We start from the raw sequence: 115343 nt of genomic DNA, 5'->3' as shown, positions 1-115343 counted from the left end.
TTCTTGCCGTTATCATAGAAGAAGCCCCACAGCAAGTCAACCGTCAAGAACGGATTGTCACTCAATGGTCCGAAATTGTCTATGTACCACTGGAAACCTTTTAAATCTTCGTTGCCACCATTCTTTATGAAATCGAACATACTGCGCTGATTGCTTGCAAACGATGCCGAGATATGCTTCAGCAGACAAGCTGCATAAGGATGTATAGGCAAAATACCACGCAGTTCCTTGTCGTCGATACCCGCACTTTGCTTTATGCGCTTACGCGACTCTATGGTGCGCTCTTCAAGGTCGAAAAGTATCTCGTTCCAGTCCTTGCTTACAACTGGATCGTCTACTACTTGCATGGCTGCACCCATCAACTGGAATGCCATATTCTCGGGCAGTTCTATAATGCACGTAGGCTTTATGAATCTTCCAAGAATCTTTGGCTTGTCGGAGTCGGCATCATCAATACCAGCCTCGCTGCGATGGGTAACCGGAATGAAGCAGAAAGGCTCGGTCTGACTGAAATCCAAGATTCGCTGTAATCCTGTCAGGCGATGGGCATTGTTGCTGAAATATTCCGTAAACTCGTCCCATATAAACACAAGAGCTTTCAGATTGTTTGCATGGATAACCTCTGCAATCCAGCGCACCATCATCTCACTGTCGAGCGTGAAAGCCTTGATGTTCTTCTCGTTTGCTACACGGAATATCTTGTTCATCAAAGTCAATAATGCCTGTCCTGTGTACTCACCAAGGTGGTTCACAATGTCGTCAACACTGTCACCTGCGAACAACTCCTTATAGCTGCCCTCCACATACACGCCAAAGCTCTGCTTGTTCTCGCTATCCGATAGATATTTTATGATGCCATCCTTCAATGCGTTTGGTCCGGCATTTGTTATGCCAGCATCGTAAAGCGCATTCTCTATGCTTTCCTGCATTGCAAGAAAGAGGTCGTTGTCGCTATGTATCTCTGAGGAGCCATAGCGATGTACGGTAACAACACGCCCCTGCGACTTGACGGCAAGCAGTTTGTTACAAAGGTCTTGGTCGAGACCAAACGTTTTGAAATAAGCCTCAACATCAGCATTGTCGGCATCAAGCAAATGCTTAAGTGTAAGGACAGCATGCGACTTGCCTGTACCATAGGCTCCCTCCACCCATATGTTCAGTTTCTGCTTACGCTCCAGAACATTCACCATCTGCTTCAGAAGTTTGACAAATGTCTCGTGAGGGTAATACTTCTTCCACAGGTCGGGTTCTTTCTTTATCACGTCCTCGTTGACAGCAGGAAAGTAGTCGGGGTCTATATTGAAATACTTGCGATAGGTTTCCATATTATTGTTTTTTATAATTTACTAAAACAGGTCGAGCACATCCTGTGCCGTCTTGTCTTCCTTCAGATTAATGTTGTCAAGGTCGAGGGTGAAGGTGACGCTAATAAAATCAGGATGATTGATAGCCAACCCTTTGAGTATCTTCTTCATTTCCTCTTCCTCTATGCCAAAAATTCTAACAGGACTTACACCATCGCTGTTTACATTGTTGTCGTAAAGACGCGACATTGTAAACTGGTAATAGCCGTCACACGCCTCGGCAAACTTGTAAAGACTGTAGAGAATTACTTCAGAGGAAGGGGTGAGCCAAGGTGTACGTGTTATGGAAACAGCTTTTCTACCTTCTTTGAACATTTTACCAAAACCAATTTGAGAGAAAGGCAATTCTGATATTCTAGAGAAAGAACTCCAAATATCAGAAACCCAAGATTCCTTTGCCCCATCTTCAACAAGTTTTGCAAGCACGTATTCTTTAGATGTAATCTCATTGAACTCAATACGATTTACATACCAATTCAACTGCGGCGCATATACAAGATTAGACATCATCAAAGCCCAACTACGTTCATCTTCTAAGCCTATGCGATCAATGACAACTGCTGCTTTACCAATAACGTTATTGTTCATTAGTTCAGAGTCCTTTAAAAATCGCTTAAAGAAATCAAACATATTCGAGCCTAACGAATGATTCTCTGCAAATGTTTCTTTATACTTAAAGAACTGATTGAACCATTCCATTTTTGGAGCATGGTGTGAATAGCAGTTTAAACTTTTATTTTTCTTATTCATATTTGATATTCCTTTTGGTCTTTCTATTGATTTATATACGAGACAACCACGTTCAACCTTATGGCACATCGAGCAATGTTTACATGTGTCATCTATAAACAAGGATCCTTTATCCATATGTATAACACCATTGTGACAATCAGCCTCACAAACTCCACATTGTATACATAATGCCGTTTTGTGGAAAACATTTTTAAAAAGCTTGATGAAATTTGGTGCCACCTTAGCTATTGACGAATCAATAGATACTTTTAGTACATTCCCATTCTCTTCCACTTCAAATTCATAGATTCCATCATGTGTTTCTATGCAATAAGGAGATGTGCCATTTTGTAAGACCCCTATTGTCTTTATCCACTGTTTCCAATCCGTTCGTGGCTTGTTTATAGTTATTTTCAGTCTATTTGTTGTTTCATTCTCCACATAATTTGACAGTATATTCAAATCACGTCCGTTCTTACGAGCTTTCCATCCTCCATTAATAACAAACTGATTCAATGCTTGCTCTGAAGAGAAACGACCTTCATAACCACCTCGAATAGCATCTACGAGTTGTTCAAACTGCTTTGGATAACATTTGTGAGCAAAAAAATCACTTCTCTCTGCGGCTCTCGGACAAACTAGACACCCTGCACGTCTATTGCCTTTCGTATAAGCTTTGTTAAGGAATAAGCCTTCAGAATAGATATAAGCATATAATTCTGCTGAATTCCATTCCAATATTGGATTGCAACTCCACTGACCTTTATGTTTCTCTCCTAAACTTATATAATCATATCCACTACGCGCTACACTTTCACTCGCTCTAACACCAATGAAAGCCATACCTGTAAAATTATGCTTACCCGTAATTTTTCTTAAAGCAAGTATCTGAGGGGCAGTTTTATGTACACTACAACACCACCTGTTTACAGTTGCTGGTGGTCCAAACTTTCCCCAAGTCTCACAAGGCTGATATTTTGACTTAGCGCGAACAAACATGATGTTCTCTTTCTTGCACCATTTTTCTACAAAATCCACAGTATCGTAAGTATCAGGAAATTCCATTCCTGTATCACCGAACAATACTTTGAATTCATTATGCGGCAATGTTTTCTGCACAAGGTCAAGAGTCACAATACTATCCTTACCTCCACTAAAAGCCACATAAAAGACATCAACACCCTTTTTCTTATATTTTATGAAAGAGTTGTATACTCGTTTTACCGTTTGTTGAACCAATGTTTCAAGAATCTTATGGTTCTTTTCTACCATTAGTTTTATGTTTACCTTCTGCAACTTTCCTTCACTTGGCTCTGGGATTTCGATAATACTTATTATTTCCGGTTTTCTTTCCAAAGACCCACCTTTTACAGTTGCTACAACTCTACCCTTATAAATATAGTTGTTTGCTTCTGCCCACATCAGCGGAGCAGAATCATCTTTATCATATTTCCAGTATTTGTCGAACCCCAGTATGTCAAGTTCCTTACTATATACAGGACGCGGTTCCTTGCTGAATTGCATTGGTGTGCTGTTCAGCAAGAATCCTCCGGTCTCTATATCCCAAGAATATGAATACATGGTTCTTATTTTAATTGTTTTTTAATATCTTAGCAGCCTTAATCACACTGTCTATTTCTGAATATCTGCGCTGTACGATATATCCCTCTGAAGCCATAAAGTCAAGAATTTCTGCCTTATCAAGTTTTACACGGCTTTTTGAGAGTATCCTAACCATCAACGACTTAAAGTCTGTACTATTATCTCTTAATGAAACAACACCGCAAATATTATTTTTGTTAAGATAGTCGCTTTTGTAAAGCTGATACTTGTGGCTTGTTGTAAGCAGATAGCTTTCAAGCAATCGTTGAGTCCAAGGATATTCACAAACGGGGAAAGCCACCATATTAGCTACTCCTCTAAGTGGACAACACAATGTTGTATTGTCAAGCAGACTCCCGACCGCCTTATCGGCAGCATCCACATCAATATGTACCAAATCTTTAGCAACAAAGTTGTTGTCATCAACACGCCAACTATACTCAAGCAATGCTTCAAGATGATAGTTAAGCACCGTACCCAATGACTGTGCCAAGCCGTCGACTTCTGCCAATGTATAATTTCTATGACTTTTTGCAAAAGCCAACAAAGCCTCGCGTGCAGACAACTTCATTCCCTTATGGCTTATTACTGCATTATTAAATGCGAATTTATCATCGAGTTTTATGGCCAAAGCCTTTCTAATTCCAAGTTCTGATATTTCTGAATTATCGGAAATTACAGAAGGAAGACTTTGATGGATATAATCCAACAACTCGTCAGCACCCATAAATTGGCTTTTTTGAATTACAGTTTCTATAGTGTGTGACAAGTTATCCAAATTGCCCTGTGAGATTTCAAACTTGTCTATATGGAATCTTCTGCCGCCACCCGCTCCCACCAAAACACTTTGATTGCGGTTGAAGGCATTGCGCACTGCGCTTTCCGGCAGATAAGGCAACGCCTCTACGACCTCGTCTTCCGTCATCAGCTGCCATTGTTCGTGCACATAGTCGATAACGATTTTGTCAACGTCCACCTTGACACTGCTATCCGAAGCCAAATAATCAGAACCGAAGAACAGTCTGTCTTCATAGCAGCACTTCAAATAAGTGCATAGTAACTTGCTATTGGCTACGAGAGTGTCAAGTAACTGCTCCTTGAAATGCTGGAATATACATTCATAAAATATATAATTTCTACCAGAAGCAAAATTACTGTCAACATATTCACTCACAGCATCTCTTAACTCTGTTGGCAACATTTGTTCCGCCACATACACCTTGCCGCCAGACTCTATACCACAACGTTTAAGCGCGGAAATCAACTCATCTTCGCTCAAATCGCATGACATACCTGTCATATCAGAATAGTAGTTTCTAAACCTACGGTTGTCTATTGCAGAGTTCAGGCGCATACCTTTCGGAAACTTTGCAGAAAGAACGCTTTTTATACGGCTTAGGAGTATTGTATTTGCCACGTCATTCTCCATTACAGAATCGACTTCTACCGAGTTCACGACATTATAAGATATTTTTTTCACTGGCTCAGGATATAACTTCAAGGCCTCGTCAAGCAGTCGTAAATATTCCTCATGCTGCCCGAAATACAGGTTCACAATATCATCAAACAGTTTGTTCGGAGTTGAAATTCCCCTTTCGCCATTTGTCATTATATACTCCACAGTAGCCATTTGCAGATTTATCCCATTTTCATTGCGATACCTGTCGTTTATATCTATGCCGTTTATTATCATACGGTTCCGAAGACGTTTCGACAGTTGCGACACGGCTTCATTACGCACAATCTCATCCCTGGAAACTCTCATATAAGCATCCACAAGCAAGACGGCCTCGAATTTGTTCCATACGACTCGTGTAAATGGCGACGGCATACATTCTATCCTTTCATGCTCCGATAGAATCTCCCAAATCTCGGAACGAAAAAAATCAGATATACCTATAAAAAAAGAAAAACGTGGGGATTCAGTCCTTGCCCATCCCACGTGTCCAGGCCTTCGCATTGCCCTATTCGCAGAGAAGGACAATGCAGAAAGCCCACGTATGGATATATTATTCCCATACGCGACCAATCGTATACATACAATGACAGTATATATACAACAAATCACGATAGGATACAATACACCTACCGTGAACATCTATCATTGTCTCATCCTTTTGCGAATAAGTCTTAAGTTGCGAAGTTAGGACACGCAAAGAATAAGCGTCAGATAAACGCTCTTTTCAATAAGTAGCACCCGCCCGCTTCTCCCCTTTCGGGCTTTCTGCGGATGTAATGCTTTGCAAAAGTAATAATAAATTCTTCAATCTGTTAATTTATCTACGTTTTTTTTATTGCTGTATATAAAATAAGGTATGACGGAAGGAATTGATTAATGATAATTGTGTAAATTTGCGGTTGAATTATATAAAATCTGCACTAAATACGACGACCTATGAATAATAAAATCATTCGTTTTTTCAATTATGAATCTGCTTTTGACTTCTATACAAATAAAATTAAAAGCATGAAGCAAGGCAGTATCAAACGAAGCGGTATAAAGAAAATCGCTAAGCCTGTCCTCATTCTTTCAATAATAAGAGGAATTGAAAACGGGACTTTCCGATATAACAGATTTATTTTCGAAGACTTGGAAAGAATTTACAACGACATATTCGAGCAATATACGATAATTGCCCAACAAAGTGAGAAAACAAATCTCACTTATCCATTATATTATTTGCAAACAGATGAGTTTTGGCATCTCAATTTTTACAACGACTCCGAAACACGAACTGCCTCTCCATCTACCGCTTGGGTAAGAAAGAATGTAGAATATGCATACATCGATGAAGAGTTATGGCTTCTGCTACACAATTCCGATTACAGGCTCCGCATAAAGAACTTCATAATTGAAACAAAAATCAGGAGCATAAAAGAGAATCACTCGCCGCTCATCAAACATTTTATCGGATGGCTATTAGCAATATAATATCTACGACCATACATCATAAATAAATTTCTGGCAAATCAAAACTCAGCAGCGTCTTTCGGAAACTCTCGGTAGGTTGTTGATTCCACCACAAAGTTGAAGATTTTACAGGGAGTCTGCTTAATAGACCGCACACTTGGTATGTCAGGAATTGCAGGAAGTAAAACATTTCAAAAAGCAAAAATACAGGCATGACCGTTGGATAATTATCAAAAATACCGTAAATTTGCTGATTGAATAATAAATGCAGCATTATGGCAGAGAAATACATCAATCCACATACTGATTTCGGCTTTAAGCGCCTGTTCGGTTCTGAGTTCAACAAGGAGTTGCTTATCAGCTTTCTGAACGCCATGTTCCATGGCGAACAGAACGTGCAGGACGTAACTTATCTCAACTCCGAACAACTTGGTGACCGCGTGGATGCCCGCCGAGCCATCTTCGACGTTTATTGCGAGAATGACAAGGGAGAGAAATTCATCGTGGAGATGCAGAACGTATACCAGGAGTTCTTCAAAGACCGCACCATCTATTATTCTACGTTCCCCATCAGAGAACAGGCACAGCGTGGAGGAGACTGGGACTTCCATCTCAATCCTGTCTACACGATTGGCTTGCTGAACTTCAACTTTGCCGACGGTCTTGAGAACGCAAAGCGCTGGCACCATGAGGTGAAGCTGATGGAGGTGGACACACACGAGGTGTTCTACGACAAGCTCACATATATATATGTTGAGATACCTAAGTTTGACAAGAAAGAGAGTGAACTCGAAAGTATGTACGACAAGTGGATGTATGTGTTGAAGAATCTCTCCAACCTGATGCAACGCCCCGCAGCCCTGCAGGAGCGTGTTTTCACACGTCTGTTCGAACAGGCAGAGATATCAAAGTTCGACAAACAGGAGCTGAAACTATATGAAGACAGCGTCAATGCATACCGCGACATCGTGAATGCCATACGGACTGCGGAAAAGAAGAAATATGCAGAAGGACGTGCAGAAGGACGTGCAGAAGGACGTGCGGAAGGACGTGCAGAAGGGCGTGCAGAAGGACGTGCAGAAGGACGTGCAGAAGGTGAGAAAAAGGCAAAAGAAAGAATTGCCTCCAATCTTCTTGCTCTTGGAGTGCCTATAGAAACTATCATGCAGGCATCGGGTTTGTCTGAAGAAGAAATAAAGAATATCCAATAAGACATCTTTTGCCTGTCTATAATGAACAATAGCCCGTTATGGCGAATTAAAAAGCAAAATCCACTCTTCCAAAAAACGAAATCCAAGCAAGCACTTATGACCGATTTGGGGGCAGAATTGGGCACGCTGCTTGCCCAACTGGGGCAACGTGCTTGCCCATCATGGGCAACGTGCTTGCCCCAGTTGGGCAGATTTGCTGTCAGACGTCTGCCCAATAAGTTAATGTTGCAACACCCATATTCCTGTTTTCAGGATTCAGCCAACACATACAATTCCTGTCGTCTGTATTCCTTTCATCTGATAATTCTTTTTATCTGACAATTCTCTTTTCTTCAGCAAACCATCCAGACAATAGGCTGACAATTGCCTGACAGCCAACTATCTGTTTGTCAGAACATTACGGCAAAAAACCAGATGGTCTGACAGTTTTTAAGCAATTCTTGGTTTTTACTGAGAATCAGCGATATGGGCAACTTTTGCTCATGTCGACCAACTTTAATTAATTCCGCCAACGGGTTATTACTATATTTTTTGAGACTTCCATGATACTTCTGTGACACTTCTGTGACACTTTTCTGTAAAGAAGAAAGAAAAGTATCATTGAAGTATTATTCTGGCTTTCAAGAGATTAGGTATGGAAAAAGTCTCGAAAATGATACTATGACACTTTCCTCCGGAAAAAAGTATACGTGTTACGTATTACAAGATGTAATGACCGATTTGAGATTATTGGAAAACAATAATGCAAGGAACCATCCTTCGGCTGCAATATGGTTTTCCCCATTCTATTTTAGGGATATCCCCTCAGTGGAGTTGGAGGGAAAACTATACTTTTGCCAGCGGAAAGAAAAAATTATTGTAGAACGAATTAAGAAAGGACAACTATTATGAAGAAGTTTATATTGGCAGCTCTGGCGATAATGACTATTGGCTGCACGGCTCAGGCTCAGGCTTATAAGAACAGCAGATATTACAACCAGCGAACTGGACATCTGGACTACTCCCGCCGACCGGGCACGGGACTATATCAGAGCGGCGAGAACTACTACGGACTGCGCATCGGACCGTCGTTTTCTACCGTGAGCTCCGACGACAAGACTCTTGATGGCGGCAACGCACAGACGGGCCTCAACGTGGGTGCCGTGGTGGGCATAGCGTTGTCTGACCGTGCTCCGGTGTTTTTCGAGACGGGACTATACTATACCGAGAAGGGCGGCAAGAAGAAGCTCGACGACGGCAAGAAGATGACCTACGACCTGAACTATCTGGAGGTGCCGCTGACTGTGAAATATGCCTACCCTATCGACGACCACTTCTCCATTCAGCCTTTTGCCGGCGGATACCTGGCATGTGGTGTGGGCGGAAAGATAAAGAACTATCGCGAGAGAGAAGCAGACCCGTCGTTCTCGAGCGACCGCTTCAAGCGATTCGACGGTGGACTGCGTTTGGGCTGCGGCGTTGCCTACGACATGTTTTATGCCGACCTGACCTATGACGTGGGTTTGGCGAATATCTGTCACGATGAGTTCGACACGTCGCACAACGGATGTCTGACACTGAACTTCGGAGTGAACTTCTGAGTTCCAAAATCTCAATATATATTTCCGGGCATGGCTTCTCGAAAGCGAGGGGTCGTGCCTTTTTCGTTTGCCTTTGCCAACGCCTAATAGAGTGATCATCTCTCTAATGATATTGACAAGCAGGGCTATAGTGCCGAGTTCAGCTCCGCGATATTCTGTGATTAAGATGCTCGACAGGGAATAATAGGCGAAGCCGCTGTTGATGGCCATGCAGTCGGCAATGCCACGATGCAGATTATCCAAGAATCCGATTAAGCGAGGGAAATGGGAATGAAAAGCCCCCAAAGGCTACATTCCTGATACGGAACAGCACTTTGGGGGCATGCCTATAGTCTATGGATTGCAAATACGCTACACGGTCTGCCTCTTCACCACCAGCGAGGCTCCGATGCTCACCACCAGCACGCTGACAATGAACACGAGCGACGATATGGCATCAATCTCAAAAAACTCATGGATGAGCATCTTCACACCGATGAACACCAGGAGAACGCAGACACCGAGCTTAAGATAGCGGAACCTGTCGGCTATCGCTGCCAGGAGGAAGAACATGGCTCTCAGACCCAATATGGCAAAAATGTTGGAAAAGAACACCACATAGGGGTCGAGCGACACGGAGAATACCGCCGGTATGCTATCGAAGGCAAAGATAAGGTCGCTGAACTCTATCACGAGCACCGTGACAAAGAGCGGAGTGAACAGCAGGCGTCCGGCACGGCGGATGAAGAACTTATCGCCCTCGAACTGAGGGTGAATACGTCCCGTCTTGGACAGCAGTCTGACGAGCGGATGCTTCTCCACATCCATCTCCTCTTTCTTGTTGCGGTTGAGATACATCTTCACGCCGCTATATACAAGCACCGCACCGAAGACGAGCAATACCCAGTCGAAACGGCTTATTATGGCAGCGCCAAGGAATATGAACACGAAACGCAAGACGATGGCACCGAGTATTCCCCAGTTCAACACATGCTGATATTCATTCTTCCCCACTCCGAAGGATGTGAAAATCATCATCATCACGAAGAGGTTGTCTACAGAGAGCGTCTTCTCTATCAGATAACCTGAGATGTATGACACCGTCATGTAATGGCGGTATTGCTGCAGACTCGACTCGAAATCGTCGGGATTGAGTTTCAGATGCGAGGCATAGCGCGAAGCCACTGCCTGGAGATCGCTGAAATTCTCTATTCCATGTACCATATCACCATGAAACCACAAGAAGACGGAAAACAGGAGCGCCAAGGCTATCCATACGGCAGTCCAGGTGCCAGCCTCACGGATGGACACCTCGTGAGCCTTCTTGTCGATTACAAACATGTCAAGCAAAAGGATTGCGGCGATGAAAACCACAAAACCTCCTAAAAACAGCATTTCTGATAATTCCATATTTAAATATTTATAGTTGACGGGTAACGAGTAACAAGTTGACGAGTTGACAAAGGCGGGAGGAATATCCTCAAGCCTGTCTTCTCAAGCGGATGCAAAAGTAATTATCATTTATTACAAAATTGTTACAAAAACACTGATATTTAGACTTTTTAAGCTTGTCTGAAGAGTTTTAAGCCCTGAACAACCTATTGGAGATGCCGGAATTAGGATTTTTACACTAACTTTGCAGTCAGAATTAGCTTCACAATAAATGTATTACGTAAAAAAGAAGATGGAAATAGCAGGCTGCCACAAACTCAGTCTGCCCTACGAGAGCAAATGCACCAACCTGCATGGTCACAACTGGATCGTTACCGTATACTGCAAGGCCAGAGAACTGAACGAGGTGGGGATGGTGATTGATTTCAAGCATATCAAGAACAAGATACACGACTATCTTGACCACGGCAACTTCAACGAGCTGCTGCCTTTCAACCCTACGGCGGAGAACATAGCCAAATGGGTGTGCGACCAGATTCCGGAATGCTACAAGGTGGACGTGGAGGAGAGTTCCAACAATATGGTGACATACGTTAAGGACGAGGAGGAATGATGCGGATAAACGAGATATTCTACAGTCTGCAGGGAGAAGGACGCCACACGGGAACGCCAGCCGTTTTCGTGCGCTTTGCCGGCTGCAACCTCAAGTGTTCGTTCTGCGACACCGACCACTCCAGATCCTTGGAGATGACAGAGGAGGAGATTGTTGAAGAAGTGAGGCAATTTCCGGCACGCTTCGTTGTCATCACCGGCGGAGAGCCTTCGATGCAGGTCACGGCATCGCTGATAGAGAAGCTACATGCGGAGGGATTCTATGTGGCAATGGAGACCAACGGCACATACGAACTGCCAGAAGACTGCCAGATAGACTGGATAACATGTTCGCCGAAAGGGAAACCGCTGAAGCTGCACAGGATAGACGAGCTGAAGGTGGTGTATGAGGGCAACGACGAAGGAGTGGACAGATATGCCAATGTAGAAGCAAAGGAATACCGCCTGCAACCATGCGACGTGAAAGACGAGACGCAGAACAAGGCAAACCTGCAGGGAGCGATAGGATATTGTCTGAAGCACCCCAAGTGGAAACTGTCGTTGCAGACACACAAGATAATCAACGTGAGATAAGTTTCAATACGCATCAACAAATATATTTCTGTTTGTTTTTTGGAGTAAATAAAAAAAATGTATCTTTGCATTATCTTATAGACAAGATTGTAATTAACTTATTTTGAACAACTGACAGAAGAACATGACACTATATCCGCTATTATTCGAACCCAACCTGCACACCGTGGTATGGGGAGGCGACAGGCTCTGCCCCTATAAGGGACTCAAGCCACAAGATACCCCCATCGGTGAAAGCTGGGAGGTGAGCGCCGTACCGTCGAGCACAAGCATCGTGAGCAACGGCGAATGGGCAGGCAAAGAACTGACAACCGTTATCGACGCACATCCGAAGGAAATCCTGGGCGAATCGGTGAACAAGCTGTATGATGGCAAGATGCCACTGCTCGTGAAACTCATCGATGCCAAAGGAGACCTCAGCATTCAGGTGCATCCCAACGACGAGATGGCAAAGAGAGTACACGGCAAATCGGGAAAGACAGAGATGTGGTATGTCATCGACGCCAATCCCGGCAGTTATCTGTATGCCGGCTTCAAATCGAAAATCTCTGAATACGAATACAAGAAGCGTATCGCCGACGGCACTATAACCGACGTGCTTGCCCGCCATGAGGTGAAGGCCGGCGACGTGTTCTATCTGCCGGCAGGCAGAGTACACGCCATCTGTAGTGGCATCCTGCTTGCCGAAGTGCAGCAGTCGTCAGACATCACCTACCGCATCTTCGACTACAACAGACCGGGACTGGACGGAAAACCGCGTGAGCTGCACACCGAACTGGCTGCCGAAGCTCTCGACTTCAATGTGGAGGACGAATATCGCACTATATATAAAGAGGATGACAACCGTGCCAACCTCATCATGGATTCACAGTTCTTCAGCGTAAGAGTGGCTGAACTGACGGAGCCGTTCCACCGCAACCTGCTGAAATACGACAGTTTCATCATAACGATGTGTATCAAGGGCGACTTCAAGATAAGGATAAGAGAGACAGGCGAAGAGACGACGGTGAGAGAGGGATACAGCTGTCTTATCCCTGCCGCCATCGCTGACTACGACGTGGTGCCGCTGAACGGGACCACAAGGATTCTCGACGCATTCATCGACAACAAGAAACGCGATTTGGGACACCGCATAACGCGTTTTCTCCACCTGTCGAGCAAATAAACCGACCACAACAAACCCTAATGACAGATTGGGCTTGAAACAATATCTTATGGTCATGATGACCGTTTGACCAAAACCGGTCATTAGGGCATGAAGGAGCCGGCATACCGCTTGCGACATGCCGCAAGTGCAGTTCATGGAGTGAATTAATGCTAATTGTTATTAATACACTTCATTAATTCTTTTTTATATATAATATAAAATGTATCTTTGCATACATCTTTACCAAAGAAACAGACATACAAAAACATTTCAAAAATACAATTATGGTTAGCAACAACATTCCACAGGTCAAGCTGGGCATCATCGCCGTCAGCCGTGACTGTTTCCCAATCGCGCTGTCAACACAGCGTCGCGAGAACATTGTAAAAGAATACACAGGTGAGATTTTCAACTGCAAGACCACCGTAGAGAATGAGCAGGACATGCTCAAGGCCGTTGCCGAAGTGAAGGCAGAAGGCTGCAACGCCCTCGTGGTGTTCCTCGGCAACTTCGGTCCGGAAACACCGGAGACACTTATTGCAAAGGAGTTTGACGGTCCGGTGATGTTTGTGGCAGCTGCCGAAGGCGACGGCGACATGATAAACGGCCGTGGAGACGCATACTGCGGTATGCTCAACTGCTCATACAATCTGGGCATGCGCCATCTGAAGGGATATATCCCTGAGTATCCGGTTGGAACGGCAGAAGAAGTGGCAAAGATGATCAAAGACTTCGTGCCGGTGGCACGCACCATCATAGGTCTGAAGGGTCTGAAAATCATCACCTTCGGTCCTCGTCCACAGGATTTCTTCGCTTGCAACGCTCCTATCAAGGGACTCTATGAACTGGGCGTGGAGATAGAAGAGAATTCAGAGCTCGACCTGCTCGTGGCTTACAAGGAGCACGAGAACGACCCTCGCATCGACGCCGTATGCAAGGAAATGGCAGAAGAGATGGGCGAAGGCAAATATTACCCGGACCTGAGCCGCCGCATGGCACAGTTTGAGCTTACTCTCCTTGACTGGGCAGAGCAGCACAAGGGTTCCCGCCAGTATGTGGCATTCGCCGACAAATGCTGGCCTGCATTCCCAAGCCAGTTCGGATTTGAGCCATGCTACGTGAACAGCCGTCTGGCAAGCCGTGGCATCCCTGTGGCCTGCGAGGTGGACATCTACGGTGCTCTCTCAGAGTTCATCGGCATCTGTGCTTCTGACGACACGGTGACTCTGCTCGACATCAACAACTCCGTGCCTAAATATATCTACGACGAGGACATCACCGGCAAATACGACTACCAGCTCACAGACACCTTCATGGGCTTCCACTGCGGCAACACTCCTCAGTGCAAGATGTGTTCTGCCCGTGCCATCAAATATCAGCTCATCCAGAACCGTCTGCTCGAGAACGGCGGCACTCCCGACTTCACCCGTGGCACTCTGGAGGGCGACATCGCTGCCAGCCCAATCACTTTCTATCGTCTGCAGTGTGACTCTGAGGGCAATCTGCGCTCTTATATCGCTGAGGGCGAGGTGCTCGACGTGCCTACACGCTCGTTCGGCGGCATAGGAATCTTTGCCATCCGCGAGATGGGTCGTTTCTATCGCCACGTGCTCATCCAGAAAGGATATCCTCATCATGGTGCCGTTGCCTTCTCACATGTCGGCAAAACGCTCTTCGAGGTATTCAAATATCTCGGCATCAAGGATATCGCTTACAACCAGCCTAAGTCTCTCCCCTACCCAACGGAGAATCCATGGGCATAAGCCCAAACGGCCATCAGGGCTTAAGAACAAGGCCCTGACTGCAAGACTACGTTATCCAGACTGCAAGACTACGTTATCGTGACTTGCAGTAAAACTGATACAGACTGCCTGTTATAACATTCTGATTTGCGAGATGACAGTTCATACTGCAAGTCAGCTGAAAGACACAGACAGAAAAGATAAACCCAAGATACGGAAAATCCCGTTTTCTGCAAAACTCAAGCTTAGCTTCGTTTGCCGGAAACGGGATTTTTAGTTTATCCCCATCGGTCATTAGGGATTGCCGGGATATTAAACCCAAATCGGTCATTAGGCCGTTTAATGTATAATTTTAATAACTGCTTGCAGTCTTTTGCTTTTTATAAGGCGTCTTTTGCTCGTTTTTAATTCGCAATAGCCCGCTATTACTCATTAAAAGCCAAACAAAATCCACTCTTCTAAAAAACAAAATCCATGCAAGCCCTAATGACCGATTTGGGTTAAAAAGCGGACAATGGAATCCGCTGAAACCATTGTCCGCCCTGACGATAACTAAATAAACATTTATTGATTTTTACAAATCAGAACATGAGAATTTTCATTTGATACATCATGTCAGTTCGCTTTCACGAACATGAACTGGTGTGTGATGTCGTTGAAGTAGATGTCGTATGTTCCGGCAGGAATAACGATATTGTCACCATTGGCCTCTGCTGTATATATCATACCGGCGAGAGAAGTAGTCTTTCCACCCCAGCTGATAGTCCATTCGTGGTTAGAACGGAACTTCAATTCTGTCTCTGAAGAGAAGGTGTGGTTGATATACCAGTTGTGTGGTGCAGTCTGCTCCATGTCTACATCACCCTTCCATTCGTTGAAGCCTCCGATAAGGCTGACGGTATTGAATGCTTCAGGTGACTGGTTGTCGAGCTTTGTCCATGAATAGGTCTTTGCCGCCATATCGATTGTCAGCGTGTAGTAAGCACCCTTTTCAGGACAAACGAAAGCATTGGCGCCACTGTTAATGAGAGCACCCTCCATGCTTTTATCTCCGTCGGAAACGCTACCCCATGCAACATCCCAGTTGCCGATGCCGGCACGGTTCCATATCTTCAGGTTGGCGTCGCCTGTCCACTGCGTTGTGATAGAAGCCTTAGAACCGCTCTCGTTGTAGAAAGCAACCTTAGAAGCAGACTCTGCGTTCCATCCATACACACCGCCTACCATATAATAAGAGTCTGCTCTTACCACACTGTAGCTGTAGTCAATCATGTTCAGTGTAATGACGTATGTACCAGCCTCGGCAATCTTGCCGGCCTGTGGGTTATCAGTAACGAGAGTACCCTCGGCATCGGTAGAACCGTCCTTGACTGTACCGACCACACCCTGCTGCCAGATGTTGTTGGCATCAAGATTCTCCTGTGGGATAATCTTCCAGTACGTGTCGTTCTTTGTCGTTGTCACGGTGAATGTGAAGAAAGGATCCTCATAAACGTCCTTGTCAGAACGAGAGAACTTATACCCGGCAAGTTTGTTCACATCCGTAGTCCAGTCGTTGAAGTCGCCGATAAGATAATAAGCCTTAGAGATGAACGGAGCCTTTGGAGCCACGTTGATATTGATTTCTCCTGCATCCACGAGCAGAGCCTGTCCGTTTGCCATCACGTCAGAATATACGTGAACCTTGAAAGGACGAGCTGCCGGACGCTTTCCGTAAGCCTTCACCACAGCGGTCTGCAATGCCGTGCTGTCCACTGTACCATCGTTGTTTGCCTCCAGAATCTGTGGCAGGTCGTATGTTGCAGCCTCATCAGTAGGAGTGATTATCATGCGGGTCTTGTTGAGCTCTGTTCCCTCTGGCAGAGCAGCCTCAGAGAGGTTGAAAACCTTCACGTTCTCACCAGGGTTGGCAAGGTTGACGTCGCCGGCAGCTGTCGCTGTGAAACCAGGAATGGTGATGGCGTTCTCCTGTCCAAATCCCTGAGGATTGGTCCAGTCGTCATAGTCGCCGTTGCAGCTTGCGAAGGAGAGTCCCACCAAAGCTGCCAAGCTATATAATAATGTCTTTTTCATTGTTGTTTGTTTTTTGTCGTTTGAAGGAGAGAGACAGGACTCAAGCGAAAGAGTCCCATCCACTCTCTTTCTGATTATAAGTTTATCAAACATGTCGGATATATAAGATTTTCAAGTCTTATAAAGATCCGGCAATTCCACCTTATTTCATCTCACCGGTGTTCTTGTCGAAGTTGACATAAAGTTTCTGACCAGCAGAGCATTTCACTGAATAATCATCGCCTACGTTTGTAGCCCAGTTGTCAACGATGTTGTCCTTGCGGAAGAACAGGCTGCCGTTGTAGAGAGTGAACTCTGTGCGCCACCACTCCAGTCCAGGGATGCGGATGTAAGCACGAAGCTCTCCGCTGGCTGTACAAGCAGGAGATACCCATTCGCCTGAATTGTCGGCAGGAGCCTGCATAGCGAGAGCATCGTTTGCCTCGTCCCAATTTCCAAAGGCTGCACCTATTACGTAAGCCTTGCCAGGATAGATGTGCAGAGTGTAGTTGATGCTCTTCTTGTCAGAAGACATAACACCATCGAAGTGCAGAACATACCATCCGCCCTTTGCAAGCACGATATTGTCGTCGTCGTTGCCTGAAACGCCTGCTTCAGCCTGGTCGTCGATGGTGATCTTTCCGAATCCGCGCCAGTCTTCCACGAAAGTGCCCCACTTGAATGAACCACCATCCGGTACGTAGACCATAGTGTAATACTGTCCTTCCATACCATATACCGGAGCCACCTGTTTCCAGCTTTTCCAAGCGTCCTGGATAGAAGAGCCAACGACATAGAGACAAGCAGGATATTCAACGTCAGGTGCCTGATATTCGGCACGTACAGAAGAGAGAGTGATGACATTAGAATATGTCTCACCGAGATTCTCTATCATCGATCCGTCGATGATGGCACGCAGTCTGATATAAACAGGCATTGAAGAAGGAACGTCGGCATCAGGGTTAGCCTCCTGATAGAGGTCTACCAATGCGTTGTTCATCTCCACGGCGTTGGCTGCCATCTTTGCAGTTGTGAAAGAAGTGGACAGTTCCTTGAACTTGGCATCCTTGTTTCCTTCAGCGAATGTAGGGTCGATGGATACCTGTACGAAATAGCGCACTACGTATGGCACTCCGTCGCCATAGTTAGGCTGGGTGCATGTCAGCTCCACTCCGTCAGAATTGGCGAGGTCGTATGTGTTGCCAGCGTAAGCCGGTGTGTTGAGAACGAAGCCCTCTGCCACATGGCTCAAATCGAGCGTAGGGTTGCAGTCGTCGTCTTTGTCGCAGGATGCGAACAAGAACGGCAGGACGAGCAACGGAAGCATCATTATTTTATTTATATATTTCATGATACGTTTTCTTTTATGATTATAAAACATGTTTTCTATTCTCTCTCCCCCTGATTAATAACCAGGGTTCTGATGCAAGTTGGCGTTACCGGCTATCTCGTTGGCTGGTACTGGATAAACGTTGTAATGTGAATCAACACCTACTCCATTTTCCTGACCGCCCTTGAAGCTCCATACATACTGGCTGCTGGTGAAGAGGCCGAAACGAACGAGGTCGCTGCGGCGGCGTCCTTCGAGATAGAACTCACGACACCACTCGTCGAGGATGTAGTTGAGGTCGACAGACTGTGCGATGTTTATTCTGTGGGCACGATCCTGCAGCTTCTGGATATCCTTCAGCGCACCTTGCTTGTCGCCGAGACGATAGAGAGCCTCAGCACGTGTGAGGTAGATTTCGCCAAGACGGAAGAGAGGAATGTCTGTATCACAGAAGTTCTCTCCATGAGCGGCAGCACCGTCGGTACGCACGTTAGACCATTTCACGATAGAGAGTCCGTCGAAGAAGTTCTTGATTGTCTTGTCTGGCGACAGGCGGCGCACACCACCTGCGAATCCTCCGTAGAGAAGTGCACGGTCGTCACCAGCCTTGCGGACCATCTCCTTAGTGCTTGCACCGAGTGCCTCGTCCATCTGCAGGATGTCTGCCTCTGTGAGTTTGGATGCGTCGAGGCCGTTGTCCTTCAGATATTTGTCGTATGACTTACTGCAGGCGTCGTTGTCGGCATTCACCACGTCGAGGCTTGGAATGAACTTGCCAACCATGTCTTTGCGTGCAAAGATACACTGCCATGGGTTTGACTGATAGTAGTAAGGCATTCCGCTGCAGCGTGTTCCGTTGATAAGCATTGTGGAACCACCATGACTACGTGCCTTTGCTCCATCCTGGCGGATAGGGAGGATAATCTCCTTCATAGCCTCCGGATTCTCGTCGTTGTCAGCCATGAAGAGCTGCTGATAACCGGTGTATCCGTTCTTTGGCTCCTTGGCGAGTTCGTAGACGTTTGCCGAGATGATCTTGTCGCAATAGTCCTTTGCCTTCTGGTAGTCGTTCACCTGTCCGTCGGTGTATACCATGGCGTTGAGTGCGAGACGGGCATGCAGAGCGTAGGCTGCACCGCGGTCGGCACGGCCGAAGTCTTTGCTGTTGCAGTATGCTCCCACCTCTTTCATCATTGGCTCTATGGCTGTCAGCTCCTGGTCAATCCAGTTGTAGAGGTCGATGCCTACCTTCTCGTCAGGCAGTTCTCCGTTGAACTCGAGTTTGAACGGTGCTCTACGGAAGAGGTCGAGGAACTCGAAGTAGTTGAGAGCACGCAGGAAACGAATCTCTGCAATCTCGTCGTCAGGAAGTTTGCCTGTCTGCTCAGAGATAAACTGGTTGTGAAGCGTGACATCATAGGCAAGGCGCTGGTAGCACCAGTTCACACGTGGAGAAGCTGATGTCCATGCCATGTTTGTAATCGGTGCCATGTCTTCATTGTCCTGCCATGCCCATAGGATCTCGTCGGTGTTGAGTTCGTTGAGGTTGAACACCGTGCGGTAGAAACCGCTCTCACCCTCATCACCACTCATGTCACCGTTACCGTCAGGACCCTTCTGACCGGTGAGTCCCAATGAGGCATATTGCTTGGCAAGGAGCTGCTTCACATCATACGATGATGAAGTCTGTGGGTCTATTGGTGATATATTCAAGTCGTCGGCACATGACATTGTCCCTAATGTCAGGAAAGCCAAAGCCGCACTCTTTAAAATTATATGTTTCATAATTGTAGTTGTTTATTTTGTTAGTTGACGAGTTGACAAGGAGACGAGTTGACAAGGAGATTTACCCTCCTCTGCCATATGATGCTTAGTAATTTCCAGTCCTTCCCTTTTGAAGGAGAATGTTGGTTTTCCAGCATCTTGTCTACTTGTATCTTGTCTACTTGTATCTTGTCTACTTGTCTACTTAAAAATTAAAGTTAACACCGAGCTGGAAGCTGATTGGACGTGGATACGGATCGGTATCTACACCATTTGCAACCTCAGGATCGAGTCCCTTATAATTGGTGATGATAAATGGATTCTGCACAGTGAAGTATACACGGCCAGAGAAATAATCCTCTCCCGCATACTTGAGGAGTGCAGGGAATGAGTATCCAAGTGTGATGTTAGAACACTTCAGGAAGGAAGCATTGCGGATGAAGTAGTCGCTGATGCTGTTCATGGCAACTGTCTGTCCTGTGAATCCGAGTGATACGGCATCGCTGAGCACATTCTGGAAGGCTCCAGCCTGCTTCTTCAGACCCTGTTCACAAACTATAGCACAGTTAGCAAGATTGTGATAATATACATAGTTGCCGAGAGATGCTCTGAGCGAGAAGCTGAGGTCCCATCTCTTGTAAAGGAACTTGGATGTGAGACCCATTATCACGTCAGCTGCCGGACTCTTATAGTAGTAGCGGTCGCCATCGTCGATAGAACCGTTACCGTCGCGGTCTACGTAAACGCCCTCGATAGGTTTGCCGTTCTCGTCGTAAACCTGCTGATAAACGAAGAATGAGTTGATAGGATAACCCACCTTGTTGCGCTGCAACCTGTTGTTGTTACCACGGGCAGCCTTTGTGCTGTTGACCCAAACCCAGTCACTGTCTCCTGCTCTGAGGGATGTTATCTTGTTCTTGTTCCAACCCACATTGTAGGTAAGATCCCATGTGAAGTCTTTTGTTACCACTGGTTTCACATCGAATGAGAGTTCAAGTCCGTAGTTGCGCAGCGAACCTACATTCTGCAAAAGTTCGTCACCGAGTGTCACTCCGGCATTTGTTGAAACATTAGCCAGAAGGTCTTTGGTGTTACGGATATATCCGTCGAGAGTGAATGTGAATCGGTTGTTGAGAGCCGCGAAGTCCAAACCTACGTTCCATGTCTCTGTCTTCTCCCAAGTAAGGTCTGAGTTATACTTGTTAGGACGCATGGTGTAATAGTAGTCGTTTCCGAAAGGATACTGTGCGAACTGGTCGCTCGTCACGTATACAGGAGCGTATACGAAGTCGTCGATACCGTTCTGCTGACCAGTCTTACCCCAGTCGAAACGTAGCTTCAAGTCGTTGAGCCATGTGGCATTCTTCATGAACGGCTCACTGCTGATCTTCCATGCTACGGCAGCTGATGGGAAGTATCCCCATTTCTTGCCCTTTGCGAAGCGTGAAGAACCATCGGCACGGAACGTTGCGGTAATGAGGTAGCGGTCGAGGAAGTTGTAGTTCAGACGTCCGAAGTAAGACACGAGCGAGTTGTGTGTTGCCCACTCCTTTTCACTTCTGAATGACTCGTCGAAAGCCTCACCTGTCAATGGGTTGGTTCCCTTACCGTATTCGTTGAATCCTGAACGATGGTAGTGTGCCTGCTCTGCACCAGCCATGATGTCAACTCCATGGTTTCCGAATTCATGCATATACTGTGCGTATGCACTGCCTACTACATTATATTTATAGTATGCCATAAGGCCCTTGTAGCCATAGTAGTTGTTGCTGTATGAAGTGCGGCGTATGTCATTGGTCTGTTCTGTCTCTGTATACTGTGCACCGATACTTGCATGCAGACGGAGGTCTTCGAATCCGTGAATCTTGTAGTCCACCTCTGCATTGCCGCTGAAGTCGTTGGCATTTGCCAGACAATACTTGTTGTTAAGCATAGCCAATGGGTTCTGCGGAGTCTGAGAGTATGATGTCTTTGTCCAGTTAGGGTCGTTATACGAAGCGTTTACCAAAGTCTGGTAGTATCCTCCCACAACGCTGTATTCTGGGTCTGACATGCGCACCGGACGTGTCGGGTCCATAGCGATGGCTGCTCCTACGGCACCGGTGTCGGCATAGCGGTCTTTCTCATACATATACTTGGCTGTGATGTTGAAGTTCAAGTGGTTGTTGAGGAAGGTAGGTGCGATGTTAACGCTTGAATTGAAACGGCGCATCCAGCTTGTCTTCAGGATACCGTTGCCGATGTTGTATCCGGCGCTCACACGATATGGCATGTTCTTCAGACCGCCCTGCATGCTGATGCTGTGGTTTGTAGAAAGCGTGGTGCGCAGTATCTCGTCCTGCCAGTCGGTGTTGGCGGTGCCGAGGAGGTCACGGCTCATACCCAATGATTCGATGAGGTTTCTATACTCGTCTCCGCTGAGCACATCATATTTCTTTAGAGCCGTCGAAATGGTGAAGTCACCGTTGTAAGTGAATGTCGGCTTCTGTCCGCTGCGGCCCTTCTTTGTGGTGATGATTACGACACCGTTGCTGGCGCGCGAACCGTAGATTGCCGTTGCCGAAGCACTCTTGAGCACCGTGAAGTTCTCGATATCGTTAGGGTTGATATTGGCAAGGATGTTACTCATACCAGTCGCCGTGTTGTTGTCGATAACGAGTCCGTCGATAACATACAGAGGATCGTTGCTGGCTGAGAGAGAGGCACCACCACGGATACGGATCTGTGCTCCTGCACCTGGCATACCGCCTGTGGTCTGCACATCAACACCGGCCACCTTACCTACGAGCATGTCCGAGGCGTTGTTTGTGATACCCTTCGACAGCTCGTCTGGCTTCAAGGCTGAGATAGAACCGGTGAGGTCGGTCTTCTTCGCACGACCGTAACCGATCACCACCACGTCGTCGAGCTTCGTGGCGGCATCTTCCTTCAGGATGACGTTGATGTTCTGTCCTGCTGCCACGGATACCGTCTCGTATCCGATGTAGGAGATTTTCAATGTAGACTTGGCGTCTGCGTTGATAGAGAAATTACCGTCAATGTCGGTAATGGTACCGCCATCGGTACCGTCAACTCGGATCGTCGCTCCGATGATTGGCTCGCCGGTGGCATCCTTCACATGTCCCTTCACGACAACCTGTTGTCCGAAGGCACTTGCCGTCAAGAACAAGCCTCCCGTCAGGGCTGCAGCTCTCATGGCATTACTGAATCTTACCTGCTTCATTGTTAATAGTTTTTTTTATGTTACTAATTATATATCCAATATCCATAAAGCCCTAACGTTCTATCGGGCTTTGATGTTCATTTGTAGATTGCTTTAAGGCATAATTTTCTCTCATGTTTGATAGTTGCTTGCAAATATAAGAGGTATTACAATACGTTAAAACTATTTTAACAAGGAAAAGGCATTTTTGTTAGTGCAAACGTTTGCATAATAGTATTGCATACAATTATTAAAACAGGCATCTGTAATGCTGCAAACAACTCTATCTAATTTATAAATATAAGAAGAAAATAATATAAGCCTATAAAAATGAGGATAACTTATATTGTCATATAAATTAAAACGATTATTTAAAATGGTATTTGTGCGTAAACATTTGCATCTTCCTTCACCATAAAATTTTTACGAAATATATGCAAATCTTCAATATGGTTTATCAGATTATCATAATCTTCAAGATTCTCAATTTCCTCGCGTCTTGCCTTACTCAACTTGCAAAATTCTTCCTCTTGTTCAAGTCCAGCAAATCGTCGCCCACATAGGTTAGCAGCTATACCTGTCGTGGAACTGCCACTGAATGGGTCAAGAATCCAATCGCCCTGATTGGTTGAGGCAAGAATCATACGTACGAGAAGACGCAATGGCTTTTGGGTCGGATGCTTGCCACAAGTTTTTTCACATCTACCGATTGCCGGCATTCGCCACACGTCTGTCATCTGCTTACCATCATTCAGTTCTTTCATCAAGTCATAATTGAACTTATGCGGAACTTTCTGCATTTTTCTTGCCCATATAACAAACTCTGTAGAATAGGTGAAGAAACGGCAAGAGATATTAGCAGGAGGATTTGTCTTCTGCCAAGTGATTACATTCAGAATCTTGTAGCCAAGTTCAGTCAGGCAATTAGCCACAGAAAAGATGTTGTGGTAAGTGCCACTAATCCATATAGTACCATTATCCTTCAGCTTGTCACGGCATAGACGCAGCCATTCCATATTGAACGCCATCATGTCTTCTTGTGACTTACCCTTATCCCATTCACCTTTATCTACACACACGACCTTGCCGCTCTGCAACGATATGCCACCGTTGGAGAGGAAATATGGTGGGTCGGCAAGTCAGACGTATGCCCAATAAGTTCAAAGACCTCTTGCCATCTCAATCCGTCGATGGCGATGACTACAACGCGAGATTGCTCCTTCTGACTATCCCTGCCATATACGGCAAGCAGGAAATGCGAAGAAAGAAGCAGCAACAAAGGAATCATTCTCTTCTTCATAAGCTCTGTTCTCTTTATATATAATGTTCATCTTATATATTAAAATATTCATCTTAATATAATGTTCATCTCAAGCTCCTCTGTCTTTTCGATGGCAAAAGCAGCCTCTGCATCTTGCAATGATGTAAGAGAAGTTTCAAGATAAGATTAAGCCCGCAACGGGTAACGGAATTGTAAAATACGGATGGCTGCTTTTGCCTGTCAGGAACCGATGTTTTTCTCATCGGGACAAGACAAAAGCAGCCATCTTTCCATTTCTTTTGAAAGTATGGCAAACTTGCACTATATCACCATTTTCCTACACACAATCCACTTTTTGCAATCGTTTGCAAAAATGCATGGAAGAAAGAGTGCCGAGTGAGATGCGACATTGGAAAGTTTGACGTATATTTGCAGCAAAGATTATCTTTACAATATCTATGAACGACTGTCAAGCTACAACAATGAAAGATATCGCCGAGAAATTCGGCGTGTCGGTGTCTACCGTTTCCCGCGCCCTCAACGGAAGTACGAGGGTGAGGAAGGATAAGCGTGACGCCATCTGTGAATATGCCAAGCAGCACGACTTCTATCCAAACAACATCGCGAAATCACTGAGGAACTCAAAGCGCGAACCAATAAAGCTGATTGGCGTCATAGTGCCGGAATTCACCCACTATTATTTCTCGTCCGTGCTCACTGGTATAGAGGAGGCTGCGGCAGCACGCGGCTACCGGATAATAATAACGATGAGCAAAGAGAGCTACGAACGGGAAGTGCAGATATGCCAGATGTTCGAAGCTCATCAGGTGTGTGGCGTCATAGTGTCGCAGGCAAAGGAAACGATGCAGTACGACCACTTCAAGTCGCTTCAGAACAAGGGGATAACGCTCGTTTTCTTCGACCGCATCTGCACGGGTATCAATGCGAGCCTCGTTGTGGTGGACGACTACATGGGGGCTTTCAAGGCCGTGACGCATCTCATTGAGACTGGATGCAAGCGTATAGCCTTCTACGGTATGAAGGGCCGGGCAGAGATAGGCAAGAACAGATACAACGGATACCGTGACGCCCTGCTGAAAGCCGGTATCACACCAGACGACAATCTCATCATTGCCTGCGACAACAGGGAGGACGCCGAGAAGCTGACACCGGAGATGCTGGAGCGCAATGACAGGCCCGACGGATTTTTCTGCGTGAACGACGACACGGCAATCGGAGTGATGTATACGGCGAAGAGGATGGGATTCAATATTCCCGACGACATATCGGTGTGCGGATTCACCAACGGCAACCGTGCCGTGGCGTGCGACCCGATGCTCACCACCGTGGAACAGCGCGGAGCGGAGGTGGGAAAAGAGGCTGCCACGATTCTCATGGACCAAGTGGAGCGGCTGACAGACCCTGACAAGATAGAGAAGCGGGTGGTGAGGACACGACTCGTGGTGAGGGGAAGCAGCAGATAAAAGAAACAGGAAACTGATAAGGAAACAAATAACATAATCATAATGAAACAGAAACAGGATTTAAGTTTTTGGAAGCTATGGAACTTAAGCTTCGGATTTTTCGGCGTGCAGATAGCCTACGCCCTGCAAAGTGCCAACATATCAAGAATTTTCGCCACACTCGGCGCTGATCCACACTCTCTGAGCTATTTCTGGATTCTACCGCCTCTGATGGGTATATTGGTGCAGCCGATAGTGGGAACGCTGAGCGACCGCACATGGTGCAGGTTCGGCAGACGAATTCCTTATCTCTTCATCGGATCGGCAGTTGCCGTTGCCGTGATGTGTCTGCTGCCAAACGCCGGTTCTTTCGGTATGGCGGTGAGCACGGCGATGGTGTTCGGACTGATATCGCTGATGTTCCTCGACACGAGCATCAACATGGCGATGCAACCGTTCAAGATGCTCGTGGGCGACATGGTGAACGAGAAGCAGAAGTCGCTCGCCTACTCTATCCAGAGCTTTCTCTGCAACAGCGGTTCACTGATCGGCTACGTGTTCCCGTTCTTCTTCACCGCAATCGGTATTGCCAACGAGGCACCGAAGGGCGTAGTACCCGACTCCGTGATTTATTCTTTCTATATCGGTGCGGCTATCCTCATACTCTGCGTGCTCTACACCACACTAACCGTGAAGGAGTGGAACCCGAAGGAATATGCTGAATACAACGAGCGCAAGCCTGAGGCGGTGGAGCAGAAAGCCGGTTGGCTGACACTGCTGAAGAACGCTCCGTCGATGTTCTGGAAGGTAGGACTGGTACAGTTCTTCTGCTGGGCGGCATTCATGTATATGTGGACATATACCAACGGCACCATCGCCGACACCGTATGGCACACCACCGACGTTTCGTCGAAGGCTTATCAGGAGGCCGGCAACTGGGTTGGAGTGCTCTTCTTCTGGCAGGCGCTGGGCAGCGTGGCATGGGCTATGGTATTGCCAAGGATAAAGAACGATAAATTCGCCTATGCCGTGAGTCTGCTCATCGGTGCAGCCGGATTTGCCATGCTGCCGTTCATCGACGACCAGAATATCCTCGTTATCCCATTCCTGCTCATCGGATGTGCATGGGCTGCAATGCTCGCCATGCCGTTTGCCTTCGTGACAAACGCCTTGGAGGGATATGGCCACAAGGGAGCTTACCTCGGACTGTTCAACGGCACCATCTGTCTGCCACAGATAGTAGCGGCTGCCGTGGGCGGAACGCTGCTGTCGCTCGTTGGCTCGCATCAATACAACATGATGATCGTGGCTGCCGTACTGCTGGCGCTCGGAGCATTGAGCGTGGGCATCATCAACAAGAAAGAACAGCCTATACAATAAAAAAGAACAACCTATACAATAAAAACATAACAGAAATAACTTTAAAATATCCTGCACAATGAAGATATTTTTCAATATACAATACGCCACGACGTTCGGTGAGATTCTCAGACTCAACGTCGTAGGCAAAGGGAAAGACATCGAGAAGGTGTATTCAATGAATACCTATGACGGAAAGTCATGGCACTGTGAGATTACTGCCGAAAACGGAATGTCACAGATGGAATATTACTACAGTGTGGAGAACGGCGACAGCGAAGTGCGCCACGAATGGACCACAGTGTCTCACAGATTGGAGCTGAACGCCAAGAGGGCCATGACATACTTCGTGAACGACAGATGGAATGACATCCCTTACGACTCCTATCTCTACAGTTCGGCATTCACCGACTGCGTGAACCGCCGCCACAGGGAACCGGCGAAAGGCTCTGACTACAACCAGACTCTGAGACTCATTGTGCGCGCTCCACAACTGAGGAGCGGCAGCCGTCTGGCTCTCGTAGGCGAAGACAAGGCACTGGGCAGATGGAACCCTGATGATGCCATCTCAATGGTGGAACACAACTACAACGAATGGGTGGCTGACATCAATGTGAAGGAAATGAAGAAGGAGGAAACGGAATTCAAGTTCATCGCCTTCAACGAGAATGGCGGAGTGGACTGGGAGACTGGCATGAACCGCCAACTGCATGCACCAACGATAAACGACGGTGAGGTTGTAGTGACGGAGTTGGACCAAGCCTTCTTCGAGTTATGCGACGAGAAACTTGCCGGCACTCTCATCCCCGTGTTCTCACTACGGTCGAAGGGCAGCTTCGGAGTAGGCGACTTCGGCGACCTGAAGATGATGATAGACTGGGTGGCCGAGACCAACCAGCGTGTATTGCAGGTGTTGCCGATAAACGACACTACATCAACTCACACCTGGACTGACTCTTACCCCTACTCTGCCATCAGCATCTTCGCCCTGCACCCTCAGTTTGCCGACTTCAGACAGTTGCCTGAGATAAAGGACAAGAAGAAGGCTCGCGAGATGGAGGCTCTGCGCAAGGAACTTAACGAGCTGAAACAGATTGACTATGAGAGGGTTAACAATACCAAGACAGACTATCTGAGAATAATATTCAAGCAGGAAGGCGAGGCTGTGATGAAGGGCGAAGACTTCAAGATGTTCGTAAAAGAAAACGAACACTGGCTAGTGCCCTACGCTCAGTATTGTCATCTGAGAGACTCTTTCGGAAACGTGGACTTCTCTTCATGGAAGGGACACGAACAATGGCATGAGGCTGACCGCAAGAAACTCACCGATCCGAAATCGAAGGAATATGCCGACGTGGCGTTCTACTATTATGTGCAGTTTGTTCTCGACAGACAGATGCGTGCGGCTCATGAGTATGCCATGGCGCGTGGTGTGATTCTCAAGGGCGACATACCTATCGGAGTGGACCGCAACGGATGTGACGTATGGCATGAGCCTCAATACTTCAACCTCAACTCGCAGGCGGGCGCTCCACCTGACGCTTTCTCCATAAACGGACAGAACTGGGGATTCCCTACCTACAACTGGCAGAGGATGATAGATGACGGATGTGAATGGTGGATAAGAAGATTCCAGAACATGGCGAAATACTTTGATGCCTACCGCATTGACCACGTGCTCGGTTTCTTCCGTATATGGGCTATACCTACCACCTGTGTTCACGGACTGCTCGGACAATTCGCCCCGTCGCTCGGAATGACGAGAGAGGAAATTGAAGGCTATGGCCTGCACTTCCAGGAGGAACTGTTCACCACTCCGTTCATTGCCCGTTGGGTCGTAGACCGTGTGTTCGGCATCCATGCCGACGAGGTGGTGGAGAAATACCTCGACCACAAACACGACGACATCTTCGCCCTGAAACCGGAATACGACACGGAGCGCAAGATTGAGGCCGTCTTCAAAGGCAAAGACAGCATGGACGATGTGTGGGTAAGAGACGGTCTGTATGCTTTGGTGAGCGATGTGCTCTTCGTCCGCGACGACAACGACCCTAACAAGTTCCATCCAAGAATCACGGCACAGCTCAACTTCATGTATGAAGCGCTCTACGACAGCGACAAGGAGAAGTTCAACCGTCTATACAACGACTATTACTACCGCCGCAACAACAATTTCTGGTATAACGAGGCAATGAAGAAACTGCCTGTTCTCGTGCAGGCAACCCGAATGCTGGTGTGTGCCGAAGATCTCGGTATGGTGCCAGACTGCGTGGCATGGGTGATGGATCAGCTGCGCATCCTCAGTCTGGAACTGCAGCAGATGCCGAAAGACCCGAAGGTGAGGTTCGGCATTCTCTCGCGCAACCCCTATCGCAGCGTCTGCACTCTCTCTACTCACGACATGCCGACACTGCGCCAATGGTGGGACGAGGATTACGAGCGCACACAGGTTTACTATTCTTCTATGCTCTACCGTGGCGGTGCTGCTCCTCATCCTCTGCCGGGATGGCTGGCACGCGACATAATAGCAAACCAGCTGACTTGTCCGTCGATGCTCTGCATCCTGTCGCTGCAAGACTGGTTTGCCTTAGACGAGAAACTGCGTCTGCCCGACGCTGACGCCGAGAGAATAAACATCCCTGCCAACCCCCGCCACTACTGGCGCTACCGCATGCACATCAACATCGAAGACCTGATCGCTGACAAGGAATACAACGATGCGATTAAGGAACTGGTGAAGCTGAGATAAATATCTGAAAGAAAAGAATAACGACAATAACGAAACAATGGAAAAGAAAAAGTCAACATATAGTCCGCTGGATTTCTTTCCGGCGGCATCAAACTACAGCGGTCTGAGAAGCGCGCTGCTGTCCATCGCATTATTGCCGATGATTGGAATGGCACAGACGGTGAGTTCACCGAACGGTAACGTGACGGTGAAATTCTCGCTTACCAACGACGGACAGCCTACTTACGAGATGGAATACAAGGGAAAGACGGTGTGCAAGCCGTCGCATCTCGGACTGGAACTCGCCAAAGACAAACATGCCTCGAAGGGAATGCAGGAGACCGACCTCATGAAGGGTTTCAAGGAGACCGGACACAAGACTTCCACCTTCGACGAGACATGGAAACCGGTGTGGGGAGAAACGGCAACGATACGCAACCACTACAACGAGATGGAGGTGAGCCTCAACCAGCCTTCATCGAAACGCAACATAAAAATACGCTTCCGCGTGTATGACTACGGTATGGGACTCAGATATGAGTTCCCGCAGCAGGAGGAACTGAACTATTTCGTGATAAAGGAGGAGCACACACAGTTTGCTATGGCAGACAACCACACGGCATACTGGATTCCCGGCGACTACGACACACAGGAATATGAATACCAGATCACTCCGCTCACCGGCATCAAGGACATCATACGCCGCGACCGCGAGAAATACAAGAGCAACTCATCGACCACGGTGTTCTCTGATACAGGCGTGCAGACATCGCTGCAGATGAAGACCAAGGACGGATTGTATATCAACATCCACGAGGCGGCTTGCCTCGACTATCCTACTATGCACCTCAACCTCGACGAGAAGACGCTGACATTCGAGTCATGGCTCACTCCTGACGCCGTGGGCATGAAGGGATTCATACAGACGCCTTTCAACACGCCGTGGAGAACGGTGCTCGTGAGCGACGACGCCCGTGACATGCTGTCATGCAAACTGACGCTCAACCTGAACGAACCTTGCAAGATTGAGGACACGTCGTGGATTCATCCTACGAAATACTGCGGTGTGTGGTGGGACATGATAGTCGGCAGAAAGAGCTGGAGCTACACCAACGACTATCCTTCAGTGCGCCTTGGCGAAACCGACTACTCCAAATGCAAGCCGAACGGCACTCACGGAGCTACCACAGCTGAGGTGAAGAGGTATATAGACTTTGCTGCAAAGAACGGACTGCAGGAGGTTCTCGTTGAGGGATGGAACATCGGCTGGGAGGACTGGTTCGGCCATCAGAAGCTCGACGTCTTTGACTTCGTGACGCCATACCCTGACTTCGACATCAAGGAACTCAACGAATATGCCCATTCTAAAGGAGTGAAGCTGATGATGCACCATGAGACTTCGGCTTCTGCAATCAACTATGAGCGTCATCTTGAGGATGCCTTCAAGCTGATGAACAAATATGGCTACGACGCCGTGAAGACGGGATATGTGGGCGACATCATTCCAAGAGGCGAATACCACTACAGTCAGATTATGAACAACCACTACCAGCGCGTGGTGGAAGAGGCTGCCAAGCATCATATCATGGTGAACGCACATGAGGCGACACGTCCTACGGGTATATGCCGCACATGGCCTAACCTCGTGGGCAACGAGAGTGCGAGGGGCACTGAATACGAAGCTTTCGGCGGAAGCGTGCCTTACCACACGGTGATGCTGCCATTCACCCGTCTGCAGGGTGGACCGATGGACTATACTCCTGGCATCTTCGAGACGAAGCTCTCTGAATGGAGCCAGAACCAGAGTTTCGTACATTCCACGCTCTGCGGACAGCTGTCGCTATATCTCGTGATGTACAGTCCGCTGCAGATGGCTGCCGACCTGCCTGAACACTACGAGAAATACGATGATGCCTTCCAGTTCATCCGCGACGTGGCATGCGACTGGGATGACTCTAAATACATTGAGGCCGAACCGGCAAAATACATCACCGTGGCCCGCAAGGCAAAAGGTACCGACAACTGGTTTGTCGGCGGCAAGACTGGCGAAGAGGCGCGCAACGCCGTGGTGAAGCTCGACTTCCTGGACAAAGGAAAGAAATACGAATGCACCATCTATCAGGATGCTGCCGACGCTGACTATGAGAAGAATCCGAAGGCTTACCGCATCACCAAGCGCACGGTAAAACGTGGCGACGTGTTGAAGATCAGGGAAGCCAGAGGTGGCGGATTCGCCGTGTCTATTATGGCTAAGAAATAACTAAAGAACGAGAAGTATGGTTAATATAAGAACTGCTATGACGGGCTGCATTATGGGAGTCCTCTCTCTGCCGATGTCGGCTCAGGGGATATTCAACGAGATGTCGTTCGCTGCCGACAAGACAGTGTTCAGACTCAACTCGCCCTATAAGACCACTCTGCGCATCTACAAGGATGGAGAAGGCGGAAAACCCATGAAGACTGTGAAGATGAAGAGCAAGGGCGATGGCGTCTGGGAGGCTGTAGTGAAAGGCAACCTGAACGGATTGTTCTATACCTTCGACACCGGCAACGGTGAGTGTCCCGGACTCTTCGCCAAGGCTGTAGGAGTGAACGGAAACCGTGGTGCCGTGGTAAACATGCCGTCTACCGACCCTGAAGGATGGAACGAAGACAGACGACCGGCATTGGCATCGCCGGCAGACCTCGTGATTTATGAACTGCACCACAGGGACTTCTCCATCGACCCGTCGTCGGGACTCGGCAACAAGGGTAAGTTCTTGGCGCTAACCGACCCTAAAGCAATAGAATATCTGAAGAGACTCGGTGTGAACGCCATCCATATCCTGCCTTCGTTCGATTATGCCTCGGTGGACGAGACAAGACTCGACACGCCGCAATACAACTGGGGCTACGACCCGAAGAACTACAACGTGCCTGAGGGCAGCTATTCCACCGACCCGTATTCACCGACGGTGAGAATAAAGGAGTTCAAACAGATGGTGCAGGCATTACACAGGGCTGGCATCAGAGTGATACTCGACGTGGTATACAACCACACGTTCGACATCAAGAACAGCAACTTCCAGCGCGTCAATCCAGACTACTACTATCGCAAGACGGCTGACGGTAAGTATTCCGACGGTTCGGGCTGCGGCAACGAGACGGCATCTGAAAAGGCGCTGATGAGGGAGTATATGCTGGAGAGCGTGAAATATTGGGTGAATGAATACCATATCGACGGTTTCAGATTCGACCTCATGGGTGTACACGACATCGTGACGATGAACGATATCCGTGCTGCCGTAGACCAGATAGACCCAAGCATATATATATATGGTGAGGGATGGAGCGCCGGCAGCTGTGCCTACCCTACCGACAAACTGGCGATGAAGGCGAACACACGTCAGCTGAACGGCATCGGTGCTTTCTGCGACGATATGAGGGACGCACTGCGCGGTCCGTTCAGCGACGACCATAAGGGTGGATTCCTTGCCGGAATGCCTGATATGGAGGAGAGCCTCAAGTTTGGCATCGTGGGAGCAATCAGTCATCCGCAGATTGACATGACGCGTGTGAACTACAGCAAGGAGGCATGGACAAACTCCCCCACTCAGATGGTAAGCTACGTGAGCTGCCACGACGACCTGTGTCTCACCGACCGACTGAGATCAAGCATACCGGGAATAACGGAAGATGAGCTTATCCGTCTGGACCTCTTGGCTCAGACTGCGGTGCTCACCTCTCAGGGTGTGCCGTTCATTCTTTGCGGTGAAGAAATGCTGCGCGACAAGAAAGGGGTACACAACAGTTTCAAGTCGCCTGACAGCATCAACCACCTCGACTGGAACAATCTGAAGCGATACCCGCAGGTGTTCAACTATTACAGCGGTTTGATAGCTCTACGCAAGAGTCATCCGGCTTTCAGACTTGCCAATGCCGATCTCGTGAGAAAGCATCTGTCGTTTCTCGATGCTCCCAAGGGAGTGGTGGCTTTCAGCCTCAACGATAATGCCGGTGGCGACTCATGGCGCGACATCATTGTGTTTCTGAACGCCAACAAGCAGCCGACAGACATCAACGTGCCTGAAGGGGAATATACCGTGGTAGTAGACAACGGAAAGGTGGATGTCAACGGACTTGGCAGCATAACCGGTCAGAAAGCTACCGTGGGTGGACAACAGGCAATGGTAATTTACAGAAAGTAGAATGCCTGTAAATCCGTTTACTCGTTAACTCGTTTACTCGTCAACTAAAAATAACAAACTAATGAAAAAGATAATAGCAGCCCTATTGCTGGGCACAACATTAACAATGAGTGCGGCTTCAAAAATAGACAGAATTGAACCGACAAACTGGTTCGTGGGAATGAAAAACCCACAGGTGCAACTGATGGTATACGGCAAGGACGTGAGATCTGCCAACGTATCCACCGACTATCCCGGTGTACGCATCGACAGTCTGGTGCGCCTCGACAGCCCTAACTATCTCCTCATATATATGAACGTGAAGGATGCCAAGGCGGGAGTGATGAACCTGAAGTTCCAGACTGCCAAAGGCAAGGCGCAGACCGTGAAATATTCGCTCAACGAGAGGATGCAGAATGGTGAAGACCACAAGGGCTTCTCTAATGCCGACGTGCTCTATATGCTCATGCCAGACCGTTTCGCAAACAGCGGTAAAGACAACAGCAAGATCAAGGGGATGAATCCCTACTCAATCAACCGCAACGAACCGAGCCTCCGTCATGGCGGCGACCTGGAGGGCATTCGCCAGCATCTGGACTATTTCAACCAGCTGGGAGTAACGGCACTGTGGTTCACTCCGGTGCTTGAGAACAACTCTCCCGACCACGGCAAACAGAGCACATACCACGGATATGCCACGACAGACTACTATAAGGTGGACCCACGGTTCGGAACCAACGAAGACTACCGCAGGCTCGTTGCCGACGCTCATAAAAAGGGACTGAAAGTGGTGATGGACATGATTTTCAACCACTGCGGATTCGAGCATCCCTGGGTGATGGACATGCCTTCTGCCGACTGGTTCAACTATCCTGAATGGCTGAGTCCTGAGAATCAGGCAAACAACAAGAAAACGAATACTATAGACGGTGCGGCTCAGGTGAACGACAAATACCTGCAGACCAGCTATAAGCTGACACCTGTGCTCGACCCATACGCCAGCCAGGTGGACATGAAGGAGACCGTTGACGGATGGTTCGTGCCTTCGATGCCTGACCTCAACCAACGCAACAGCCACGTAATAACTTACCTCATCCAGAACAGCGAATGGTGGATAGAGACAGTGGGCATCGACGGTATCAGAATGGACACCTACCCATATGCCGACCGCAAGGCAATGGCAAAATGGATGGAGGTGCTCAACGAGGAATATCCTAACTTCAACACCGTGGGAGAGACATGGGTGACAGAACCCGCATACACAGCGGCATGGCAGAAGGACTCGAAACTCAGCGACATCAACTCTAATCTGAAGACGGTGATGGACTTCAGCTTCTTCGACAGGCTGAATCTTGCCAAAAACGAAGAGACCGACGGATGGTGGAACGGTTTCAACCGCATCTACAACTCGCTCTGCTACGACTATCTCTACAATGACCCGTCACACGTGATGGCATTCATCGAGAACCACGACACTGACAGATTCCTCGGAGAGGGTCAGGACACTCTGAAACTGAAACAGGCTCTCGCCCTGCTGCTCACCATCAACCGCATTCCACAGCTATACTACGGTACGGAGGTGCTGATGAACGGCTCGAAGAAGGTGACCGACGGCAACGTGCGCCGCGACTTCCCTGGCGGTTTTGCCGGCGACAAGCGCAATGCTTTCACCAAAGAGGGACTCACGAAGGAGGAGAACGCAATGTTCAACTGGACAAGTCGTCTGCTACACTGGCGCAACGGCAACGACGTGATAACAAAAGGCAAACAGACTCAGTTCATCCCTTACGACGGCATCTATGTCATTGCCCGCACATTGGGCAACAAGGTGGTGATGACCGTGTTAAACGGCACAAGCCATGAAAAGAAACTCCATGTGGAGCGTTATGCCGAAGTGATAAACGAAGCACAGACAGCCACAAACATCCTGACAAACAGAAAGATAGACATCACGAAGGATGTAACGCTCTCACCTCGTGGCACGATGATTCTGGAGTTTGAAAATAAATAAACACAATTCCCCATGAACAAGAAACTAATTACTGCCATCGCCGCAATAGCATGCCCATCCATGCTCATGGCACAGGGATGGCCTACAAATCATCAAGGCGTGATGCTCCAGGGATTCTACTGGAACAGCTACGACGCCTCAAACTGGAAAAAACTCGAGACACAGGCCGACGAACTGTCTAAGTATTTCAACCTGATATGGATTCCGCAAAGCGGCAACTGCGGAGGTGAATCCATGGGATACGACGATCTCTATTGGTTTGACAACTACAAGAGCGCATTCGGTTCTGAAGAGGAACTGCGCTCTATGATATCCACCTTCAAACAGAAAGGACTGGGCACCATTGCCGATGTGGTGATAAACCACAGGAAGACGCTAACAAACTGGGTTGACTTCCCGAAGGAAACCTACAAGGGAGTGACATACCAGCTGCTGCCTACCGACATCTGCAAGGATGACTGCAGCGGAAAGACCGCTACATGGGCTAAGGAGAACGGCTACAATCTGAGTGACAACAACGACACGGGAGATGGTGTCGACTTTGCCAGAGACCTCGACCACAACAGCAGCAACGTGCAGAACAACGTCAAGGCTTATCTCGACTTCCTACTCAACGACCTGGGGTATTCCGGAGTGCGCTACGATATGGTTAAGGGCTACGACGCCAAATTCACCGGTATCTACAACACTGCGGCAAAGCCTGCATTCTCGGTAGGCGAATATTTCGACGGCAACAAGCAAAATGTGGAAAACTGGATAAACGGTACCACCCAGAATGGTGAGATACAGAGTGCGGCATTCGACTTCCCCACCCGATATGCCGTTCGCGACGCCACGGCATACAGCAACTGGACAAAGCTCGACAACGGTGGACTTGCCACGGATGGCGACTACTGCCGTTATGCCGTGACATTTGTTGAAAACCACGACACGGAGAAGCGGTCTGAATCGGAGCAGCAGGATCCTATCAAGAAGGACACCCTCGCTGCCAACGCCTATATCCTCGCCATGCCGGGAACACCGTGTGTGTTCATGAAACACTGGATTGACCACAAACGGGAGATAAAGAACATGATTCTGCTGCGCAACCTCACAGGCATCACGAACCAGAGCGCATGGAACCGCAACGTAAGCACCGTGGCACGCTATGTGTTCACGACCACGGGTACTAACGGACGACTTCATGTTGCCGTGGGTACATCGGCAAACAGCTATACTGCCGACAACACTACATGGGCGCTCGCCACAGAGGGATACCACTATCGCTACTTTCTGGAGAGAAACAGAGAGACGGCATGGATAGACCTGCCATCGGGGAAATATCATGACACACCGAAGGCTTTGCTGCGCGCCATTTCTACAAACGACAACGCCAAGATTGTATACACTCTCGACGGTACTGCTCCGACAGCCAACAGCAGCGTGGCTGAAAGCGGATATGAGGTGGCACTGCCTGAGGGCGACGTAACTCTCAAGGCTGGACTGCTCGTTGACGGCAACGTGACGGGCATCACGGAGCGCCACTACTCCATCAAGGCTTTCTCGCCTTATGCCATAACGGTGAACGTGAATGCCGACCAAGTGGGCTGGACCGCAATGAACGTATGGTCGTGGGGCGGCGACGGAAGCCACAACCCAACGATACAAAAATGGCCTGGCGACAATGTGACGACAACGGTGACGGAGAATGGAAAGACATGGTATTCACTGGGCTATACCATGAACAGCATAGACGACTACGTGAACTTCGTGTTCAGCACCGACAACGGCAAGTCTCAGACTGAGAACATCCAGAACGTCAATGCCACCACTTATCTCGAAATAACGACAGAGAAAGACAGCAACGGCCACTACAAGGTTGCCGACGTGACATCTCAGTATTCCGGAATCGCGGTTCCGTCAACCGCCATCATGCCTATAGCAAAGTCTACCGCCGTAGTCTCTCTCGACGGTCGCACGCTGCGCTCCTTCTCCGGTCATGTTTCTGCCGGCGAGGCAACCCAAGGTCTTCCATCTGGAATATACATCGTGAACGGCAAGAAGGTAGTGAAGTGATTTTGGCTACTGTAGCAATTATTGCCGCCTTTTTTCACAAGCGGCTCCCTATTCTATCATTAACCCCAAATCAGCTGCAACAGCTGGTTTGGGGTATTTTATGCCCAAACGGTCATTAGGCCGTTCAACCCCAATCGGTCATTAGGGCTTGCTTGGATTTTGCTTTTTAGAAAGATGGATTTTGTTTGGTTTTTAATGAGTAATAGCGAGCTATTGCGAATTAAAAACAAGCAAAAGGCGCCTTATAAAAAACAAAAGACTGCAAGCAGTTATTATAATTATACATTAAACGGCCTAATGACCTCTAAGTTTGCAGAAGATTGCGACGAAGTCGCATAAACTCCAAAATAATCAAGGTAAAACTATGATTGCTAAAGACAGTTTCGTACCTTTGTTGTAAAAAGGTAGAATCGGTCTGTCGAAGAGGTAAACCAGCTAATGACCCAGCCGTAAAGCTATAAATCGTTTAGGTCCTCATCGACATAGTTGCAAAGACCAGATAGAAAGTTATCGGCTCTGAGCCTTGTTAGAGTGTTAGTCCATACAACTATTGACCAATTCTACACAATATAACTCGTACAAAGTTATGAAGAATTTATTTATCGGAGTTGATTTTTCGAAAGAAAAAGTTGATGTGGCTATCCTTTTTGCAGACGGACTGGCAGAAACCGCTGCTAGAGTGTTCAACGAGTTCAAGACAACCGTGTCTGGCTATAGGCAGTTGGTCAAGTGGGTTGAGCAGAATTCCTGCGGTATCGACTCGTCCTTGTGGCTCTTCTGTGGCGAGAACACGGGCGACTACAGCAAGGGACTGTGCAACTTCCTCTACGGTAAAGGCTACGACATGTGGCTTGAGAACGCAAAGAGCATCAAAGACGCATCTGGTCTTAGACGATTGAAGTCTGACCGTGCTGACGCCTCGATGATTGCAGAATACGCCATGAGGAATTACGATAAAGCCGTTATGTACGAGCCTCTTAGCGAGTCGCTTACACAACTGCGTGAGCTGTTCCTATACCGTCAGATGATCGTAAGACACAGATGCAGTTTCCAGGTGCGTAGAGGCGAAAAGCGACTCACTATGGAGAAGTCGCCAGTCAAGACAATGATTTCGCAGAGCGGACGGCACATCGTCTCTGAACTCAATAAGGAGATAGAGAAGATAGATAAGCGCATTGCCGATCTCATCAAGTCGGACGAGGAACTCACCGAGGTGTTCACCATCGTGACCTCGGTGCCTGGCATAGGAACGCAGAACGCTGTGTGCCTGATGGTGTACACCGACAACTTCCGGCGTTTCAACTACGACTCACGCAAGATTGCCTGCTATTACGGCCTAGCTCCATTTGGCAAAGATTCGGGAACCAGTGTGCATTCCGATCCGCATGTACATTATATGGCTAACCGCCAGATAAAGGCCATGCTGACGCAAGCGGCACTAGCTGCCGTCAACTTCAATCCCATTATGGCGAGGTACTACATGCGCCTCGTAGAACGAGGAAAGAAGAAGCAGGTTGCACTGAACAATGTCAAGAACAAACTTGTACATTTGGTCACAGCCATGGTCAGAAATCGCCAAACATTCACCCCTGAATATAAAATCTCAGCATAAATTGAAAATAATGGTCAAAACATTTGGATATTAACATAGAAAGCGATTTGGGTTCAATGTAATTTTTATTATTGCGCTTTGGAGTTTCACCGGACTGCAATAATATGATATAAAATGCCAAAATATTGCTTAAAACTTTGGTGTGGGATTGCCAAAGGATAGAGAAATGTCATTACCTTTGTATAAAATAAACTGCACCTCAGCAAAAGAAATAAAATCATTTATTTCATTTTGCATTCGGTTTGCATTATCTTTGTATAAGATAAGCGGCACCTCAGCAAAAGAAATAAATCCATTTATTTCATTTTGCATTCGGTTTGCATTATCTTTGTATAAGATAAGCGGCACCTCAGCAAAAGAAATAAATCCATTTATTTCATTTTGCATTCGGTTTGCATTATCTTTGTATAAGATAAGCGGCACCTCAGCAAAAGAAATAAAATCATTTATTTCATTTTGCATTCGGTTTGCATTATCTTTGTAGACAACTTTTCTGAACCTGATGGAGATATGAGCGGATTACGAAACATTGAGTCAGAACACGGCATGGCGGTGGCGAGATGGATAACGACCTTATGGATGCTGACCATCGTTTGTCATGCCTCGGCACAACGGAAGGGTATCGTAATAGATGCCTCAACGAAACAACCGCTGAGAAACGTGTTCGTGAAATGCGACAACGACAGTACCATAAAGACTCCATGGAACGGTACATTCCAACTGCCGGAGAATTTCCAGACTGTGGCATTCTATCATCCGAACTTCGAAAAGAGGGTGTTGAACCACAAGGAGTTGACCGACACGGTGTTCATGCTGCCATCGGCAAGGATGCTCAACGAAGTGGTGGTATACGGCAAGAGGGGAAAAATAAGAGATTTCACAAGAATGACGACAATCGACAAACAATTGCTTGGCATAAAGCCGACGAATGGTTTCGACATTCTCGGACTGCTGAAACTCATCACCAACCCTATACAGCGAAGCATAGAACACAAAAAGGAGGTGAAGAAACAGAAGCGCAAACAGATATTGGATAATTATTAACCCATATATAACAGGAAAAAAACATCATTGCATGAACAACCTATACCTGCCCGCTGAATGGGAAAGACAAAGGGCACTGCAACTGACGTGGCCTCATAAGGACACGGACTGGAACTATTGTCTCGACGAGATAAACAACACGTATGTGGAGATGGCGGATGCCATAACAAGATATGAACCACTGATTATCGTGGCACCCGACACGAAGGAGGTAGAGAGGATGCTATGCGGCAGACTTTCTGAAGAGCAGATGAAAAGGGTGACGCTACACCAGTGTCCTACCAACGACACATGGGCAAGAGACCACGCCTTCATCTCGATGAAAGAGAGGAATGCTGAAGACGGCCCTCTCACGCTGCTCGACTTCCGCTTCAACGGATGGGGCGAGAAATTCGAAGCGTCCCTCGACAATTCCATCAACCGCAGTCTGTATGAAAACGGCATCGTGGAAGGACGGTATGAAGACCACAACGACTTCGTGCTCGAAGGCGGATCGATAGAGAGCGACGGCAAGGGAACGGTGTTCACCACAAGCTGCTGTCTGCTTGCCCCCCACCGCAACCAACCTCTCTCGCGACAGGAAATAGAGAAGCGGCTGAAGGAGATGCTGCGTGCCGACCGCATAGTATGGATAGACTACGGACATCTAACAGGCGACGACACCGACGGACATATCGACACGCTGGTGCGCACTGCACCCGACGACACGCTGGTGTATGTGGGATGCGACGACAAGGAGGATGAGCAATACGACGAGCTGCACCGCATGGAAGAACAACTCGCCACGCTGCGCACCGACGACGGCAGACCATACCGTCTGCTGAAGCTGCCGATGCCGGAGGCGATATATGAGGACGGTGAACGACTGCCTGCCACATACGCCAACTTCATCATCATAAACGATGCCGTGATTTATCCTACATACAACCAACCTGAAAACGACGAGGAGGCACGACGCGTCATAGCAGAGGCTTTCCCCTACAGGGAACTGATTGGCATAGACAGCAGCGTGGTGGTGAGACAGCATGGTTCGCTGCACTGCTGCTCAATGCAGTATTTCAAATAGACAGGGAAAGAGTCTTTGACGGGCGAAACCAAGTCATGTTATTCTGCTGACAGCAGCCCCCACCTAACCTCCCCCGTAGGGGAGGGACAGATAGTAATGACCGGTGAAGGCAGCTGATGAAAATGACAAGCAGAGTAACCTCAGAGGAAAACAGCAACGGAGTAACCTGCATCTCCCCTACGGGGGAGAACGAGAGGGGGCTGATAATGATTGCCAGACAATGAATACCTATGACAGCAGCCCCCACCTGTCCTCCCCCGTAGGGGAGGGACAGATAGTAATGACCGGTGAAGGCAGCTGATGAAAATGACAAGCAGAGTAACCTCAGAGGAAAACAGCAACGGAGTAACCTGCATCTCCCCTACGGGGGAGAACGAGAGGGGGCTGATAATGATTGCCAGACAATGAATACCTATGACAGCAGCCCCCACCTGTCCTCCCCCGTAGGGGAGGGACAGATAGTAATGACCGGTGAAGGCAGCTGATGAAAATGACAAGCAGAGTAACCTCAGAGGAAAACAGCAACGGAGTAACCTGCATCTCCCCTACGGGGGAGAACGAGAGGGGGCTGATAATGATTGCCAGGCAATGAATACCTATGACAGCAGCCCCCACCTGTCCTCCCCCGTAGGGGAGGGAATGGTATGCATGCCTCTGAAAGCACTTGGATATGCAAGGTAACAAAATGGAATGTCATCTAAGCCCTTGAAATCTAAGCAAGGTAACAAAAAAAAATAACTCTAAGCCCTTGAAATCTAATCAAGGCAACAAAAAAGATAACTAAATACAAAATAACAATATGAGCCAACTAAGAATAGGAATTCTGCAGCAGAAGAAGACTGCAGACATCATTGAAAATATGAAAGCCATAGAGGAGAACGTGACAGACCTCGCCAGACGTGGCGCCGAACTGATCATCCTCTCTGAGCTGCACAACTCCCTGTATTTCTGTCAGGTGGAAGATGTGAACAACTTCGACCTCGCGGAGACAATACCCGGACCGTCTACCGACTTCTTCGGTGAACTGGCACGCCGCCTGGGAGTGGTGATGGTGATATCGCTCTTCGAAAAGAGAGCTGCAGGACTCTACCACAACACCGCCGTGGTGATAGAGAAAGACGGAACGATAGCGGGCAAATACCGCAAGATGCACATCCCTGACGATCCGGCATACTACGAGAAATTCTATTTCACTCCCGGCGACCTGGGATTCCATCCGATACAGACTTCAGTGGGAAAACTCGGAGTGCTCGTATGCTGGGACCAGTGGTATCCTGAGGCAGCACGCCTGATGGCGCTCCAGGGAGCTGATCTGCTCATCTACCCTACCGCCATCGGATATGAAACAAGCGACACACCAGAGGAGCAACAGCGCCAGCGCACGGCGTGGACAACGGTGCAGCGAGGACATGCCGTGGCCAACGGACTGCCGGTAGTGACAGTAAACCGCGTTGGCTTTGAGCCAGACCCATCGGGACAGACAAAGGGAATACAGTTCTGGGGCAGTTCGTTCGTTGCCGGTCCACAGGGCGAACTCTTCTATCAGGCTTCTGACGACGATGAGGAGAGTCTCGTTCTCGACATCGACCTCGGCCACAGTGAGCAGGTACGCCGTTGGTGGCCATTCCTGCGCGACCGCCGCATTGATGAATATGGCGACATAACAAAGAGGTTCATTGATTAGACAAGTGGATTACAACCAAGCAGTCATAAAAAAATAAATTAAACGTCCTAATAACCGATTTGGGTTAAAGATATCGCAAAATAAAAGACGGGCAGACAAGGATTCATTTCCTGTCTGCCCGTCATTTATTTTGCCATTATTGAAACTGCCTTATTTCTTGCTAAGTCCTATTTTGCTGCCGAAGTTGCAGAACCAGAACACGTATACATAATAGATGAACATCATTGCCACAGCATAGCCAACGCCGAGTGCCGGGTTGTCAACGATCCATCCCATAAGCAACGGGAGAGTGGCGCCACCGACAACACCAAGGTTGATGATACCGGATGCCTTCTTCGTATGCGGACCGAGTTCCTGCAGACCGAGGTTGAACACCAACGGCCACATCACAGAATGGAAGAGTCCTGCGGCAAGCATTGCCCATACAGAAGCGATGCCGGTGAGGAAGAACGAAGCTGCCACACACAAGGCTCCGCAGCAAAGGCAAATGGAGAGGATACGACGCGGTTTGAACTTATTGAGAATAGCAGCTCCCACGAACCTGCCGACCATCATTCCGCCCCAATAATAAGGAAGGAAGTCTGTCGCTGTGCCATAGGCTGCCAATTCCGGATTGCTCTTGAAATAAGCAGGCAACATGGATGGCACTCCGAGCTCGATACCCAAATAGAAGAAAATGCCGAGCATACCGAACCACACGTGAGCATAGCTGAACACGCTGCTCTTATACTCCTTGCGCTCACCGCCCTCCTCTTCTGCCTGCTGCTCCTCGTTGATGTTCGGCAACTTCATGAAGAAAAGCACGACACACAGGATAAGAGTGAATATGCCGAGTCCGAGATATGGTCCGGGCACTGCATCGGGAGTCTTGGCCTTGCCGGCGATGATGACGTAGGTGATGAATACCGGTGCCACAGTAGTGGCAGCGGAGTTGAGGGCATTAGACAATGTCATGCGGAAAGCTCCCTTTTCCGGCGAACCGAGCACCATGACGTATGGATTTGCCACGAGCTGAAGCATCACGATACCGAGAGCCACGATGAACATGCTGCCGAGGAACACGGAATATATCACCGATGTCTCCATACCGAGCAGCGACGAAATGCCAAAGTAGTTGATTACGAATCCGATGCCCACAACGGCGAGTCCGAGCAGCAGGGTCTTCTTGTAGCCTATCTTGTTCATCATCATTCCAAGAGGAATAGAGAGAGCATAGGCTCCATAGAATGCTGTGTTTACCAACTGTCCCTGAGAGTCTTTCAGTCCGAAAGCCTCTTTGCAGAACTCAATCATCGAATTGTTCATTGTTGTGATGAAGCCGATAAGAAACATCACGGCAAACATCACGATAAGCGCAAACGTATAGTTAGGCGCCTGCTTCTTTTGAATATTGTCCATAAGTTAGTAATATGTTTATATATTTATGTTTGTTGAGTACAAATTGACGAGTTGGCAAGCAAACGAGCTGACGAGCCACAGGTCAATAATAAATAGTCAATAGTTGATGATATGAACTGACGGGCTGACAAATTCATGAACCTCCGGGATTTCTCCTCTTCAATCCATAGATTTGTCAACCCGTCAACCGATATCTTTACGACAGTCTGTCCTCTGGCACACCGATCATTTCCTTCTTCACCACTGTGCGCTTGCGGATAGTGCGCTTGCGCTTCGGCTTATCCTCCTCTGCCACAGTCTTCACTCCGGCAAGTTCCGGGTCTATCATGATACGTCCGCAGTATTCGCAAACGATAATCTTCTTGTGCATCTTGATGTCGAGCTGTCTCTGAGGCGGAATCTTGTTGAAGCAACCACCACAGGCGTCACGCTGCACGTAAACGATGCCGAGGCCGTTGCGGGCGTTCTTGCGGATACGCTTGAAGCTTGTGAGCAGACGTGGCTCCACCTTCATCTCCAGATCCTTGGCTTTGTCTCTGAGGCGTTCCTCTTCGGCACGTGTCTCCTCGATAATCTCGTCGAGCTCGTTCTTCTTCTCTTCGAGAGCCTGCTTGCGGTCGTCGATCTGCTCCTCAGCACGCTTCAGGTCGCTCTTGCGCTCCTCCACCTTGGTGGCAGCCTCACGGATCTTCTTGTTGCAAAGCTCTATCTCAAGTGTCTGGAACTCAATCTCTTTCTTCAGCGTGTCATACTCACGGTTGTTCTGCACGTCGTCAAGCTGTTCGTTGTATTTCTTCACGCTTATCTGTGCAGCGGCGATCTCAGCCTTCTTCTGGGTGACAGCCTGCTGGAAGTCTTCTATCTCGTCCTTGATCTTCTCCACACGGGTGGTAAGACCGGCAATCTCGTCCTCAAGGTCTTGCACCTCGAGAGGCAGCTCTCCTCTGAGGGCTCTTTTCTCGTCGATGGCCGACAATGTGGTCTGCAACTTGTAAAGAGTCTCCAACTTCTCTTCTACTGTCAAATCTGTAGGATCTTTTTTAGCCATATTGCTTTTACAAATAAATTATAGGATTGGTGTTCTGGCTTGTGACAACGCATCTCACTCCTTCACACTGCTCCTCGATTATTGATTTAAATATTTCGTATGTATATTGTTCGCTCTGATAGTGGCCGATTACGGCAATCTGTATTTCCTGCTCATGAGCGAAATAATCATGATAGTGCATCTCTCCCGTCACGAAGGCGTCGGCACCGGCGGCTATCGCTTCCGGCAGGAGGAACGACCCTGCTCCTCCGCAGATGGCTACCGTGCGGATAGGGCGTCGCAGCAGCTGGTTGCACTGCACGCACTCCACATCGAACTCCCGTTTGAGCATCATGATGAAATCGTCTGCCGCCATTGCACCTGGCAACTCTCCCATCACTCCGCTGCCGCATGTGATACCATCCACCTGTTTCTCGGTGAAGAACTTCACACCGGTGAGCTGCATCTTCTCTGCCATCTTGAAATTTACGCCACCCTGGGCATTGTCCATGTTGGTGTGCATGGAGAGGATCGTGATGTCATGCTTGATAGCCTTTGCCACTGCCCTCTGTACGTCGTCAGCCCCCACCACTCTTTTCAGCGGACGGAAGATGAGCGGATGGTGTGAGACAATGAGGTTGCACCCCTTTTCTACCGCCTCGTCAACGATGCTGCTCGTCACGTCAAGACACAATAATGCCCCTGAAACTTCCGCCTCTGTCAATCCAACCTGCAAGCCGGCATTATCAAAGCTCTCCTGCAAGGGCAGAGGCGCGAAACGCTCAAGGGCACGAACCACTTCTATTATTTTCACGCTTTACAGCCTTTAAAATGTTCATTCCGCTTTTACCTGTTGCACACCGCTGACATGCGGAATATACCTATTATAATATTTTAGAGTGCAAAATTAGCAAAACTATCTGATTTCTTGAAGAAATTACGCTATATATTAATATGTTTTAACCCAAATCGACCAACAACAAGGTGAAAACAAGTAATTTCCACGGTTTTGATGACCAATTTGGGTTACAAAAACACGCTATGCAATGATGTATATCTGCTACCGCATCAGATTCCCCAATCTTCGGGACTTGCGGTTTTCTCCACTTTCTTCTCCACATCGTCGGGAAGCGACGGGAAGAAGTCGATGCCTGTGATGCGCTCCACTTCGTCTACGCTGTTCACATAGTCGCCTTTCGGACGGTTGCCATCCTCGTTCTTGTATATGAAACCGATTGCCTTCGGAGTGCCTTCCATACAGAGCACCACCTTGAAGAACGCTTCCGGCACCACGACCTTATTCTTGCCGATGGTCTTGTGCTTGCCTTTATATAGAACCGGACCGCACACCACGTACACCTTGCCGTATTGCTGTGCCCAACGGCGGCAGGCATTCTCCATCTCGTTCCAGTCGCCACGGTTCAGACTGGGATTCTGCGGACAGATATTGGTGAACAGAAACGACTCCCACATCGCCTCTTTGTCCCATTTGTTGTCGCCTGCCGGACACATGTGCCCGCGGTCGTAGCCTGAACTGTAGTAGTCCCAGTCTGTGGCTCTCGGTTCTGCCACGTCTTCGTCTTCATGAAATGCCTTGCGCGGACGCTTCACACCGCCTTCCAGCCTGCTGGCGTCAAGACGCCATGCCACCCAGTTGGGGAGTTTCGTGTCAGCGTTATACGACACGGCATACCCTCTTCGAGTGAGTATCTGCTCTTTCACGCCCTTCAGCGGAGCCGGTATCTCCAACCCGTCCGGGTCAGCAGCCGCAATATCTACAGTCGACGCCCCCGCTTTATCCGGCGCCACACCGCTCTTCGTGGCAACGTCAATCAACCCCTTGACAATGTCTTTCGAACCGCCGTTGGCGGTGCATCCGAAGAAGACGGCAAGTACTGTGAGCAGAAGTATCTGCTTCCTGAATAGTTTTCTCATTTCGAATTATATCTTTAACTGTATTATTTAAGTTGCTTTAATGTCTGGTCAAAGGCTATTCTCCCATGGCATAGCCACACCATTTTCACAGGATGAAGGAAAAACATCCATCATTCTATTCGTTTGCAACTGCGAAGGTAGTGATAATAATCGGAAAATCGTCATACACCAATGACGGAAGTGCAAAAAAAGCAGAATTGTCACACTTTGTAAACCATAAAAAAGATGATCCCCCGGCAAGCTCTCTATGCCAAGGGACCATCCAAAGAAATTGGTCTTGATTTGTTTACTACCTATTGAAAATTAACCTTTTTACCAATCTTCTGATGATTATCACATCATCAACACTAAACTAAACCTATTCTATATCTTTGTCGCCGACCGCATTAATGCCTTCCTTGCATTATCATCGTTGCGGATAGCTGTGTTACCATCTTGAAAAAGACTCACTGGCGGTCGTTTTTTTCTGCATCAAATTGGATTGAGAATAAAAGCGATATGGCTTACATCATATAGAATATGATTGCCAATGAGTCTTTTCTGAGCGTCGCGTCTTCTCAGATTGCCGCTCCCAATATCTACAATATTTATTTCCGCTTGCAAAGTTATCGTAAGAGCCCGCCAAGCAGTATAAAATTTGTTTCATATAATAATAAAAATCGTTCACGGTATCAAAAATAGCGCAAAATGAACATTTTATAACTATAAAAAGTAATTATCCGAAGCCTTTTTATGATGAAATATTCAGAAATGTAGTTTTTCACTTATAAAACATCACGACACAATTACTATCAATAACCGATGCAAATATAGAGCGAAATGAGACAAGCTGCAGCGTTTTGTGACACTGCAATCCAAAACATCACAATAAGAAGACAACATTAAACAAGACGCGATAAGACAAGAATCAGGACGGAGCGCCAGCATTAAACCCAAAACGGTCATTAGTCCGTTCAATGTATAATTTTAATAACTGCTTGCAGTCTTTTGCTTTTTATAAGGCGTCTTTTGCTTGTTTTTAATTCGCAATAGCTCGCTATTACTCATTAAAAGCCAAACAAAATCCACTCTTCTAAAAGAACAAAATCCAGGCAAGCCCTAATGACCGATTTGGGTTAAATCATCTGCCGCTCCTTATATCGCTCGGCTGCATGCCATACTCGTCCTTGAAACATTTGGTGAAGTATGACGGTGAGGAGAACCCCACCTCGTATGCTATTTCGGCTATACCCTTGTCGGTATGCTCCAGCTGCGACTTCGCTCTCTGCAGACGCGATTTGCGCAGCAGGTCTACTACGGAGATGCCCATTACTGCCTTCACCTTGCGATAGAGCTGCACTCTGCTGAGTCCCATTTCTCTGCCGATAGCCTCAACGCCAAACTCGCTGTAGCCCATATTATGCTGTATGATGAGACGCAGACGTTCCACAAACTCCTGGTCGGAGCTTGACATGCCTACTGGGTCTTCTGCCACATCCTGCATGCCCATGATTGAATCCTTGAGCTTCCGGCGGCTGCTCAGCAGGTTTTCTATTCGCGTTCTCAGAAGTTTCGAACTGAATGGTTTCGTGATATACGAGTCGGCACCGTTCTCATAGCCTTCTATCTTCTGTTCGTCGAGAGCCTTTGCCGAAACGATGATTACGGGTGTCTGACTGGTGGCGGAGTTTCGTTTCAGCTCCGCACAGAGTTCCAGTCCGTCGATTCCCTGCATCATGACATCGCTGATGACGAGGTCTGGATGGAATGTCCTCGCCATCTTGAGAGCCTCGTTGCCGTCGGCAGCCTCTATGATGACATAGTCGTCTGACAGTAGCGCCTTCATATAATCCCTTATCTCCTTGTTGTCGTCGGCGATGAGCAGCGTCGGTTTGTTGTCATCGCCTATCACTTTCTGCACCAGACTGTGTTTCACGCCAGCATCTTCATCTGTCGGCGTTGCCGTATAATTATTGCCCGCGCCGGAGTCTTCGTCATCGACCGTGTAACAACAACTCTCCACTGCCATGTCTTCCACCTGCTCGCCACTGTGTTCTCTCGGTATCACCACAATGAAATTGGAGCCCTGTCCCTCATGACTGCTCACCATCACTTGGCCTCCGTGCAGTTCAGCGTATGCCTTCACGATGGCGAGTCCTATGCCTGTGCCTCCCTCCGTGCCTTCGGTCTGGAAGAATCGTTCAAATACCTTTTCGCGGTCTTCCTCCGGTATTCCCTTGCCGGTATCGCTCACGCTGATAAGCACCTTACGGTCGGGCATGTCGCTCAGCGTCACCATAACGGTTCCTCCGGCAGGAGTGAACTTCACGGCATTGCTGACGAGGTTGAAGACGATGCGGTTTATCTTCTCCTCATCGCCAACAAAGTCGCTGTCGGTATACTTGTCTGTGTTTATCTCGAGGTTCACGTTTTTCTTCTCCACAGTAGGATAGAAGTCGCTCACCCATTGTCTCACCTTTTCTGCCAGACTGAAATTGCACAGATGCAATTTCACGTTGCCGTCCTGTATTTTCCTGAAGTCCATGATGTCGTCAACGAGCCGCCGCAGGGCATTGGCGTTGCGGCGCACGATGACAAGGAGGTTTCTGCCGTGTTTGCTCAGTTTTTCGTCTTTGAAGAGTTGTTCCACGGGGTCTACGATGAGCGTGAGCGGAGTGCGCAGCTCATGGCTCACGTTGGTAAAGAATCTGAGACGCGACTGTATGAGCGCTATCACTTCGGTATTGAGCTTGTTCAGCTCTTCGTTGCGCTTGGTGAGCTGCTGCGCGAGCTTGCCTTTTGCCATACTGCTCTTCCGCATCATCACTACGGCTGCAATGAGGAGCACAAGTAATACTCCCAGCAGACTGATGAACAGTTCCTGTCCGCTGTTGTATCTCTGGTATTTGTTCACCTGATTATGCAACCGTTCGAGCATATTTCTCTGCTGCTCGGCGTTCAGGTCGGTCATCAGTGTCAGTTCGGCATTGTTTTTCGTGATGATGGTGGTAGAGAGGCTGTTACTGCGGTTGAAGTCCTTGCCTGTGAGTATCTTCATTGCGAGGTCTACCACTTCCTGTCCTCCTGTCGGGTTCAGATATGATGCGTCGAGAATACCTTCGTTCACCATCTCCACTCCTCCGCCTTTGCCGAGCAGTCCGTCCACCCCCACGAATTTTACCTTTCCCGAGAGGTTGTGGCGGCGCATGGTGAGGTATGCGGCATACGCCATACGGTCGTTATGGGCATAGACATAGTCGAAATCGGTGGTCTTTGCCAGTATCTTCTCCATTGCCTTTTCTGCCCCTGTCTGTTCCCAGTCGGCGCCTTCGCTCGCCACGATTTTCACATCGGGGTAGTTCTTCAGGGCATCCACGAATCCCTCGTGTCTGCCTTTGGCCGGCGAGGAGTTGTCCAGACCGCGTATCTCCACCACCCTACCGCTGCCGTTGAGCTGGTTGGCGATGTATGTGCCGAGATCGAAACCGATGCGATAATTGTCGCAACCGATAAAGGCGGTGTATTTATTGGAGTTCGTCGTTCTGTCAAAGAATATCACGGGAATGCCTTTGTCGTAGGCGCGTTCAATGGCTTTGGTCACTCCGTCGAGCTGGTTGGGACACACCACAAGGAGGTCGATGCCTTCGTCCACCAGACTGTCTATCTGTGCTGCCTGCTGTGCGTTGTTGTCTTTGGCCGACTTGATGTCTACTTCCACGGAATCGTTGATATAACTCATGAAGCGGAACTCACTGTTCTGCTTTTGGCGCCAGCTGTCGTCGGAGCATTGGGAGATGCCGATTCTATATTTATGTGTTTTTTCGGAACAGCAAACCAGAGACATTGCCGCCACTGATGCCAGCATTACTGCCGCCACCATAGTGGATAACTTCCGACCAAAGTTTGTTTTATTCTGAATCATAATATCAAAAATACTTTTACGCATCAAGTTACATATCTATATTAATTATATACCTATTTATATATAGCACAGGAAGTCTGTCATTGGATTTCCGTCTGCGTCTTATTACAAAGCTCTGCGCTTATCGCCCTGACAGAACAAAAGCATGTTTCGCCCCGTCAATCCGGTTTACCGAAAAAGTCCACTTAACAGCACATGGGGATATCCCATTGCGCCCATCACAATGTAATTGCATTTTCCGATTCATGACAGTCGTCACAACGACCTCCTCTTATGCTTCGTAGATAATTGTAGATATCCTTATACTTTCAATACATTCACTCTGCAAATATACGACATTCTTTTCACATTAAGTCCATTTGCCGATAAAATTTCTTCTTTTCAGACAGACCACAGGCCGGCCACAAGGCTACTGAAAATCCTTCATGCGGATGAGTGTCATTGCTTTAAGCCAAAACGGTATAATGAACGTTTGGGGGGTTATTGGGGCATGGCAGAAATTTCTGTGCCTGCATCTCTTGTAATAGCAATCTATTTTCTGCATTTATGACTTGCAGTTCTAAGATGCCGTATTCATCGGTATAGATAACGACCGGACTGCAAAGATATTGCTCTGTCATGTTTTTTTGTTCATTCCGGCATAATGCTTTGAAATAACAAGACTCATTGCTGTCCGGTATAATTCTTCACGAAATGGGCAAGCACCGTGCCCAAGTGGGGCAAGCACGTTGCCCATGTTGGGCAAGCACGTTGCCCCAAGTGGGCACGGATACTGCCCGGAATGTGCCCAAAACATTCATGGAACGAAACCGCTGGAAAGGAATGCAATAGCTGCATGGTCTGATGATACTTCCATGATACTTCCATGATACTTCTTTGTAAGGATAACGGAAAAGTATCATTCACGCAACACGCTCTCTTTCAGAGACATAAGCTGAAATCAATGGCTGAAAATGATACTTTGACACTTTGTTTCAGGAAAACAATTCCATGTAAGTGAACTAATTTCTCAAAAGAAGAAGAATATGACAAACGTTTTTACAAAAAAATATTACATACAAATAGTGTTTAATTGAAAAAAGAATTATCTTTGCATGAATACTTGAAAAAAATAAGTTTATGAAAAAATGCAAGATACTGATCGTTGACGACATTCCTACTAACGTAACGCTGATCTCTACCATAATAAAAAAGAAACTCGATGCCGACTCCGATACCGCACTGAGCGGAGAGGAGGCTCTGAAAAAGATTGAATCCTTCAACCCGGACATCATAATCCTTGACCTCATGATGCCGGGCGTTGACGGATGGGACGTGATTCGCAGCGTGAGGAGCAAACATGGCAAAGACGAGGTGGCGATAATCGTGACATCGGCAATAACAGACGAGGTGAACATGGCGGAATGCTATGACCTGGGGGTGAACGACTTCATCGAAAAGCCTATCCTGCAGAACAAGCTGCTCGACACGATTCGCCGACAAGCGGAAATAATCCTGGGATAGCCCATCATGAGGGGAATGACGAGACACATAAGAACGGGACTGCTGGTCCTGACCGTGTGCGTCATGGCATTGTCGCATGCCAACGCCGCTTTCGCACGAGAAGCCAAGAGGATTCTCGTGATAACCTCGTATAACCCCGACACAAAGAGGATTGCCCTCATCACCGACTTCACCCTGGGCGGACTCGCCATGCAGACCCACGTGATAAGACACATGAAGCGCCACAAGGATATAGAACTGGTGCTGCTCGACGGAAGGAGCAACACGATGTTTGAAATCTGCAACAAACTGAAGAACCTCAACGGGAAGAACACCGTGTTGTGGCTCGGCACATGGCGCATAGACAGCAGCGAGAACTATAGTCTGACAAGCACCGACGACGTGTTGAGAAAGGCAAACCCGCAGATTCCGGCATTCTCGCTGTCGTCAACCGGAATGGGCAACTGGGCGATAGGAGGATACACACCGGAATATACTCCACAGGGAAAGATGCTTGCCGACATGGCAATAGAATATCTCTACGGCAAGAAGACAAGAGGGAGCCTCTTCCATATCATACCGTCTACATATACCTTCTACCAGAAAATGCTCGAAGCCTTCAATAAGGAAGATGCCGAACTGCCACAAGACGCCGTGGTGCTGAACACAGCGACACACTTCTTCTCGGCAAACAAAAGCATTATATTGCCAACACTCGCTGTATTCGCTTTCCTCGCCATCGCCCTGGTTCTCGCCATATACTATCTCTTGAAGATGAAAAGACTGAGAGACGCTCTCGAAATACAGAGCGAGGAACTGAAAAGAGCGAAGGACATAGCAGAAAGAGCAAACAACGTGAAGACTTCGTTCATCGCCAACATGAGCCACGAGTTACGCACTCCGCTGAACGCCATAGTGGGATTTGCGAATCTTCTTGAAGAGGACGACTACGAGGAGGAGGAGAAGAAGCAGTTCTGCCACGTGATAAAGGAGAACTCGGACATGCTGCTCAACCTGATAAGCGACATCCTCGACATATCGAAAATCGAATCAGGCAAACTGCCTATCAGTCCGGAGGAATGCGACGTGATAGCCCTTAGCCGAACAAGCATACTGTCGGTGAAACACGCCAGCAAACTGGAAGATGTAGAATACATAGAGGATTTCCCCAGCGACGAGAGACTCATGATATACACCGACCCGATACGACTCAAACAGGTGATGATAAACCTGCTGTCGAACGCCAGCAAATACACCAAGAAGGGATTCATAAAACTCACCATACGCCCTGACTACGACACCGACTACATCACGTTCGCCGTGACTGACACAGGCTGCGGAATACCTGAGGACAAGGCGGAAATGGTGTTCGGACGGTTCGTGAAACTGAACCAATACGTGCAGGGCACCGGTCTGGGACTGTCTCTATGCAGGGTACTGACAGAGAGCATGGGCGGCAAGATATGGCTTGACACATCGTACACCAACGGCACACGTATGGTGTTCACTCATCCCCTCAACCTGAACAAAACGAGTCGGGGGGGGTAAAAATGAGGAAACTGAAAAAAGTGCTGAAGGAGATATAGACGAGTTGACGAGTTAACGAGTGGACAAGTTAACGAGTTGGCAGGAAGGCGTCACGAATATCAAGATGAGCGAAGGACAGAGACAACACATTACACAAATGCATCATTTTGCAAAACCAACCAATCAAAACGTATAGTTTTAATATAAAAATGTTACTTTTTTAACCGACACAAATACAAGTAATCCGATTTTTTCATATATTTACGGCGGAAAAGCGATGTCTAACCTTAAAACCACATCATTATGAAGATCGGTATTCCAAAAGAAATCAAGAACAACGAGAACAGAGTCGGCATGACACCTGCCGGAGTAGCAGAACTGATACGCCATGGCCATCAGGTAGTGGTGCAGCACACAGCTGGAGAGAACAGCGGATTCAGCGACGACCAATACGAAAAGGTGGGGGCTGCCATACTGCCCGACATCGAAGCGGTGTATCAGGAGGCGGAGATGATAATAAAGGTGAAGGAGCCTATCGAGGCTGAATACAAACTGATAAAGAAGGACCAGCTGGTATTCACATACTTCCACTTCGCTTGCGACCGCCGGCTCACCGATGCCATGATTGAGAGCGGTGCCGTGTGTCTGGCATACGAGACTGTGGAAACCGACAACCATCAGCTGCCGCTGCTTATCCCTATGAGCGAGGTGGCAGGACGCATGGCTACGCTGAACGGTGCTTACTATCTGCAGAAGACCAAGGGCGGCAAGGGAAAGCTCATCAGCGGTGTGCCGGGAGTAGACCGCACGAAGGTGCTGATACTGGGCGGCGGCACCGTGGGAGAGGCTGCGGCGAGAATGGCATGCGGACTGGGTGCCGACGTATGGATAACGGATATCTCGCTGCCAAGACTGCGCCAGCTCGAAATGGAACTTCCGGTAAACGCACATACACTATACTCCACTGAACATAACATCAGAATGATGCTGCCAGACACAGACATCGTGGTGGGCAGCGTGCTCGTGCCGGGAGACAAGGCCCCACACCTCATAACAAAAGACATGCTGAAGATCATGCAGCCGGGAACGGTGCTCGTTGACGTGGCAATAGACCAGGGCGGATGCTTCGAGACATCCCGGCCAACGACCCACTCAGAGCCTGTATACACCGTGGACGGCATCGTGCACTATGCCGTTGCCAACATTCCGGGAGCGGTGCCAAACACTTCAACGACGGCGCTGACAAACGCTACGCTGAGATATGCCATCGCACTTGCAGACAAGGGATGGAAAAAGGCATGCAAGGATGACCCGGCATTATACAGGGGACTGAACATCGTGAACGGCAAGGTGACATTCAAGGCTGTGGCAGACGTGTTCGGACTGGAATACGAGCCAGTGGAGCTTTGAAAAAGCATAGAACATATAATGTGACATCATGGGAAAGCAAAGATGCCGCATCGTAGTGATAAGATGTGGCGTCGCGGAAAAAAGCCAGAAGGGAAAGAGATTTCATATCATCACGATATGATTCTCTTTCCCTTCCATTTTTGATATTGGAATACGACAAGCGGAAAGCCGCCTGACAAATCCGTTCTCATGAAAAAACAAAAGACTGCAAGCAGTTGTAAAATATTACATTGAACGACCTAATGACCATTTGGGATTAAACCAGGAACATTATTATCACCTGGGCAATGATAACCCTGACAAACATGCCGAGAGGATAAACCGAAGTGTAGGCCACTGATGCCCTGTCGCCCTTGATGGTCTCGTTGGCGTAGCTCAATGCCATAGGGTTTGCCATGGCTCCGCAGAGCAGACCGCAGATAGTGCCGAAGTCGAACTTCTTGGTCTTCAGGGCTATCACTCCAATGATGATAAGCGGCAGAACGGTGAGCAGGAATCCCACTCCCACCCACAGCAGTCCTTCAGGACGGATTATAGTGGCGAAGAAATCCTTGCCGGCAGCAAGTCCGAGACAGGCGAGATAGAGCGACAGTCCGAATTTGCGCAGCATGAGCGATGCCGAACGTGTGGTGTAGCTGATGAAATGCGCTCTCGAGCCTAACGCTCCGATGATGATTCCCATAATGATCGGACCTCCGGCAATGCCGAGCTTCACCGGTGTGCTCATGCCTGGGATGGAGAACGGTATCATGCCGACAGCCAGTCCCAGCAGCAGTCCGAAGAAGATGGCACTGAGGTTTGGCTCGTTGAGATCCTGTATGGCGTTGCCGAGGAACGATGCGGCATGGTTGATGTTGTCTGGTGTACCTACTACCGTTACGCGGTCGCCATACTGCAGATGCAGGGAGTCAGTGGCAAGGAGCTTGATGTCACCACGCATCACGCGGCTGATGTTTACCCCGTATATCTGTCGCATGTGGAGCGAACCGAGGGGCTTGCCGTTCAGCTTCGTGCGTGTCATCACCACCACACGGCTCTCAACCGAGGAGTCGATGGCATTCCAGTCGATATGGTCGCGGTTCCAGTTCTTTTCCACCCTCTTGCCGAAGAGCACCTCCATGGCAGACACCTCGTCGCGCCTTGTCACCACGAGCACGTTGTCGCCAGACTGGATAATAGTGGAGGCATTGGGAACGATGACGTCATCGCCACGCCAGATGCGAGACACGATGAAGTGGTTGTGGGTCATCTGCGACACCTTAGCCAGCGTCTTGCCGGCAATGGCAGGGTTTACCACCACGAACTGACCGACAAAGGTCTGGTCTTCATCATTTGCATTGTGAGGCTGCAGGTCGTCGGGAGTGACGAAGAACTTGCGCAGCAGTATCATAGCGAAAATCACTCCCACTACACCGAGGGGATATGTAACGGCGCATCCCAGGGCAGCACCGCTACTCGACAGGTGTGCATTGGACAGAGCCTGCTGGGCAGCTCCCAAGGCTGGGGTGTTGGTGGTGGCTCCACAGAGTATTCCCACCATATCCGGCACGCTGACCGGCAGCACGAGGCACAAAGAGAGTGCCATCACCGTGCCCAGGGCTATAAGCGCCATGCTCCACGCATTGAGCGACACGCCGTCATGGCGCATCATGCCGATAAAGTTGGGACCTACATGAAGGCCGAGCGCATATACAAACAGCGACAAGCCGAGCGTCTCGGCAAAATTCAGCATCTCTGGGGATGCCGAGAGATGCAGACTACCTGCCACGATGCCGATGAAGAAGACAAATGCCACACCAAGGGATATTCCTCTGATGTGGATCTTGCCGAGGGCTAGTCCTAATGACACAATAAGGGACAACACGACAATGCTCTGCACGGCAGAGTGTATCGTGAAAAGACTTTCAATCCATTCCATTTTTGCTTTCTTAAAACCTGTTGTTATGTAACAGAAATCTCTCTGGGCTGCAAAGGTAATGGAAATTTTCCGATTTTGAGTGTAAAACGGTAATGCTTTTTGAAATAATGGTTTATGGTGACGAGCTGACAAGGTGACAAGATGAAGAGGACAAATAAGATGAAGAGGACAAATAAATCCGCTGACCCAAGATACGAGGTGACGAGGACAGAAGAGTTGAGAAGATACGAGGTGGCGTTGCACAAACCTTATACAACGAAAAAAGGAAGCCTCTTAAAGACTTCCTCTTCTGGGTGGCTGGTGGGGCTCGAACCCACGACATTCAGAACCACAATCTGACGCTCTAACCAACTGAACTACAGCCACCATGTAAAACGCTTAGTGTTTCAAAGCGAGTGCAAAGGTACGTGATTTATTTGAAACTTCCAAATATTTCACGTACTTTTTTGCTTTTTTCTTTATTTTCCCTGTGCCGGAGCTGCTGGAGCTGCTGCTGGAGCACCCTGTGCCGGAGCTGCCTTCTGGGCTGCGCCGAAGCCTTGCACGTTGTTAGGATTTGTCTGTGGAGCCTCTGTAGCGTTCTCCATCACGCTCTGTGAGCCATCTGCCTGAGGAGCAGTATATGCGCAAACCACGCTGAAAACAACCAATGAGATTGCCAGTCCCCATGTAGCCTTCTCAACGAAGTCTGTGGTCTTGCGTACACCCATGATTGAATTTGATGAAGAGAAGTTTGATGCCAGACCACCTCCCTTAGACTCTTGTATCAGGACGATAGCTATCATCAGCACTGCTGCCAAAACGATAAGAATTAAGAATAATGTGTACATTTTCTTTTGTTATTTGTATTTATTATTTATTATTAATTTCTCCAAGAAGCGAATTTGGTCTGCAAAGTAAACATTTTTTTTTGGATATTTCAAATTTAATCGCTTAATAATTTCCAAAGCCTTTGAATATTGTCCTTGTTTTATGTAAATTCGCGCCAAAGTCTCGGTAAAGACCCCTTCATCGCCATCATTTTCCTCTGTCTTGTCGTATTCTTCGGGTGGACTGTCGGGAGCGTCAGTCAGTTCTATCTTTCCTCCCTCGTTGTTGATGAAGTTGTCTATGAGGTCTTGTCCCTTCATGTGGGGATTGGCCTTCTCTGCCTCTTTTTCCGCCTCGCTCTCTGTTTCGAGCAGGTATGACACATAGTCTACTGCAGCGTCTGCCGGAGTGGGCTTGCGTCGTGGCGCCGAGTTGTCCGTCTCGTCGCCATCGTCGGGCAGGGTGTCGAGGAATTGGTCGATGAGCGATATCGTACGGCTCTCGCCTTCCTCTGAATGGTATTTTTTCTGTGTCTTCTCCTCGGCATTGCGCAGCTTGTAGTGGGCAGCCTCAACGAGTTTGAAGACTACACGGCGGTCGGTGAAATACACTGATGCCTTTCTGAGTTCCTCGTCGAACGACTGGCTGTGGAGCACATACAGATTCTGGAGCATGAGCAGCCTCGCCGTCTGGTAATATGGATACAGGGCCACGAGGGAACGCAGGTCGTACAGCGTTTCCTTGTCCATCATCTCCGGGTGTTTTATCAGTTGCCCTAAATCCATATTCTTGTCGTCGGTAGTTTTATCTTGTTAATATATAGGTCTTTGTTATATCTTGCCGGTTTGTCACATCCTACCAGTTTGCCACTGTAGCGTTGAAGATCTGGTCGGTGATGTCTTTCACCATCTGCGTCACACATTCCTCTTGTACGGAGTTGAGCGACTGGCGGCTGTCGTAGGTGGTGGTGGCAGTGAACTGTCTTTCGAAGTCCTCGCTATGGTTGGCGTTGTTTGTGAACCTCACGTTTACCGTCATTGAGAGTTCCACCTGTGCCGACTCGCCCTGTGCCGTAACTGCCTTGTTTCGCTGTGAGTATTGGGTAATTTCTCCCTCCACTTTCAGGTCGCCGTTTCTCTTCACCTGTATGAGTCTGGTATGGTTGGCATACTGGTCTTTCAGCTGATTGTTGAAGATGCTCGCCATCGGTCCCCACACATAGCTTGAGCGTATCGGGAAGTCGGCGATCTGTATCGTCTTGGTCTTGTTGTAGTCGATGCTCGCTCCATTGAACTTATACGACACGCTGCATGCCGTGATCACCATGGCGATGATTGCCACGGCAATGGTCATTACACCTTTATTATATACGGAGAGTCTGCGGCTCTCTTTGTTTCTTGATTTCATTGTCTTCACACTATGGTTATTTGTCGAGTCCATACTGTCTGATTCTTCTATACAGAGTGCGGTCTGAGATTCCCAGTTCCTGTGCCGCCTTCTTCCTGTTTCCGCCGTTCTTTTCGAGGGCTTTCTCCAGCATGTGGCGTCCCACGTTCTCCAGGTTCAGGCTTTCAGGTTCAGAAATCTCCTCTGCCACGGCATCCTGTACGGAGGGTTCGATTGTCTGCCTGCTGTTGACATCACCATGCTGCTGCGGAATAATGGCTGGCACAGTATCGGAACTGCCGAAATGCTCCAGCCGGCGTGGTGCGTCGGAATGTCCCCCATCCACTTTCTTCTTCAGTTCATCCACCTCTCTTCTGAGGTCGGCCACGGTACCTCTCAGTTCATAGAGGATTTTGTACAGCAGGTCGCGCTCGCTCTCATACGAGTGCTGTTCTCCGCTGCCGCCGTTTCCTCCCATGGCAACGAGCTGCGTCGTCTCCGGGTCTTGCGGGATGTAATGCAGCAGAGTCTCTGCCGTTATCAGCCTTTGCTGCGAGAGCACCGACATCTGTTCCGTGATGTTCTTCAGCTGTCTCACGTTTCCGGGCCACTTGTATTTGAGCATCATAGCCTGAGCCTGTTCGTCGAGCGTTATCTTCGGGAAGTTGTATTTCTCCGCCATCTGCATGGCAAAGAGTCTGAAGAGCAGCAGGATGTCGTTGCCACGGTCGCGCAGCGGCGGCATCTGCACCGGGATGGTGTTCAATCTATAGTACAGGTCTTCTCTGAAGCGTCCCTGGCTCACCGCCTTGCGCATATTCACATTGGTGGCGGCTACGATGCGCACGTCGGTCTTCATTATCTTCTGACCTCCCACACGGATATACTCTCCCGTTTCTAACACTCTCAGCAGCCTTGCCTGTGTGGCAAGCGGCAGCTCCCCCACTTCGTCGAGGAATATGGTGCCCTTGTTTGCCACTCCGAAATATCCTTCGCTCTCTCCTATGGCTCCTGTGAAGGAACCTTTCTCATGGCCGAAGAGTTCGCTGTCGATGGTGCCTTCCGGTATGGAACCGCAGTTTATGGCGAAGTATTTCTCCCGTCGTCGTGGCGAGTTGTCATGAATTATCCTCGGTATAATCTCCTTTCCCACGCCGCTCTCTCCGATTATGAGCACAGACAAGTCTGTCGGCGCCACCTGCAAGGCGACGTCGAGCGCACGGTTCAACGCATCGCAGTTTCCCACGACGTTATAACGTTGCTTTATTTTCTGAAGATCTGATGTATTCATATAATTGCGACAAAATTACACAATAAAATCCACTCTTCGGCAGTGTGTTTTGTTTTTTTGTCTTTTTATTACTTTTTTGTTCTTTCCATCTTTATCAGCATCAAGCCGATTGCCGTCCATATCAGCTCCCTTATCCTCACTATCAGCGCCACGAAGATGCCGCTGCTTGCCGCCATGGCGAGTCCCGACGCCGAGAGCATGAATCCTCCCTCACGGCCTCCGAGCTGCAGCGGGATGAAGAAGAGGAGGTTGGCGAAAAGCGACGTGAACGCCAGGATTATGACGCACGACGGATAGCTCACCTCCGGCATTATCACGAGCAGCACGAACATAATCTCGAAGCTGGACAGGAAACGGCAAAGCAGTTCGAGAACCACTGCCGAAACGAACGACACGGGATTCTGCTTGTGGAGCGCCGCTATCTGGGTGTCTATCTCCCGGAGTTTGTCGCCCTGCTTCTCCATCAGGCGGCGTGCCCATTTTCCCATCCACGGCATCTTGCTCAGCCATCGTGTGAGCATCATGGCGAGACCTTTCTTGTATCCGCGCATGAAGAACCAGATGCCGAGCATGCAGAATGCCGTCGTCAGAGCGAGTATCACGGCGATGGGCATCGTAGGAGACTGCGTGATGAGATATATACCCACGGAGAGAAGCCAGAACCAGAAGTGGCTGAAGATGTGGGTCATCACATAGAGGATGACCGACGAGGAGGCTCTCTCCGTTCCGATTTTCGGTGCCAGCTCCATGATGCGGTATGCCTCGCCGCCCATCAGTCCGCCGGGTGTGGCGTAGTTGAGGGCGAAGCCTGACACCGTGACCTTATACAGCCACCAGAACGAGAATGGTGTCTTGTCTTTGCCGCTGCCGCCCTGACGAATGATGACATACCACGACAGGGTGTTTATGACATATAGTCCGAGCCAGAGCGCCACGACGGCAAAGAACCAGTATCCTGCTCTCTGCAATCCGCTCCTCACCTCTCTGAAGTCGAGCTGCGTCACCATTATGACGAGCACCACGAGTCCGAAGACGAAGAAACCGTTTTGGTATTTCTTGCTCATCTATGGAGTTCTCCTATACTTCTATCACTCTGCCGCAGGAGCCTTTGGCTTCTGCTTCGGCACAGCGAATCTCACTTTCTCGCTGTCGTCTCTTCTCTCATGATACAGTTTCTTGAGAGGATCCTGCAGCGGTTCGTCGTAGTTGATGCGGTTTCTGAATATGTCGATGGCATCGTAGACAGCCTGACGGAAAGACGCCTCATCGGCAACGCCCTTTCCGGCGATTTCATACGCCGTGCCATGGTCTGGCGATGTGCGCACGATAGGCAGTCCGGCAGTGATGTTCACTCCCTCGTCGCCCACGATGGTCTTGAAAGGAGCCAGTCCCTGGTCGTGATACATGGCGAGCACTCCGTCGAATGCCGTGTATGTGCCATGACCGAAGAATCCGTCGGCGGCGAATGGTCCGAAGACGTCAATACCGGCATCTGACAGTTCTTCTATTGCCGGCTTGATTACCGTCTCTTCTTCCGTGCCTATCACTCCGCCGTCACCGGCATGAGGATTCAGCGAGAGTACGGCGATGCGTGGTGCCGACACGTTGAAGTCTCTCTTCAGCGCCTTGTTGAAAATGGTGCATTTCTCCACTATCGCCTCCTTGGTTATCGCCTGTGCGATGTCCTTTATCGGCAGATGGGTGGTGACGAGCGCCACTCTCAGCTGTCTTCCGGCAAGAATCATGAGTGCCTTCTGGCCCTCTCCCACTTTCTCCTCGATATATTCGGTATGTCCGCAGAAATGGAATCCTTCGCCCTGTATGTCGTTCTTGTTTATCGGTGCGGTGACGAGCACGTCGTAGCCTCCGCCTGCAAAACCTTCCATCGCCCTGTCGAGGGCTTTCAGCGCAGCCATTCCGGCTTCTTTGGTCGGCATTCCCATATCCACCTTCACGTCTTCGTCGAAGGCGGTGAGCAGGTTCACCTTTCCGTCTACGGCATCCTCCACCTTATTTATTATAGTGAAGTTTGCCTGTATGCCGAGTGCGTTGCGGTGGTATGCCGCCACCTTTGGCGAACCGTATATTATCGGTGTGCAGAGTTCAAGCATCGTCGGTTCGGCGAAGGTCTTGAAAATCACCTCATATCCTATTCCGTTAGTATCGCCGTGTGTTATGGCGACTCTTATCTTTCTATCTTCCATTGCTGTGTATATTCTGTTTTGTAAGTATCTGGTATAGTAGTTATCTTATTTCTCCTCACCGCTTTCCTGCATGCGCTTGGTGCTGAGCAGTCCGCAGGCTGCCCAGATGTCCTGTCCGCGGCTCGCCCGAATGGTGGTAAACACGCCGTGTTTGGTGAGATAGTCGCGAAACGATGCCATCTTCTCATCACTCGCTCCATGCAGGTCCACATTCGGTATCTGATGAAAGCGGATGAGGTTGACCCGGCATTCCAGTCCTTCCACGAGTTTCACTATCTCTCTGGCGTGCAGCATAGAGTCGTTGAGTCCTCCGAACACGATATATTCGAACGAGAGTCTGCGCTGGTGGGTGAAGTCATACTGGTGCATGAGCGCCACCACGTCTTTTATCGACATTCCCTTCTCTGCCGGCATCAGCATGGCGCGCTGTTCGGGTATCGGCGAATGCATGCTTATCGCCACATGGCAGTCGCTCTCGTCGAGGAATCTCTTAAGCTTGTTTTTCACTCCCACGCTGCTCACGGTGATTCTCTTCGGACTCCAAGCGAAGCCATAGTCGGCGGTGAGCACCTGCGTCACTCTCAACACATTGTCGAGATTGTCCATCGGTTCTCCCTGCCCCATGAACACCACGTTGGTCAGCTTCTCCCTTTCGGGCAGCGAATATATCTGGTTCAGTATGTCGGCAGCGGTGAGGTTACCCTCGAAACCCTGTTTTCCGGTCTGGCAGAAGAGGCAGTTCATCTTGCATCCCACCTGCGACGACACGCAGAGCGTAGCCCTGTCGCCATCGGGGATATACACCGTCTCGACAAACTTTCCGCTTGCCGTGGGGAAGAGGTATTTTATCGTTCCGTCAACAGACTTCTGACAGTCTATCGGATCCATGCTGCCCACCTCATAGCGGGCTTTCAGCTTCTCCCTGTTAGCCTTCGATAAGTTTGTCATCTCGTCGATGTCGCGCACTCCTTTCCCATAGAGCCATTTTGCCATCTGTGCTCCGGTGAATGCCGGCATCCCGAGTTCCTTAGTCGCATTTTTCAGCTCGTCGAGCGTCATTGCGACAAGCGGTGTCTTGTTTTCTGCCATTTGTTTTTATCGTATATTTACGTCTTGTTCTGATTTGCAAACTTACTAATAAATTCTGACATGCACAAGATTTTCACACAAATCCATATCGGTTTACGGCAGAATAGCGCAACACAATAGCGCAACATTCCACTACGGGCTGCCGGCATCTGCCCTGACTGCCTGTTCCGCGGATGAAGAAAGAAGTGTATCTGACGAACATTGGGGATGTTTAGTGACGGTGAAAAAAAATAACTTGGTATGATTTGAGCCTCATATTTCTTGAGATCTTTTCTTCATTCAAAGAGGGAATATAGCGGGCTATATGCACGATGGGAAGGATGAAACTTGCCAAAAGATAAGGTTAACACCATATTAAAATGTTACATTTTTTAATAAAATCACGCCAAATTGTTATTACACTACCATTTAAAGTGTTCTTTTGTGCGCTTTTTTTTTGTACAATATAGCCTAACACGCAGAAAAAGCGCACTTTTTATTTAAAAAAATTATTTAAATAACGTATATTTGCAAAAAATAAATACGCGGCGCTCTCGTTGACCTGAGCGACAGAATACGTCGAGCAGCCGACCGCATACAATAAAGCCCCGGTTTTTTTATATTTAGCCGTATTTGAACTATGCCACAAGCAAAACAAGTCATCCTCTCTGACGTAAAAGATCACTCGGGACCACATAACTTGTAGTACCACCTATCGAATACGAAAAGCGATATCACATTCAACAACAAATAAAATATGGAGGGAACAATTATGAAAAGAATTTTACCGGTAATCTTTATGCTCATTACAAGCATCACCGTCTTCGCACAGGAAGACACAAGGATGCTGAAAGAAGGGAGAAGCTGGAAGGTATTGGAAATGTTTTGTGACCGCCCTAAATACGAAACTTATACAGTTTCGGGGGATACTGTAATAAACGGCAAGACATGGAAGAAGATATTAATAGACTACCAAAGAAACGACCACAAGTCGAGCTACACCACCGCAGCTTATGAGGAAGACGGAAAGCTCTATGGCTTATTGGGCGACGACGATCCGTTCTTAATGCTTGATTTCAACAAGCAAAAGGGCGATTATCTTTACGAAGGAGTAACTTACGGACCTGTAGTCACCGATGTTGACTACATCACAGTCAACGGAGTAACCCGCAAACGTATCACTTTTTCTGAAAGTGGATCGGACGAATACATATGTTGGGTAGAGGGTATTGGAGCGACGATGGCAATATGGTCTGGCGAAAGTGCGCTCACAAGCCATATGGAATACTTTCTTGAGTGTTACGATGACGGCAAACTGATATTCTCATATTCCGACTTCGGCAGACCCATGTCCGTCGACGGCGTCTCACAAGACGCAACGAAGAGCGGAGAGAAATATTCCATCAACGGAATGAAGCTCCAGAATGAGCCTGAGAAAGGCATATATATCATGAACGGAAAGAAGATCAGGAAATAAGTCTTGCCGTTTTTTCATAAAACATCGTTCAACCCAAATCGGTCTTGATGACTGGTTTGGGTTGATTGTTTATTGCCTTAACCCGAATCAGTCATCAGGACGTTCGATATTATATTTGACAACTACTTGCAGCAAAACAGTCATTATGCCGTTACCCATAAACCCAAATACAGAAAGCCCACCGCTATAATTGTCAACAAATTCCGCTGAATGTTTTTTTATCCGCCAGTTTTACACTACCTTTGTATAATAATCCTTACAACAATGCTGCTGGAGGTGCTCCACACTTCGCCAAGGCAATGGAAGCATGGCGCAGAAAGGCGCATCACAACGGTCTTGCCCGCCAATGGGAAAGTCTGCTGCAGTAAGAAGGATTTCTACAAACAATAACGAACAAACACCGGAAGCGCAACAAGCAACCGGCAATACAGATTATGAAAATAAGCACACTGATAACGGCAGCGATTGCCCTGGCTGCCACCTGCCCGGCAACGGCACAAGAGACAAAGACCGTGAAACTGAGAATTCTCGAGACGAGCGACGTCCACGGCAGTTTCTTCCCCTACGACTTCATAGAGCGGAGAGACGCCAAGGGATCGCTGGCAAGGGTCAGCTCATACGTGAACAGACTGCGACAGGAGTATGGCGACAACGTGATACTGCTCGACAACGGTGACATCCTGCAAGGTCAGCCCACATGCTACTACTACAACTATGTGGCTACCGACAAGCGCAACATCGTGTCGGACATCCTGAACTATATGCGATACGACGCCGCCACCTTCGGCAACCATGACGTGGAGACCGGGCACAGCGTGTATGACAAATGGATTGGCGAGATGAACGCACCTGTGCTGGGCGCCAACATCATCGACACCGCCACCGGGAAGCCATACGTGAAACCATACACCATCATAGAGCGCGACGGAGTGAAAATCGCCGTGATAGGAATGCTGACACCTGCCATACCGAGCTGGCTCGGCGAGAAACTATGGAAGGGACTGCGCTTCGACGGCATAGAGAAGTCGGCAAAGGAATGGATAGCACGGCTGAGAGAGACTGAGCGTCCCGACGTGGTGGTGGGACTGTTCCACAGCGGATGGAACGGCGGAATAGAAAACGCTGACTACACCGAGGACGAGACGGAGAACACGGCGAAAAACGTGGATGGCTTCGACATCCTCTTCTTTGGCCACGACCACCACGCAAGGAAGGCGGTGGTGAAGAATGCGGCAGGAAGAGAGGTGTTGTGTCTCGACCCTTCGTGCAACGCCGTGAACATTGCCGACGCTGAAGTGGAGATAACGCTGCGCGACGGCAAGGTGGCAGAGAAGAAGATAACCGGTGAGGTGCGCGACATCTGCAACGAACCCGTTGACTCGGCGTATATGGGCCACTTCGCCAAGGAAATCGACGAGATAAAGGGATTCATCAACGCCCCCATCGGCGAACTTGCCGACACGATATACACCCGCGACTGCTTCTTCGGCAATTCGGCTTTCACCGACCTCATCCACAACCTGCAGTTGGCGATAACAAATGCCGACATGTCGTTCAACGCACCGCTGCAGTTCAACACGAAGCTCAACAAGGGCAAAATCCTGATGAGCGACATGTTCAAGCTATACAAATTCGAGAACAACATCTGTGTGCTGAGAATGACGGGCGAGGAGATAAAGAACTATCTCGAAATGAGCTATGCCCTGTGGACAAACCAGATGAAATCGCCCGACGACCATATCATGCTAATCGACGAGAGGAACACTGGTGACATGCAGAAGTTCGGATTCAAGAACTTCACCTTCAACTTCGACTCTGCTGCCGGAATAGACTATGAGGTGGACGTGACGAAACCGGAGGGCAAGAAGGTGAAGATACTGAGGATGTCTGACGGCAAGCGCTTCAATGCCAAGAAATGGTATCGGGTGGTGATGAACAGCTATCGGGCAAACGGCGGCGGCGAACTGCTGACCAGAGGTGCCGGAATAGCAAAGGAGGAACTGCCGGGACGCACTGAATACGAGAGCAAGCTCGACATGCGCCACTATCTCGCAGAAAAGATAAAGAGCGAGGGAACGATATATGCCAAGCCTAACAAGAACTGGCGTTTCGTGCCGGAGAAATGGACAAAGCCGGCACTCGAACGCGACAGAAAACTGATATTCAAAAGATAAAACAGAAAACTGTTACTCAAAAGACAAAAGAATGAAAAAACTGTTTTTCGTCTTCTGCAAAGGAGACTTGATGCTCGAAAAGCTGCCCGACGGCACTTACACCATACCCTACGGCGAGAACGCCCCCACGGAGACGAAACCGTGGACAAACATGATGAACGTGAGTCCGCTGGGCGACACGGCGGTCTGCACATACTCCATCGACCATCCCGTGACCGACAATCCGAGATATGAGATGTGCGGACTGCGCCAGAGCTACTACAAGATAACCAAGGAACTGTATCTCAAGGCCGGAAAATGCGAAGAACTGCTGTATTGGGACCAGAACACCAAGTTCTGCGGCGTATGCGGTTCGCCGATGAAAATGCACACCGACATCAGCAAGCGCTGCACGGAATGCGGCAAGGAGGTGTGGCCCCAGCTCGCCACGGCTATTATCGTGTTGATACACAAGGGCGACGAGGTATTGCTCGTGCATGCCAGAAACTTCAAGTCCAACTTCATGGGACTCGTGGCTGGATTCGTTGAAACGGGAGAGACACTCGAAGAGGCGGTACACCGCGAAGTGAAGGAGGAGACAAACCTCGAAATCACAAACCTGCGCTATTTCAGTTCGCAGCCCTGGCCCTACCCCTGCGGACTGATGGTGGGCTTCAATGCCGACTACGTGAGCGGAGAGATAAAACTGCAGACCTCGGAACTGGCCCGCGGAGCATGGTTCCGCAAGGACAACCTGCCCACCATCCCCGAAAAGCTGAGCATAGCCCGCAAACTCATCGACGCATGGCTCGAAGGAGAGAATAACAACGGAATGAAATAAGGAACAACAAATAAAAAAAACAATTTATACACACCATGATAATAAAGACAGACTGTTTTCTGCCATGCGCCGACATCGAGGCCGTGATGCCTACGGTGAACCAGCTGAGAGAATGCAGGGCAGTGAAACACATAAACTTGCTCGTTTCGCAAGACTTCGCCATGCAGAACGCCGCTCCAGAGGGATGTGCGATGATTGTCGTAGACAATATCATGTCGTCGGCAACGATGATAAGCATCGCCGAGAATACCGACAGCGAATACACGATGATATACACCAAGTCCACACCGCTGACCATCGGACTCTATGCTCTGAGAAGGATGATCCGGGTGGCTGCCGAGACCAATGCGGCAATGGTATACAGCGACCACTATTCTGTGGAGAACGGCAACACCGTGGCACACCCCGTGATAGACTATCAGGCGGGCAGCCTGCGCGACGACTTCGACTTCGGAAGCGTGATGCTCTTCAAGAGCAGGCTGATAAAGGAATATGCCGCCGCTAACGCTGATGCCGACTACATGTATGCCGGTTTGTACGACCTGCGCCTGTTCATAAGCAGAAACGGTTCCATCTTCCATCTCAACGAATATCTCTATACAGAGGAGGAGAGCGACACCCGCACAAGCGGCGAGAAGCAGTTCGACTATGTCAACCCGCGCAACCGTGAGGTGCAGGTGGAGATGGAAAAAGCCGTCACGGCGCATCTCAAGGAGGTGGGAGCATTCATCGACACCGACGGATATGAGACTCCTGACTTCAACGAGCAGCAGTTCGCATGCGAGGCATCGGTGATAATACCGGTCAGAAACCGTGAGAAGACGATTTGCGACGCCGTGGACAGCGCATTGGCACAGAAGACGAAATTCAGATTCAACGTCATAGTTGTGGACAACCACTCCACCGACAACACTACGACTCTTCTGGAAGAATATGCTGCAAAACATGCTGACCCTTCAAAGCCTCAGCTCATACACATCGTGCCTGAGCGTACCGACCTCGGCATAGGTGGATGCTGGAATGTGGCGGTGAACGACAGCAGATGCGGAAAATTCGCCGTGCAGCTCGACAGCGACGACCTCTATTCGTCTGAAAACACGCTGCAGACTATCGTAGACGAATTCCACAAGCAGCATGCGGCAATGATCATCGGAAGCTACCGTATGTGTGACTTCAACCTCAACACGCTGCCGCCAGGACTGATAGACCATGCGGAATGGACCGACGACAACGGATGCAACAACGCCCTGCGCATCAACGGACTGGGAGCGCCACGCGCTTTCTTCACACCGCTGCTCCGGCAGTTGCAGTTCCCCAACACGAGCTATGGCGAAGACTATGCCATGGCGCTCGCCTTCTGCCGCCGCTACAGGATTGGCAGGATATTCTCCGAACTGTATCTCTGCCGCCGATGGGGCGGAAACAGCGATGCCGCTCTGAGCATAGAGAAGGTGAATGCCAACAACTTATACAAGGACAGAATCAGAACAATAGAGCTCTCTGCCAGACAGCAGATAGAGAAGGGAATGATGGACTTCAGCGACGACAGTTCGCTCCACCGCTTCTTCAACAGACAGATGGAGCAGTGGGACCTGGCAAGGGAGAACTTCCGCGACCTTCACAATGTGGAGCAGCGCCAGCTCAACAGCGAAGGCAACAATATCATTGTGCAGTTCAATCCGGCACGCATCGTCTCCACAGGGGCAAGGATAGACAAGAAGAGTCTGGAGAAGCGTCCGTGCTTCCTCTGCCGCAAAAACCGTCCTGAGGAACAGATGTCGAAGACTGTCGACAAGGACTTCGAACTTCTCGTCAACCCCTACCCTATCCTGCCGGCACATTTCACGATACCCAAGCTCACCCACCAGCCACAGGCAATATACCACAACTACAGCGAGATACACCGTCTGCTCACGCTGTTCCCCAAGCTGATGGTGTTCTACAACGGTCCGAAATGCGGAGCGTCGGCTCCCGACCATTGTCATTTCCAGGCCGGCACGAGCGGACTGCTGCCGCTGCAGACGGGATGGCAACGCTATTGCCGCAACATGACGGAGATATCCACCAACAACGACGGCGAGAGCATTTCCGTGATAAACGAATATCCTTCGCCGGCACTGCTCATCCGCAGCAAGAGTCTGAAGGGCGACGCCGAACTGTTCAAATTCGTTTACAAGGCGCTGCCAATGGCAAAGGACGACTATGAGCCGATGATGAACATCGTGAGCTGGAGAAACGGCGACGAATATCTCTCGGTGGTATTCCCTCGCCGCCGCCACCGTCCGGCATGCTATCCCGACCTGTCGGCTCCTGAGGCCGAGGGTTCGCTGATGATCAGTCCGGGAGCTCTCGACATGGCTGGAATGATAATAACGCCGCGAGAGGCCGACTTCAAGAGTCTCACGGCAGAGAAGGCGATAGAAATACTGCGTGAGGTGAGCCTCAACGACGAGGAGTTTGCCTCTGTGATAAAGAAGATAAAGGAGAATGCCAACAAACCTTCGGCAGCGAGCATGATATGCCCCAAGCGCCGCGAGCCCAACGTTCACGTGGGAATAGTGAGCGGCGAGAGGATTGAGTTCTCGCTCAACGGCGAGTATTCTGCCAAGGGTGAGATAATCACCGGCAGACAGGTGGTGGAATTCTCTGAGGGTGGAATATTGTGGAACGGCAACCAATACCGCGAACTCTGTTTCTCACCGAAGACCGACAAGGCGTCGTTCTCGCTCTTCGACGTGACCATCGGTGTGAACTTCCACTGGGAGCGCAAGGAGACGCAGACCTTCCAGGGAGAACTGAACCTCGTGGTGGAGGCCGACAAGATATGCGCCATAAACAGTCTGCCTGTGGAGAAATATCTCGAAAGCGTAATCTCAAGCGAGATGAGCGCCACATCGAGTCTGGAACTGCTCAAGGCTCACGCCGTAATCTCCCGCTCATGGCTGCTCGCACAGATGAAGAAGAGGATGGAAGTGGCTGAGAGCGGCAACAACTTTTTCTCGTTTGTCAAGAAGGACGACATGCTCATCCGCTGGTACGACCGCGAAGACCACACCATATTCGACGTGTGTGCCGACGACCACTGCCAGCGCTATCAGGGAATAACGAAAGAGACGTCGCCACACGTGGCACAGGCGATAAAGCTGACGAGAGGACAGATTCTCATGAACGGCAACGACATCTGCGACGCCAGGTTCTCGAAATGCTGCGGAGGAGTGAGCGAGGAGTTCCAATACTGCTGGGAGGATGTGTCAAAACCTTATCTCATCGCCGTCAGGGATACCGAGGGCGGAATGAAGGACGGCGGCGAAAGCGTGCCCGACCTCACCATCGAGGAGAATGCCGAGAAATGGATAAGGACGAGTCCGGAGAGCTTCTGCAACACCAGCGATGCCAAGGTGCTCTCTGAGGTGCTCAACGACTACGACCAGGAGACTGCCGACTTCTACCGCTGGCACGTCACTCTGACTCAGCAGAAGCTGAAGAGTCTGCTGGATGAGAAACTGAAGATGAACCTCGGCGACATCATCGACCTCAAGGCGGTGGAACGCGGAAAGAGTGGCAGGATAAGCAAACTGCTGATAGTGGGCACCGAACGCTCGTTCACCATCGGCAAGGAACTGGAGATAAGACGCGCCCTGAGCGACTCTCACCTCTATAGCTCGGCATTCGTGGTAGACCGCAAAGACATCGGCAGCGACGGTGTGCCGCAGCGGTTCGAACTCACGGGAGCCGGATGGGGACACGGTGTGGGACTGTGTCAGATAGGTGCTGCCGTGATGGGAGAAAAGGGTTTCGACTACCGTCAGATTCTACTCCACTACTATCGCAACGCCGAGATAAAGGACATTTATTGAAAACAACGAAACGAAAATGAAGACTAAAACATCTCCGTGGGCATGGGTGCCCACCCTATATTTCGCCGAGGGACTGCCAAACGCCATCGTGACGGGTCTCTCCGTGGTGATGTATATGCAAATGGGACTCACCGACACTGAGGTGGGTCTCTTCACCGGATGGCTGGCTCTGCCGTGGGTGATAAAACCGCTGTGGAGCCCGTTCATCGACCTCCTGAAGACCAAGCGCTGGTGGGTGCTCGCCATGCAGATGCTCATCGGCAGCGCATTGGCTGGCATAGCGTTCAGCATACCTACGGCATTCTGGTTTCAGGCCACCATGTGCCTGTTCTTCATCATCGCCTTCTGCAGCGCCACCCACGACGTGGCTGCCGACGGGTTCTACATGATAGAACTCGACAACCACAACCAGGCAAAATACGTGGGGCTCAGAAACACGTTCTACAGACTCGCAATAATCTTCGTCAACGGCATTCTCGTGTCGCTCGCCGGAGTGCTGCAGGTGGTGTTCCGCAATCAGATAAAATTCTCGTGGGCTCTGATATTCTATGGGCTCGCCGGACTGTTCCTGGGAATGTGGCTGCTCCACTGCCGCACTATGCCGAAACCTGCAGATGACGCTCATACGCAACGCAGCATGACAGAGGTGGCTAACGAGATAAAGACGATGTTCACCACGTTTTTCAGCAAGTTCAAGGCTTCTGAAACGCTTTGTGTAATGCTCTTCCTGCTGCTATACAGATTTCCGGAGGCCTTGCTCAACACCATGACGAAGACATTCATCCTGCGCCCCAACTCCCAGGGCGGTCTGGGACTCTCGCCACAGGAATACGGACTCGCCAACGGCACGGTGGGACTGATCGGTCTGCTGCTCGGCGGAATCCTCGGCGGATATCTCGTGAGCCGCGACGGTATGAAGAAATGGCTGTGGCCGATGGTGTGTGCCATCACTCTGCCTGATGTGGTGTATATATATCTGAGCTATTCGCTCAACTCCGACCTCTTCGTAGTGTCGTCGTGTCTCTTCGTGGAACAGTTCGGATACGGACTGGGATTCACCGTGCTCACGCTCTACATGCTCTTCTACAGCCAGGGCAAGTTCAAGACCTCCCACTACTCCATCTGCACCGGAATATCATATCTCGGACTGATGCTTCCGGGCATGGTGTCGGGATATATGAAGGATATGCTGGGCTATCGCACGTTCTTCATCATCGTGATGCTCTGCTGCACCATCACGTTCCTCGTAACGGCATTCCTGAAGATAGACCCTGACTTCGGAAAGGAAACGTCTGAAGAGGAATGATAACACATCAAACGGACTGATGAACGATTTGTAGTTAGACGGTCTAATGACCGTTTGGTGGTTATATTCCGGTTGAATTCATGGACTGAAAAACAGACTTGTGATGTCTAAAACATAGACCCTGATTTTCCCCCACAGCGTGGGGAACAGACCCCCCTAATGTGGGGTTTCATTCCCCACGACGTGGGGGAAAAACAGGACGGGCGAAAGGGATATGTGATTTAAGACAAAAACCGGAAAAACACCCGATGTCTTTTACGAGCCTTACAGCTTATCATCTGTCGGCTGTACTTCCCTGTCGAGAGCCAGCTCTCGACGGAAACTACATCCGGCAGCTGATGGTGGTGACCATAGTCACCACCTCGTAAAAGACATCGAGCGATAAACAGGGGAAAAACCACAAAGCTGATGAAGTTCAAACTTAACTCCAAGCCAATAGTAACTACTCTGAATATTGTCATCAGCCCCCACCTAGCCTCCCCCGAAGGGGAGGGACAGTTACTGTTACTATTGATAAACGATTGATAATCAGACAACTACAAATGACTATCATGCAGCCAATGCTATCTATCCCTCCCCTTCGGGGGAGGCTAGGTGGGGGCTGTCGTCGATAGCCGGAGTAATCTGTTCCTTCCCTTTGGGAAGGTTAGGATGGGTTTGAGGCCAGGTGGGGGCTGATGTCGGCAGAAAAATCATCCACCTTGGGTTTATCCAGGTTCTTGTCTAAATCTGCGGGTCAAAAACAACGAAAAGCGGTTGAACAACGACATGGAAGTCGCCATTCAACCGCTCCGGTTACACCCTCTCATGCGAGCGGGTATACAAATAAACTGATTCTCTCTAATACTTTCTAAAATTCAAATACTTCAGAAAATTTACTTGTAGAGCTTCATGCCGATGTTCATTCCAACACTTGCCAATACTGCAAAAGCTACTACACATGCTGTTACTAACATAAATGTCAACATAATCAATTTCCTTTCTCTTTTTAGTTATCGTTAAACAATCTTCTTACCTGCTGCTCTTATTGCAGCTTTTATCTATATCTTTATCTTTTCAGTTGCAAAGTTAATGCCTTTTGTGTTCGCACACAACAAATAGAGGGGATATAGTCGTTTCATACACTTTTTATTGATATCGGTCAAAGAAGGCATATATTAATAGTTAGATAATTGACATAAAACAAGCGGAAATATATACAAATATATGACAAACGCATGACACTATGTACATAATATTTACAAAAACAATGCCTTTTTGTCAGATTTTATTATCCTGCTGTCAGACAATTCCTGTAGCATCCGGAGCTTCTCTTCTGAGAGTTTGTCCAGCTTGGCCAGTTTCTTGTTGTATTTCCACCAGTTGAGCAGTCCCCGGTTCTCCACCTTCTTCTTGTCGGGCAGCTGATGATGCTGCTCCACATAGTCCTTTAGCTGCTGATACTTGGTCAGCCATTTGGTTTCATTCACTGTTGCCATACACCTTATATTATATATTCCGCAAGTTTTCAACTTGCTCTGCTAGTTGACAAGCAGGCAAGATACAAGTAAACAAGGAGACCGCAAAAGTACAACAATAAACTAACACTTCAAAAAAGAGAAAACACTTATAGGGATTTTCCCTCCCACTTTAGGGAAAAACCCTTTGGCAGCACCAGGAATTGTTGTTTCTTTGCACCAGAGAAAAGAACATTACGAACATAAAACACAATGATCATGAAAAGGTTTATATTATCAATGGCATTGCTTCTCACCGTGGCACTATCCACAATGGCGATGAGCTACGAGCAGGCAAGGGACAGAGCACTCTTCCTGACCGACAAGATGGCTTACGAGCTGAACCTGAACGATGAGCAGTATGAGGCAGCATACGAGGTGAACCTCGACTATCTGATGAGCATAAGCACCTATGATGACCTCTACGGCACATACTGGACGAGAAGAAACATGGATCTCAGCTATATCCTCTTCGACTGGCAGTATAACGCCTTCTGCTCAGCGGCATATTTCTACCGTCCGCTTATATGGACCAACGGCGTGTGGCGATTCAGCATCTATGTACGCTACCCGAACCGCACATATTTCTATTTCGGCAGACCGGCATTCTATGCCACATACTACGGCGGACACAGCTGGCACAGAAACGGCGGACGCAGCTGGTATCACGGACGCACCTTCGGACCTCGCCCAGGAGAGAGCCGCTTTGGAATGAGAGACAGATATGACCGTGGCGATTTCCGCGGACAAAGAGGCCATGACCGCAGACATGACAACGGACGCTATGACCGAAACAACAGACGCAACGACAACAACGGACGCTATGACCGAAACAACAGACGCAACGACAACAACAGCGGACGCTACGACCGAAACAACAGACGCGACGACAACAACAGCGGACGCTATGACCGCGGCAACAACAGACGCGACAACAACAGCGGCTACAGAGGCACTACACCGAGGAGAGGCACCGGCAACGGCACAACGAATCTGAGCAGCTCTCGCACGACAGTGAGCCAAGAGATAGGCAGATCATCAAGGGGCAACAGTTTCAACAACAGCCCGACGAGAATATATCGTCCGGCAGGCGGTTCTTCCCGCCCTGCCAACACCTTCACACCGAGCCGCAGCAGTTCGTCGAACAACAGGTCTGTCAGCAGCGGCAACAGTTCATCAAGAGGCAGCGGACGTTCCGGTGGCGGTGGAAGATTCGGAAGATAAAAGGATAAAAGAAAGAAGACTTATATCATATATACAACACAAGACTGACTGGAAAGAAGGATTAAACATACTATATTAAAGAAACGATAGGTAAAAGGATTTTGAAGCATAAAAGACATCAGGATATATTAAGGTAATGCAGACCTAAGAAAGGAGTGAGGAATCTGATTCTTCGCTCCTTTTGCTTTATTCTTATAATCCCAGACAGAAGGACATAAAAATAGGAGGAAAAATATTTCATCTTCCTCCTACCCTATCGCAAGCCCACCATTACGGGCTGCATATTCACGAAACTCTCAAAGAGAGAATTACTTGTTCAAGAGATATCTCTCTGCCTCAAGCGCAGCCTTGCAACCGCTTGCTGCAGCCGTGATAGCCTGACGGTATACTGGGTCGGCAACGTCGCCGGCAACGAACACTCCAGGAATCTTGGTGCGTGGTGTGCCGTCGATGGTCTTGATATAACCCACCTCGTCGGTCTCGAGCCACTCCTTGAATACGTCAGAGTTTGGCTTATGGCCGATAGCGAGGAAGAAACCGTCAATCTGGATGTCAACCTTCTCCTCGTCTGCCTCGCCGCGACGCTTCACGAGATGTGCGCCTTCTACACCGTTCTTCTCACCGTAGAGTCCGATGGTGTTGTGCTCAAAGAGCACCTCGATGTTCTCAGCGTTCATCACTCTCTCCTGCATCACCTTAGAGGCTCTGAGGAATGGCTTGCGCACGATGAGATATACCTTCTTTGCCAGACCGGCGAGATAGAGGGCATCCTCACAGGCTGTGTCGCCACCGCCCACAACGGCAACGGTCTTCTTGCGATAGAAGAATCCGTCGCATGTGGCACATGCAGACACTCCCATACCGTTGTATTTCTTCTCGTCGTCAAGTCCGAGATACTTTGCAGACGCTCCAGTGGCGATGATCACGGTGTCCGCCTCAATCTCAACGCCCTCTTCGGTTGTCACCTTGTAGGGAGCCTTGCTGAAGTCCACCTTAGTGATGATGCCGTCGCGGATGTCAGCGCCGAAGCGTTCTGCCTGCTCGCGGATGTCGTTCATCATCTGTCCGCCAAGCACTCCTTGAGGATAACCGGGGAAGTTCTCCACCATAGTGGTCTGTGTGAGCTGGCCACCGGTGAGCAGACCGCAATATTCAACTGGCTTCAAGTTTGCTCTTGAAGCATAAATAGCAGCAGTGTATCCTGCAGGACCACTACCGATAATCAAGCATTTTACGTGTTCCATATTATAATTTAGTATTTAAAGTCGTTATTCTGTTTTACAACAGTTCTTCTATCTTCTTCTCGACGTTCTCCATATTCTCTGTAGGTTCGAAGCGCTCTACCACCATTCCGTATTTGTTTACGAGGAATTTGGTGAAGTTCCACTTGATGTCTGCCTTTGACTTGTAGTCGGGATCGGCCTGTGAGAGCATCTCGTCGAGAACCTTTGTCAACGGATGGCTTTCGTCCCATCCGGCGAAGCCCTTCTGCGAAGTGAGGAATTTATATAGAGGATCGGCATCTGGACCGTTCACCTTCACCTTCTTGAAGCGTGGGAACTCCGTGCCGAAGTTCAATTTGCAAAACTCATGGATAGACTCATCGGTTCCTGGTGCCTGCTGTCCGAACTGGTTGCAGGGGAAGTCGAGGATTTCAAAACCCTGGCTGTGATATTTCTCGTAGAGCTTCTCCAACTCTTCATACTGTGGAGTGAATCCGCATTTAGTGGCTGTGTTGACAATCAGTAATACCTCGTTGGCATACTCCTTGAGAGCTACCATCTTTCCTTTTCTGTCCTTAACCGAAAAGTCAAATACTGTATTCATTTCTATTCTTGTTTTTTGTTTTAAAATATATTTCCGATTTAATAACCTGTTCTCTTGCAGAATGACGCTTCTTGCCACGGAACCATCTGCGCCAAGGATATACCCTGCGCATTACAGGTTGAGGAATCCATACCCCTACAGGCTGACAATCCTCTTACCACAGATTGATAATCCACGATTACAGACTTATAATATCTCCATTGCAGAGGCTTCAGAAGAAGCATTCTCGCCAATCTATTTGCAAAAATAGGCATTTCTGATGAAAAGGCACCAAATAAATGCGGAATATTTGCGATTTTTTATAAACCGAAGTCCATTGTCGCAGCCACTTTCTCTACCTGCGCCTCTGTCTTGTCCGGCAGATTGCAGAAGAAGTCTATCTTGTTGCCAAGTTTGTTCTGCAGTTCGGAGATGGAAACGACATATCCCTTCAGCGCATCGTCGCCATGATATACGTTAGTGTGCTCAAACCAGAAAGCGAGGCCGGAATACACGTTGAGTTTGGCACGCTTCCACACCACGGCTGCATAGAAATACTTCGGAACTATCATCTTGCCGCCGATACGCTGCAGGATATGGTTCTCGCTGTCTATCGTACCGCCCTTGCAGACGAAGAGGGAGTCAGCGGAGGAGAACTTTGTTCCTGACACGAAGTTATACAGGAACTGCTCCATGTTTATCCACAGACCCTTGTACTTATAGTTCTTGTCGCTTCCGTTGAACACCTTGTACTGCGGCTGCATATTGGTAAGATAGAACGTCTGCTTGTTTATGGCGAGGCTGTACAGACGGTCGTTCGACGGACAGAGATGTCCATGGTCGAATCCAGACCCGTATATCAAATCCTGTCCGTTGCTCTTAGTGTAATAATCGTCAGTTGTCAGGTTTACAACGTCGAACGGATACTGCATCTCGCCTTCGGCGGCATACCATCGCTGCACATTCTTCTTTATGTTCTGCTTGGTCATCACATAGCATGTCCAGCGGTTTGACTTCAGAGTGCGGTCCCACTCCACACAGTAGTTCACTCCGTCTTTGTCGAACGTATTGTCGCTCACCCTATAGGCTATGAACTGGCTGTTGCCTCCCTGCAGATGCGGCACTTCGGTTCTTGTCGCGGCAGCATCGGTATAGTCGGTGTTTCTGTTTACGTTGGGTTCTTTTGCCGGTGAAGAACCGCCACCATCATTGTCGCTGCCGCATGCCGTGAAGAAAAGGGCAACTGCCGCAGCATACATAGCACGAATAAGAAATCTGTTCTTCATAATGAATTTCATAATGATTTGAATTGTCTTAGTTTTCTTTTCCTCTGGCTGACTGTCAGCAGCAAGAGGATTATTCCCCAAAATGGGTTTAACCCATCTCATAAAACAGCGTAACGCCCGTTTCGGGGGCAAGACAGATTGGGATACAAACAAAAAGTGCGTTCATGCGCATATGCAACTACGCTTGAACACACTTTAATATCTTCCTGAATAATTATATATCTTAGTATATATTATTTACGGGCTTTTCCATAGCGGCTCATGAACTTGTCCACACGACCTGCGGAGTCAACGAGCTTGCTCTTACCAGTATAGAACGGGTGAGAAGTGCTTGAAATTTCGACCTTTACCACTGGGTAAGTCTCTCCTTCAAATTCTACTGTATCGTTAGTCTTGCATGTAGAACGTGTAAGGAACATATCGCCGTTGGACATATCCTTGAATACGACGGGGCGATAGTTTTCTGGATGGATACCTTTTTTCATTTTAATCTAAAATTGTTTGTTTATTTGTTTATTATTTTCGATGCTTTTCAGCATTTGGCTGCAAAGGTAAGGCTTTTTTGTGGAATGGACAAGAAATTTTGGAAAAATGTTGAACCAGCAGGCTAAATGAGGGGGCTACGCCTTTTTTAAGACAAATAGGACGTTTTAGGACTTATAGGACAGATAGGACTTATAGGACAAATACAGCCTTGCTATTAATCCTATAAGCCCTATTTGTCCTATTTGTCCTATCTGTCCCATAAAGATTTCTCACTTTCTCACTTCTTCCACCCATTCTGTTGCCGATAAGCAATTCTGCCCCTCGTCATTTCCTCCCTGATTCCACCGTTTTTCAGGAAATCCGCCTTTTGTCTCTCTATCAACAGTCTGAGGAGAGTGTCTGCTTGATGAATCAGTATTATTGCAATATTTGCGATGGCTTCAGCCGAACGGCTCGGAATCTGTTTCATATAAAATTCCGTATCATTATGTCTTTTACAAATATCCCTCGCCTTTACAGTTCTTACATCTGATATTCCCCACTGTACCAGTCCGTTTTGCCTGAGATAGTCCTCATAATCCAGCAATAGTTCTTGCAGACTTGCTTTCGCCACATTGGTCAGTTTCAGCTCCGTTTCTCGTGAGGTGGTTGCCGCCGCACTGCCCTCGGCAATATTCTGTCTGCCGCTGCGCGCAGCCTGTATCATCTGGTCTACGGTACGGTCAGTCCTGTCCAAGAATTTGTGTGCGAAATAATATGTGATGTCATATATGCAAGTTGCCTTCTGAAATGCTATCAAATCACGATAGCCTCCTTTCTGCGGAATAAACTCCTTGTCGTTTTCCATTTTATGTATTGTTAGATTTAGGAGTGCTTAGAAAAATCCCATCATCTGGAGGGATGATGGGATTCTGAATATATAAGGTCAATGTTTTATTTAATGATAACGGTAGAGCCCATTGTCAAAGTGTAATCGTCAATCAATACATCTCCGCCTGGCTTTTTGGCATTCATTACAAGAAGGCTGTAGGTACCCTCTGTTTCGATTGTGAATGTATATGTGACTTTCACCCATTTCGTGGCTGTTATGTCGTTTACATAGTCACCATATTTATAATCGCTTCCGGTTGGGTTTGCTCCATCTTTCACCGGAACATATCCCGGACGAACAGAGGCACCTGTAGATGTTGCAGCTTTTGCATAGAACGTAACAGTATATTCACCTGGCTTCAGAGTTATCTCCTTGTAACCAAGGCGCTTGTTGGCAGAACTTGATCCACCTACCTTTACAGAATACTTTCCGCTGTGAGCATCTGTACTCTGGCTGAGTGTTGCATTTCCTGCAGAAGAAGCAGTCTTCCAGTTATTTGGCAAACCGTTTGTCCAGTTCTCAAAGTCGCCATTCGAAGCGCTCGCATCACCGGTAGTGCCACCTTCAGAACCGCTGCCGCCGTTGCTCTTGAGCGAAACGAGATAAGCCTTGCCCTGAACGGTCTCTGGGGTGTTGCCCATATAGTTGACAACCTTGCCGCATACTACCACTTCGTCACCAACATTGAGAGTTGCGCCTGAGGTGTATTTCTCATTGTTCAGATAAAGAGCACGGAACACATAGAACTGATTGTCTGCCTTGCCATCGTCGGAGATGTAGAATGTGGCATTGCCAAACTGGGTGCCATACTGCTCCTTGACTGAAACCACCTTTCCCTTGATATATACGTCCTTGTCTGACTCCACGCCGGCAGCGAGAGACGATGCATACAGGTTTGCAGCCACGCTGTTGAATGGGTTTGCCTTTGTACCGTCGCCGGTTGGCTGACCTGCTGCCGGCTGGTCTGAACCGCCGCCACCGTTGCCATTGATTGAAACGATATAGTTTCCGGTAGTGAATTCCTTTGTTCCGTTGTAGTTCACAAGCTTACCGCATATCACTACCTCATCGCCTGGCTTGAGAGCGTCCTCGCCAGAGAACTTGGTTCGGTTTGGCCCTGCATATCCGTTGAAAACGAGGAACTGGTTTGTTGCTGTACCGTCGTCGGAGATGTAGTATTTGAGACTGCCGTAGCTCGGGTCGAAACTGCCAGACTGTACTGACACTACCTTACCCTTTACATAGACTTCCTTGTCCTCGGCACCACCATTGTCAATATACTTGATGGCAGCAGCCACGTTGTACGGATCTGCCTGTGTACCGGTACCTGCCGGCTCCATTTCCGGACTTGAAGGTTCATCAGGTGTTACGTCCGGCATTTCATACGGTGCAGGAACGTCTTCACAGCTTGTCAGCGATGCGAATGAGAATGTCAGGGCAGCCATCGCCATTACTGAATATAATATCTTTTTCATTGTATTTCTTTTTTATAGTTTTGTTACTTTTTATTGAATTCTCAGCCTTGCTTATTTCACCTCCTCGATGTCGCTGTCTGAACGAAGGAGAATCTGCCAGGTGTAGCCATATTTTGAAGGATTTGTGGCGTATACGGTGAAGATACCGGTGAGGTTCACCTTTCCCGTAGGCATCGCCTTGGCAGCGAAGTCGGCGTATGTGCTGCTGCGCACTACCATCAGACTCTGTGCCTTGCCACCGATTTTCACCGTGCGGCTCACTCCGTTTCCGGCGTCCTTGTCAGCCTCCGGCGCCCATGCCAGTTTGCCGTCAGCGCCATCCATCTCCACGTTTTCCAGTGTCATCAGCTTTCCACGATGAGATTTCACGTATGCCACGTCTTTCAGCTTTGACACATCGAATTTCTCAGGCACCACCTTTGAAGCGTCTGCCGCACCGAGAATCTTGAAGTGCTCGTTCCACACGTTGATGTTCATACGGCTTGGGAATGTCCTGCCGCTGGTATTCGTATATGGCACACCAACCTGCACGTTGTTGCCATAGATGCCGATATAGAGTCCCTTGAGGTTTACGAGGATTTCCTGTCCTACAGGCAGGAATCCGAAGAGTCCGCCCTTCTGTATGCAGATGAGGAGTCCCTCTCCGCTCTCGTCCTGCACGGCAATCTGGTTGTAGATGTTTCCCTGAATGTCGTTTCCGGTCACACGCACCTTCAACTGCCAGTCTTCCGTGATGCGCACGGTGTCGTTTGCCTGTGATGAGGGGATGAGGTCTACTGTCTTTGCCTTCAGTTCTTTTATGGATATCATCTTGGCATCGTCCTCCACGATGTCGTTGTTGCCATATGGAGCCACCTCGCCGGTCGGGTCGTTCCAGTCATCGTCCATGCAAGAAGTGGCAAGTCCGCCGAGGAGCATTGCCGCAACGAGGAATTTTATATATTTCGTCTTTTTCATTGTCATGAGAGTTTTTTTAGAATTTATACGCGATATTGAGGAGTCCGTTGGTGCCATAGGCATAGAACTTCATTGGATTCTTAGAGAACTTGTATGCACGTGTCGTTGCCGTTCCGTCGGCCTTCGGTGTGCTGTAGTCGCTTCTGCTCTGTTCGTATCCTCCGGTCACGATGTTGGTATTGTTCAGGATGTTCGTCACGGTGAGGTTGATTGAGAGCGATCCGCGCTTCAGGTATATGCTTCTTCCGATAGAACCGTCTATCATGAATCCGCCGTGTCCCTTAGCCTGTGAGAGTTTGCTGCGCATGGGCTGGTTGTTTAGGATGTCGCCACGCACCTTGCATGCTGACTCATATCTGTAGTTAGGAGAGTATGAGAGATAGATGCGGTCGTAGTAGTTGGCATTGAGGTCGATGAACCATCCGCCGCTGTGATAGCTGAGTCCGAGGCTTGCTGCCGTGAGCGGTGTGCCGTTGTCGCGCATACCTTTATTATATATATGGTCTTCAACGAGTCCGTCTGCCACATCACCATATACCACGGCATTCTGCGAGCGCATATACTCGAGATTGGCGTCGTTGAGAATCTTGGCGTCGCTTATCTGTCCGACAAGTTTCACGTCGAAGGCGCTTGTAACACGGAATTTCAATCCTGCCTCAACGCCATAGTATGCCTTCTTCATGTTTGTGAGCGACACGTATGTGAATGAGTTCACGTCGTCCATATAGAAGTTCTGCCAGTCGCTCACGTTGGTGAGGTAGCTGTAGTATGCGTTGATGTTGGCGTGCAGCCAAGAGGTCTGGAACTGGTATCCGATTTCTGAACTGAACACGCGCTCGTTCTTGAGGTTGCGCACGAAGTCGTTGTTTATCTCCGGTGATATGAAGGCCGCCTTTGCCTGCGGAGCACGGTGCTCATATCCGAGTCCGAGGGTAAAGGTGTTGCCACGGCCCAGATTAACGTTGGCTCCGAATTTCATTCCGCCGTCAATGAACTGTGCCGTGTGGCTCTTGCCGTAAGAGTTGTCCTTGGCGAGACCGTTGCGCATCTTTCCGTCGCGCTGCATGGATGTATATCCCAGTTTACCGGCGATTACATAGTGCAGGTTGCCGAAGTTCTCCGAGTAGCTCGTCCACAGTTTGCCGTTGTTCACGAGCAGGTTATAGTTGTAACCGAACTTGTCGTCTTTTCCCACGAGGCCGTTGCGGTTGTTGAGGTCATACTGCACCTCGTCGGCATCTGGCGAATAGGTGCCGATGGCGTAGGTGTTCACGTTGTGGAATGTCGTTGCTCCGAGCATATCCTCCATCGTCTGGTAGTGCATGCCCTTGTTGGTAGCTCCCACAATGCCGATGTTCCATGCCTTGTCTTTGTCTATCTGCTTGTTGAAAGTTGAAGCCAATGCGATTGTCAGCGCATCATTGTGCTTTGCCTGCAGATAATACATGGCATCCTGTCCCTGTGCCGATGCCTGTTTGTTGGCATAATACAGCTGGTCCCAGTTTATCTGGCGGTTTGCCTTAGGTCCGCTCCAGAAATCGTATGCCGACTGCCAGTTGGCGAGCGCATCGCTGTTCCGGTATGAGGTATTGGTGTCGTCCCAGATATCGAAATAGCTGCTCGGCATATTCTTCCAGTAGTTTGGATGAGGGTTGTCGGCGTTGTTGTAGTTCAGCTTCGTGCTCTTATACATGCTGTACTTGCCCATGAGCGAAGTCGTCAGCTTGTCGTTGTCGGAGATTTTCCAGTCCCATGTGAGCAGAGCTGTCGGCGCAAAGTCGTTGACTACTCGTGAGTTGCGCTTTTTGCCGTTCTGGTATCCCCAGTATGGGTTGTAGTATCTGTCGTTTGCCATCCAGTACATCTCGTCAGTACCGGCTCCCTGAGAGGCGCGCTCCGTAGGGTTGCCCCATGTGGTGAGCGAGAGAGAGTGGCTTCCGTCACCGAACACCTTCTGCACTCCGAGGAAGTAAGAGAGGGAGTTATAGAACGTCCCCTCCACGTATCCTTCGTTCGCCCAGCGGTATGTGAGGTTTCCTGAGAATGCCCAACCACGGTTGCTGAGTCCGGTATTGAAGGTGTACATGCCTCGCAACGTATAACTGCGATTGGCTCCGGAGAGCGTTATCCTGTGGCCTGCCGGCATGCTTGCCGGACGGAAGTTATAGTTGTTTGAACCTGCCATCCCCGTCATGGCAAAATTGTTGGTTTCAAACGGAAGGGCGAACTCCTGGTTCTTTGTCTGCTGGTTGAGTCCGCCAACGAGGGAATAGCGGAACTGCCCCGTCTCCATGTCGTTCATCGGCAGTCCGTTGATATAAACATCGTTATACTTCTGGTCGAACGCACGATAACGGAAACGCACCGGCGAGAAGAGGAATCCCACCTCACTCGCATACATGTTGGAGTTGGAATTGACGATGGTAACGTTCTGCGACATATCATCGTCTTCTCCGAGCTGTGCCTCCGTAAACGTGAAAGCCGACTCACTGAGAGCGGCGCCACGCTGTCCTATGGAGTCAGTACCTACTGTCTGGGCCTGGGCCATAGAAGCGGAGCACAATGCCATCACGGCTAATTTCAGATTCTTCTGCTTCATAAATAAGTGTTATGTTTGTATGCCACAAAGTTAACGCTTTTTTGACTAAGCGACAAACATTACAAGATAAAAATACGGGATGTTACAAACATTTAATATCGCAATGCCAAAATAATGGAAAATAATTCATACCTTTGTCTTTGATTACAAAGACGTGAATAATTGTCAGACAGGCAGTATAGAAAAACAAAATATTTATAACAATATGAAAATGAAAAGAATCAGTTTCTTGCCGATATTAGTGCTGTGCATGGTGTCTATCGGCGCAATGTCGCAAAATGAGAAAAAGTATTTGTGCTACGGAGTGGGATTCTACAACCAGGAGAATCTCTTCGATACTTGCCACGACGAGGGCAAAAGAGACTACGACTTCCTTCCTACGGGGTCTTACCGTTGGAACGGGCTGAAATATTCTCACAAGCTGAAGAACATGGCGAGGGCTCTTGCCGACATGGGCACCGACGTGCTGCCTAAGAACGTGGGATGCGCCGTGATTGGACTGAGCGAGGTGGAGAACAGCAAGGCGCTCGACGACCTCACGGCACAGGAACCGCTGAAGGCACGTGGCTATAAATACGTACATATAGAGGGTCCGGACCGCCGTGGCATCGACTGCGCGCTGCTCTACAATCCGCAGCTCTTCAAGGTTTGGAACACTAAGCTCGTGCCATACGTGCAGGAACTGGAGAAGGACAGTGCGTTTCTGACCCGCGGATTCCTGACCGTGAGCGGAGAGATGGCCGGCGAGCATGTGGCATTCGTGGTGTGTCACTGGCCGAGCCGGGCGGCTAAACCTTTCTATCGTGAATCGGGCGGCCGCCAGGTGAGAGCGCTGAAGGACTCGCTGCTCAGAGAAGACCCAAAGGTGAAGGTATTCGTGATGGGCGACATGAACGACGACCCCACAAACGCCAGCATGACGGAGGCTCTGGGATGCAAACCAGACATCGACGAGGTGGGCAAAGGCGAGATGTATAACCCATGGTACAACATACTGGTGAAAGAGGGATTGGGAACACTGACCTATGGCGGTTCGTGGAATCTCTTCGACCAGATTGTAATGACTCCTAACCTGCTGAACAAAAAGGGAGCAAAGGATTTCTCTACACTGAAATTCTTCAAGAACCAGATTTTCCGCCGCGACTACCTGTTCCAGACCGAAGGGAAATACAAGGGTGCTCCAAAGCGTACTCATGCCGGCGGCGTATGGCTCGACGGATACAGCGACCACCTGCCGGTAGTGGTGTATCTGGTGAAGGAGCAGAAGTAGGGATATGGAATAGATCTTAATTTGAGGGAACCATGGCAAAATGGGTAATACCGAGGTTCAAGAACTATATCACAGTAAGTCTTTATGAAATCAAACGAAGAAACTGAAAGCAAAACAAGCCTGTCCACTACCCTGGGGAAGAACGGAGGGACTGGCGGATTGGCGAGTGCCGACACCGGGGCATCATCCGCCAACATTCCTGTAGAATGCCATCCACTCGAGCCTTTCCTGCCCAAGAATGCCTGGCTGCTGATGCTTGGAAGTTTTCCGCCATCAAAACAGCGATGGAGCATGGATTTCTTCTATCCTAACTTCATAAACGACATGTGGAGAATCTTTGGGCTACTGTTTTTCGACGACAAAGACCATTTCGTGGACACGGAGAGGAAGAGGTTCAGAAAAGAGCAGATAGTGGAATTCCTCACCAAAGAGGGCGTGGCGCTATACGACACGGCGTGTGCCGTGAGACGCACGAAGAACACGGCTTCTGACAAGGATCTGGAGATTGTGACACCAACTGATCTCGACTCGCTTCTGGAAAGACTCCCCCACTGCACCACGGTGGTGACGACAGGAGAGAAGGCCACTACGGTATTCGCCACGCATTTCGGCTGCCCCGTCCCTAAAGTTGGCACATCGGTAGAGTTTCTGAACAACGGCAAGAGGATGACTCTCTTCCGCATGCCAAGCAGTTCGAGAGCCTACCCCATGAAACTGGAGAAGAAAGCGGAACAATACCGCAAGGTCCTGATAAGAAAATAGCAAACATCAAAACAGAATATATGACAATAATCGGCATAGCTGGTGGTACGGGCTCTGGCAAGACCACCGTGGTAAAGAAAATCGTGGAAGCTCTGCCTCCACACTATGTTGCGGTGGTACCGCTTGACTCATATTACAACGACACGACGGAGATGACGGAGGAGGAACGACATGCCATAAACTTCGACCATCCCGACGCCTTCGACTGGAAACTGCTCATCAAGCAGGTGAACGAACTGCGCAAGGGAAACGCCATCGAACAGCCCACATACTCGTATATCAAATGCAACCGTCTGCCGGAGACCATCCATGTGGAACCAAAGCCTGTGATAATCATCGAGGGCATCATGACGCTGCTGAACAAGAAGCTGAGAGACATGATGGACCTGAAGATATTCGTTGACGCCGACTCCGACGAGCGACTGATACGCAACATACAAAGGGACATCGTGGAGCGTGGACGCGACGTGAAGATGGTGGTAGACCGTTATCTCGAAGTGCTTAAACCTATGCACGAACAGTTCATCGAACCCACAAAGAGGTATGCCGACGTAATCATCCCTCAGGGCGGAGAGAACGTGAAGGGTATCGACATGGTGTGCAAATTCATCGAAAGACTGATGCAACAATAGACACAAACATCAAAACATTTATGAATCAGAAGAAGGTATTTCTACTTGCCTTGATTTCCGCAGCGACACTAAACGCTACGGCTCAAGACAACGGCAATTACGACGACGAAACCACCACGCTACAGAAGAAAGGGGAATTTGAATATTCGGCTGAGGCCCAGGGAAGCTTCTCACACGGCAAGACCCCACTATGGCTGAATGCCAACAAATACGGATTGTCGTCGCTCGACGAGAACAACGGCTACATCAGAGGATCGCTGCAGAGAAGCATAGGCAACGACATGGAAAAGAAATGGGGATACGGATTCGGCGTTGATGCCGCCGTGCCATTCAACTATACGAGCAACGTGGTATTGCAACAGGCATACGTGGAGGGACGATGGCTGCATGGCACTCTCTCCATAGGAGCAAAGGAAAGGCCGATGAACCTGAAGGACAACAGGCTCAGCAGCGGTTCGCAGACTTTGGGCATAAACGCCCGACCCGTACCACAGGTGAGGTTGGCGCTCGAAGACTACTGGAAGGTGCCGTTCACTGGCGGTTGGGTGCAGCTGAAAGGTCATGTGGCTTACGGAATAATGACCGACGACTCATGGCAGCACGAATTCACCAGCAAGCGGAGCAGATATGCCGACAACGTGTTATATCACTCCAAGGCAGGATTCATCAGAATAGGAAGCGACCCGTATATGCACCCTCTCTCGCTGGAACTGGGACTGGAGATGGCATCGCAGTTCGGCGGAAAATCGTATCTGCCTAACGGTGACGGAACGGTGTCGGTGATAAACGGTAACACGAGTCTGAAAGGTTATTGGAACGCTTTCGTGCCGGGAGGCAAAGACATCACCGATGGCGAAAACTACAAAAATGCAGAAGGCAACCAGCTGGGCAGCTGGATGATGCGACTGAACTTGGAGAAAGACCTTTGGAAAGCGGGACTCTACGTAGACAAATTCTTTGAAGACCACTCGGCGATGTTCCAACTCGACTACGATGGTTACGGAAGCGGTGAGGAATGGCAGGTGAAGAAGAAGAGACGCTACGTGCTCTACGACTTCAAAGACTGGATGATAGGTTTCGACCTCAACATGAAATATGGTACATGGCTGAGAAACATCGTGGTGGAATATATCTACACAAAATATCAAAGCGGACCTATATACCACGACCATACGACGACTATTCCCGACCATATCGGCGGCACCGACAATTACTACAACCACAACATCTATCCTGGATGGCAGCACTGGGGACAGGTGATGGGAAACCCTCTCTTCCGCTCGCCAATCTACAACCAGAATGGAAGCATCTTTGTGCAGGACAACCGTTTCATGGCTTTCCATCTGGGATTCGACGGCCGTCCCAGCGACAACACACGATACCGTGTGCTTGCCACTTATCAGGAGGGATTGGGGACCTATGGCAGTCCTTACAACGACTTACGCCACAATATCAGTTTCCTCGTTGAGGGTGAATACAAATTCACAAGGTCTCTGCTTCGCAACTGGAGCGTGAAAGGCGGTTATGCCATGGACTTCGGTGGAATACTGGGCAACAACTACGGTTTCCAGCTGACCATCGCCAAGAGGGGCAGTTTCAGCCTGTAGACACTGTCACTATAACTTCACCGATAATCTACAAGGGGAACAAAAAACGAAAAAAGAAAAGAAATGAGAAAGACAATATGCGGCATCCTCATAGCCGCCACAACGATACTTACCACGATGACTCTCGCCTCATGCGACATAGAGACTTCATCGGCTGCCGGAGATTTCAACGGTATGTGGCATTTGACCCGTGTGGACACGATTGCCACTGGCGGAGTGCTCGACCTGAAGAATGAAAAGTTATTCTGGGCATTCCAAAACAAACTGATGCAGGCGGATGACAAAAACGAGAAGCTCGCGAAGATTCTGATGCGCTTCAACCAGACAAACACGCAGCTCACGCTGCACACACCATACGTCTACGACCGCGAAAACGGCGACGTGCCTCTCTCCGACCCTACCCTGCTGGCACCATACGGCATAAACAAGCTGGAGGAGAATTTCCAGGTATTAAAATTGACTGGAAGTAAAATGGTGTTGCAGTCGGAAACGCTGAAACTGACATTCAAGGGATTCTAAAACAATATAAGACTCCATAATTTGCAAAAATGCTCCATAATTCCAAATAACGGAATCATGGAGCATTTTTCTATGCCATGCTTAGGCAAGAGTAACAGTTTGATGACCGCTTGTGGAAGATTAGTCAGCATTCAAATGATCGTAGCCGGAGAGTTTCTCCTGCCATGAATAGTATTTCCTTACGGTATCATAGCCTGAACGGGAAATGCGGTTGCGGTCGGCTTCGTTGTCCATCATCCTCAGGCAAGCGTCGGCAAAGGCTTGGTCAGCATCTTCGATGATGCAGTTGGTGCCACTTTCAAGTTCGGGAATTGCCTTTGAAATGAGCGACGACATCACCACCGGCACTCCCATACCCATAGCCACAAGCACCTTGTTCTGAATGCCGGCGGCAATCTGCACCGGCGCCACAGCCACGCATGAATCCTTAACGGCATCTGAAAGGACGTCTACAAATCCTGTCACCACGATATTCTCGGATTTTTCAGACAGCGCCATGATGTTTCTCGGCGGCTCTGCCCCTACGATATAGAATCTGGCTCCGGGTTTCTTCTTCAGAATCAACGGGAAGATGTCGTTTACGAAATGCAACACCGCATCCTGGTTCTGCAGGGTTCGCATATTGCCTACAAAGCAGATCTTGTCATGGTCGTAGGAATCGGGTATCTCGTCCATACACTCCACGCCATTGGTGTATAATGCCAGCGAATGCTTGTCGTCCCCGGCAGAGAGATAGTCGATGTCTGCCTGTGAAACGAGTACAACCTTCGGGAATTTATTCATCACAAAGTGCTCATATCTTCGGATAAGCTTGCGCTCGATGGCGTAAATAACCTTCTTCAGCGACATGCCCTTGAAACCGGAAGACAGAGTATAGGTCTTCGACAAGGCATCGGTCATCTCCACGATGGATTGAGACTCCACGCCATGCTGGGTGAGGTATGGCACCATCCTGAGCAGATGGCTGACGAAACGGTCTGGTTTCTCTTTGCTGATTACCATCCCCAGCAGCTTTGAGTATTCCCGAGAGTAGTAGTAGCCACACTGTATGGGGCGACCGCTCAGCATATACTCAAGCGAGTAGAGCATGGAGTTGGTCTTCTTGCGCTTTACTACGTATATCTTGTCATACATAGTCTTTACGGCTGCCATGTCAGGATTGCCCTCACAGAAGGACACGAGGACCAGCTCATGACCGGCAGACTTCAGATATTTGGCTATATTGTTAATTCTCAACACGTCTCCGCCATTTTCGGGAAATGGGAAGCGTGGTGTCAATATGCAGTATTTCATACGATATCAGTTATTTTCTATTCATATACTTTTTTACGCAGCTTGCTTATCGTGGCATAGACCCTCGATGCAAACAGAAGGAAGTCGTATTTCAGCGGCTTTTTCAGATATGCCCCCATATAGCTACACGTAAGTCTCATCGCCACGGCAATTCTTTCCGAATACCGATGGCGCGCACGGGTGGCGGAATTCTCTCTTGCCCTCACGTTATATACGGTGTCGGCATTTTGGACAATCTCCATTCTGGAAATCCTGTCGGACACGATGAACATGAACAGGGCGTCTTCACCGAGCTTGTGCTTCGTGTCAAACCGCCTGTCTCCTATCACATCTCTGGGTATGAGTTTCCCTGTTACCGTGGACAGGAAGCTCCGCGAATTGAACAATGTCAGCTTGGGGCATTCCATGCATCGCTTGTAGGCTGATGTGAGGAAATACGGCAGGTGCTCACGGGTCTTGTCATCAATGAGATAAAAATTGCAGGCAACCACCGTATGCAAATCCGTCATGGCATGCATGCTCGACAGATAGCCGTTGCCTGCCACCCAGTCGTCGTCGTCGATGAAGAGCAGATATTTGCCTTTTGCATTGTCTATACCGATATTTCTGGCGTTCGACACACCCGGCTCGTCGGTCTGAATGACTCTCACATTGACATAACCATTGTCGGTGATGATACCTTCGAGCATCGACCGGTATGGCATGTCGCAGCCATTGAGTACGATTATCACCTCATAATCGGAAACGGGGAAATCCTGCTCCTCCAAAGAACGGAGGCAGTCGGAGATGTATTCTCCGGGCTTGTATGTAGGTATTATAACAGATATTTCCATTATCCAAAGATTTTAAGATAGTCTGGAGTCAGCGATTCCGGGGTTGCCACACAATGCAGACCGTTGTCGCCTGTCAGCGCCCGCATCTTCTCTATCAGTTCGCCGGTAGAGGAGAATATCGGATCGTAGTTATAGAAGTCACGGCAGTAATGCAGGGCGGGATGCTCAAGCACGAGCATGTTCTTCTTGTTTGCCACACACTCGAAGCTCACTCCGCTGACCTGATTCTGGAAGGATGAGGGATAGGCAAGGAGCACGATGTCTGAACGGAGGAATATCTCCCGATAGAGCGCCGTTGGCAGGAAGCCTGAAATGAAGCGCACGTTGTCGGGATATTTCTCGCCTTCTTTCTTGTCGCCATGAATGAGCAGCAACACATCGTTCCGGGCAAGGAAATCTACAAGTTCGCTACTGCTTACGAGCGAATTCACAAAGGTGTCGTCTGCCTTTGAAGAGGGATGGAACACCACTTTCCTGAAAGTGGAAAAGTATTCGGGAAGGCTGGTATCGGCATGGCTCTCATCAAACGGACTGACGCAGCCGTGTGACACCACGGCAACATTTGTTATGCCATTCTCAAGCAGCGGTTTCTTCATATAGTCGTCGAACACAACGAAGGTGTTGTGGCGCGCCAGACGCTTGAGAAAGAATAGTTTCACTCTGGATGCCACGGTGCCGGTGTTATGACATATTATATACATATTACGGCAAAGGGGCAACAGACCCAAAGTGACCTCATCGCAACTCGACACCACTACATGAGTGTAATCTGAGAAGCGTATCTTGAATTTCAGATACAGCAGGGTGACAGTGAATATAATGCGGTTGAGAACGGCTCTCTTGCCGCGCATATTAAGGAAGCGGGGCAGCTTGGCAACGTAATCGCTGTCAGGATAATCGAGTTGGGAAGCTATGTCTGAATGCAACACTATCTTCACATCGTAGCCTGCCGAGCGGATGGCGTCGATATGGATACGATTGAAGTTGACGTGTCCCTTCATGTATACGTAATCTATGAACAATACTTTTCCTTTCATGGTATGTCTTTTTATTTAACGTCGTTGAAATGTTGTCTGAAATGGATGAGCCTCTCGTTGTATGGCTTGTTCTCTATGGTGATGTTGTAATACTCCGACATGGCGGTGGTATTAAGGAAATATACTTTCAGCAGACTGTACAACGCCACGAACGACAGATACAGTATCTTGTTGTTGCGATAGGTGAAACACTTTATCAGGTCTATCCATACAATCCAGTATGCATAGATGAAAAGATAGGAACAGCGGAGACTTATCGTGCGGAACTCACTGAGAAACAGGAATGTGCACAGATAGAAGAGCATACTGTTCACGAAGATGTTGTTGCCGTTGCGGACTTCTCTGAGCTTGTCGATATAGCAGAACAGAAGTATTCCGGTGAGCAGTCGCTCGAGATAGCCGATACTCAACACGGAGCCCGTGCTGAGGTCCATGCTGAGATATGCCTCCACCCAGAGTTTGGTAGACGGCATGATATAGTCTACCACCAGGAGTATCAACGACTTCAGGATGGGGATATGGAAGAGGTATATCACATTGGCAACGGCGAATACCGCCATCATTATGTATTTGTTGAACTTTCTGTTGATGATGAAATACATCGGTATGTATGCCAATGACGAACTATGGAACGTGAAGCCTAATAAGCAAACGAGCAAAAAGGGCAGGAACTGCTTCTTCTCAATGAACACGATGGCATTGACGAACAGCAATATGGATATGGAGTTGCGCACCAGATTGATGTTTATCTCGAAACCGCTCATCACCAGCATGATCATAAACGCAAGCGGTATGTTGCTGACATATCGCCTGAAGAACATCATCAGCAATGTAACGTTTATCAAGATACACAGAAACTGGAAGAAGAAATAGTTGGGATATATGGTCTTGCATATCACTCCGAATATCATGAAGCCCGGCTCCCACGTCCATTTGTTCAACGGAAGCGTGAACAAGGTGCGCAAGTCGGTCAGACTCTGATACTCGGGATAATATGAGGTCCAGTCGTAGGCCACGAATCCTCTGAGTCCGAAGAAGAACACAAATACGACAACTGACAATATGTTCACACACATTGTCTTCATTTGTGACTCGCTGTTGAAATGGGCATATACGGCAAGAGAACCATAGATCATGACCAACAGCAGATAAGGATAAGCGAACTCCATCTATATGTATTACCTTTCTTTATTTCTTCTTGCCAAAAGCCTGGCTCAACACCAACACCCAGAGGGCGTCTGCTATAACTCCTACAAACACGAATATGATGACCATAAGCGTTCGCGGCATGCTCGACGACTTCAATGGCACGGTGGCATTCTGAATGACGGTGAACGCCGGAGTGTTCTCCTGTATCTTCGCCTGTGCCTTCTGCACCTGCTGGGCGGTCTGCGAATAGTTGTTGAACTTCAGCTGCATATCGTTCTCCAGGTCCTCGAGTTTAGACTGATACGACATGAGCACAACTTCTGAGTTGGCATCGGCGAATGATGCGTATTTCTGACGCGACTTCTCATAGGCTGCCTTTGCCTCTGCATTGATCTGCTGTGAGTAAGCCAGGTCTTGTCTTGCCTTCTTCGTACGGTAGAGCGTGATGTAGTTCTGCAGTCTGGTCTTCACGGAGTCTGCCATGCAGGCAGCCACACGAGCGTCGGTGTCGGTAACGGAAATGGTTATCACATTGGTACCCTTGTTGATCTGGCAACCGATGCTTCCGACTATTGCCTCGCAGACCTCGCTCTGGATCTTTGTCAGACAATATGGGTTAACGACATTGGTGCTCGGTATGGTGTCTTTCTTACCGAACATCTTGATTAGCCACAACTTGGGATAGTCCCAGAATGGTATCTTGGTGTCCTGCAGGATGTGGTTGTAGTATGTCTTCTTCTGTCCCTTCACCTTGACAGGAATATCGAAGAGCTTCACCACGAAGTCTGTGGATGCGAAGACATCGGGATAGATGTCGGGATAGATGGCATCGACGGAAGATTTTCCGCCACCTATATCCATACCTATGGCTCCGGCAATGTCGCTGAGGTTCTGCGACATACCCATACTTGTGGCCTCTGGAGCCAACACCACATAAGAGGTGTATCTCTTCTGCTGTTCCAAAGCCACGATAACTCCAATAACAAAGAATACAGAAACGAAGATTATCATTTCCTTTTTCCTCGACGCCACTTTCTTCAAAAGCGAAAGCACGTCGATTTCCTTCACGCGTTTTGTATCTGACATTTTATCTTGTATTTCGTTTACGTCTTAATCATTGTCTACTGTCCTACCCCTGCCTGTTTATGGCGTGCAGCGGTATTCCAGGTCTTCGGTCCTGTGGCCTATTACCTTAGCCGGCACTCCACCGACGATGGTATATGGCGGGACATCCTTGGTGACTACGGCTCCTGCCGAAACTACTGCCCCCTTGCCTATCTTCACATTCTGCAGAACCATAGCTCCACAACCTATCCAGACGAAGTCGCCTATCTCGATGGGATAGAACTTCACCGGGAAATGGCGTGACTGCACATCATGGCTGCCTGTCATAATCATCACTCCATGCGACACCGACACGCTGTCGCCGATGGTCAGTCCGCCACGGGCATCGAGTGTCACCATGCGGTTTATATGTGAATCCTTTCCTATAGACAGTTTGTTGAGGTTCATTATATAGCAGCGGCTGTCCACATAGGTGCCTTTGCCTATCTTCATGCCGAGCTTTCTCATGGCAAACCTGCGCACACACCACGGGAGGCTGGGCAGGATGGAATTGGTGAGAGGCCCGAGAACGAATTTCCTCATTCCTGAATATACGGGACTTCCAACAAGCCATATCTTCATCACCTTTGTCAGGAAGCTCACGAGCTTACCCATTCTGAAGCCGTCGCTGATGGATATCTTGTAGTTCAGATATTCTCCCCTGACGGGATGGTTTGACATTCCTTCTTCATCGAAGACTTCTATTATGGCGTCAGTTCTGACAAACCTGTATTTCTTCTTGTATAGGGTATAGATGAGATACCAGTCGAGAGCGAAACCATAATCTTTCTTCTTGTCAAGAGCGAACAGGTTTTCCTTGTGTATCTGCGTTCTCACGAGTGATGAACCGTGACGATAGACTGGTCTGTATTCGAGACCTGCCACATTGCTTGAGGAGGGGAACGGGAATACGTGCCCCTGGCGCAGTTTCATGCTGTCGCCATATATGATGTCGGCATTCCCGGCATCACAATTCCGGATGGCGTCGGCAAGCGAATGGTCTGAGAAATAATAGTCGCCGCAGTTCAGGATATTCACCCAGTCGCCGCTGGCATGCTGCACGCCTTTGTTCATGGCATCATAGACACCGGCGTCTTTCTCTGAGCACCAATATGCCAGACGGTCAGCATACTCCTTTATCACCTCTGCCGTGCCGTCAGTGCTGCCACCGTCAATGACGATATATTCCTTTTCTTCCCACGTCTGCGAGAAGAAGCTCTCCATCGTCTCACGGATGTGCTTCACATCATTGTAGACCACGGTGATTACACTTATCTTATTGCTCATCTACTATATCTGTTGTTTTATTGTTATCTTTTTATTGTCATCTGTCCCATATTCCCGTTGCCTTCTGCCTGATCAGCAAGCGGCACTGATAGATGTGTATAAGCGCCATGGCGAGATAGCATGTTGCCATGCTCAGGACTATACTCTCTACGCTCAGTCCCATATCAGTGAACTTGACCATCGCCACATAAAGGATGGTGAAGACTACGGATGTCAGTATCTGCACTCTTATCTTGTTGAGTCCGTTGATAAGATACGTTGCACAGTTGTTGAGATTGAAGGCACACACATATACGAATGTGCACAGCGAGATGGAGAGCGGCACCTCCACTTTGTCGCCAACCCACAGATGATAGAACACTCCGCTGACTGCCAGCATGCAGACTCCGCCGGCGACGGAAAGCGCCCAGAACTTCAACGCTCTGTTGAAAGTGGCGTTTATCCATGCCATGTCTCCCTTCACGTAGGCGTCGGTATAGGCATTCCACATTGGTGAGAGGATGATGGTATAGGCTATTATCAGAAGGTTGAAAAACTTGTATGCGATGTTGTATGTCGTGACATTCGTCGGTCCGCAGTTCTGGGCTATGAACACGTTGGCAGCACCGAAAATGACAAGACAGCTGCTCACCTGAATCACAAAGAATCCCATTCCCTTGCCCACAATCTGTCTGCCGAGACTCTTGTCAAAGTCGTTGGCGGCGGGGCGGAGTTCGGGATACCGCAAGAACAGGGGGATTGTGGCAAGGGCAAAGACTGCACATGTCGTTGCCGTGTATGCAAGGACTACATACATGAGATTGCCCGACGTCACCTTGGTAAGTATGAATATTATCACCATCGAGATGACGTTGCCCGACACGGTGAGAAGGTCGTTGACTGCATATTTCTGCATGGCAACGAAGATGAAGCCCACATTCTTCAAGACGAAATTGCCGAGCGTGAAACCTATTGCCACGAGCGTGGCGTTGCGAAGACTTTCTCCGCTCACAGCATGGGTATTGAAGAAGCTGCAATAGTCAAGCTGCGACAAGGGCAACAGTCCTATCACTCCCAATGCCAGGGCGATGACGGTGAGCAATGAGAATGTGGTGCAGATGTATTTTCTGGCCAACGAATAGTCTTGCTTCGAGATTGCCTCGGTGAGATAGTTCCGCATTCCGTTGCCCAGACCGATATCGAAGGTTCCTATCCAGAACAATACCGACGTCATGGTCATCCATACTCCATAGACTTCCTTGTCGAGATAGCCGATGGTAATAGGCACTATGAGGAGAGACGTTGCCAGTCCCACCATCTTCAGCACCGCCGACATCAGTATGTTTTTCTTCAGAACTATGTTCCTATCGTTTGCCATTCGCTTTTCAGTCTATCGAAGTCTTCCACTCAATAGTGGATTAAGTCATAATTGTCTATATCAGCAATACGGCCCATTGACACTTATCGTGACAGGGCCGTATCACATCGTATTTCCTTTATAATATGTTAGCCAAAGTAGCGATCATCGTGGCGATAGACGCTACCGACGTACCGATGGTCATCGTCTCGGCAATGCTCATCTTGGTGGTAGCCTTGGCTGGAACCACAATCTCACAACCAGGCATCGGCTTGGCGTTGTGGGAAACCTTTGCCACCATACCATTCATATATATAATGTAGGTCTGGCCTCTCTTTGCCTTGTTGTTGAAGCCACCGGCCTGGTCGATATAATAGCTTGCCTTCTTGCCCTTAACGAAACCTACGGTGTTCGGATACATCACCTCACCGTTGATCTTCACCGTTCCGGTGTACTGCGGAACAACGATGCGGTCGCCTTCGCGAAGCACGATGTCGGCATCGCTGCCTGGGTTGGCAATAGCCTTGTCGAGCTCGATACCTACTGAATAGGTGTCATCGATCTGGAATTTCTTGATACGCTCACTGTTTGTGATGTCAACACTCTTGCCGGTCTTTGCTGCCTCCTCGGCAGCCACCTGCTCATACTGCTCAAGGGCCATCTTGCGGGCTGCCTCCAGACGCTTGCGCTCACTCTCGTTGATCTTTCTTACGAGTGTAGCACCGGCTGCATATCCACGGTCATTGATACCTCCGGCAGCCTTGATGACATCGCTCAGACGGGTGTTCTTTCTTTGCAGCGTATATGTACCGCTGAACATCACCTCACCGTCAACAACGACATTCTGCTGTTTTGAGAAGCCCGGGCTCTTACGCACATACACCTCGTCGAATGGCATGAGGTGGAAGCCTGGAGTACCGTCGATCACGAAGCCGTCTTTCAATGCGAAACTGTATGTATAAGCTGAGATGGAGTCGTTGGTAAGCGCCTTTGGATTCATCACGCGGCGCGCCACATCGACCTTCACTGTGGAAGCGGAATTCTTCAGACCTCCTGCCTGAAGCACGAAGTCCTCAAGCGTCTCATTGGATGCGTATTTATAGATGCCAGGATAGTTCACCTCTCCGTGTATCGTTATGGTCTGTTCTTCCATCATCTCCTGCTTCGTAGGGATGAACAGCACATCGTTAGGCTTCAACGGCACATCGGCTACCTTACCGTCAAGGATGCCTTCCACATCAACCGGCACCACTTCCAGAGTGCGGTCTTTCTTCATGCGGTGCATCACGGCACGTGCGGTGAACGCCTCCTCTCTGAGACCGTCGGCATGCTCCAGCAAGCTACGCACGCTGTTTATCTCGCCGCCTACCTGATACATACCTGGACGGAACACGGCACCCTTTATCTCGACCATGTTTGAATATCTGTCGAGGATTGAGTCTACGCTTACCGAGTCTTCGTCGCTCACCTGGAATGAACTCATGTCGAACTCGTCCACATTATATACTGAATATTCCTTTCCGGTCTTTCTCACCACTCTAACCGACTTAGTATAGGCATCGCCAGTGAAGCCACCGGCATATTTCAGCAATGAGCCGACGCTTTCGTTCTTCTTCATCTCATACCACATAGGGCGCTTCACCTTACCGGTAAGATTCACCAGGCAGTCGTACGGACCGACCACAATGACATCGTTGTCGGCAAGGCGCACATTACCCGTCAGTTTGCCGTTGAGCATATAGTCATAGATATCCACTACGGTGACAAGGCGGTTGTTGCGATAGACCTTGATGTTACGAAGTGTACCGAGGTCGTTTGTTCCTCCTGCCATATAAAGGGCATGGAACACGGTGGCGAAGGCTGACAGGGTGTATGTGCCAGGAGCTTTCACCTCTCCCATGACGTTGACCATTATCGAGCGGGTCTCACCAACGGTGAGCTTGATATGCGAGCTGCTGTATCTCGATCCCAAAGTGGAGCGCAATTTGGCGTTCGCCTGACTCACCGTAAGTCCGCTGACTTCCACCGGTCCATATCCGTCTATCGTAACGAATCCGTCCGGTGATACCGTGCACTCAATGGTCTTCTGTGAAGCTCCGTAGATATCGATGAACACGGCATCGCCAGGACCGAGACGATAGTTCTGCGGTGTGGCAATGTTCATATTCGGTTCAAAAGACAAGTTCTTGTTGTTGAAGATGTTACGTCCGAACACCTTTCTCTTGGTCTTCTCCATCATGAGCTTCTCAAGAAGGGCTGCCGTATCGGGCACGAACTCGTCGAGTTCGTCACGCATGTCGTTCCACTCATCGTTGGTATCGTCAAACACATAGCTGCGCTTGTCTTTAACGCGACCGTCCTTCAAACGGTTCTGCGAGTCATACTGCGACTTCTTGTCGTCAAGATATTCATCATCTTTGGCATCGCCGTTGGCTTTCTTCTTGCCGTTCGACCTCAATCTTGTGTCGTTCTTGCTTCCGGTAGTGCTCGACACCTGTCCCAATCCCTGGTCCTTGGCGGCACGCTCATATTTCTTTTTCACACGACGTATCTGCTCGATGTTAACGCCATTCTGCATGAGTTTCGTAACGATCTGAGACTGAGGGGTTCCGGCATTGTGCTCCTTTACGATGAATTTCATAACCTGGTCATCGGTCATTGACGACTGCGCCATGATGCTCATCGGAATGAGCACGGACATTAAAATTGCTATGATGAATCTTTTCATAATGAAGAATTTGTTTCTATTTGGTTTTTCTGATGTATTTTATGTTAGAACTTTTTTCCGCTCACGATGCTGATGAACGTCTTGGCAATGATGCTGGCATCAAGAGCCAGCGACCTGCGCTTCAGATAGTCGGTATCCATATGCAGACGGATCAGCATCTTTTCCATAGTATCGGTATAGCCATTATAGAGGGTGGCTTCCGATGTCAGTCCGGGCCTCATCTCATAGATGAGCACATAGCTGGGGTCGTTGGCCATAATCTTGTCGATATAAAACCGGCGCTCCGGACGGGGGCCTACAAACGACATGTCGCCCTTCAGCACATTCCAAAGCTGGGGCAATTCGTCGAGATGATGCTCACGCAAGAACAACTCTGTCTTTGTGGACTGCCCTATGCTGCTTTTCGCCACAAGCTGAGGCTCCTTCTCCGGCTCGCTCATGGTGCGGAACTTGTAAATGGTAAACGGCTTCCCTCTATATCCGATGCGCTCCTGCGAAAATATAGCAGGACCGTTTTTCTGTCTCTTCAGCATGATGGCTATCACCAGATAGACCGGCGAGAGGATTATCATGCCGGCAAGAGAGAAGACTATGTCAAACAGGCGCTTGACGGTTCGCTGAACACAGCCCATCGCGTCATGGCTGCCTTCGAAACCGCTCACCTCTTCTGTATTTTGATTACTCACTTTGTTTATTTACTTATTTCTTATTTTCTTTAAAACCGACAAACGGCTCTTTTATTGCATAATTTTTGCAAAGGTACTATATTTTATTTAAAAATTGGCGCAACATGCGTCTTATCTTTTGCAAGGAATCAACCTTGCCGTAACAAAACATCACATTTGGGAAAATTACAAGTGTCATAATCTGCATATCGGAACGGCTGTCGCCCAACTTGTGGATTAGCCATAATAATGAGACAACGAGCCTTCCAGAAAAACAAATCAAAAAGACACAAAAATGGGCACGATGCTTGCCCAATAGGGGCACGCTGCTTACTCAAGTGGGGCACGCTGCTTGCCCCAAGTGGGCACGTTTCCTGCAAAAACAGTAACAAAAACTTTAATAGAATGAATACGCTCGTAATGGATATGCAAAACACTTTATCCATGATGACGTGTCGATGGAATTTGAGTGGAATTTGAGTGGTTTTCGATAGAAAAACCGATTGATGTTTCGATGAAAACCTATAGCTTTTTCTATAAAAAGCCATTAATGCCCCGATGATACTTCAATGATACTTCAATGATACTTTTCTGTAAAGAATCCAGAAAAGTATCATCAAGTCAACTCATTGAGTTAGTGAACTTTAGATTCTTTGACAAGCCGGAAAATGATACTATGACACTTTTCCGACCCGTTAAAGTATATAATGACAAATGAACGTGTACAAGACTGCATCGCAGATACGCTACCGACGGTATCAATTAATGGTGGTCTACCACATTTGCCTTTGAAAGATCATAGGATATGAGATTAGGAATTCTATCCTTGTACTCTTGCAATTTATACTCGAACAACCACTTCTCACTATCAATGCTCTCGGTCTCTATTGCCAGAGATAGTGCACCACTTCCAAATCTAAAACTCAGGAACAGGACCACGACGTGTAACATTCCCCGATTCTCTTACGAGATTTTCAGAGAATTGCTTGCATATCTCAAGTATTTTGACGAATTTTGTATAAAGGTTGTACATACGATGGTTTGGACTTAATGTTTTGAACACCACTAAGTTGCTAAAAATCAACGACAGGTACAACTTTCCACCTATATTTATCAACTTAAATTAATTCCGCCAACGGGTATATATGGAAAAAGCATATTTTTCAGGAATTCGTAATAGAATAATTCCTTGTCTAAACAATGCAACGAAAAAGATACAAGTTGCAATGGCTTGGTTTACAAGCAATGAATTGTTTGAAGCACTAATAAACGCTTTAAACAGAGACGTTGATGTAGAGTTAATACTTCTTGACAATGCAATCAACTACATGTATTATGCTCCAGACTTTAATGAGTTCATCAATGCAGGTGGTAAGCTACGCATTGCTGGAGCTGAAGTTGGTTTTATGCATCACAAATTCTGTGTTATTGATGATAGTGTTGCAATAACAGGTTCATACAACTGGACCTACTATGCAGAGACACGTAATGTTGAGAATATAGTCATTTCAGACAATAGTGACATTGTAATGCTTTTTTCTGCTGAATTTCAACGCTTACAAAATCTCTTGTCAGTAAGTTCATCTTGCGCTCGTCTGTCATGGGATGATATAGAACAAAGAGATGATGTTGATTATCGTGAACTTAATTACGAGATAGAAAGAATTTGTGAAGTACAGAATAGACCTGTAAGACGATTCTTTGAAACTAAAACAGAAGTGGTAAGAACCGAAATCAAGAAAACTGCATTTGCCAAATATGCAATAGGAATTCAAGCATTAGACGATAATGGCCGTGTGTCTTTTAATCCATTTATCACTTCTGGTACAAAACTACCATACCATTCTAAAGAGACAGAATTCTTCTATGACAGTAAGAACATGAAAGAATTTCCTTGTTTGTTTATTTATGGTAATCCAAACAATGTAAAAGAATGGAATCTGATTAAAGAGGCAGATTTGATGCAAGTTGCCATGGGAACATCTGATGTAGATTTGCCAATAAAAATATCCATGAGTTTAGATGATAATGGCAGTTTACGTGTTGATGTCTCTTGTGCTGAATCTGGACAAAAATTGACAATTAGTACATTAGATTCAAAATTAGTTAAGTATGAGTAATTCTTTACAGAAATACAAAAAGACTATAGAATCCATTAACACCGAATATGCAACTCTTCATTCTTTAACAAATGATAAGCTGCGTGTAAGGCTGCGACATATTGAACAATTCATTAACAAACAAGAGAACAAACCATGTGCTCTTGACAAGATGCTTGTCTCAGTATTTGCAATAGTAAAAGAAACAGCCAGACGTTTTTCTCTTGGAAACATCGAAGTAACTGCTACACCAAATGATTTAAAAATAGCCGAAAAATATGATTTTATAAAAATATCAGGAGATAAGGCTATATACTTAAATCATTGGGATGTTATGGGTGTTCCGTATGTATGGAAAATGGTTCATTATGACGAACAATTATTAGGAGGAATATTCCTTCATTATGGGTATGCTACAGAGATGGCTACAGGAGAAGGTAAAACTCTTGTTGCCACTCTCCCTGTATTCCTGAACGCTCTTACACATGAAGGTGTTCATATAATGACTGTTAACGATTATCTTTCAAAGCGTGACTTTGAAACCACTCGTCCTATATACATGTTTTACGGACTGTCTGCTGATTGCATAGAAAAATACGAAAGACAGGATAAACGCCGTAAAGCAACTTATAAATCAGATATTGCTTTTGGCACAAATTCGTCATTTACATTTGATTATCTCTTCGATCATTTAGCTATTCAACCTGAGGAATGTGTACAGCAAAGCCATAATTATGCAATTATTGATGAGCTTGATTCTATTCTTATAGATGATGCTGCTACTCCTCATATCGTGGGTGGTGGCAATTACTATAATAATGGTAAGATCTTTAAAGAGAACTATCCTTTAATCAAAGAATTGACAGAAAACAAGGAAGCTGAGCTTTATAAAATTGACAAACTAAAAAAATCTGCGTTTTTTACGCAAGAAGGAAAAGAATGGCTCTCCTTAAAGAAGGGTATGCCAGATTTTTTTTCGGTAGAGCGCACCTACGAAATTGCTGATTTTGATGAATTAGCACAAGACAAACAAAATGAAATTAAAAACAAAATATATCTTCAGAGCGTTTTTCAGCAATTACTGCTTGCTTTGACTGTGTATGAACGCGATGTCGATTATATAGTAGAAGGAGGTATAGTTAAGATTATTGACGCTCATACAGGACGTGTAAAAGAATCAAACCGATGGGAGCACGGATTACATACAGCAATGGAAGTAAAAGAGCAAGTCGAAGTTCAAAATGACTTCGACGGAATGGCTGTGGTCTCATTGAAGAACTACTTCAGGCTATATAAAAAGATTGCAGGTATGTCTGGCACCATTATGCCAGTTAAAGATGAACTTTTGGAGATATATAATCTGCCATGTGCTTCATTGCCAACTCATAGACCATTGATACGCAAGGATCTTCCATTACGCATATTTAAAACTGCGCAACAGAAAGATGATGCTATAATTAAAGCAATCATTGATAATAAATCAGCAGGACGCCCTTCGTTAGTAGGAAGTATTTCTGTTAAACGTTCAGAGCAATTATGTAATAAGCTTGATGAATTAGGCATTGAATACAACAAATTGGACGCGAAAACATTAAAAGATGAAGCATATACTATTGCGAAAGCGGGCATCGGAAATACCATAACAGTATCGACAAGTGTAGCAGGACGAGGTACTGACATCAAACCATCCCCTGAAGCAATAGCTGCTGGTGGGTTAATGGTTATCGGAACAGACCTTTTCGAATCGGTAAGAGTAGACATACAACTTAAAGGGCGTTCGGGTAGACAAGGCGACCCTGGCTCTTCTGTATTCTTTGCTTCTCTTGAAGACCAAATTCTTCAAAATCTAAGCCCCGATGATTTAAAAGATTTGGAGCGGCTGTCAGATACATATTCCATGAATGAAATATCCACTGACGAAGTTAGAATGTATTTCGACAAAGCACAATCAAACAGAGAAGCCTATTTCAAATCATGCAGAGAGAGAACTGCTCGCAAGGATGATATTGTTGATCCTCATAGAAAAAAGATGTATAAACAGCGTAATGCGGTTCTTTTTAATGCTGAGGAAGCAAACGTTATAGTGGATAATATAATCAAGCATTTGGGTGAGAATTCATGCAAAATAGAAAAACACCTAATGTCTTTGTATATGAAAACTAAGGAACTTGTCAGGAGAAGTACGGAAAACAATCCTAACAGAACTGAAGTATTAGTACCATTTTCTGAAGCGATGCATACTTTTGCAATTCGTTTAGAGGTAGGGTTGTCTATAGCAAGTTACGAATATTTCTGCCGAGAATTCAAAAGACAGATTATTCTACAAATCTATGATAAGGAATGGAAAAAGTTTGTTCTGCACATAATGTCTGATTTAGACAGGAAGGAGATAGAGCAACTTGATACAAAATATCGTCAAATGATGGATGATATCAACTATATCATTCTCTGTAGACTTAAGTATGCCTCTATCCCTTTTGAAGTTAGAAATAAACTGTTAGATAATTCAAAAGAAAGAAAAGTAGAGAAAGAAAAGCCTCGCAAGGTCAATCCTGCCGTACCGATAGCAGCGGATGAGCCTTGTCCATGTGGCAGCGGAAAAAAATACTGCGAATGTCACGGTAGTAACATTCGCAGCAATAACAGAATCAAACGGCGTCGTTAAGACATCGGACTGAATTTAACCAACTCATTGTTAATGTATAGAAAAAAGGTAATTGAACCATCCTGATTCCTTACAGCTAACAATGGGTTGTTTGTATTGATAGAACAATCTTCTGCTTTTGATGCAATCAGCTCAAAAGAAGATGCACTATATGTTTCTGACTTCTCGCCAGAATAGCGATAATCACCGATATAGTCAATTAGTCCTTTTGAAGTTTCAAATGCATCAGAAAGGAGTCCTTCAGCATTCAATGCATCAACAATATGAGTTATCATAATCTGTTTGCCATCTTTGCTATATGAGCCGAAAATATAACCGATAGCCCCATCAGGAGAATCGTTCATCTCTTCAGCATCGTACAAAGTCTCTTTAGAAACATTCAACGTAATATCATACCCTTCAAGTTTATAGGTTGAAATTCGGTCTGCAATGATCCCTCTTTCTGAATATGAATAAATAGTGGAATGCATCAGCGTGCCTTTATCCATACTAAGATTCAAGTCCCTGAGTGCCAGATTTACCAGTGAGGCTATGTCACAATAATTCGCAAGGAATGTTGGTGAATAGCAACCTTCGCCTTCTATGTAGAAGTTCTTCGTATCCTGCTCAATGCGCGACAGATAGGCTTTTCTCAGTTCAAATGGATTGCCATCTTTGTTAGTAATGCAAAGCAAGTCATTAGCATGATTAGTAATACACATGCTAATAATATCAATATTTGAAGCTGCATAGCTCAAGAAATGAAGCATCTCATTACTACCTGTACAATCAATTATTAAATCAAAATTATTCAATTGCTTAACAGCTTCTTCTTGATTGTTGTAATTTACATTGCCATAGAATGTTCCATTAACATAGTTTGAAAAATTTGCGCCATACGACCAATAACCATGTGGTATTACCTCTGATATGTTGACAAATGGATTTATTGATTGTATTTTTGTTTTAATAGCATCAACTTTACTTTGTCCTAAATCTCTCAACTGATATGAACTTCTACAAATATTTCCAGGTCCAACAATATCACCATCCCACAATCCTATATATTGGATTCCACTATGTGTAAGTACGTCTGCAACAATTGAACCTATAGCTCCTAATCCTACTAACGCAATGTGTTTTCCTGCCAATATAGGGCATAATGCGCCTCGCCCAAAGAACATCTCTTTGGTAATATATTGAGGAGATGCTTTGCCCATTTTTATTGAAACTAAACTATCAATATTTATAGTCTTGATTTTTATGTCATAAGAAATCTGATTGTTTTTTATGGATGCAGGATTAGTGAAAAATAGAATCCACTGAATTTCTTTACCATGTTCAAATCCAACAACGAAATAATCATAAACAAATTGACCAAATTGAACCCAGTCTTCTACTTTTTCTTCTTCCTCAGTCATAAGTTCTTCAGAGACTTTATTCCAAGGATCTTCTATGTATTTAATTCCATTATTTGTTATGATTTCTTTTTTTACCTCTTTTAACTCCTCAAGAATTAGCTTTTTATAACTTGGTGGAATTTTTTTTACCCTTGTTTCTTTAAATTGTTCCTTTTTAATGATGGAATAAATAAATGGTGTTTTTTTATCTAAATAAGATTCTTCCTTTTCTAATTCAGAAATAACATTATTAGCAATATTTAAAGCTTGTTCTTCAGTATATTCAACTTCATATTTTGGAGAAGACCATACAAAAGTATTTTTCGCGGATTTATAATTAGATTTAGATAGTAGATGATGGCATGTTTCTTCATCCCATCCATAAAAATCTTTCATCAATAAAAAGTCTTCAAGAATTGAAACATTTTCTGGAATTTCTTTTACGATGATATAAGGTAACTTGTAATTAGTCCCATCTATATTGTGAGAGAATGCATATATTCGATTGTCTGGAGATTTAACGCAATCGAAATAACCAGTTAATTCTTTATAAGATGAACGTAGCTGAATTTCTTGTCCTACAAAGGTAATTATAGCTCTTGAACTAAACTCTTTTACTTCATCGAGGTTTTCCCATTCATATGCGTTTGCAAATGCCAATGCTTTTATCACATTAGCATCTTTAATAATTGCAGGAAGATCCTTGCGCATCTGATGGGAAATCCATTCCTTCAGTCGTGATATCTCTTGGTTGAGTTGTTCTTCAGGAGTTTCCGCAAAAGGAGTGTTCAAACAAAACCAATCACCATATTCAATCTTGCCTGTATGAATAAGATGTGGATAACCACTTAGCGATTTCGTACGAAAAACCAACTTGTTGTGAGGAAAAGTAAAGGGAATTTCTACACGAAGAATAAGAGGATGAATAGTGTTGAGAACCTCTACACTACCAATATAGAGATTCTTTTCATTTTTATCCTCTGATTCCTTGAACTCCTCAAGAAGAGAGAATCCTTCTAAAGAAGAAAAATAGTCAGTATAAAACTGAGCGTTTTTATAATCGAACATAAGCTAATTATGCATGTCCTCTTGGAGAGGGGGTTGATGGTGCAGGGCGTTGTGTAGTCACACTGTTTTCAGTTTCTTTACGAGTTGTTCTGAGTACGGTCTTAGAACGAGAACCGATACCATTGTAAGAAGGAGTATCTTTCATAGTTGTATATTTTAGTAAATCTTTCTTGCAAATATAATTGATTTTTTTGTAATAAACAAGTTTTAAAGAAGAAAGGTGTTTTCAAACTAACGGATGATAAGAGTAAGCGTTTATTAGATATTTTTTCATCAAAAGCATATTATTAATGCGCTTTCTTCATTTATATTATATTATTTCCCTAACTTTGTAATTAATATATGACAATTCTATCAAGAATAAGTCAATTGGTTTTAATCTAAACTCTGAACAACAACCAATATATCATTCATGCCCTTTATAACGGGACACTAATAAAAAAAGAGTTAAAGAACAAACAATATGGAACTTACAACTCAACAAAATATAGTATTTGAACAGATTAAAGTATTCCTTAATAGTGATGCTTCTGTTTTCATTCTTCGTGGCTATGCTGGTACTGGTAAAACCACGATGGTTAAAGTTATAGCTGACTATATAGAGAAAAATCGTAAATTAATCATGATGGCTCCTACTGGACGTGCAGCAAGAGTTCTTGCTACGAAGACGGGACATGAAGCTGTGACAATCCACAAAGCTATTTATGCAAAAGCACACGTTGAACCTAAAAAAGTCAAGGATGTCGCAGAGTCAGAGTTTAAGTTCGTATTCCCTATCAACCAGTCTGAAAATGGAGGCAATATTGTTGCTATAGTGGATGAGGCATCAATGGTTTGCTCTCGCAAGATAGAACATGAGTTGTTTATGTTTGGCACAGATAATCAGATGGATGATCTTCTTACGTTTGTACGACCTAACTTTGGCGGTAAAGTGATATTTGTAGGCGATCCTGCACAGTTGCCTCCCGTTGGTGAATCCGTATCGAATGCATTACGGGCTGAGTATTTCCAAGAGAAAGGTCTGAAGGTCATTGAGGCAGAGCTTACAGAAGTACTTCGTCAAAAGAATGATAGCGTTATCCTAAAGAATGCTATGATGATACGTGATCTCCTTAAAAAAGACAAACGAAACCAACTTGTGTTTGAAGAGCAAAAGGACGATGTTGAAATGGTACCGTCAGAACAGTTCCTTGATAGGTACCTTAATTACAGAAAAGAATCCAGTAGACATGATAGTGTTATAATATGCTTTTCGAATAAATCTGCAAACAGATATAATAGAGATATCCGCAAAGCTCTTTATGGAGGGGATGTGCCTCTTAGAGAAAATGACATTTTGCTTATTACACAAAATAATTACAGGCTCAATCGTATGAACGGAGAATTTGTTCCCGTACTTTCCGTTGGTGCGAGAACCCAACAGTCAGCTCCTGTATATGCCCAAATAGGTGGAAATAGGCAACGCATTGTTATTACTTTAAACTTTATTCAGGTGACAGTTCCTGATGGCAATGGTAATCCGATGCCTTGTATGTTGCTTGAGGATTTACTGACAAGTGATAAGGCAACGATTTCAATAGATGAAAACAGAGCACTATATATAAATTTCTGCATGAGGCATCCTAATTTAAAACAAGGTACAGAAGTTTTTGTAGAAGCCCTTCTCAATGATGAGTATTACAATGCTATACGTGCAAAATATGGTTATGCCGTAACAGGACATAAATGTCAAGGAGGCGAATGGGGAAAAGTTTTCGTTGATTATACTGGTAGAACAGGACTTGATGACGACAGTCTGAGATGGGCATATACAGCTACAACACGAGCACAAAAAACGCTTTATGTTTCCAATCTACCACATATCACGTCTTTCTCTAAATTCAGAATTGAACCAATACAAAAGTGCAAGAACATACCTCTGGAATGTAGAATCCTTAACGAGGTTCGGTCTACACCATTCCATGACGAAAATGTCGACAATGGCATTAGAGCAAAGTACCATTGTATTGCAAAAAACATGGAGTATACTCCTTACAAAATAATAAGCGTACAGAGTCGCCCTTATTTGGAGATATACAACATACAAACTCCAGACGGAGTTGACAGATATGACATCTTCTACAAAGCTGGAGATATATTCCAGCCTGCAAAGGCAACATCTCCGAATCAGCATACACCGCTTATAGAAATCATGTTAAATGACGAACGAGGCATGTCTTGTAAATTTGATTACATTCCCTCCGATGAATCACACGGCAAGTTGCTTGATTTGATTAGGTCGGCATGTGATACAATAAGTGTTCAAATAACAAATGTTGTTGAGCACCAGGAAGATTTCAGTACAATATATTATATACCTGTTGGCGGAATTAATTTAGTGCATACTTAATTCTGCCAATGGGCTTGTCGTTAATGAAGTTTACGTATTGCAGAATGGTAAGTGCACTAATTTTGCCAATGATTCTGGCAAACAAACCATTCGTTATTTTCGCGTAGTTCCTGATGACCAGGAACTGGTCTGTAAGTTGAGAGAATATTGTCTCAATCCTCTTTCTTGCCTTTGCAAACGGAATGAATGTTGGTTTCCAGTCCTTTTGGTTGAGCCGATACGGACACTCCAGTCTTATGTGTGCGGTTTCGAACAAGTCAAGCTGTACGTCAGCTCCAATATACCCTTTGTCACCATAGATGCTACAGTCGTGATAAGTATGTTTTACATCCTTCATATAATGGAGATCAGCTACACTTGCCTTTGACAGATCATAGGAATGGATAACTCCACTTAACCCACAGAGAGCGTGTAACTTATAACCAAAATAATACGTATTCTGCGAAGCACAGAAGCCGAAGTCGGGAGCTTGCGAGAAATTGCCGGTACGCCCCATCTTGCAACGTTTTCCTCTTGCAACCCTACAAACCTCTATCGGCTTGGAGTCAACAAAGAACTGTTCCTCTCCGCCATCCATTTCCATGGCAATCCTCTTGCGCAGTTCCTCACACAGGCCTGACGTTTTCTTCCTGCGGTCATTGAACTGTCTCCTTGATATGAGATTGGGAATGCTGTCCTTGTACTCTTGCAATTTATAGTCGAACAACCACTTCTCACTATCAATGCTCTCGGTCTCTGCCGTCAGGGATAGCGCCACCACTTCCAAATCCGAAAACTTGGGAACAGGACCACGACGTGGAACATTACCCGATTCATTGACGAGATTTTCAGAGAATTGCTTGCATATCTCAAGTATTTTGACGAATTTTGTATAAAGGTTGTACATACGATGGTTCGAACTTAATGTTTTGGTCACTACTAAGTTACTAAAAATCAGCGATATGTACAACTTTTTACTCATATTTATCAACTTAAATTAATTCCGCCAACGGGTATTATATGCGCACCAGTGGAACTTTCTCCTATATAAAGGTGTATGTAAATTCTGATGGATTTATCACATACGCCAAACCAATGTCACTGAAAGGTAAAGATGATGGAGAACTTAGTGCAATAATAGAAATAATAAACTCACATTTTATATAATATGGCAAATGTTAAAGATATAACAACAATGTGTAAGCAAGGACAAGTGCTTGAAGCGTACGACCTTGCTAAAGCCGATTTAGCGGCTATGCCAACTGATGTCTGGAAGCAAAGAGCGGTTGGTTGGGCCCTATATTACATGATAAAAGCGGATTCAGAAGTTGGCGACTATGCCAAACTGTTAGAGCATATTGACGAGCTTAAATCATTAGATCAGCTGACTATAGCCAATGACAGTATGATTTTTGACAATGTACAGTTCCAAATAGCAAACTTCATCAAGAATCATATATTCTTAACAGACATTGAAGCATCTTCAAAACTTTCAACGTTGTTTTCGAAGTTAAAGGATTATGAATTCAAATCATCCAAAGGTCATTCATTCCTTCTGCAAACCATTCTAAAATTTGAAAATTGGTCAGAAATGCCAAACTTCTTTGACTGGTGGAATTTGGACAATCTAACTACTGAAGACTATACACCATACATCAATCAGAAGGGACAAAAGATAATGACTTTGGCTGAACGTGCATTCATAGCCAATTCAAAAGCATTACTTAGACTGAACAATCTTGGACGTATCGAGGAATTCCTGCCCAAGATGGACGATCTTATGAATAACCATAAGGAAATGATGTACCCTGGTTATTTCTACGGCAAACTTCTCTTGGCTTTAGGAAGCAATAGCGACGAAGCCTTGAAAGTTATTATACCTTTTGCGAGAAAAAAAGCAACAGAGTTTTGGGTATGGCAGCTCCTAAGTGATGTGCTAACGAATGATGAGGACAAACAACTTGCCTGTCTGCTCCGTGCTATTCATTGCCTTACACAAGAAACATTCCTTGGCAAGGTTCATATTAAATTAGCCAATTTGTATATAAAGCGTGGGCTGCTTAACTCTGCACGCTTTCATATTGATGCAGTAACACGATGCTATGCTTCACAAGGTTGGAGACTGCCAAACGAAATAGACTGCTGGATACATCAACCTTGGCTTAATTCAACCACACCAGACGGAAAAGACCCGATTGATTATAAATCAATCACCGATGCTATCCTTTGTGATGGTGCAGAAGAATGTATAGCTGTTGTAACATACGTTGATCAAAATAGCCATAAAGCGTTTATTGTTTATGGTAAAGAGAAACGTGCTGTTCAAAAGTTCCGCTTTAAAGTGCACACTGGAAAGACATTGAAATTATATTATATTACCGATAACGAAGGTAGAATGAAAGTCCTCAATTCTACAACAATTCATTTGCCTTCAGACCTTGACTACGCAAAATTTGTAGAAGGCAATATTGATAAAAGAGAAGACAAAGAATTTGCATTCTTGAAGTCAGGTTCTATCAGTTGCTTTGTTTCGCCTAATATTGTAAGAAAATACGGCTTAAAGAATGGTGATAAGGTCAAGAGTCTTATTGTCTATGATTATGACAAGAAAAAGGAAGCATGGAATTGGGTTTGTGTAAATGTTAAGAAATAAAGACATATATGGAAGAGTTAACACATGATGCTAAAATAGCAGTATTAAGGATATTA

80 protein-coding genes, 1 tRNA gene and 3 pseudogenes (1 of these 84 running past the window's edge) are annotated in these 115343 nt (G+C 47.5%); 37 read left to right on the top strand and 47 right to left on the bottom strand.

The window, feature by feature from the left end; translation table 11 throughout:
- From CCC32_RS06605 to CCC32_RS06595, 3 genes are all read right to left on the bottom strand, one after another.
- Positions 1 to 1325 carry the 5' end (the start) of a hypothetical protein gene (locus CCC32_RS06605; RefSeq protein ID WP_287073190.1) on the bottom strand. The gene continues 2848 nt to the left of window position 1, outside the view, so only the first 1325 of its 4173 coding nucleotides appear in the window; the start codon lies at positions 1323 to 1325; its stop codon lies beyond the left edge, outside the window.
- A gap of 21 nt (positions 1326 to 1346) precedes the next feature.
- On the bottom strand, positions 1347 to 3620 hold the full coding sequence (locus tag CCC32_RS06600; protein WP_197067617.1) for a phosphoadenosine phosphosulfate reductase domain-containing protein: 2274 nt from the start codon (positions 3618 to 3620) through the stop codon (positions 1347 to 1349).
- Between the two features lie 67 nt (positions 3621 to 3687).
- Positions 3688 to 5391: a hypothetical protein gene (locus CCC32_RS06595; RefSeq protein ID WP_156136965.1), complete on the bottom strand. Its 1704-nt coding sequence runs from the start codon at positions 5389 to 5391 to the stop codon at positions 3688 to 3690.
- Positions 5392 to 6093: 702 nt separating this feature from the next.
- On the opposite strand from CCC32_RS06595, the gene CCC32_RS06590 reads away from it, so the two are divergent.
- The 3 genes from CCC32_RS06590 (at position 6094) to CCC32_RS06580 (ending at position 9400) form a co-directional block, all read left to right on the top strand.
- On the top strand, positions 6094 to 6630 hold the full coding sequence (locus tag CCC32_RS06590) for a hypothetical protein (protein ID WP_287073187.1): 537 nt from the start codon (positions 6094 to 6096) through the stop codon (positions 6628 to 6630).
- Positions 6631 to 6884: 254 nt separating this feature from the next.
- The gene (locus CCC32_RS06585; protein ID WP_287073185.1) at positions 6885 to 7820 is read left to right on the top strand and encodes an Rpn family recombination-promoting nuclease/putative transposase; all 936 of its coding nucleotides are present in this window, start codon (positions 6885 to 6887) and stop codon (positions 7818 to 7820) included.
- A gap of 887 nt (positions 7821 to 8707) precedes the next feature.
- The gene (locus tag CCC32_RS06580; RefSeq protein ID WP_022315649.1) at positions 8708 to 9400 is read left to right on the top strand and encodes a porin family protein; all 693 of its coding nucleotides are present in this window, start codon (positions 8708 to 8710) and stop codon (positions 9398 to 9400) included.
- A gap of 84 nt (positions 9401 to 9484) precedes the next feature.
- Here the strand turns inward: CCC32_RS06580 and CCC32_RS06575 are convergent.
- A pseudogene (locus CCC32_RS06575) lies at positions 9485 to 9631 on the bottom strand (LysO family transporter); the annotation flags it as partial.
- A 120-nt stretch (positions 9632 to 9751) separates the two neighbouring features.
- Positions 9752 to 10789, bottom strand: a complete 1038-nt coding sequence (locus CCC32_RS06570) for a TerC/Alx family metal homeostasis membrane protein (RefSeq protein ID WP_042518699.1) — start codon at positions 10787 to 10789, stop codon at positions 9752 to 9754.
- Between the two features lie 253 nt (positions 10790 to 11042).
- Here CCC32_RS06570 and CCC32_RS06565 point away from each other — a divergent pair, with 253 nt between their 5' ends.
- The 4 genes from CCC32_RS06565 (at position 11043) to CCC32_RS06550 (ending at position 14866) form a co-directional block, all read left to right on the top strand.
- The gene (locus tag CCC32_RS06565) at positions 11043 to 11384 is read left to right on the top strand and encodes a 6-pyruvoyl trahydropterin synthase family protein (RefSeq protein ID WP_042518701.1); all 342 of its coding nucleotides are present in this window, start codon (positions 11043 to 11045) and stop codon (positions 11382 to 11384) included.
- Entirely contained in the window at positions 11381 to 11956 is a 576-nt protein-coding gene (locus tag CCC32_RS06560) for a 7-carboxy-7-deazaguanine synthase QueE (protein WP_287073183.1), read from the top strand. The genes CCC32_RS06565 and CCC32_RS06560 overlap by 4 nt, the downstream gene beginning before the upstream one ends.
- A 124-nt stretch (positions 11957 to 12080) precedes the next feature.
- On the top strand, positions 12081 to 13121 hold the full coding sequence (locus CCC32_RS06555) for a type I phosphomannose isomerase catalytic subunit (protein ID WP_278841570.1): 1041 nt from the start codon (positions 12081 to 12083) through the stop codon (positions 13119 to 13121).
- A gap of 266 nt (positions 13122 to 13387) precedes the next feature.
- Positions 13388 to 14866: an L-fucose/L-arabinose isomerase family protein gene (locus CCC32_RS06550; protein ID WP_044080193.1), complete on the top strand. Its 1479-nt coding sequence runs from the start codon at positions 13388 to 13390 to the stop codon at positions 14864 to 14866.
- Between the two features lie 594 nt (positions 14867 to 15460).
- On the opposite strand, the gene CCC32_RS06545 is transcribed toward CCC32_RS06550, so the two are convergent.
- The 6 genes and pseudogenes from CCC32_RS06545 to CCC32_RS06520 form a co-directional block, all read right to left on the bottom strand.
- Complete coding sequence (locus CCC32_RS06545) at positions 15461 to 16918, bottom strand: Outer membrane protein SusF domain-containing protein (protein ID WP_044074705.1); 1458 nt, start codon at positions 16916 to 16918, stop codon at positions 15461 to 15463.
- Positions 16919 to 17060: 142 nt separating this feature from the next.
- Positions 17061 to 18248 carry a SusF/SusE family carbohydrate-binding protein gene (locus tag CCC32_RS06540; protein ID WP_287073178.1) on the bottom strand — a complete coding sequence of 396 codons (1188 nt, stop codon included), beginning with the start codon at positions 18246 to 18248 and terminating at the stop codon, positions 17061 to 17063.
- A 54-nt stretch (positions 18249 to 18302) separates the two neighbouring features.
- Positions 18303 to 20012 (bottom strand): starch-binding outer membrane lipoprotein SusD, encoded by a 1710-nt coding sequence (gene susD / locus CCC32_RS06535; RefSeq protein ID WP_287073176.1) that lies wholly within the window; start codon positions 20010 to 20012, stop codon positions 18303 to 18305.
- 184 nt (positions 20013 to 20196) lie between these two features.
- Entirely contained in the window at positions 20197 to 23214 is a 3018-nt protein-coding gene (locus CCC32_RS06530; RefSeq protein WP_287073175.1) for a SusC/RagA family TonB-linked outer membrane protein, read from the bottom strand.
- A 350-nt stretch (positions 23215 to 23564) separates the two neighbouring features.
- Positions 23565 to 24329 (bottom strand): annotated as a pseudogene (locus CCC32_RS06525) (DNA-methyltransferase); the annotation flags it as partial.
- Positions 24263 to 24493 (bottom strand): hypothetical protein, encoded by a 231-nt coding sequence (locus tag CCC32_RS06520; RefSeq protein WP_156136966.1) that lies wholly within the window; start codon positions 24491 to 24493, stop codon positions 24263 to 24265. The gene CCC32_RS06520 and the pseudogene CCC32_RS06525, both read right to left, overlap by 67 nt.
- A gap of 419 nt (positions 24494 to 24912) precedes the next feature.
- Here CCC32_RS06520 and CCC32_RS06515 point away from each other — a divergent pair, with 419 nt between their 5' ends.
- The 8 genes from CCC32_RS06515 (at position 24913) to CCC32_RS06480 (ending at position 39848) form a co-directional block, all read left to right on the top strand.
- Entirely contained in the window at positions 24913 to 25938 is a 1026-nt protein-coding gene (locus CCC32_RS06515) for a LacI family DNA-binding transcriptional regulator (protein ID WP_287073172.1), read from the top strand.
- Positions 25939 to 25980: 42 nt separating this feature from the next.
- On the top strand, positions 25981 to 27297 hold the full coding sequence (locus tag CCC32_RS06510; RefSeq protein ID WP_287073169.1) for an MFS transporter: 1317 nt from the start codon (positions 25981 to 25983) through the stop codon (positions 27295 to 27297).
- A 58-nt stretch (positions 27298 to 27355) separates the two neighbouring features.
- A complete protein-coding gene (locus CCC32_RS06505; protein ID WP_287073167.1) occupies positions 27356 to 30025 on the top strand; it encodes a 4-alpha-glucanotransferase in 2670 nt (889 codons plus the stop codon).
- A 139-nt stretch (positions 30026 to 30164) separates the two neighbouring features.
- Positions 30165 to 32264, top strand: a complete 2100-nt coding sequence (locus CCC32_RS06500) for a glycoside hydrolase family 97 protein (protein WP_042518766.1) — start codon at positions 30165 to 30167, stop codon at positions 32262 to 32264.
- A gap of 37 nt (positions 32265 to 32301) precedes the next feature.
- Positions 32302 to 34191 (top strand): type I pullulanase, encoded by a 1890-nt coding sequence (gene pulA / locus CCC32_RS06495; RefSeq protein ID WP_287073234.1) that lies wholly within the window; start codon positions 32302 to 32304, stop codon positions 34189 to 34191.
- Positions 34192 to 34252: 61 nt separating this feature from the next.
- Positions 34253 to 36181, top strand: coding sequence for a glycoside hydrolase family 13 protein (locus tag CCC32_RS06490; protein WP_287073165.1), 1929 nt, complete (start codon positions 34253 to 34255; stop codon positions 36179 to 36181).
- A 12-nt stretch (positions 36182 to 36193) separates the two neighbouring features.
- Positions 36194 to 38236: an alpha-amylase family glycosyl hydrolase gene (locus CCC32_RS06485; RefSeq protein ID WP_287073163.1), complete on the top strand. Its 2043-nt coding sequence runs from the start codon at positions 36194 to 36196 to the stop codon at positions 38234 to 38236.
- 586 nt (positions 38237 to 38822) lie between these two features.
- On the top strand, positions 38823 to 39848 hold the full coding sequence (locus CCC32_RS06480; protein WP_042517114.1) for an IS110 family RNA-guided transposase: 1026 nt from the start codon (positions 38823 to 38825) through the stop codon (positions 39846 to 39848).
- A gap of 129 nt (positions 39849 to 39977) precedes the next feature.
- On the opposite strand, the gene CCC32_RS06475 is transcribed toward CCC32_RS06480, so the two are convergent.
- Positions 39978 to 40310 (bottom strand): hypothetical protein, encoded by a 333-nt coding sequence (locus CCC32_RS06475; protein WP_287073161.1) that lies wholly within the window; start codon positions 40308 to 40310, stop codon positions 39978 to 39980.
- A gap of 48 nt (positions 40311 to 40358) precedes the next feature.
- On the opposite strand from CCC32_RS06475, the gene CCC32_RS06470 reads away from it, so the two are divergent.
- The 3 genes from CCC32_RS06470 to CCC32_RS06460 all read left to right on the top strand — a co-directional run bounded on the left by CCC32_RS06470 (position 40359) and on the right by CCC32_RS06460 (position 43642).
- Positions 40359 to 40892 carry a peptidase associated/transthyretin-like domain-containing protein gene (locus tag CCC32_RS06470; RefSeq protein ID WP_287073158.1) on the top strand — a complete coding sequence of 178 codons (534 nt, stop codon included), beginning with the start codon at positions 40359 to 40361 and terminating at the stop codon, positions 40890 to 40892.
- Between the two features lie 31 nt (positions 40893 to 40923).
- Positions 40924 to 41958 (top strand): agmatine deiminase family protein, encoded by a 1035-nt coding sequence (locus tag CCC32_RS06465; protein WP_287073156.1) that lies wholly within the window; start codon positions 40924 to 40926, stop codon positions 41956 to 41958.
- A gap of 799 nt (positions 41959 to 42757) precedes the next feature.
- Entirely contained in the window at positions 42758 to 43642 is an 885-nt protein-coding gene (locus CCC32_RS06460; protein ID WP_022317661.1) for a carbon-nitrogen hydrolase, read from the top strand.
- A 150-nt stretch (positions 43643 to 43792) separates the two neighbouring features.
- Here CCC32_RS06460 and gluP read toward each other — a convergent pair whose 3' ends face one another.
- The 5 genes from gluP to CCC32_RS06435 all read right to left on the bottom strand — a co-directional run bounded on the left by gluP (position 43793) and on the right by CCC32_RS06435 (position 51903).
- Entirely contained in the window at positions 43793 to 45040 is a 1248-nt protein-coding gene (gluP, locus tag CCC32_RS06455) for a glucose/galactose MFS transporter (RefSeq protein WP_022317660.1), read from the bottom strand.
- A 196-nt stretch (positions 45041 to 45236) separates the two neighbouring features.
- Positions 45237 to 46088, bottom strand: coding sequence for a zinc ribbon domain-containing protein (locus tag CCC32_RS06450; protein ID WP_022317659.1), 852 nt, complete (start codon positions 46086 to 46088; stop codon positions 45237 to 45239).
- Between the two features lie 7 nt (positions 46089 to 46095).
- Entirely contained in the window at positions 46096 to 46881 is a 786-nt protein-coding gene (locus CCC32_RS06445; protein WP_022317658.1) for a Nif3-like dinuclear metal center hexameric protein, read from the bottom strand.
- Between the two features lie 254 nt (positions 46882 to 47135).
- On the bottom strand, positions 47136 to 48002 hold the full coding sequence (locus CCC32_RS06440) for a DNA/RNA non-specific endonuclease (RefSeq protein ID WP_044064765.1): 867 nt from the start codon (positions 48000 to 48002) through the stop codon (positions 47136 to 47138).
- 1120 nt (positions 48003 to 49122) lie between these two features.
- Positions 49123 to 51903 (bottom strand): substrate-binding domain-containing protein, encoded by a 2781-nt coding sequence (locus CCC32_RS06435; protein WP_287073151.1) that lies wholly within the window; start codon positions 51901 to 51903, stop codon positions 49123 to 49125.
- Between the two features lie 1119 nt (positions 51904 to 53022).
- Here CCC32_RS06435 and CCC32_RS06430 point away from each other — a divergent pair.
- From CCC32_RS06430 to ald, 3 genes are all read left to right on the top strand, one after another.
- Positions 53023 to 53406 carry a response regulator gene (locus CCC32_RS06430; RefSeq protein ID WP_287073148.1) on the top strand — a complete coding sequence of 128 codons (384 nt, stop codon included), beginning with the start codon at positions 53023 to 53025 and terminating at the stop codon, positions 53404 to 53406.
- A 15-nt stretch (positions 53407 to 53421) separates the two neighbouring features.
- Positions 53422 to 54933, top strand: coding sequence for a sensor histidine kinase (locus CCC32_RS06425; RefSeq protein WP_287073146.1), 1512 nt, complete (start codon positions 53422 to 53424; stop codon positions 54931 to 54933).
- 282 nt (positions 54934 to 55215) lie between these two features.
- A complete protein-coding gene (ald, locus tag CCC32_RS06420; RefSeq protein WP_022317653.1) occupies positions 55216 to 56322 on the top strand; it encodes an alanine dehydrogenase in 1107 nt (368 codons plus the stop codon).
- A gap of 256 nt (positions 56323 to 56578) precedes the next feature.
- On the opposite strand, the gene CCC32_RS06415 is transcribed toward ald, so the two are convergent.
- The 9 genes from CCC32_RS06415 to rlmN form a co-directional block, all read right to left on the bottom strand.
- Entirely contained in the window at positions 56579 to 58240 is a 1662-nt protein-coding gene (locus CCC32_RS06415; RefSeq protein WP_042518743.1) for a putative transporter, read from the bottom strand.
- A 292-nt stretch (positions 58241 to 58532) separates the two neighbouring features.
- Positions 58533 to 58606 (bottom strand) — tRNA-His (locus CCC32_RS06410).
- A gap of 92 nt (positions 58607 to 58698) precedes the next feature.
- Positions 58699 to 59070: a preprotein translocase subunit SecG gene (gene secG / locus CCC32_RS06405; protein WP_287073143.1), complete on the bottom strand. Its 372-nt coding sequence runs from the start codon at positions 59068 to 59070 to the stop codon at positions 58699 to 58701.
- Between the two features lie 9 nt (positions 59071 to 59079).
- Entirely contained in the window at positions 59080 to 59835 is a 756-nt protein-coding gene (locus CCC32_RS06400) for a DUF8458 domain-containing protein (protein ID WP_044064760.1), read from the bottom strand.
- A gap of 70 nt (positions 59836 to 59905) precedes the next feature.
- Positions 59906 to 60403 carry an LptE family protein gene (locus tag CCC32_RS06395; protein ID WP_287073233.1) on the bottom strand — a complete coding sequence of 166 codons (498 nt, stop codon included), beginning with the start codon at positions 60401 to 60403 and terminating at the stop codon, positions 59906 to 59908.
- Between the two features lie 70 nt (positions 60404 to 60473).
- Positions 60474 to 61727, bottom strand: coding sequence for a sigma-54 interaction domain-containing protein (locus CCC32_RS06390; RefSeq protein ID WP_044079493.1), 1254 nt, complete (start codon positions 61725 to 61727; stop codon positions 60474 to 60476).
- A 68-nt stretch (positions 61728 to 61795) separates the two neighbouring features.
- On the bottom strand, positions 61796 to 62791 hold the full coding sequence (locus tag CCC32_RS06385) for a lysylphosphatidylglycerol synthase transmembrane domain-containing protein (protein WP_287073140.1): 996 nt from the start codon (positions 62789 to 62791) through the stop codon (positions 61796 to 61798).
- 24 nt (positions 62792 to 62815) lie between these two features.
- Positions 62816 to 63931 (bottom strand): 4-hydroxythreonine-4-phosphate dehydrogenase PdxA, encoded by a 1116-nt coding sequence (pdxA, locus tag CCC32_RS06380; protein WP_022317646.1) that lies wholly within the window; start codon positions 63929 to 63931, stop codon positions 62816 to 62818.
- A gap of 45 nt (positions 63932 to 63976) precedes the next feature.
- The gene (rlmN, locus tag CCC32_RS06375; protein ID WP_287073137.1) at positions 63977 to 65020 is read right to left on the bottom strand and encodes a dual-specificity RNA methyltransferase RlmN; all 1044 of its coding nucleotides are present in this window, start codon (positions 65018 to 65020) and stop codon (positions 63977 to 63979) included.
- 751 nt (positions 65021 to 65771) lie between these two features.
- Here rlmN and CCC32_RS06370 point away from each other — a divergent pair.
- The 6 genes from CCC32_RS06370 to CCC32_RS06345 all read left to right on the top strand — a co-directional run bounded on the left by CCC32_RS06370 (position 65772) and on the right by CCC32_RS06345 (position 74633).
- On the top strand, positions 65772 to 66476 hold the full coding sequence (locus CCC32_RS06370; RefSeq protein ID WP_287073136.1) for a hypothetical protein: 705 nt from the start codon (positions 65772 to 65774) through the stop codon (positions 66474 to 66476).
- A gap of 242 nt (positions 66477 to 66718) precedes the next feature.
- On the top strand, positions 66719 to 66844 hold the full coding sequence (locus CCC32_RS06365; RefSeq protein WP_262503099.1) for a hypothetical protein: 126 nt from the start codon (positions 66719 to 66721) through the stop codon (positions 66842 to 66844).
- A 66-nt stretch (positions 66845 to 66910) separates the two neighbouring features.
- Positions 66911 to 68650 (top strand): bifunctional metallophosphatase/5'-nucleotidase, encoded by a 1740-nt coding sequence (locus CCC32_RS06360; protein WP_287073133.1) that lies wholly within the window; start codon positions 66911 to 66913, stop codon positions 68648 to 68650.
- Between the two features lie 31 nt (positions 68651 to 68681).
- The gene (gene nudC / locus CCC32_RS06355; protein WP_287073131.1) at positions 68682 to 69470 is read left to right on the top strand and encodes an NAD(+) diphosphatase; all 789 of its coding nucleotides are present in this window, start codon (positions 68682 to 68684) and stop codon (positions 69468 to 69470) included.
- 35 nt (positions 69471 to 69505) lie between these two features.
- A complete protein-coding gene (locus tag CCC32_RS06350; RefSeq protein ID WP_287073129.1) occupies positions 69506 to 73327 on the top strand; it encodes a DUF4922 domain-containing protein in 3822 nt (1273 codons plus the stop codon).
- Positions 73328 to 73343: 16 nt separating this feature from the next.
- Positions 73344 to 74633 carry an MFS transporter gene (locus tag CCC32_RS06345; RefSeq protein WP_022317640.1) on the top strand — a complete coding sequence of 430 codons (1290 nt, stop codon included), beginning with the start codon at positions 73344 to 73346 and terminating at the stop codon, positions 74631 to 74633.
- A 1238-nt stretch (positions 74634 to 75871) separates the two neighbouring features.
- Here the strand turns inward: CCC32_RS06345 and CCC32_RS06340 are convergent.
- The gene (locus CCC32_RS06340; protein ID WP_042518764.1) at positions 75872 to 76111 is read right to left on the bottom strand and encodes a helicase associated domain-containing protein; all 240 of its coding nucleotides are present in this window, start codon (positions 76109 to 76111) and stop codon (positions 75872 to 75874) included.
- A gap of 237 nt (positions 76112 to 76348) precedes the next feature.
- Here CCC32_RS06340 and CCC32_RS06335 point away from each other — a divergent pair, with 237 nt between their 5' ends.
- Complete coding sequence (locus CCC32_RS06335) at positions 76349 to 77353, top strand: hypothetical protein (protein WP_287073127.1); 1005 nt, start codon at positions 76349 to 76351, stop codon at positions 77351 to 77353.
- 308 nt (positions 77354 to 77661) lie between these two features.
- Here CCC32_RS06335 and trxB read toward each other — a convergent pair whose 3' ends face one another.
- From trxB to CCC32_RS06295, 8 genes are all read right to left on the bottom strand, one after another.
- Complete coding sequence (gene trxB / locus CCC32_RS06330) at positions 77662 to 78597, bottom strand: thioredoxin-disulfide reductase (RefSeq protein WP_287073125.1); 936 nt, start codon at positions 78595 to 78597, stop codon at positions 77662 to 77664.
- A 34-nt stretch (positions 78598 to 78631) separates the two neighbouring features.
- Positions 78632 to 79180: a glutathione peroxidase gene (locus CCC32_RS06325; RefSeq protein WP_022316761.1), complete on the bottom strand. Its 549-nt coding sequence runs from the start codon at positions 79178 to 79180 to the stop codon at positions 78632 to 78634.
- 299 nt (positions 79181 to 79479) lie between these two features.
- Positions 79480 to 80445, bottom strand: a complete 966-nt coding sequence (locus CCC32_RS06320; protein ID WP_287073123.1) for a DNA/RNA non-specific endonuclease — start codon at positions 80443 to 80445, stop codon at positions 79480 to 79482.
- Between the two features lie 233 nt (positions 80446 to 80678).
- Positions 80679 to 80930 (bottom strand): type B 50S ribosomal protein L31, encoded by a 252-nt coding sequence (locus CCC32_RS06315; protein WP_022316759.1) that lies wholly within the window; start codon positions 80928 to 80930, stop codon positions 80679 to 80681.
- Between the two features lie 278 nt (positions 80931 to 81208).
- Positions 81209 to 81778, bottom strand: a complete 570-nt coding sequence (locus CCC32_RS06310) for a four helix bundle suffix domain-containing protein (RefSeq protein ID WP_287073120.1) — start codon at positions 81776 to 81778, stop codon at positions 81209 to 81211.
- Positions 81779 to 81864: 86 nt separating this feature from the next.
- Complete coding sequence (locus CCC32_RS06305; protein ID WP_287073119.1) at positions 81865 to 83277, bottom strand: hypothetical protein; 1413 nt, start codon at positions 83275 to 83277, stop codon at positions 81865 to 81867.
- Positions 83278 to 83328: 51 nt separating this feature from the next.
- Positions 83329 to 84234, bottom strand: coding sequence for a DUF5689 domain-containing protein (locus tag CCC32_RS06300; RefSeq protein WP_287073117.1), 906 nt, complete (start codon positions 84232 to 84234; stop codon positions 83329 to 83331).
- 16 nt (positions 84235 to 84250) lie between these two features.
- Positions 84251 to 86833 carry a TonB-dependent receptor gene (locus CCC32_RS06295; RefSeq protein ID WP_042519008.1) on the bottom strand — a complete coding sequence of 861 codons (2583 nt, stop codon included), beginning with the start codon at positions 86831 to 86833 and terminating at the stop codon, positions 84251 to 84253.
- Positions 86834 to 87083: 250 nt separating this feature from the next.
- Between CCC32_RS06295 and CCC32_RS06290 the strand changes: the two genes are divergently transcribed.
- The 5 genes from CCC32_RS06290 to CCC32_RS06270 all read left to right on the top strand — a co-directional run bounded on the left by CCC32_RS06290 (position 87084) and on the right by CCC32_RS06270 (position 91623).
- The gene (locus CCC32_RS06290) at positions 87084 to 88103 is read left to right on the top strand and encodes an endonuclease/exonuclease/phosphatase family protein (RefSeq protein WP_374119400.1); all 1020 of its coding nucleotides are present in this window, start codon (positions 87084 to 87086) and stop codon (positions 88101 to 88103) included.
- Between the two features lie 195 nt (positions 88104 to 88298).
- A complete protein-coding gene (locus CCC32_RS06285; protein WP_042519061.1) occupies positions 88299 to 88865 on the top strand; it encodes a uracil-DNA glycosylase family protein in 567 nt (188 codons plus the stop codon).
- A 20-nt stretch (positions 88866 to 88885) separates the two neighbouring features.
- Positions 88886 to 89497 carry a uridine kinase gene (udk, locus tag CCC32_RS06280; protein ID WP_022316752.1) on the top strand — a complete coding sequence of 204 codons (612 nt, stop codon included), beginning with the start codon at positions 88886 to 88888 and terminating at the stop codon, positions 89495 to 89497.
- Between the two features lie 20 nt (positions 89498 to 89517).
- Positions 89518 to 91104 carry a capsule assembly Wzi family protein gene (locus CCC32_RS06275; RefSeq protein ID WP_287073114.1) on the top strand — a complete coding sequence of 529 codons (1587 nt, stop codon included), beginning with the start codon at positions 89518 to 89520 and terminating at the stop codon, positions 91102 to 91104.
- 63 nt (positions 91105 to 91167) lie between these two features.
- Positions 91168 to 91623: a lipocalin-like domain-containing protein gene (locus tag CCC32_RS06270; RefSeq protein WP_022316750.1), complete on the top strand. Its 456-nt coding sequence runs from the start codon at positions 91168 to 91170 to the stop codon at positions 91621 to 91623.
- Between the two features lie 120 nt (positions 91624 to 91743).
- Here the strand turns inward: CCC32_RS06270 and CCC32_RS06265 are convergent, their stop codons facing one another.
- The 10 genes and pseudogenes from CCC32_RS06265 to CCC32_RS06220 form a co-directional block, all read right to left on the bottom strand.
- A complete protein-coding gene (locus CCC32_RS06265; protein WP_287073108.1) occupies positions 91744 to 92916 on the bottom strand; it encodes a glycosyltransferase family 4 protein in 1173 nt (390 codons plus the stop codon).
- A 17-nt stretch (positions 92917 to 92933) separates the two neighbouring features.
- Complete coding sequence (locus CCC32_RS06260) at positions 92934 to 93749, bottom strand: glycosyltransferase family 2 protein (RefSeq protein ID WP_287073105.1); 816 nt, start codon at positions 93747 to 93749, stop codon at positions 92934 to 92936.
- The gene (locus CCC32_RS06255) at positions 93749 to 94786 is read right to left on the bottom strand and encodes a glycosyltransferase family protein (RefSeq protein ID WP_287073102.1); all 1038 of its coding nucleotides are present in this window, start codon (positions 94784 to 94786) and stop codon (positions 93749 to 93751) included. The genes CCC32_RS06260 and CCC32_RS06255 overlap by 1 nt, the downstream gene beginning before the upstream one ends.
- An 11-nt stretch (positions 94787 to 94797) precedes the next feature.
- Positions 94798 to 95955, bottom strand: a complete 1158-nt coding sequence (locus CCC32_RS06250) for an EpsG family protein (protein WP_042519021.1) — start codon at positions 95953 to 95955, stop codon at positions 94798 to 94800.
- A 19-nt stretch (positions 95956 to 95974) separates the two neighbouring features.
- Positions 95975 to 97021, bottom strand: a complete 1047-nt coding sequence (locus CCC32_RS06245; RefSeq protein ID WP_287073098.1) for a Wzz/FepE/Etk N-terminal domain-containing protein — start codon at positions 97019 to 97021, stop codon at positions 95975 to 95977.
- Between the two features lie 57 nt (positions 97022 to 97078).
- Complete coding sequence (locus CCC32_RS06240) at positions 97079 to 98326, bottom strand: glycosyltransferase (protein ID WP_287073096.1); 1248 nt, start codon at positions 98324 to 98326, stop codon at positions 97079 to 97081.
- Positions 98327 to 98363: 37 nt separating this feature from the next.
- Positions 98364 to 99683, bottom strand: coding sequence for a lipopolysaccharide biosynthesis protein (locus CCC32_RS06235; protein WP_044073354.1), 1320 nt, complete (start codon positions 99681 to 99683; stop codon positions 98364 to 98366).
- Between the two features lie 118 nt (positions 99684 to 99801).
- Entirely contained in the window at positions 99802 to 102390 is a 2589-nt protein-coding gene (locus CCC32_RS06230; protein WP_287073092.1) for an SLBB domain-containing protein, read from the bottom strand.
- A 44-nt stretch (positions 102391 to 102434) separates the two neighbouring features.
- Positions 102435 to 103022 (bottom strand): sugar transferase, encoded by a 588-nt coding sequence (locus CCC32_RS06225; protein ID WP_042519065.1) that lies wholly within the window; start codon positions 103020 to 103022, stop codon positions 102435 to 102437.
- An 834-nt stretch (positions 103023 to 103856) separates the two neighbouring features.
- Positions 103857 to 104163, bottom strand: a pseudogene (locus CCC32_RS06220) (IS982 family transposase); the annotation flags it as partial.
- Between the two features lie 37 nt (positions 104164 to 104200).
- Here CCC32_RS06220 and CCC32_RS06215 point away from each other — a divergent pair.
- Both CCC32_RS06215 and CCC32_RS06210 read left to right on the top strand, forming a co-directional pair.
- Positions 104201 to 105175, top strand: a complete 975-nt coding sequence (locus CCC32_RS06215) for a phospholipase D-like domain-containing protein (RefSeq protein WP_287073089.1) — start codon at positions 104201 to 104203, stop codon at positions 105173 to 105175.
- Positions 105168 to 107819, top strand: a complete 2652-nt coding sequence (locus CCC32_RS06210) for a preprotein translocase subunit SecA (protein ID WP_287073087.1) — start codon at positions 105168 to 105170, stop codon at positions 107817 to 107819. Before CCC32_RS06215 ends, CCC32_RS06210 begins: the two co-directional genes overlap by 8 nt.
- Here the strand turns inward: CCC32_RS06210 and CCC32_RS06205 are convergent.
- Positions 107816 to 110266, bottom strand: coding sequence for a HesA/MoeB/ThiF family protein (locus CCC32_RS06205; RefSeq protein WP_287073085.1), 2451 nt, complete (start codon positions 110264 to 110266; stop codon positions 107816 to 107818). The genes CCC32_RS06210 and CCC32_RS06205 overlap by 4 nt on opposite strands.
- 463 nt (positions 110267 to 110729) lie before the next feature.
- On the opposite strand from CCC32_RS06205, the gene CCC32_RS06200 reads away from it, so the two are divergent.
- Positions 110730 to 112655, top strand: coding sequence for an ATP-dependent DNA helicase (locus tag CCC32_RS06200; RefSeq protein WP_287073083.1), 1926 nt, complete (start codon positions 110730 to 110732; stop codon positions 112653 to 112655).
- Here the strand turns inward: CCC32_RS06200 and CCC32_RS06195 are convergent.
- The gene (locus CCC32_RS06195) at positions 112636 to 113616 is read right to left on the bottom strand and encodes an IS982-like element IS1187 family transposase (protein ID WP_287071389.1); all 981 of its coding nucleotides are present in this window, start codon (positions 113614 to 113616) and stop codon (positions 112636 to 112638) included. The two genes, CCC32_RS06200 and CCC32_RS06195, sit on opposite strands and share 20 nt — an antisense overlap.
- Positions 113617 to 113802: 186 nt before the next feature.
- Here CCC32_RS06195 and CCC32_RS06190 point away from each other — a divergent pair, with 186 nt between their 5' ends.
- A complete protein-coding gene (locus CCC32_RS06190) occupies positions 113803 to 115287 on the top strand; it encodes a DUF7017 domain-containing protein (RefSeq protein WP_287073082.1) in 1485 nt (494 codons plus the stop codon).
- Positions 115288 to 115343 lie beyond the last annotated feature (56 nt).

Origin of the sequence: Prevotella sp. LMAG:51, from assembly GCF_008680225.1 — a bacterium.
Lineage (GTDB): Bacteria > Bacteroidota > Bacteroidia > Bacteroidales > Bacteroidaceae > Prevotella > Prevotella pectinovora.
The sequence above is the reverse complement of the archived record's forward strand: the minus strand, read 5'-3'. Positions and strand labels throughout refer to the sequence as shown.

Excerpts from the sequence above, each read along its gene's own strand:
- CCC32_RS06500 (WP_042518766.1), top strand. The coding sequence starts at position 30,165 with ATGATTGGAATGGCACAGACGGTGAGTTCACCGAACGGTAACGTGACG.
- CCC32_RS06555 (WP_278841570.1), top strand. The coding sequence starts at position 12,081 with ATGACACTATATCCGCTATTATTCGAACCCAACCTGCACACCGTGGTA.
- CCC32_RS06245 (WP_287073098.1), bottom strand. The coding sequence starts at position 97,021 with ATGTCAGATACAAAACGCGTGAAGGAAATCGACGTGCTTTCGCTTTTG.
- CCC32_RS06585 (WP_287073185.1), top strand. The coding sequence starts at position 6,885 with ATGGCAGAGAAATACATCAATCCACATACTGATTTCGGCTTTAAGCGC.
- CCC32_RS06320 (WP_287073123.1), bottom strand. The coding sequence starts at position 80,445 with ATGAAGAACAGATTTCTTATTCGTGCTATGTATGCTGCGGCAGTTGCC.
- CCC32_RS06235 (WP_044073354.1), bottom strand. The coding sequence starts at position 99,683 with ATGGCAAACGATAGGAACATAGTTCTGAAGAAAAACATACTGATGTCG.
- gluP (WP_022317660.1), bottom strand. The coding sequence starts at position 45,040 with ATGGACAATATTCAAAAGAAGCAGGCGCCTAACTATACGTTTGCGCTT.
- CCC32_RS06465 (WP_287073156.1), top strand. The coding sequence starts at position 40,924 with ATGAACAACCTATACCTGCCCGCTGAATGGGAAAGACAAAGGGCACTG.
- CCC32_RS06250 (WP_042519021.1), bottom strand. The coding sequence starts at position 95,955 with ATGGAGTTCGCTTATCCTTATCTGCTGTTGGTCATGATCTATGGTTCT.
- udk (WP_022316752.1), top strand. The coding sequence starts at position 88,886 with ATGACAATAATCGGCATAGCTGGTGGTACGGGCTCTGGCAAGACCACC.
- CCC32_RS06480 (WP_042517114.1), top strand. The coding sequence starts at position 38,823 with ATGAAGAATTTATTTATCGGAGTTGATTTTTCGAAAGAAAAAGTTGAT.
- CCC32_RS06205 (WP_287073085.1), bottom strand. The coding sequence starts at position 110,266 with ATGTTCGATTATAAAAACGCTCAGTTTTATACTGACTATTTTTCTTCT.
- secG (WP_287073143.1), bottom strand. The coding sequence starts at position 59,070 with ATGTACACATTATTCTTAATTCTTATCGTTTTGGCAGCAGTGCTGATG.
- CCC32_RS06295 (WP_042519008.1), bottom strand. The coding sequence starts at position 86,833 with ATGAAGCAGAAGAATCTGAAATTAGCCGTGATGGCATTGTGCTCCGCT.
- CCC32_RS06275 (WP_287073114.1), top strand. The coding sequence starts at position 89,518 with ATGAATCAGAAGAAGGTATTTCTACTTGCCTTGATTTCCGCAGCGACA.
- CCC32_RS06290 (WP_374119400.1), top strand. The coding sequence starts at position 87,084 with ATGGTGTCTATCGGCGCAATGTCGCAAAATGAGAAAAAGTATTTGTGC.
- CCC32_RS06520 (WP_156136966.1), bottom strand. The coding sequence starts at position 24,493 with ATGAAGAAGAGAATGATTCCTTTGTTGCTGCTTCTTTCTTCGCATTTC.
- CCC32_RS06470 (WP_287073158.1), top strand. The coding sequence starts at position 40,359 with ATGAGCGGATTACGAAACATTGAGTCAGAACACGGCATGGCGGTGGCG.
- CCC32_RS06450 (WP_022317659.1), bottom strand. The coding sequence starts at position 46,088 with ATGGCTAAAAAAGATCCTACAGATTTGACAGTAGAAGAGAAGTTGGAG.
- pulA (WP_287073234.1), top strand. The coding sequence starts at position 32,302 with ATGACGGGCTGCATTATGGGAGTCCTCTCTCTGCCGATGTCGGCTCAG.
- CCC32_RS06430 (WP_287073148.1), top strand. The coding sequence starts at position 53,023 with ATGAAAAAATGCAAGATACTGATCGTTGACGACATTCCTACTAACGTA.
- CCC32_RS06400 (WP_044064760.1), bottom strand. The coding sequence starts at position 59,835 with ATGGATTTAGGGCAACTGATAAAACACCCGGAGATGATGGACAAGGAA.
- CCC32_RS06210 (WP_287073087.1), top strand. The coding sequence starts at position 105,168 with ATGAGTAATTCTTTACAGAAATACAAAAAGACTATAGAATCCATTAAC.
- CCC32_RS06435 (WP_287073151.1), bottom strand. The coding sequence starts at position 51,903 with ATGATTCAGAATAAAACAAACTTTGGTCGGAAGTTATCCACTATGGTG.
- CCC32_RS06390 (WP_044079493.1), bottom strand. The coding sequence starts at position 61,727 with ATGAATACATCAGATCTTCAGAAAATAAAGCAACGTTATAACGTCGTG.
- CCC32_RS06190 (WP_287073082.1), top strand. The coding sequence starts at position 113,803 with ATGGCAAATGTTAAAGATATAACAACAATGTGTAAGCAAGGACAAGTG.
- rlmN (WP_287073137.1), bottom strand. The coding sequence starts at position 65,020 with ATGGCAGAAAACAAGACACCGCTTGTCGCAATGACGCTCGACGAGCTG.
- nudC (WP_287073131.1), top strand. The coding sequence starts at position 68,682 with ATGAAAAAACTGTTTTTCGTCTTCTGCAAAGGAGACTTGATGCTCGAA.
- CCC32_RS06345 (WP_022317640.1), top strand. The coding sequence starts at position 73,344 with ATGAAGACTAAAACATCTCCGTGGGCATGGGTGCCCACCCTATATTTC.
- CCC32_RS06415 (WP_042518743.1), bottom strand. The coding sequence starts at position 58,240 with ATGGAATGGATTGAAAGTCTTTTCACGATACACTCTGCCGTGCAGAGC.
- CCC32_RS06530 (WP_287073175.1), bottom strand. The coding sequence starts at position 23,214 with ATGAAGCAGGTAAGATTCAGTAATGCCATGAGAGCTGCAGCCCTGACG.
- CCC32_RS06230 (WP_287073092.1), bottom strand. The coding sequence starts at position 102,390 with ATGAAAAGATTCATCATAGCAATTTTAATGTCCGTGCTCATTCCGATG.
- CCC32_RS06325 (WP_022316761.1), bottom strand. The coding sequence starts at position 79,180 with ATGAATACAGTATTTGACTTTTCGGTTAAGGACAGAAAAGGAAAGATG.
- CCC32_RS06240 (WP_287073096.1), bottom strand. The coding sequence starts at position 98,326 with ATGAGCAATAAGATAAGTGTAATCACCGTGGTCTACAATGATGTGAAG.
- CCC32_RS06360 (WP_287073133.1), top strand. The coding sequence starts at position 66,911 with ATGAAAATAAGCACACTGATAACGGCAGCGATTGCCCTGGCTGCCACC.
- CCC32_RS06425 (WP_287073146.1), top strand. The coding sequence starts at position 53,422 with ATGACGAGACACATAAGAACGGGACTGCTGGTCCTGACCGTGTGCGTC.
- CCC32_RS06200 (WP_287073083.1), top strand. The coding sequence starts at position 110,730 with ATGGAACTTACAACTCAACAAAATATAGTATTTGAACAGATTAAAGTA.
- CCC32_RS06595 (WP_156136965.1), bottom strand. The coding sequence starts at position 5,391 with ATGATAATAAACGGCATAGATATAAACGACAGGTATCGCAATGAAAAT.
- CCC32_RS06340 (WP_042518764.1), bottom strand. The coding sequence starts at position 76,111 with ATGGCAACAGTGAATGAAACCAAATGGCTGACCAAGTATCAGCAGCTA.
- CCC32_RS06565 (WP_042518701.1), top strand. The coding sequence starts at position 11,043 with ATGTATTACGTAAAAAAGAAGATGGAAATAGCAGGCTGCCACAAACTC.
- CCC32_RS06255 (WP_287073102.1), bottom strand. The coding sequence starts at position 94,786 with ATGAAAGGAAAAGTATTGTTCATAGATTACGTATACATGAAGGGACAC.
- CCC32_RS06350 (WP_287073129.1), top strand. The coding sequence starts at position 69,506 with ATGATAATAAAGACAGACTGTTTTCTGCCATGCGCCGACATCGAGGCC.
- CCC32_RS06510 (WP_287073169.1), top strand. The coding sequence starts at position 25,981 with ATGAAACAGAAACAGGATTTAAGTTTTTGGAAGCTATGGAACTTAAGC.
- CCC32_RS06225 (WP_042519065.1), bottom strand. The coding sequence starts at position 103,022 with ATGGGCTGTGTTCAGCGAACCGTCAAGCGCCTGTTTGACATAGTCTTC.
- CCC32_RS06265 (WP_287073108.1), bottom strand. The coding sequence starts at position 92,916 with ATGAAATACTGCATATTGACACCACGCTTCCCATTTCCCGAAAATGGC.
- CCC32_RS06315 (WP_022316759.1), bottom strand. The coding sequence starts at position 80,930 with ATGAAAAAAGGTATCCATCCAGAAAACTATCGCCCCGTCGTATTCAAG.
- CCC32_RS06215 (WP_287073089.1), top strand. The coding sequence starts at position 104,201 with ATGGAAAAAGCATATTTTTCAGGAATTCGTAATAGAATAATTCCTTGT.
- pdxA (WP_022317646.1), bottom strand. The coding sequence starts at position 63,931 with ATGGAAGATAGAAAGATAAGAGTCGCCATAACACACGGCGATACTAAC.
- CCC32_RS06335 (WP_287073127.1), top strand. The coding sequence starts at position 76,349 with ATGAAAAGGTTTATATTATCAATGGCATTGCTTCTCACCGTGGCACTA.
- CCC32_RS06440 (WP_044064765.1), bottom strand. The coding sequence starts at position 48,002 with ATGAGAAAACTATTCAGGAAGCAGATACTTCTGCTCACAGTACTTGCC.
- CCC32_RS06270 (WP_022316750.1), top strand. The coding sequence starts at position 91,168 with ATGAGAAAGACAATATGCGGCATCCTCATAGCCGCCACAACGATACTT.
- CCC32_RS06370 (WP_287073136.1), top strand. The coding sequence starts at position 65,772 with ATGAAAAGAATTTTACCGGTAATCTTTATGCTCATTACAAGCATCACC.
- CCC32_RS06310 (WP_287073120.1), bottom strand. The coding sequence starts at position 81,778 with ATGGAAAACGACAAGGAGTTTATTCCGCAGAAAGGAGGCTATCGTGAT.
- CCC32_RS06385 (WP_287073140.1), bottom strand. The coding sequence starts at position 62,791 with ATGAGCAAGAAATACCAAAACGGTTTCTTCGTCTTCGGACTCGTGGTG.
- CCC32_RS06475 (WP_287073161.1), bottom strand. The coding sequence starts at position 40,310 with ATGCAAAATGAAATAAATGATTTTATTTCTTTTGCTGAGGTGCCGCTT.
- CCC32_RS06515 (WP_287073172.1), top strand. The coding sequence starts at position 24,913 with ATGAACGACTGTCAAGCTACAACAATGAAAGATATCGCCGAGAAATTC.
- CCC32_RS06545 (WP_044074705.1), bottom strand. The coding sequence starts at position 16,918 with ATGAAAAAGACATTATTATATAGCTTGGCAGCTTTGGTGGGACTCTCC.
- CCC32_RS06485 (WP_287073163.1), top strand. The coding sequence starts at position 36,194 with ATGAACAAGAAACTAATTACTGCCATCGCCGCAATAGCATGCCCATCC.
- CCC32_RS06490 (WP_287073165.1), top strand. The coding sequence starts at position 34,253 with ATGAAAAAGATAATAGCAGCCCTATTGCTGGGCACAACATTAACAATG.
- CCC32_RS06540 (WP_287073178.1), bottom strand. The coding sequence starts at position 18,248 with ATGAAATATATAAATAAAATAATGATGCTTCCGTTGCTCGTCCTGCCG.
- CCC32_RS06600 (WP_197067617.1), bottom strand. The coding sequence starts at position 3,620 with ATGCAATTCAGCAAGGAACCGCGTCCTGTATATAGTAAGGAACTTGAC.
- CCC32_RS06505 (WP_287073167.1), top strand. The coding sequence starts at position 27,356 with ATGAAGATATTTTTCAATATACAATACGCCACGACGTTCGGTGAGATT.
- CCC32_RS06550 (WP_044080193.1), top strand. The coding sequence starts at position 13,388 with ATGGTTAGCAACAACATTCCACAGGTCAAGCTGGGCATCATCGCCGTC.
- CCC32_RS06580 (WP_022315649.1), top strand. The coding sequence starts at position 8,708 with ATGAAGAAGTTTATATTGGCAGCTCTGGCGATAATGACTATTGGCTGC.
- susD (WP_287073176.1), bottom strand. The coding sequence starts at position 20,012 with ATGAAACATATAATTTTAAAGAGTGCGGCTTTGGCTTTCCTGACATTA.
- CCC32_RS06460 (WP_022317661.1), top strand. The coding sequence starts at position 42,758 with ATGAGCCAACTAAGAATAGGAATTCTGCAGCAGAAGAAGACTGCAGAC.
- CCC32_RS06195 (WP_287071389.1), bottom strand. The coding sequence starts at position 113,616 with ATGAGTAAAAAGTTGTACATATCGCTGATTTTTAGTAACTTAGTAGTG.
- CCC32_RS06395 (WP_287073233.1), bottom strand. The coding sequence starts at position 60,403 with ATGACCATTGCCGTGGCAATCATCGCCATGGTGATCACGGCATGCAGC.
- CCC32_RS06305 (WP_287073119.1), bottom strand. The coding sequence starts at position 83,277 with ATGAAAAAGATATTATATTCAGTAATGGCGATGGCTGCCCTGACATTC.
- CCC32_RS06590 (WP_287073187.1), top strand. The coding sequence starts at position 6,094 with ATGAATAATAAAATCATTCGTTTTTTCAATTATGAATCTGCTTTTGAC.
- CCC32_RS06300 (WP_287073117.1), bottom strand. The coding sequence starts at position 84,234 with ATGAAAAAGACGAAATATATAAAATTCCTCGTTGCGGCAATGCTCCTC.
- CCC32_RS06570 (WP_042518699.1), bottom strand. The coding sequence starts at position 10,789 with ATGGAATTATCAGAAATGCTGTTTTTAGGAGGTTTTGTGGTTTTCATC.
- CCC32_RS06560 (WP_287073183.1), top strand. The coding sequence starts at position 11,381 with ATGATGCGGATAAACGAGATATTCTACAGTCTGCAGGGAGAAGGACGC.
- trxB (WP_287073125.1), bottom strand. The coding sequence starts at position 78,597 with ATGGAACACGTAAAATGCTTGATTATCGGTAGTGGTCCTGCAGGATAC.
- ald (WP_022317653.1), top strand. The coding sequence starts at position 55,216 with ATGAAGATCGGTATTCCAAAAGAAATCAAGAACAACGAGAACAGAGTC.
- CCC32_RS06260 (WP_287073105.1), bottom strand. The coding sequence starts at position 93,749 with ATGGAAATATCTGTTATAATACCTACATACAAGCCCGGAGAATACATC.